The following is a 112,435-nucleotide window of genomic DNA, read 5'->3' on the forward strand; positions in this document are numbered from 1 at the left end:
ACAGCGGTTATGCTCACAGCTCATTTAAGCGACGGGATGCCGCGTGACTGAACTCAATACCCTCTGGCTGACAGAAACCATCCGCCTGCGCGAAGAACACGCAGGCCCCCTGGAAGACCTGGAAGCCAACCGACTGGCCCGCAGCGCCGGCGGCGATTTGCCGGCGCGCATTCAACGCCGCGCCCTGTGGCTGGCTGAACGCGATGGCCTGACTACAGCCCTCAAACACTGGCTGCAAGGCTCGCGGCTGGCGCTGCTGGTATTGGCGGTACTGGCCGTGATCAGCGGCGCCGGCCTGGCCTTCGCGGCTATGGGCGACGGCCTGCACCCGGTAAATGTGTTCTGGGCCTTGGGCAGCCTGCTCGGGCTCAATCTGGTCCTGCTGCTGAGTTGGGCGCTGGGGCTGGTGTTTGCCGGCGAACACGGCGCCAGCCTCGGACGCCTGTGGCTATGGCTCAGTGAAAAGCTCGCTCGTGACGCCAAAGCCGCGCAGTTGGCCCCCGCCCTACTCCTGTTACTGCAACGGCAGAAACTCAATCGCTGGGCCATCGGCGTGCTGGTCAACAGCCTGTGGTTGTTGGCGATGCTCAGCGCGCTGGTGATCCTGCTGATGTTGATGGCGACCCGGCGCTACGGCTTCGTCTGGGAAACCACGATCCTCGGTGCCGACACCTTTATCGCCGTCACTCAAGCGCTGGGTGCGTTGCCGGCCCTGCTTGGCTTCAGTGTGCCGACCGTGGAGATGATCCGCGCCAGTGGCGATGCCGCACTGAACATCGAAAGCGCTCGCCAGGCCTGGGCCGCCTGGCTGGTGGGCGTACTGCTGGTCTACGGCGTTTTGCCGCGCCTGCTGCTCGCGCTGCTTTGCCTGTGGCGCTGGAAGACAGGGCAAACAGCGCTGCGCCTGGATTTGAACCTGCCCGGTTACGCGCAGTTGCGCGAACGCTTGATGCCCACCAGCGAGCGCCTCGGTGTCAGCGATGCGGCACCGGCGCAACTGCACCGCGTGGAAAACGGTGTCACCGAGCAGCAAAGCGACGGTGCGCTGTTGGTCGCCATCGAACTGGACGACCAACGCCCGTGGCCACCGCAGTTGCCGAAAAACGTGAATAACGCCGGGATCCTCGACAGTCGCGAATCGCGGCACAAACTCCTCGAACAACTGAGCCGCTTTCCCCCGGCACGCCTGGCCATCGCCTGCGATCCACGGCGCTCGCCGGATCGCGGCAGCCTGGCCTTGATTGCCGAACTGGCCCGCAGCGCCAGCGCCACCCGCGTGTGGTTGTTGCAGGCGCCGCCCGGTGAAGCGCTGGACGCCGAACGCCTGGGCGATTGGCACGTGGCACTGCAACAGCTTGAGTTGCCGTTTGCCGATTGTGCACCGATGAACTGGCTGGAGACGGGTCATGACTGACACCAGGAAGCAGCCTCTGAAACTCGCCGTGGTCGGTCACACCAACGTCGGTAAAACCTCGTTGCTGCGCACCCTGACCCGCGACGTCGGCTTCGGTGAGGTGTCCCATCGCCCCAGTACCACGCGGCATGTCGAGGGCGCACGGTTGTCGGTGGACGGCGAGCCGCTGCTCGATCTCTACGACACCCCTGGCCTGGAAGACGCCATCGCCCTGCTCGACTACCTTGAACGCCTGGAACGCCCGGGTGAACGCCTCGACGGTCCGGCACGCCTGGCGCGTTTCCTGGAGGGCAGCGAAGCCCGGCAACGCTTCGAACAGGAAGCCAAAGTGCTGCGCCAGTTGCTGGCGTCGGATGCCGGTCTTTATGTGATCGACGCCCGTGAGCCGGTGCTGGCCAAGTATCGCGACGAGCTGGAAGTGTTAGCCAGTTGCGGAAAACCCTTGCTGCCGGTGCTGAATTTCGTCAGCAGCGCCAACCACCGCGAACCGGCCTGGCGTGAAGCGCTGGCGCGGCTGGGCTTGCATGCCCTGGTGCGTTTCGACAGTGTCGCGCCGCCGGAAGATGGCGAGCGTCGACTCTATGAAAGTCTCGCCCTGCTGCTGGAAACGGCCCGGCCGCAACTCGAGCGCCTGATCGCCGATCAGCAGGCCCAGCGTCTGGCTCGCCAGCAAAGCGCGGAGCGACTGATTGCCGAATTGCTGATCGATTGCGCGGCTTGCCGGCGCAGCGTTGTCAGTGAAGCCGAGCAGGAACAACAGGCGATCAGCGAATTGCGCAAAGCCGTACGCCAGCGTGAGCAGCGTTGCGTCGAGGCCCTGCTCAAGCTCTACGCCTTCCGCCCACAGGATGCCGCGGCCAGTGATTTGCCGCTGCTCGATGGCCGTTGGGGCGATGACCTGTTCAACCCGGAAACCCTCAAGCAACTGGGTGTGCGCGTCGGCGGTGGAATTGCCGCAGGCGCCGCTGCCGGGGCCGGGGTCGATTTGCTGGTGGGCGGGATTACACTCGGCGCCGCTGCACTGGCCGGCGCCATCGCCGGTGGCGCCCTGCAAACCGCACGCAGTTATGGCAGCCGCTTGCTGGGCAAGATCAAGGGCCAGCGAGAACTGACGGTGGATGACAACGTGCTGCGCCTGCTGGCGCTGCGCCAGCGGCAATTGCTGCAGGCGCTGAACACCCGTGGGCACGCAGCGATGGACAGCATCCAGGTGGCCACGCCTCAGGAAAAGAGTTGGCGCGAAGGCAAACTGCCCGAGGCTTTGAACAAGGCTCGGGCGCATCCGCAGTGGTCGTCGTTGAATCCGCATCCAAAGTTGAATCAGGCGGAGCGGCAGGAGCAGGTTGAGGTGTTGGCGCAGCAGTTGTGAACTTGCTGATCGTCAGCTCCAGTTGAACAGCAGATACGCAGTGCTGAGCTGTGAGACGCGCTGCTGATCCACCGCATCCTGGTCACCGTCGTTATCCATATCGAAGTGGATCAGCCAATCCATCTTCCCGTCGTTGTTGGTGTCATAGGCGGACGCGGTGTAAACGATAGTTTGATCCGACGGTTTGCCGACGCCTTCATGAAAGTGCAGGCGCACGGTGTCTGGCGAACCGTCGTTGGCGAAATCTTCGGTGAATATCTTCAAATAGCGATCCCAGGTATCGCCGCGGTTGAACCATTTGAGCTGCAAGTAGGCGTTGGCAAACGACCTGAGCAACCGCTCGTCCTTGATGTTTTCCTTACCATCGTTGTTCACATCACCGACCTGGAAATCAACCTTGCCATCAGCCGTGATATCCAGCGCATAGGCCTTATGGATGAGCCTGTCCTCTGCCCCGCTACTCTCCTCGAAAAAATGCAGGAGGACGGTGTCGGCCTTGCCGTTCGCGCTGCGGTCCTGGGCAGTCACTTTCAAATAACGCATGGTGGAGTTTCTCATTGAATAAGGGCCGATCAAGCTAGCCCGTCTCGCCGGAACTCTCTGCGCGAACAGTTTCATTTACTTGTAGGGCGTTTCAGCAGGCTTCGAGAGACAAGACTCTGATGGCTTTGCGCTTCAACACCCCTAGATCAATCACCGGCACATGCATCTCCTTGGCCTGTTCATCCCACTGGCGCATGCGCAAACTGACTTTGCACAACGGGTCCTGCTCGAAGGCATCGGCTTCAGCTTCGGTCATCACCCCCCCCTGATATTCCAGGGTCCGGCGACTGGCTTCGCTCAGGCGTTCGTAGTACCCAGGTTCCCTGAGTGTCAGATAACGCTTGGCCTGGACGTGGTACTCCACCAACCGGGCCATGCGTTCGCTGAAGCCGGCATTGCGCAAATAATCGGCGCCCAGCCGTTCGTGGCTGACCACGCCGTAGCCGCCCATGTTCTCGGCACCCTCGGCGCAGATGTGCCCGATATCGTGGAAGAACGCCGCCAGCACGACTTCGTCGTCGAAGCCTTCGGCCATCGCGCATTGGGCGGTCTGGGACATGTGCTCGATCTGCGACACCGGCTCGCCGATGTAGTCGCTGTCGCCAAAGCGTTCATAGAGGGCGAAGACCTTGGCGACGGTTTGTTCATGGCTGTGCATCAGAAGTCTCCCGATCAGTGAGATTTGTGGTGAATGGTAGACCGCTTTCGCGAGCAGGCTCGCTCCCACATTGGAATGCATTTCCCTGTGGGAGCGGGCTTGCTCGCGAAGAGGCCCTTTCAGCCGATAAAGATCTTACTTGGCCGCCACTTTCTCGGACTTGCCATCATAACGCTTGCGCCATTCGGTCAGGATCTCGTCGCGGTTCTTCGAGGCCCAGGCGAAGTCGTTCTTGATCAGGCGCTGTTCGTAGTCGGCTGGCAGTTCGGTCTGCGGCTTGGCGATGCCAGGCTGGGCGAGCACTGCGAAGTTTTCTTTGTAGAGTTCCATCGCCTCAGGGCTGGCAGAGAAGTCAGCCAGTTTCTTCGCGGCTTCTTCGTGGGCAGTGCCCTTGATCACGGCGGTCGCTTCGATTTCCCAGCCCAGGCCTTCCTTCGGCAGGATGATGTCCAGCGGTGCGCCCTGGCGTTTCAGTTGAACCGCCGGGTACTCGAAGGAAATACCGATCGGGAACTCACCCGCGGCCGCCAGTTTGCAAGGCTTGGAACCGGAGTGAACGTACTGGCCGATGTTCTGGTGCAGGCCGTCCATGTAGGCCCAGCCCTGCTTCTCGCCGAAGGTTTGCAGCCAGGCGCTGACGTCGAGGAAGCCGGTGCCGGACGACGCCGGGTTCGGCATGACGATCTTGCCTTTGTACTCAGGCTTGGTCAGGTCTTGCCAGCTCACGGGTTTGGTCAGGCCCTGCTTTTCGGCTTCGACGGTGTTGAAACAAATGGTCGCGGCCCAGACATCCATGCCGACCCAGGCTGGCGGGTTGGCGGCGTCACGGTAGTTGGCGCCGATCTTGCCCAGGTCCTTCGGTGCATAGCTTTGCAGCATGCCTTGCTGGTCGAGGATCGCCAGGCTGGAAGCCGCCAGGCCCCACACGGCGTCAGCCTGCGGGCGGGCTTTTTCGGCGAGCAACTTAGCCGTGATGATGCCGGTGGAATCGCGCACCCATTTGATTTCGACGTCCGGGTTGGCCTTTTCGAAGGCTTCTTTATAGGTTTTCAGCTGCTCAGCTTCGAGGGCGGTGTACACCGTCAACTCGGTTTTCGCCGCAAAGGCGTTCAGGCTGAAAGCGGTGAGGACAGCGGCGGCCAGGGCCATAGGCTTGAACATGATCTTTTCCTGTATTTGAGTTGAGGGTGTGAATCAGTGACCGGGCGCGGTCTGCCGCCAGGCCTGAGAGCGGCGCAGCAAACCGCGCGAAGCCCCGGCCAGCAGCAGCGACACGCCCGCCGAGGTGAACAGAATCAGGGTCGACATCGCCGCCGCGCCGCCGACGTTGCCGGCGTCGTCCATGTTCAGTACCGCCACCGCCGCGAGGATGGTGTCGGGGCTGTAGAGGAAGATCGCCGCCGAGACGGTGGTCATGGCCGAGACGAACAGGTAGCGCACGATGTCCAGCAAAGCCGGCAGGCAAATCGGCACGGTGACGCGCAGGTAATGGCGGTACAGCGGCGCCTTGAGCGACAGCGCGGCGGCTTCGAACTCGGCATCGAGTTGACGCAATGCGGTGGTGGCGGTCATTTGCGCGGTGGTCAAATAGTGCGCAATGGTGCAGACGATCAGCAGGGTCATGGTCCCGTACAGCCCGTGCAGCGGGTTGCCAGTGAGGTTGAAGAAGAAGACGTAACCCAACCCCAACACCAGGCCCGGCACCGCCATCGGTACGAAGCTGAGCATGCGCAAGGTCAGGTTCAGGCCGCGCTGGCCCCTGGTTTTTTCCATCAGGTAGGCGCCGGTGAAAATCAGCAGGCTGCCGATCAACGCCGTGCCCAAGGCCATCTTCAAGCTGTTGCCGTAGGCCAGCCAGCCACCGCCGGCGGTTTCATTGAACTGATAGTGGTTGAGCGACAGCGACAGGTTGTACGGCCAGAATTTCACCAGGGACGAGAACACCGCCATGCCGAACACCAGCAGCAACGCAGCACTGATCAACAGGACGATGGCCAGGTAGCAAGTGTCGCGCAGCTTCGATGGCGCAGGCTTGAACACCTGGGCACGACCGCTCATGGAGTCGCCGTGACGGCGACGCAACCAGGCATCGACACCAAAGCTGAACAGCGCCGGCAGCAACAACACCATGCCGATCAAGGCACCGCGGCCGAATTGCTGTTGGCCGACCACGGCTTTATAGGCTTCCAGCGCCAGCACTTGATAGTCGCCGCCGACCACCACCGGAACACCGAAATCGGTGATGGTCAGGGTGAACACCAGGCAGAACGCAGCGAAAACCGCCTGACGGGTCGCCGGCCAGGTGATGCTGCGGAACGCTTTCGCCGGACTGGCGCCCATGCTTGAAGCCGCATCGAACAGTCGCGCATCCGCCAGTGACAAGGCCGACAGAAGAATCATCAAGGCGTGCGGGAAGGTGTAGATCACCTCACCCAGAACAATGCCCCAGAAGCCGTAGATATTGTCCGAGAGCAGGCCACGCAGCATGCCCTGGTTGCCAAACAGGTAGACCAGCGCAATCCCGGGCAGCATCGACGGCGCCATCAATGGCAGCAGGGAAATGCCACGCCAGATACCTTTACCTGCAATCAGGGTGCGTTGCAGCGCGTAGGCAAACAGATAAGCCAGGGGTACGACAATCGTCGCGACGCTGAGGGAAACCTTCAGACTGTTGCCGAGCAACCAGTGGAAGTTCTCGCTGGTCACCAGTTCTTTCGCTGCAACCCAACCACCACCCTGCCCGGCTTCAGCGCTGAAACCACGCCAAAAGATCGCCAGCAACGGCATCAATACGGCAACGCCCAACAGCACCAGCAGAAGCACTTTGCCGCCGACCACGAACAGCCGGTCACCGATCTCGGCACGGGAAGTCTGCCGAACCTGCTGTTGTGGCAGCGGCAGCGCAATGTTCGCGCTCATCAGGCAAACACCTGCAGGCTGCGCGGCGGCAAGGCGACCATGATCTGCCGGGCGCCAAGGCGCGGCATGGCTTCCGGTGCCAGTTCCGCCAATAGCGCATGGCCCGGCAAATGATCGAGCTCGAAGCTCATGCGGCAGCGGTTGCCGAGGAAGGTGATCTCGCGAACCTTGGCCGGGAACAGGTTTTCCTCGTGCACCAGCGGATTGACGTTGATCGCTTCGGGGCGGCAGAACAAACGGCCCGAGGCGGTCTTGGCGCTGCCTTCGGCCAGGCGCATGTTCATCCCGCCGACCTGGGCGTGGCTGTCGCTGCTGCGCTGGAACGGCAACCAGTTGCCCTGGCCGACGAACTCCGCCACGAACGGCGTGGCCGGGCGGTTGTAGATTTCCTGCGGCGTGGCGTACTGCTCGACCTTGCCGTTGTTCATCACGGCGATACGGTCGGCCATCAACATGGCCTCGTCCTGATTGTGGGTCACCATCAGGGTGGTGATGCCGAGGTTGCGTTGCAGCTGGCGCAGTTCGGTGCACAGATGCTCGCGCACCCGGGCATCGAGGGCCGACATCGGCTCGTCGAGCAGCAACAGCGATGGTGCCGGGGCCAGAGCGCGAGCCAGTGCAACCCGCTGCTGCTGGCCACCGGACAACTGACCGGGATATTTTTTCTCGCTGCCGCTCAGGCCGACCAGTTCCAGCATCTGACCGACACGCTGGCGAATCTGGTCGCGACCATTGCCGGCGAGGCCATAGGCAATGTTCGCTTCGACAGTGAGATTGGGGAACAACGCGTAGGACTGGAACAGAATGCCGTAGTCCCGCGCCTGGGGAGCCAGGTGGGAAACGTCGCGATCCCCCAGGTACAACTCGCCGCTGTCCTGCTTTTCCAGGCCGGCGATACAGCGCAGCAAGGTGGTCTTGCCACAGCCCGACGGACCCAGCAGACACACCAGCTCACCGGCTGCCACGTCGAGTGAAACGTTATCCAGCGCGGTGAAAGCGCCGAAACGTTTCTGTACGCCGCGCACCTTCATCGGGGCGCCGGGATTGGTCAGGGCAGTTGCGATCGAGTTGTTCATGGACGGACCTCATCTGGCAGATGCAGGCCATCCTAGGGTTGTAATGAGTCCGTCATGTGGCAGTAAGGCAAAAACTGCCGATAGTGGTATTCGAGGATTTTGGTTCAATTCCTGTGTTGCCTGAACTGACGCCATCGCGGGCAAGCTCGCTCCCACAGGGATTTTGGGTGTTCACACAATTTGTGTTTCACCTCAAACCCACTGTGGGAGCGAGCTTGCTCGCGATGAGGCCGGTACAGGCACCCCAGAATTCAGGCCGGGGCCATTTCCTGCGCCAACCCGAGGAACGCCGCCGGCAACCGCGCGCCCTTGCGTTCCTTGAGGCAATACAGGTATTCGGGAATCTGCGGTGCATTCTCGATGGTCAGCACCCGCAGTTGCGGATCATGGGGGACTTCCTGGCGGGCGATGATGCTGATGCCGATGTTGCGCAGCACCGCTTCGCGGATCGATTCGCGGCTGCCGATCTCCAGCAGTGGCCCGAAACTCACTCCGGCGCTGGCCAGCAACTCTTCGGTCAGGCGGCGGGTGGTCGAGCCCGGCTCGCGCATCAGCAGGGTATGCCCGGCCAGAGCGCCGAGTGGTACGTGATCATGAACCGCCAGTGGATGATTGCGATGCACCGCCAGCACCAGCGGATCGCTGCCGAGCACCCGGCGAATCAGGCGCGCGTCATCGAGCAGCTGCGACGATGCCGCAACATCGACCCGGTAATCTTCCAGCGCTTCGAGCACTTGCTGGGAATTGCCGATTTCCACCGACACCTCCACCTGCGGCAAACGCTCGCGAAAGGTTTTCACCAGGTCGAGGATGTAATACGGCGCCGTGGCGGCAATGCGCAAAGTGCCCTGGACCTGGCCGCAGTTACGCAGGAAAAACTCGATGTCGGCTTCCTGCTGCATCAGCACCTTGACCATCGGCAACAGCCGCGCGCCCTCCTCGCTGACGCTGAGACGCCGACCGCCACGGTAGAACAGCTCGACCGCATACTGACTCTCGAGGTTGCGGATCTGCGTCGTCACCGTCGGCTGGCTCAGGCCAAGCTTTTTGGCAGCCTGGGTAATGCTGCCCAGGCGGGCCACCATGTAAAACGCCTTCAGCTCGGCACTCAGCACAACCGCCCCTCATTCTTTACTTGCGCAGCAGGCGCAAACCGTTGAACACCACCAGCAAACTCACGCCCATGTCGGCGAACACTGCCATCCACATGGTAGCGACCCCGGCGAAGGTTACCCCAAGAAAGATCGCCTTGATGACCAACGCCAGGGCGATGTTCTGCTTGAGGATGCTCGACGTCTGCCGCGACAGGCGAATGAATGCCGGGATCTTGCGCAAATCGTCGTCCATCAGGGCGACATCGGCGGTTTCTATCGCAGTATCGGTGCCCGCAGCGGCCATGGCGAAACCGATCTCGGAACGCGCCAGTGCAGGCGCGTCGTTGATGCCGTCGCCGACCATGCCGACCCGGTGCCCCTGAGCATATAGGGCCTCGATAGACTGCAATTTGTCCCCCGGCAACAGGTCGCCCCTGGCTTCGTCTATGCCGACCTGCGCGGCAATGGCCTGCGCGGTGTGGACGTTGTCGCCGGTGAGCATCAGGGTTTTGATACCCAGGTCATGCAGTTGCTCGATGGCTTCGCGACTGGAGGCTTTTACCGTATCGGCGACAGCGAACAGTGCCAAAGGACCGGACGCATCAAGCAGCAGCACCACCGACTTGCCCTGCTTTTCCAGGGCAAACAGTTTTTCTTCCAGCGCCAGCGAGCACAGGCCCAGATCCTCCACCAGACGATGGTTGCCCAAATGGTAGAGCTGGCCGTTGATCTCGCCGCGCACACCGCGCCCGCCCAAGGCTTCGAAGTTATCCACAATCAGCGTCGTGCTTTGGTTATCCACAGCCGCTTTGGCGATGGCCAGGGAAACCGGGTGATCCGAGCGCCCGGCGAGCGCGGCGGCAATGGCTGGCGCCGATGCATCGGCGGTCGGGTCCAGCGACAGGTAATCGGTCTGCACCGGCTTGCCGTGGGTGATGGTGCCGGTCTTGTCCAGGGCCAGGTAGTCGAGCTTGTAACCGCCCTCCAGATAGACGCCGCCCTTGACCAGGATCCCTTTGCGCGCCGCCGCCGCGAGGCCGCTGACGATGGTCACCGGCGTGGAAATCACCAGCGCACACGGGCACGCCACCACCAGCAGCACCAGCGCCCGATAGATCCAGTCGAACCACAACTCGCCCATGAACAGCGGTGGGATGACCGCCACGGCCAGCGCAAGAACAAACACTGCCGGGGTGTAGATTTTCGAAAACTGATCGACGAATCGCTGGGTCGGCGCCCGCGCGCCCTGCGCCTGTTCAACGGCGTGGATGATGCGTGCCAGGGTCGAATTGCCCGCGGCGGCAGTGACCGCATACTCAAGGGAACCGGCCTGATTGATGGTGCCGGCGAACACTTTGTCGCCGATGGTTTTCTCTACCGGCAGGCTTTCCCCGGTAATGGGCGCCTGATCGATGGTCGAGCGCCCGGACAGGACCTCACCGTCCAGACCAATGCGCTCGCCGGGACGCACACGCACCCGCGCGCCGATTTCGATGATTTTGACATCCTGCTCGACCCAACTGCCGTCGGCCTGCAACACCGTCGCCTGCTCCGGCGCCATCTGCATCAGCCCGCCGATGGCATTGCGCGCACGATCCAGGGAGCGAGCCTCGATCAGCTCGGCCACGGTGAACAGGAACATCACCATCGCCGCTTCCGGCCATTGACCGATCAGGATGGCGCCGGTGACGGCAATGCTCATCAGTGCGTTGATGTTCAGATTGAGGTTCTTGAGCGCGATCCAGCCCTTTTTATAGGTGCCAAGACCGCCGCTGAGGATGGACACCAGCGCAATGACCGCGACTACCCAATCAGGCGCGGTCGCGGTGAAGTGGATGACTTCCGCCAGCAATGCACCCACACCGGACAACGCCAATGGCCACCAGTGTTTCCTGTCGGGTTTCGCTGCCGGTGTTTCAGCCCCCTGCTCCAGTGGTTCGGCGTGCATGCCCAGGGCCTTGATCGCCTCGATGATTGGCTCGGTGCCAGGCAAATCGTGGGTCACGCCGAGCACCCGGTTGATCAGATTGAACTCCAGCTGCTGTACGCCTGTCAGCTTGCTTAGCTTGTTCTGGATCAGCGTCTGCTCGGTCGGGCAGTCCATCGCCTCGATGCGAAAGCTGCTCAGACGGGCACCCGCCGTCGGCGATTCGCTCAGCGTGACCCGCGCAGGCGCTGCCGTTCTTGATGAACAGCAAGCGTCACCGTGACCGCCATGGTCATGCTTGGGCAAGGGTCGAAGCTTAACGCCGATTTCATGTTCGGCCACAGGTTTGTGGGTATGCTGAGAATCGCTCATTGGTTGCGTCCATAAGAGTGCCTGTTGCCCAGTAAAGACCCTGTAGCCACTATAGGGTCAAGCACCCATTTTGGAGTTTTGGAGATTGTCGTCATGAAGATTGGAGAATTGGCGAAACTCACGGACTGCGCCGTAGAGACGATCCGTTACTACGAGCGCGAGAACCTTCTGCCGGAACCGGCCCGCAGTGACGGCAACTATCGCGTCTACACCCAGGCCCACGCCGAGCGCCTGACCTTCATCCGCAACTGTCGCACCCTCGACATGACCCTCGAGGAAATCCGCAGCCTGCTGGCATTTCGCGACAGTCCGCAGGACCAGTGCGAAAGCGTCAACGCACTGATCGACGAGCACATCCACCACGTCAAGGCGCGGATCGACGGCCTGCTGGCCTTGCAGGCACAACTGCTCGACCTGCGCCAACGCTGCGGCGAGAGGCCGGGTATCGATCAATGCGGGATTTTGCAGCGGCTGGAAGTGAGCGGCGGGGTTGTGGCGACGGAGGCTGAGCACTCCCATGTCGGCCGTAGTCACGGCCACTGAGAACACCACAAATCCCTGTGGGAGCGGGCTTGCCCGCGATAGCGGTATGTCAGTCACATCAATGTTGGATGTGCCGCCGCCATCGCGGGCAAGCCCGCTCCCACAGGTTCAGGCGTTGTACTTCAGACCGCCATTGGTGCGGTCATTGGCGCGTGGTGCTCGTAGCCTTCCAGCGAGAAGTCGCCCGGCTCCACCAGCTCCAGCCATTCCGGCTGATACACACCTGTCTTGGCAAACTCCGGCACACGGTCGGAAATCACCAGTTTCGGCATCGGGAACGGTTCACGCTTGAGCTGTTCGTTGAGCATGTCCAGGTGATTTTCGTAGACGTGCGCATCACCGATGAAATAGGTGAACCAGCGCGGCGTGTAGCCGGTCAAGCGACCGATCAGGCTCAGCAACGCGGCACCTTCGGTGAGATTGAACGGCGTGCCCAGGCCCAGGTCGTTGGAGCGAATGTAGAGGGTCAAGGAGATCTCTTTGGTCTCGACATTCGGGTGGAACTGGTACAGCAGGTGGCACGGCGGCAAGGCCATTTCATCAAGCTGGGCGCAGTTCCAGCCGTGGAACAGGATGCGACGGCTGCCCGGGTCCTTGATGATGGTGTCGACGCACTGGCGAACCTGGTCGATGGCCTTGTACAGCACCACATAGGCCTGGCCGTTTTCTTCGCCTTCGGCAATCTGGCGATAACCTTGCTTGAGGGTCTGCTCGATGGCGGCCGGGTTGCTGAGCGGAATCTGCTTGTACGCCGGCCATTTGCGCCATTGCACACCATAGATTTCGCCAAGGTCGTCTTCGCCCTGGCGGAACGGGTTGGCCAGCCACTGGGCGTTTTCGTTGGCATTCTGGTCCCAGACCTTGCAGCCCAAGGCACGGAATTCGGCAGCGTTGTTCACGCCACGCAGGAATCCGCACATTTCGCCGATGGCCGATTTGAAGGCCATCTTGCGCGTGGTGATCGCCGGGAAACCTTCCTGCAGGTCGTAACGCAGCATCGCGCCGGGAAAACTGATGGTGTTCACGCCGGTACGGTTGGCCTGCTTGGTGCCGTTCTTGATGACGTGGGCGACCAGTTCGAGATATTGCTTCATGAATTACCTGTGTCCTTGAACCCGCAGCCATCGCTGCGGGGTTCGAATTTTATACGGCTGCCGCTGGCGTTGCCGGGGCGCGGTGATACGCCAGCCAGATCAGGACCAGGCCGCCGACGATCATTGGCAGGCACAGCACCTGGCCCATGGTCAGCCAGTTCCAGGCCAGATAGCCCAGTTGCGCGTCCGGTACGCGGACGAACTCGACGATGAAACGGAAGATGCCATAGAACAGCGCGAACATGCCCGATACCGCCATGGTCGGCCGCGGCTTGCGCGAGAACAACCAGAGGATCAGGAACAGCGCCACACCTTCGAGGGCGAACTGGTACAGCTGCGACGGATGACGCGCCAGTTGCGCCGGATCGGTCGGAAAGACCATCGCCCAGGGCACATCGGTTGCCTTGCCCCACAACTCGGCGTTGATGAAGTTGCCGATACGCCCGGCCCCCAGGCCAATCGGCACCATCGGAGCAACGAAATCCATCAGCTGGAAGAACGACTTGTTGTTCTTCTTGCCGAACCACAGCGCCGCCAGCATCACGCCGATGAAACCGCCGTGGAACGACATGCCGCCCTTCCACACTTCGAAAATCAGCGTCGGGTTGGCCAGATAGGCGCTCAGATCGTAGAACAGCACATAACCCAGGCGTCCGCCGACGATCACCCCCATCGACATCCAGAACACCATGTCGGAGAGCTTCTCCTTGGTCCAGGTCGGGTCGAAGCGGTTCAACCGGCGGGAGGCCAGCAGCCAGGCGCCGCCGATGCCGATCAGGTACATCAGGCCGTACCAGTGGATTTTCAGCGGACCGATGGCCAAAGCCACCGGGTCGATCTGCGGGTAAGGCAGCATTGCGACTCCTCGTTAGAGTTCAAATCTTAAAAATTCCCGGGCGACGCTGCCACCTCAGGATTAAGCCAGGATTGCGCTGTGCGTCAGAGCAGATGCTTCAGACTAGAAAATTCAGACCGACGCAGAACAGCAAAGCGGCAAACAGCCTTTTCAGCAACCTCGGCGACAACCTGTGGGCCAGGCGCGCGCCCAAACGGGCGAACACCATGCTGGTCAGGGCAATGCCCAGCAGCGCCGGCAAATAAACAAAACCGAGACTATGGGCCGGAAGCAACGGATCGTGCCAGCCCAGAATCATGAAACTTAATGCACTGGCCAGGGCAATCGGCAGCCCGCAGGCCGATGAAGTGGCCACAGCTTGCTGCATCGGTACGCTGCGCCAGGTCAGGAATGGCACGGTCAACGAACCGCCGCCAATGCCGAAAATCGCCGAGGCCCAGCCAATCACGCTGCCGGCCACGGTCAGACCGAGTTTGCCCGGCACGGTTCGGCTGGCCTTGGGTTTGACGTCCAGTGCCAGTTGAGCGGCGATCACCAAGGCAAATACACCAATGAGTTTCTGCAGGTTGGGGCCGGAAATCGCTTCCGCCGTCAAGGCGCCGAACCCGGCACCGATCAGTATGCCGACGGTCATCCACATGAAGATCGGCCAAAGCACGGCGCCACGGCGGTGATGCTCGCGCACCGCGTTGACCGAGGTAAAGATGATCGTCGCCAGGGACGTCCCCACCGCCAGGTGCGTGAGGATCGATGGATCGAAGCCTTGGGCCTTGAAGCTGAACACCAGCACCGGGACGATGATGATCCCGCCACCCACGCCAAACAGCCCGGCGAGCACACCTGCACAGGCGCCGAGCGCCAGATAGAGCAGAAATTCCATGGTTGTCCCGCCCGCATCCCCAAAACCGGAGCGGCATGGTAACGGATGCATAGCCTCAAGCTCCACTGTGCAAGGCGATGGATCGATGAGCGATGTCTGCGTAGAGTGGGCAAAAAACACACAAGGACGCCCTTATGTGCCTGATTGTTTTTGCCTGGCGCCCGGGCCATGCCCAGCCGCTGGTCGTGGCGGCCAATCGCGATGAGTTTTACGCCCGCCCCAGCCTCCCACTGGCGCCATGGCCCGAAGCACCCCAGGTGTACGCCGGACGCGACCTGGAGGCCGGTGGTACCTGGCTCGGTGTCGGTGCCAACGGACGCTTTGCCGCGCTGACCAACATTCGCGACCCCCATCGACCGCCAGGGCGCAAGTCTCGTGGGGAGCTGGTCGCGCGATTTCTCACCGGGGAAATGCCAATTGACGACTATTTAGCCGATGTTGTCGACCGTTCGCTGGAATATGGTGGCTTTAACCTGCTGGTCGGCAATCCCCATGAGCTCTGGCACTTCAATCAACGGGAATCGGAAGCCGTCATGCTGGCCTCGGGGGTCTACGGGTTATCCAATGCCGGGCTGGATACACCCTGGCCGAAACTGCTCAAGGCCAAAGCGGCGTTGAGCGAGGTGCTGGATGATCCGCAGCCTCAGGCACTGCTGGCGCTATTGAGCGATGCGCAGACCGCGCCATTTGCCGAGTTGCCGGACACGGGAGTGGGGTTGGCGACCGAGACGCTGCTGTCGAGTGTGTTCATTGCCAGCCAGAGTTATGGGACGCGGGCGAGTACGGCGTTGATTGTGCAGGCGGATGGCACGCGGCATATCGTCGAACGCAGTTTCGGGCCGTATGGCGGGCATCTTGGGGAAGTGGAGATTCTGGTTTAGCGGCGCCTGGACGGACGCTATCGCTGGCAAGCCAGCTCCCACAGGGCTCTTCGGCGAACACAAATTTTGTGAACACCTGAAAAACCTGTGGGAGCTGGCTTGCCAGCGATAAGGCCAGCAGGGTTTAGAGGGGCTTGATCGCCGCCGGATTGATCATCCGCGCCAACCCGAGGTTCTTCAGCGCCAGTTGCAGCGAGCTGTGGATAACCTGCGGGTTGTCGATGGTCATCAGCTCAGCCAGTAACTCCTTGGCCTTGCTCAGGTTGATCTGGCGCAGCATCCACTTCACCTTCGGCAAGTTGGTGGCGTTCATCGACAGGCTGTCGAAACCCATCGCCATCAACAGCACGGCTGCCGCCGGGTCACCGGCCATTTCACCGCAGATGCTCACCGGTTTGCCTTCGGCATGGGCGTCACGCACTACGTTCTGCAATGCCTGAAGCACCGCCGGGTGCAGGTAGTCGTAAAGATCGGCAACCCGCGGGTTGTTGCGGTCCACGGCCAACAGGTATTGGGTCAGGTCGTTGGAACCGACCGACAGGAAGTCCACCTGCCGCGCCAGTTCCTTGGTCTGGTACACCGCCGCGGGGATCTCGATCATCACGCCAATCGGCGGCATCGGCACGTCGCAGCCTTCGTCGCGCACTTCGCCCCAGGCGCGGTGGATCAGGTGCAGCGCTTCTTCCAATTCATGAATGCCGGAGATCATCGGCAGCAGAATACGCAGGTTGTTCAAGCCTTCGCTGGCCTTGAGCATGGCACGGGTCTGCACCAGGAAGATTTCCGGGTGGTCGAGGGTAACGCGAATGCCGCGCCAGCCGAGGAACGGGTTGTCTTCCTTGATCGGGAAGTACGACAGCGACTTGTCGCCACCGATGTCCAGGGTACGCATGGTCACCGGTTGCGGGTGGAACGCGGCCAGCTGTTCGCGGTAGATCGCCAGTTGTTCCTTTTCGCTCGGGAAACGCTGGTTGATCATGAACGGCACTTCGGTGCGGTACAGGCCCACGCCTTCGGCACCGCGCTTCTGCGCCCGCGCAACGTCCGCCAGCAGGCCGGTGTTGACCCACAGCGGCATGCGGTGGCCATCGACCGTGATACACGGCAGATCACGCAGCGCATCCAGCCCGAGGGCCAGTTGCTTCTCTTCCTCGACCACTTCGGCGAACTGCTTGCGCAGCACGTCACTCGGGTTGGTGTAGACCTCGCCGTGGTAGCCGTCGACGATCATCTGGATGCCGTCGACCTTGGAGTACGGCAGGTCGACCAGGCCCATCACGGTCGGGATGCCCATGGCGCGGGCGAGGATGGCGACGTGGGAGTTACCGGAACCGAGCACCGACACCAGGCCTGCCAACTTGCCTTCCGGCACCTCGCCGAGCATTGCCGGCGTCAGTTCTTCGCTGACCAGGATGGTGTTGTCGGGGTAGACCAGGGTTTGCTGGCGCTCTTCCTGCAAATAGGCCAGCAAGCGCCGGCCGAGGTCCTTGACGTCCGAGGCGCGCTCACGCAGGTAGGCGTCGTCCATCAACTCGAAACGGTTGACGTGATCGGTGACCACCTGGCGCAACGCGCCCTGGGCCCACTGACCGGTCTTGATCACGGTGGTGACTTCGCTGCCCAGCGCGGCATCGTCGAGCATCATCAGGTAGACGTCGAACAGGGCCCGCTCTTCCGGGCGCAACTGCGTGGCAAGCTTGGCCGACAACGCGCGCATGTCGGCGCGCACACCTTCGATGGCGGTTTTGAACAGCCCGAGTTCGGCGTCGATGTCGGTAATGGTCTTGTCCGGCACCACGTCCAGGTCGGCCGGTGGCAGCATGACCACCGCCGTACCCACAGCCGCACCCGGCGAACCCGGTACGCCGACAAACTTGGCCTCCTGGATGCCTTTACCCTGACGACCGAGGCCACGGATCGAGCCGGTGGCTTCGGCGTGGGCGATAACGCCGGCGAGCTGCGCGCTCATGGTCACAAGGAAGGCTTCCTCACCTTCATCGAACTGGCGACGTTCTTTTTGCTGAATGACCAACACGCCGACGACGCGGCGGTGGTGAATGATCGGCGCCCCGAGGAATGAGGCGAAGCGCTCTTCACCAGTCTCGGCGAAGTAGCGGTAGCGCGGGTGGTCCGCAGCGTTTTCGAGGTTCAGGGGTTCTTCGCGCGTACCGACCAGGCCAACCAGACCTTCGTTGGGTGCCATGCTGACTTTGCCGATCGAGCGCTTGTTCAAGCCCTCGGTGGCCATCAGCACGAAGCGGTTGGTCTCGGGGTCAAGCAGGTAGACCGAGCAGACCTGGCTGCCCATGGCCTCTTTGACGCGCAACACAATAATCCCCAACGCCGCCTTGAGATCCTTGGCGGAGTTAACTTCCTGGACGATCTTGCGCAGCGTATTGAGCATGGCTCGGGGTCGAACTCCGTCGTCAGTCGCGCGCTAAAAGGCGCGGGGCAAGCTCTTTGAGAGCGCGTCGATACACCTCGCGCTTGAATGTCACCACCTGGCCCAACGGATACCAATAGCTGACCCAGCGCCAGCCATCGAATTCCGGTTTACCGGTCAAATCCATCCGCACCCGCTGCTCGTTTGAGATCAGGCGCAGGAGAAACCATTTCTGTTTCTGGCCGATGCACAGCGGTTGGCTGTGGGTACGTACCAGACGTTGCGGCAAACGATAGCGCAACCAGCCCCGGGTGCAGGCGAGAATTTCAACATCTTCGCGCTCCAGGCCTACTTCTTCGTTCAGCTCGCGGTACAAGGCGTCTTCCGGCGTCTCTTCGGGGTTGATTCCACCCTGCGGAAACTGCCAGGCATCTTGATTGATTCGGCGAGCCCATAGCACCTGGCCGGCGTCATTCGTCAGAATGATCCCGACATTGGGGCGAAAACCATCGGGGTCGATCACGGCAACAACCTCGCAAACGCATGTCGCCGCATTGTTCCACAAAGGTTGTTAAGGCGGCAACGAAGGTTCCTACCTTATGTGCACTCTTGTGAAAAGACCGTATTCTTGTCGCCTTTTTACTGACTTTTCAGCGGGTAACTGCAATGCGCCTGGCTTTATTCGATTTGGACAACACCCTCCTGGGCGGTGACAGCGATCACGCCTGGGGCGATTACCTGTGCGAGCGCGGCTTTCTCGACGCCGTCGCCTACAAGGCACGCAACGATGCGTTCTACCAGGATTACCTGGCCGGCAAACTGGATAACGCTGCTTACCTGAACTTCTGCCTGGAAGTCCTCGGGCGTACCGAAATGGCCACGCTGGATCAGTGGCACAGCGACTACATGCGCGACTGCATCGAACCGATCGTGCTGCCCAAGGCTATCGAGTTGCTGGCCAAGCACCGCGACGCCGGCGACAAACTGGTGATCATCACCGCCACCAACCGCTTCGTCACCGGGCCGATCGCCGAGCGCCTGGGGGTCGAAACCCTGATCGCCACCGAATGCGAAATGCTCGACGGCCGCTACACCGGACGCAGCACCGATGTTCCGTGCTTCCGCGAAGGCAAGGTAACGCGGCTGAATCGCTGGCTGGAAGAAACCGGGTTTACGCTGCAAGACAGCTACTTCTATAGCGACTCGATGAATGATTTGCCGCTGCTGGAGCAGGTGACGAATCCTGTCGCTGTCGATCCTGATTCGAACCTGCGGGCCGAGGCCGAGAAGCGTGGCTGGCCGGTGATTTCGTTGCGCGACTGATAGCGCTTTACTGTAGGAGCGAGCTTGCTCGCGAAAAACTCAAGATCGTTGCGGGGCTTCAGGCGCCCCGCGTTTTCGTTAACGCCCGTCGCGAGCAGGCTCGCTCCTATACGGGCTTGGCGCCCATCAACCCGGCAATAGCGACAAAACAGACAAAACTGAACAACGCCAGGGCAAAGGTGAACTTACCCGCGCCACCCGGCGCTTTGCGCAGCTTGTTCAGCCGCACCAGCAGCCAGAACCACGCCAGTGCCGCCACGGTGTACAGCACACTGGAGACTAGCAACCAGGTATGTCCCAACGGCCAGCCCACCAGGTGCACCATCCACCAGCCGGTAAACGGCATGCTCAGCAGCGCCAGCCCCATCAACAGCCAGACAAATACACGTGGCCGTTGCAGGGTGCGGCTTCCCGCCGTTGCATCACCCTTGCGCCGCGCAAGCAAAACCCAGACGCCCAGACCCAGCGCACAGGCCAGCAGTACAACCGTTGCCACCATGTGCGCCGCTTTCAGGGCAGTTAACGTTTCCATTGTTCGATTTCCTTATGACCTGCCCATCAGCGTAGCCCCTCAGCCAAGAAACAGCTGGTAGGCCGGGTTGTCGCTTTCATCCCAGTACGGGTAACCGATTTCTTCCAGCGCCGCCGGCACCAGGTGACGCTCGTCGTGCGGCACTTGCAGGCCCGCGACGACCCGGCCATCCGCCGCGCCATGGTTGCGGTAATGGAACATCGAGATGTTCCAGCGCCCGCCGAGCTTGTTGAGGAAGTTGAACAACGCCCCCGGACGCTCCGGGAATTCGAAACGCAGGATCACTTCGTCAACCACATGCGCCGCACGCCCGCCGACCATGTGGCGGATGTGCAACTTGGCCAGTTCATTGTCGGTCAGGTCCAGCACCGGAAAACCTTGTTCGCTCAGGCTGGCGATCAGGGCGCTGCGCGGGTCGTTTTCCGGGTGGGTCTGCACGCCGACAAAGATGTGCGCTTCGCTGCCGGTGTTGTAGCGGTAGTTGAACTCGGTGATCTGGCGCTTGCCGATGGCTTCGCAGAACGCCTTGAAGCTGCCCGGCTTCTCGGGAATGGTCACGGCGATGATGGCTTCGCGGCCCTCGCCCAGTTCCGCGCGCTCGGCAACGTGGCGCAGGCGGTCGAAGTTGACGTTGGCTCCAGAGTCGATGGCGACGAAAGTCTGGCCGCTGACACCGCGCTGCTCGACATACTTCTTGATCCCGGCCACGCCCAAAGCGCCGGCAGGTTCGGTGATCGAGCGGGTATCGTCGTAGATATCCTTGATGGCGGCACAGATTTCGTCGGTGCTGACGGTGATCACTTCATCGACATGGTCCTTGCAGATGTCAAAGGTGTGCTGACCGATCTGAGCCACTGCAACACCGTCGGCGAAGATGCCCACGGTCGGCAACACTACACGCTCGCCCGCCGCCATGGCGGCTTGCAGGCAATTGGAGTCATCCGGCTCGACGCCGATGATCTTGATGTCCGGGCGCAGGTACTTCACGTACGCCGCAATGCCGGCGATCAGGCCACCACCGCCGACCGGGACGAAAATCGCATCCAGTGGCTGCGGGTGCTGGCGCAGAATCTCCATCGCCACGGTGCCCTGCCCGGCGATGGTGTGGGGATCGTCGTACGGGTGAATGTAGACGTAGCCTTTTTCATCGACCAGTTTCAGCGAATAAGCCAGGGCTTCCGGGAACGAATCGCCGTGCAGCACCACTTTACCGCCGCGCGAGCGCACGCCTTCGACCTTGATCTCCGGGGTGGTCTTTGGCATGACGATGGTCGCTTTCACACCCAGCACCTTCGCCGCCAGGGCCAGGCCTTGCGCATGGTTGCCCGCCGAAGCCGTCACTACGCCGCGGGCGCGCTCCTCGTCGCTCAACTGGGTCAACTTGTTGTAGGCGCCGCGAATCTTGAAGGAGAACACCGGCTGCAAGTCTTCGCGCTTGAGCCAAATGCTGTTGCCCAGCCGCTCGGAAAGCTGGCGGGCAGACTGCAGCGGGGTTTCTACGGCAACGTCATAAACGCGCGAGGTGAGGATCTTTTTGACGTACTGTTCAAGCATCGGAAAGCATCACTGAGCGGGTTGGGCGGGACCAAGGAGTCTAACCCGGCTTTCGGCCGCACGACCACACTAAACCGGTGGTTTTAGGCCAGACGTTATACCTGTGGCGAGGGGGCTTGCCCCCGTTCGGCTGCGAAGCAGTCGTAAACCTGTTGATTCGGAGTGCCTGAAAGTATGCAGGGGGAGCGCTTCGCACTCCAACGGGGGCAAGCCCCCTCGCCACAGGCAAGCCCCCTCGCCACAAAAGCAATCCGGCACCCATGCACCTACTCTCCGCCAATCGGGCAATGACCTTCCCCGCCCCGAAGCCTATAATGCCGGCCTTTCGTTCCCTCCTCGGCACTCCGGAGCCCGCATGAACCAGGATCAACTCAAACAGGCAGTGGCCCAGGCCGCCGTCGACTTCATCCTTCCGAAACTCGACGACAAGAGCATCGTCGGGGTCGGCACCGGCTCCACCGCCAACTGCTTCATCGATGCCCTGGCCCAGCACAAGGGCGCATTCGATGGCGCCGTCGCCAGTTCCGAAGCCACCGCCGCGCGCCTCAAGGGCCACGGGATTCCGGTGTATGAACTGAACACCGTCAGCGACCTGGAGTTCTATGTCGACGGTGCCGATGAAAGCGACGAGCACCTGAACCTGATCAAGGGCGGCGGCGCCGCCCTGACCCGCGAGAAGATCGTCGCGGCCGTGGCCAAGACATTCATCTGCATCGCCGATGCCAGCAAACTGGTGCCGGTCCTCGGTACTTTCCCGCTGCCGGTGGAAGTCATCCCGATGGCCCGCAGCCATGTGGCCCGCGAACTGGTGAAGCTCGGTGGCGACCCGGTCTACCGCGAAGGCGTGCTGACCGACAACGGCAACATCATCCTCGACGTATTCAACATGCAGATCACCAACCCGGTGGAGCTGGAGACACAGATCAACGCGATCGTCGGCGTGGTCACCAATGGTTTGTTCGCGGCGCGTCCGGCGGATCTGTTGTTGTTGGGTACCAGCGAAGGTGTGAAGACCCTGCGCGCCGAGTAAGCCTGACTGCCCACCTGTTTTTGGGCAGATGAAATACCTGTGGGAGCGAGCTTGCTCGCGATGAGGCCGTGTCAGTCGACTGAAATGTTGAATGACAGACCGCAATCGCGAGCAAGCTCGCCCCCACAGTATTTTGTGGTGTTGGTTAGAGTTGTGCGGGTTTCTTGAACACGTAGAACAGGTTCGGCTCGCTGACGAGGTACAGCGTACCGTCGTCGTCCACGGCGATCCCCTCCGCTTGCGGCACGGTGTTTTGCAGGCCCTGGCGCCCCTTGCCCAATGACATTGTGCTCAGCGGACGCCCGCTCACATCCAGCTCCAGAATCAACCGCGATTCATCCGACAGCGCCAGCAAATGCCCGCTGCGCTCGTCGTATTGCAGGCTCGACAGATCCCGCACGAACATCCCGGCATCACGCTTGGGGTCGTTGATCACGTGTATCGAGTAGGATTCTTCAGGATTGAAACGCGGGAAACCGTGCACCTCGTAGATCAACATCGGGTTGCGCTCCTTGGCGACAAACAGGCGCTTGCCCACAGAATCGTAAGCCAGGCCCTCGAAACCCTTGTTGCCGCCCATGTGGACGCCAATGGTCATCTGCTCGGCGTCTGCCGCATCGACGAAAGTGGTGTCCTGCTCCAGACGAATCTTGATCAGCCGCTGCTGGCTTTCATCAGTGACCACATAGATGTCCTCACTGATGAACTCCACCGCCTCCGGATCGCCGAAGCCGACCAGCGCCACACGGCGCAAAATCCTGCCATCGAGGGACAACTCGATCAGCTCGCTGTGTTTGTTGGTGACGGTGAACAGGCTTTTGCGCACCGGGTCGTAGGTCAACGCTGAAACGTTGTCCGCCAGGCCATCGATCACCTGCGCTTCGGTCACGACCCGGTATTGATCAAGACCCATGGTCTGGGAACTCACCGGCTGCCACAGCGTATGCAGATTGAACCAGGCACGCTCGAACAGACGCAGGTATTGGCCGAGCGCAACCACGGCGATCAGCAAGATCACCGACAGGATCAGAATCAGGGATTTGGGGCGGGCAAATCGACGCATTCGGGCGAGCTCTGGGTCAAAACAGGCGGATGAAATATCACGCCCGTCTGAACTGAAGCTTAATGGTCGCGGGCCCTTTTCGCTTACGCAATCTGCATAGGTGCTGCCGCAGGCTGCGGCGGCTCCTACGCAGAGGCATTACCTCTGTTTTTCGAAGCGATAAAACAGGTTCGGCTCACTCACCATGTACAGCGTGCCCGCTTCATCCATGGTTACGCCTTCGGCACGCGGGATGGTGTTCTTCAGGCCGTTGAAGCCACGCAACAGGGTGATGAAACTGACCTGCTCGCCCTTCTTGTCCAGCTCCAGCAACAGGTGCGAGTCGGCGGACAGCGCCAGCATGTGGCCGGTCCGCGAGTCGATGGCCAGCGCCGACAGGTTGCGCATGCCCAGCGCATGACTGGCCAGCTTCAGCTTGTCGCCGGTCAGGACCTTGCCGTCACCCTTCCAGGCAAACAATGCCGGCGGGCGCTCTTCACCCAGCACCAGTTGCTGATTGCGCGGATCCCAGGTAACAGCCTCAAAGGCTTTGTTCTGGTCTTTGGAGGGGCCGAGGTCGTATTTCGGGAAGTCGGCGATGTTCAGTTCGCGGGTGTCGGCATCGACCTTGACGATAGCGATCAGATGCTCGCGCTCATCGACAATGGCCAGTCGGCCGTCGCCCAGCACGGTGACGCCCTCAGGGTTGCTCCAGCCAACCAATGGCATTTTGCGCAGCACATCACCCTGCAGGCTCAACTCGACCAGGAAGGGGTTCTTGCCCATGACCGAAAACAGGGTCTTGGTCTGAGGGTCATAGGCCACGTCCGATGCTTCGTCCTTCTCCATGCCCGGCAACGGCTTGGCATCGATCACCGCGCGATAGTCCGGCAGCCAGATACTGGCCTGACGCTCGGCCGGGCTTTTGAATTGCTCTTTCACCCAGAGCACGCCCCGCGAATCCCAGTGCATGGCAAATGCAACGCCGTAGGCGACAACGGCCACCAGCAGCAGCCAGGTGTGCCAACGCAGGCTGAAGCGAGAGTGACGTGCAGGTTTAAGCGCGGATAGCGGAGGAGTGGCCATTGGGGAATGCGTTCCAGAAATTCAGGCTAGGGGTAATAGCACAGTTTGGGGCCGGTTCAGAGGCCGAAAGCCCTGAAATTATCCAGACAGGATGTGAAAAAAACGGGAAATGACAGGGTGAGTCATCTACAGACCACAACAAAACCAATGTGGGAGCGGGCTTGCTCGCGATGGGGGCGTGTCATCCAACACAGATATTGAATGACACACCGCTTTCGCGAGCAGGTTCGCTCCCACAGGGTTTGGCGGTGTCTGGACTAGCGAACGCTGCTGCTGAAGCGACTGGCGCCCGGCAGTTCCAGGACGATCTCGTCACCGACATTCAGCGGACCGACGCCCACTGGCGTGCCGGTGAGGATCACATCCCCGGCCTGCAACGAGAAGCAGCCGGCCATGTGCTGGATCATCGGCACGATCGGGTTGAGCATTGCGCTGCTGTTGCCGTCCTGGCGTACTTCGCCGTTGATGGTCAGGCGGATGCCAATGTCGGTCAGGTCGGCAAAGGTGCTGCCGGACACGAACGGAGCAATCACCGCCGCACCATCGAAGGACTTGGCGATTTCCCACGGCAGGCCCTTGGATTTCAGCTCGGCCTGCTTGTCGCGCAGGGTCAGGTCCAGGGCCGGGGCGAAACCGGAGATGGCGTCGAGCACTTCTTCACGACTCGGTCTGGTCGACAAGGGCTTGCCGATCAACACCGCGATTTCCGCCTCGTAATGTACCGAACCGCGCTCGACCGGAATGCTGAAACCACCTTCCAGCGGCACCACGCAACTGCCCGGCTTGATGAACAGCAGTGGCTCGGTCGGCACCGGGTTATCCAGTTCCTTGGCGTGTTCGGCATAGTTGCGGCCGATGCACACGACTTTCCCCAACGGGAAATGAATGCGCGTACCGTCGACATACTGGTGCTGATAGCTCATTTACCGTCTCCTGCCTTCAAGGGTGCTTAAGGTTTGCAGTTCAAACCGCGAAGATTTTGCCCGGGTTCATGATGCCGTTCGGGTCAAACACTGCCTTGACCGCTTTCATGTACTCGATCTCGACCGGCGAACGGCTGTAGGTCAGGTAATCCCGCTTGGTCATGCCCACGCCGTGCTCGGCGGAGATCGAACCGTTGTACTTCTCGACGGTTTCGAACACCCACTTGTTCACGGTTGCGCACTTGGCGAAAAACTCGTCCTTGCTCAGGTTATCCGGCTTGAGGATGTTCAAGTGCAGGTTGCCGTCGCCGATGTGGCCGAACCAGACGATTTCGAAATCCGGGTAGTGTTCGCCGACGATCGCGTCGATTTCCTTCAGGAACGCCGGGACTTTCGATACAGTGACCGAGATGTCGTTCTTGTACGGCGTCCAGTGGGAGATAGTCTCGGAAATGTATTCGCGCAGCTTCCACAGATTCTGCAGCTGGGTTTCGCTCTGGCTCATCACGCCGTCCAGCACCCAGCCCTGCTCGACGCAGTGCTCGAAGGTTTCCAGGGCGTGGTTGGCCACTTCTTCGGTGGTCGCTTCGAATTCCAGCAGCGCGTAGAACGGGCAGTCGGACTCGAACGGCGCCGGCACGTCGCCACGGGCCATGACTTTGGCCAGGGCCTTGTCGGAGAAGAATTCGAAGGCGGTCAGGTCGAGCTTGCTCTGGAACGCGTGCAGCACTGGCATGATCGAGTCGAAATCGGCGGTGCCGAGGACCATCGCGGTCAGGTTTTTCGGCGCGCGATCGAGGCGCATGGTCGCTTCGACCACGAACCCGAGTGTGCCTTCAGCCCCGATGAACAGCTGGCGCATGTCGTAGCCGGTGGCGTTCTTGATCAGGTCGCGGTTCAGCTCCAGCACGTCGCCCTTGCCGGTCACGACTTTCATGCCAGCGACCCAGTTACGGGTCATGCCGTAGCGAATCACCTTGATCCCGCCGGCATTGGTGCCGATATTGCCGCCAATCTGGCTCGATCCTGCCGAAGCGAAGTCCACCGGGTAGTACAGACCGTTTTCTTCGGCCACGTTCTGCAGGTGCTCGGTGACCACGCCCGGCTGACACACGGCAGTGCGGTCAGTGAGGTTCACGTCGAGGATCTGGTTCATGTAGTCGAACGACACGACCACTTCGCCATTGGCCGCTACCGCAGCGGCGGAAAGGCCGGTGCGACCGCCGGAAGGCACCAGCGCGACCTTGTGTTTATTGGCCCACAGGACAATGGCCTGGACCTGCTCGGTGGTCTTGGGGAACACGATGGCGGTCGGAGCGGGGGCGAAATGCTTGGTCCAATCCTTACCGTAAGCATTCAGGGAGTCGGCATCGGTCAGCACCTTGCCAGGCTCAACCAGGGTCTTCAGCTCTTCAATCAGGGCAGGATTGGTCATCGACAGAACTCTCGAACAATTCATGGTCATCCTGAGAACGCTTCACGTCGCAGGAATGAGTGTTTAGCGGGGTGCATATGCTAGCATACCGACCCCGCAGGGTAGTGCCCAAAGGCTGTTCTGCGGTGACGGCATTCCTGCCGTTCGGGTCAGCTCCGGGCTGCTCCCTTCCCTGCCATTTTTCTCCGGGATACAGGTTTACGCAGATGAGCAAGACTTCTCTCGATAAGAGCAAGATCAAGTTCCTTCTTCTCGAAGGCGTCCACCAATCGGCTGTCGACGTCCTCAAGGCGGCGGGCTACACCAGCATCGAGTACCTCACAGGTTCTCTGCCGGAAGCCCAGCTCAAGGAAAAGATCGCTGACGCTCACTTCATCGGCATTCGCTCGCGCACTCAACTGACCGAAGAGATCTTCGATCACGCGAAAAAGCTGGTTGCGGTCGGCTGTTTCTGCATCGGCACCAACCAGGTCGACCTGGACGCTGCCCGCGAACGCGGTATCGCGGTGTTCAACGCGCCCTACTCCAACACCCGTTCCGTAGCGGAGCTGGTGCTGGCCGAAGCGATCCTGCTGCTGCGCGGTATCCCTGAGAAGAACGCTTCCTGCCACCGTGGCGGCTGGATCAAGAGCGCGGCCAACTCCTTCGAGATCCGTGGCAAGAAACTGGGCATCGTCGGTTACGGCTCGATCGGTACTCAACTGTCGGTCCTGGCGGAAGGCCTGGGCATGCAGGTGTACTTCTACGACACCATCACCAAGCTGCCATTGGGTAACGCCACTCAGGTAGGCAACCTGCACGAGCTGCTGGCGATGTCCGACATCGTTTCGCTGCACGTACCGGAAACCGCCGCCACCCAGTGGATGATGGGCGAGAAAGAAATCCGCGCCATCAAGAAAGGCGGCATCCTGATCAACGCCGCCCGCGGCACCGTGGTCGAACTGGACCACCTGGCGGCTGCCATCAAGGACAAGCACCTGATCGGCGCGGCCATCGACGTATTCCCGGTGGAGCCACGCTCCAACGACGAAGAGTTCGAAAGCCCGCTGCGTGGCCTGGACAACGTGATCCTGACCCCGCACATTGGCGGCTCCACCGCTGAAGCCCAGGCCAACATCGGTCTGGAAGTCGCGGAAAAACTGGTCAAGTACAGCGACAACGGTACTTCGGTATCGTCCGTGAACTTCCCGGAAGTGGCCCTGCCGGCTCACCCTGGCAAGCACCGCCTGCTGCACATCCACGAAAACATTCCGGGCGTACTCAGCGAGATCAACAAGGTCTTCGCCGAAAACGGCATCAACATCTCCGGTCAGTTCCTGCAGACCAACGAGAAGGTCGGCTACGTAGTGATCGACGTCGACGCCGAGTACTCGGATCTGGCGCAAGAGAAGTTGCAACACGTCAAAGGCACCATCCGTAGTCGGGTGTTGTTCTAAAAGCAGCTACAAGCGGCAAGCTTCAAGCGGCAAGTTGAGTTCGTTTTCGCTTTGACTTGAAGCTTATAGCTTGCAGCTTGCAACTATAAAAAAGGGAGCCCCAGCGAAGCGGGCTCCCTTTTTTATTTCACATTGACGGTGATCTTCTCGGAAACGATCGGCGGATCGAACGGCATGTGGTTGCTATCGCCCAGTTCAAGCTGCAGGGTGTGTTTGCCCGGCGTAAGCGTGACTTCAGCCTGGGTCTGCGCGGCGCCGAAATGCTGGTGATTGGCGTCTTTGGGGATCGGCACTCCGGCGGCTGGCAACTCATCGACATCGATCAGCAAATGGTGATGTCCGGTGTTCTTGGTGAGATCGCCCGCCGGTGCCAAGGCAATATTCTCGACAGCGAACTTGACGACGACAGTCTGTGGAATATTCGCGCCGTCCTTGGGAGACACGATCGACACTTTAGCGCCTTCCGGAGCCGGCGTTGCAGCACTGGCCAGCACCGAAACACCCATCAACAGGCCAGCCAAAGCAGCACGTGACATAAAGGTTTTCATTCTCTTCTCCAGTTTTTTCGTAAAATCCGCGTGGCCATGACAACTTCATGGCCATTTGTTGTCGAAGGCACTCGACAACCATAGCAAAGCGAGCCTGAATCAGAGGGTCGCGATAAAAAATTCAAAGGAGTGACCATGCGCTTTCTGCCTGGCCTGATCTGCCTGCTACCCCTTCTGAGCCCTTTGGCTCATGCCGAACTGATTGATGACGTCAACGACCGGGGCGAGTTGCGCATAGCCGTTGAAGCCAACACTCCCCCATTCAACTTCAAGGATGGCGACAAGCTCGCCGGATTCGAAGTCGAACTGGGCCAACTGCTGGCAAGTGAACTCGATGTCCGGGCCGACTTTGTCGTCACCGACGGCAGCGATCTGCTGACCGGCGTCGAAAGCGGCAAATACGACATCGCTATCAACCACATAGCAGTGACCCCGGATCTCAGGGATCGTTTCGATTTCAGCGAACCTTACGTTCAAGCCCAGGCTCAATTGATCGCGCAGAAAGAAGAGCCGCGCTCCATTCTGCTGGTGCAGTCGTTGACAGAAAAGAAGCCTGAAACCGACCCGGTCGTGAGCCTGGCGATTCCTTTTCAGAAGGGAAATCCGGCGTTCCATGCCAGCCTGGAAAGCGCCTTGCAGCGAATCAAGGATGATGGGCGACTGCGAGCGCTGGAGCAGAAGTGGTTGGGGGTGGATGTGGTGCCGAAGCTGCAGAACTGAAGTGAATGCAGAACCTGTGGGAGCGAGCTTGCTCGCGATGAGGCCAGTCCAGTCAACATTGATGTTGAATGTCAGGCCGCCATCGCGAGCAAGCTCGCTCCCACAGTGTCTTTTGTCGCTCGTTAATCGAGTGCTGCCAACGCCTGAGCCGCCTGCGGCAACTCCACCTCACTGAACACCTGCACCCCGTGGCGCTTGAGCAGCGCCGCCGTCACGCCCTCGCCATCGACCTTCACCCCGCTGAACGTCCCGTCATAGGTCAGCAGATTGCCGCAGGACGGGCTGTTGGCCTTGAGGACGGCAATGCGGATGCCGTGATTTTTCACCAATTCCAGTGCCTGATACGCCCCCGACAAAAACTGCGCACTGACATCCTCGCCCTCGGTGGTGATCACCGCGGCTTGGCGATCGAGGACTTGCGCGCCCTGCCCGCCTGGAATTTCCGCTGCCGCCCGAGGCGTTGGCAAGCCACCGGCGACCTCCGGGCACAACGCCACGACCCGACCTTCGTCGAGCCATTGCTGAAGCTGATCGAACGGCCCGCTGCCCCCCCCGTCGTAACGAACGCGGTGGCCCAACAGGCAGCGGCTGACGAGAACTTTCTGCATGATCAGAACGGCTCGTTGCCGCGCCGCCGGAACCAGCCCGTCAGCGACAGGCGATCGCGGGTCGCGGGCAGGACTTCGTGGGGAACCTCTCCGGAAAGAAACACCACCAGGCAGCCGCCGGTAGGCTGCACGTCGTGGACGCGATCGTTGTCGAGGTACATGCGCAACGAGCCGCCGTGCTCGGGAAGCCAGCCATCATTGAGGTAAACCACCGCTGAAACCATGCGCCGGTCGTCATCGCGAAAGCGATCGACATGCTTGAGGTAGAACGCCCCGGGCGGGTACATCGCAAAATGGCTTTCGAAATCCTCCAGGCCGAGAAACAGACCACGATTGATCGCCTCGCGCAGGCTGTCCATCAAACTCAGATAGCTATCGCATGCCTCGGCCTGGCCGGGGTCGATCCACTGAATATGGTCGCCACGAATCCCTTCGCGGATTTCCGAAAACGGTCCACGGCCCACGGCGGCCGGAGCCAGTTCACCCTCGGCAGCACGTTTGCGACACTCGGCCGCCAGCGCTCGGGTCAGGTCCTGAGGCAGGAAAATATTCTGCTGCGACCAGCCGTGCTCGGCCAGGTCGTCGACGATTCGTAACAGCAGCGGGTGATCAGAGGATATTTGCATGCCGCGCATAGTATTCCTGTGCCCGAAAATCCGACAGAGCCGCGCAGCGGGTTGATACGAATTCTCGACAAGTACGGATGCCACACGGAGAATAGTCGCCTGCTGACTGGAGTCCCTATGCGCCGTTTGCTTTTATCACTGCTGATGTTCTGCGTTTTGCCCGCCTGGGCAGACGGCCACGACCAGTTGTACAAGGTCGCCGGCTGGCCGGAACAACGCGCGCATTTCAACGACGCCCTCTCGGCTGCCCAGCAACGCTACCAGGGCAGCCTGCCTCCGGCGGTGTATCAGGCTCTGGTCAATAACAGCAATCAGCGATTTTCCGCCCAGGCCGTGGACCAGCGCGCCGAAGCGCAATTGCGCAAGAACCTCGCCGATCCAAAACCTGCACTGACGTTTTTCCAGTCGCCTCTGGGCAAGAAGATCGTCGCTGCCGAGTTGCTGGCGACCCGTCGCGACCAACTGGCAAAAAATGCCAAGGGCTTGCCAAAGATGCAGGCCAGCGACAGCCGCCTGCTGATCATCGGCCATCTCGCACAAGCGCTGCCTGCTCGCGAGGCCGGCGCGGAAGTCAGCCTGGCGATTGCCGGTGTGGCCGCCGACAGCCTGAGTTCGATGATCCCGGGATTGCTCGGTGCCGGTCAGGCCCAGGGCATGCTCAACGGCCAGCGCCAGCGCCTGATGGACCAGATTGGCAGCGACCTGAACAACACGCTGCTGTATGTCTATCGCGACCTGTCGGACGACGAGCTGGAAGAGTTCGCGACCTTTGCCGAATCGACGCAAGGCCAGGCTTACTATCGGGCGGCACTGGCGGCGATTCGCGCGGGGTTGGCGGTGGGGCAGAGCAATTCGAACCTGGGTCAGTGATTTTCGGCGCCTGACAGATCGCTTTCGCGGGCAAGCCCGCTCCCACAGTGTTTTGAGTCAATCCACTATTTTGTGATCACCGCGAAACCTGTGGGAGCGGGCTTGCCCGCGATGGGGCCATCACTGTCGCTAAGGATTCCGACCCTTGATCCGCTTGGTCAAAAACCCTAAATACTCCTGCCGCATCACCAACGTCTCATTCGCCAGATGATGCCGCGCCTCAGGCAACATCAGCACCTGCGGCCGATCAAACTTGCCCCGCAACACTTCAAGGTTATGTTCCCAATCCACGGTCATGTCCGCCTGCCCCTGCACGATCAGCGGCCGCCTGGTGCTGACCGGCGCCGCTTCAACGCGTTTGATCCAGCGTGCCAGCGCGCCAACCCAGGCTGTCGGCAGACGCAGCGGCTGCAATGGATCGGCTTGCAGGAACGGCAGAAAGGCCGGGTCGTTGGAGTTCTCGCTGAAGCGCCGGGCGATGGCTTTGACGAACGGCCTGAGCAAGTAATAGCTCAGATGCGACCAACCCCACGCCCGCGGCCGCACCAACGGTGCCAACAGGATCACCTGCCCCTGGGCCGGGCTGCTCGCCCCCGCATTCAACACATGATCGATCACGATCGCCCCACCGGTACTTTGCCCGCACAGGTGCCACGGTTGCGGCAAATCGAGGGATTGAGCCTCGCTGAACAACCCTTGCAACGTGTCCTGGTACTCGGCGAAATCCTTGATGCTCGCCCGTTCGCCACTGGACAAGCCATGCCCCGGCAGGTCGCAGGCAATCACCACAAAGCCCTGGTCCAGCGCCCATTCGATCACATGCCGGTAGAGCCCGGTGTGGTCGTAGAAGCCGTGGATGACAAACAGCGTCGCCTTCGCCCGCTCGGGCCACCAGAACTGGCTGACCAGCTCGTATCCATCGACCTCGAAGCGCCCAAGACCGCTGCGCAACTGACGCGGCGCAAAATCCAGCCCGTAGAACTGCTGGTAGGCCTTCGCCTGCGCCGACAACGGCTGTCCGGCCGCCAGTGGCAGCAAGCTTGCACGTAGAAGATCGGGGTCGAAAGTGGCCGGCATGGACGATTCCAGAGCGTGAAACGGACTTTATAGGCCTGCGATATTCATCTGTCGCGGCAAGCATGGCAAGCTAGCCGACCTTCGAGGACTGAACCGATGCACCCGCCCCTTCGCGCCACCCTGTTTGCCAGCCTGCTCGCCGTGGTGTGTGCCGGCGTATTGTGGGCGGCCTACGACTGGTTCCAGGGGCGTTACCTGCGGGCGTTCAGCGAGCACACGGCGATGTTCTCAGGGGATCCGCTGCGCCTTCCCGATGACCTCGCAGGCCCTGGCGCCATCCGCCTGGTGCATTTCTGGGACCCGGCCTGCCCATGCAACGTCGGCAATCAGCAACACCTGACCGAACTGGTCGAGCGCTATGTACCCCATGGCGTGGAATTCTACGCCGTGCAAAAACCCGGTAGCCATGGCCAGTTACCGGGCACCTTGAACCGCCTGAAAACCATCGACGTCCTGCACGGTTCCGAACAGATCCCCGCCAGCCCGGCCGTGGCGATCTGGGACCGCAGCGGCAAACTGGCCTACTTCGGCCCCTACAGCGAAGGCCTGACCTGCAATTCGAGCAACAGTTTTATCGAACCGATCCTGCAGGCGCTGGATGAAGGCCGTGCGGTGAGTGCCACGCACACACTGGCCGTGGGGTGTTACTGCCCGTGGCCTGCCGATCCGGCGAAGTAAGCAAAGACACGCCAATACGAATCCCTCCTACGGGCGATGCGCCAAACCGGCGCGTCGTGTTAAACAGTGCCACCTGGAATCACAATAACAACAAGGAGTCCCCATGAAACGCAGCTTGACCGCTCTCGCGCTGTTGATCGTCGTGCTGGCCGCCGGTGCCGGCTGGTACCTCTACAGTAAGCAGCCGTCACGCCAGGGCATGGTGGAACTGCAACACCTGCAAGGCTCAGTCACCGTGCGCTACGACGAGCGCGGCGTTCCGCATATCCGCGCCGACAACGAAACCGACCTGTATCGCGCACTCGGCTACGTACATGCCCAGGACCGCTTGTTCCAGATGGAAGTCCTGCGTCGTCTGGCCCGTGGCGAACTGGCCGAGGTGCTCGGACCGAAGCTGCTCGACACCGACAAACTGATGCGCAGCCTGCGCATTCGCGAACGCGCCGAAACCTACTTCGCCAATCTCGACAAACAGTCACCCTCTTTCATCGCCATGCAGGCCTATCTGGACGGCATCAACCAGTATCAGGACAGCCACGCCAAACCCGTGGAGTTCGATGTGCTGGGCATTCCAAAACGCCCGTTCACCGCCCAGGACACCATCAGCATCGCCGGTTACATGGCCTACAGTTTTGCGGCAGCATTTCGTACCGAACCCTTGCTGACATTCGTGCGCGATCAACTGGGCCCTGACTACCTGAGCGTTTTCGATCTCGACTGGCAGTCCAAAGGCGTGCTCGACGGGACCGCACCTTCCCTGGCCAGCGCCGACTGGAAAGACCTCAACGCCCTCGCCCGCCTGAGCGAACAGGCCTTGGCTGACAACGGCCTACCCCAGTTCGAGGGCAGTAACGCCTGGGTCGTCGCGGGCAGCCGGACCCAAAGCGGCAAGCCTCTGCTGGCGGGCGATCCGCATATCCGTTTCTCCGCGCCGTCGGTGTGGTACGAAGCCCAACTCTCCGCGCCGGGCTTTGAACTCTACGGGCATTACCAGGCTTTGATGCCGTTCGCCTCCCTGGGCATGAACAACGACTTCGGCTGGAGCATCACCATGTTCCAGAACGACGACCTCGACCTGATCGCCGAGAAGGTCAACCCGGACAATCCCAATCAGGTCTGGTATCGCGGCAAGTGGGTGGACATGGTCACCAGCGAACAGAAGATTGCGGTCAAGGGCCAGGAACCGGTGACGCTGCTACTGCGTCAATCGCCCCACGGTCCAATCGTCAACGATGCCTTGGGCAGCGGCGTCGGCAAGACACCGATTGCGATGTGGTGGGCATTTCTCGAAAGTCAGAACCCGATCCTGGACGGTTTCTACCAGCTCAACCGCGCCGACACCCTGGCCAAGGCCCGCAGTGCCGCAGCAAAAATCCAGGCACCGGGCCTGAACGTCGTATGGGCCAATGCCAAGGGTGACATCGGCTGGTGGGCGGCGGCGCAACTGCCGAAACGTCCGGCGGGTGTACGCCCATGGTTCATCCTCGACGGCAGCACCGCCGAGGCCGACAAGGATGGCTTCTACCCGTTCAGCGCCAACCCTCAGGAAGAAAACCCGGCGCGGGGCTACATCGTCTCGGCCAACTTCCAGCCAGTGTCACCGACCGGCATGGAGATTCCCGGCTATTACAACCTTGCCGATCGCGGCCAGCAGCTCAATCGCCAGCTCAGCGACAAAGCCATGAAATGGGACCTGGAAAACAGCCAGAAACTGCAGTTGGGCACTACCACCGCCTACGGCCCGCGCTTGTTGGCGCCGCTGCTGCCGGTGTTGCGCGAAGTGCTGAGCGACCCCGCCGAACTCAAACTGGTGGAGCAACTGGCCCAGTGGAAAGGCGACTACCCGCTCGATTCCACCAGCGCCACGCTGTTCAACCAGTTGCTGTTCAACCTGGCTGACGCGACGATGCATGACGAACTGGGTAACGACTTTTTCGAAACACTGCTCTCGACCCGGGTGATCGACGCCGCGCTCCCCCGCCTGGCTGCCAGCGCCGATTCACCGTGGTGGGACAACCGCAGCACCCTCGGCAAGGATACCCGTGCCGACACGGTGAAGGCCGCCTGGCAAGCCAGCCTCGCACACCTCAAGAGCACCCTCGGCGCAGAAGCCTCGCAATGGCAGTGGGGTCGCGCGCACACCTTGACCCATGGTCATCCGCTGGGGCAACAAAAGCCGCTGGACCTGGTCTTCAACGTCGGCCCCTTCGCCGCACCCGGCAGTCATGAAGTGCCGAACAATCTATCGGCGAAAATCGGCCCGGCACCCTGGCCCGTCACCTACGGCCCTTCGACCCGGCGCCTGATCGACTTCGCCGACCCGGCCCACAGCCTGACCGTCAACCCGGTTGGCCAGAGCGGTGTAGTGTTCGACAATCACTATGATGATCAAGCCGAGGCCTACATCGAAGGGATGTATTTCCAGGCGCATCTCAATGATGAAGAAGTCACGGCCAATACGCGCAGTACGTTGAAGCTGTTGCCGGCGCGGGCGGCTCAGTAATTTTGCATTGGCTGGACCGGCCCCTTCGCGGGCAAGCCCGCTCCCACAGGGATCTGTGTCGAACACAAATTTTGTGAACACCAGAGAAACCTGTGGGAGCGGCGGTGCGGCGATCCGACTTGCCCGCGAAGGGGCCCGCAAGAGCAATGCAAATTCATGGTTCAAACCATCACCGCAAAATTCAACCTGAACTGCTGCGGCGTCACCCCCAATCTGCGATTGAACACACTGCGCATGTGCTGGGCATCGCGAAATCCACATTGATAGGCCACGGTCTTGAGCGGCGCACGCGTGCTTTCGAGCATCACCCGCGCCGCATCGACCCGCGCGCGTTCGACGAACTCGGCCGGGGTGATTTTCGCCTCCCTGGCAAACACCCGGGAAAAATTACGCGCACTCATATTGGCGGCATTGGCCAGGTCGGCGATGGCTAAATCGCCCGTCAGGTTGGCCAGCACGTAATGCTGGACCATCGCCACCGCCGAAGTCGGTTCGGCGTGGGGCGTGAGGAACGGGCTGAACTGCGACTGTCCGCCTGAACGCTGGGTGAACACCACCAGCCGCTTGGCGACATTCAGTGCCACTTCCGGCCCGTGATCCCGGCCCAATAGATACAACGACAGATCGATCCCCGCTGTGACCCCGGCCGAGGTGAACAGGTCGCCGTCCTCAACGTACAGTCGATCCGCTTCCACCCGGGACGAGGGACACAGCGCCGCCAGATCCGATGCGTCCTGCCAATGCGTGGTGACCGTGCGCCCCTCCAGCAACCCCGCCCGTGCGAGCATGAAGGCGCCGTTGCAGATCGAGCCAAACCGTTGCGCCCGCCCGCAGGCCTCGCGTAGCCAAGTGTCGAACGCCACGCCGAAACTCATGAACGGTAATTGCGGCCCGCCAGCCACCAACAACAAGTCGTACGCCTCGAGCGCTTCGCTGAAATGCCGATGGGCATTGAGTGCCAAACCGTTGGAGCACGCCATCATCCCGTGCTCGACGCCGATCACCTCCAGCCGATAGTGATCCTGCGGGGCAAGGAATCGATTGGCCTCGGAAAACACATCCATGGGCCCGGTGACATCCAGCGACTGAACGCCGGCGAAGACCACGATGGCGATGGTTTTACTCATGACGTGAATCGCCTCCTTTGGATCTGATTGCACCGTCCCTTTGTAGGAGCGAGCTTGCATCGCGATGCACGTGAGGACACCGCGTCCATCCAGGCAGCCAGCGTCATCGTTGACCTCCATCGCGAGCAAGCTCGCTCCTACAGGGTTTGCATGCACCCTAGCCAAACCAGGCGTAACAAGCGAGGTTGGCGCGATATGCATGCTCATTGGCCGGGATCGCAGCCATGGCGCGATTGTCCGGTTTCGGGGGGCGGAACAGACTGAGACCCTCAGCGCCACCCAGGCGTTCACGACGAGGAAAACTCCATGAGCACCACCATCGCCGGCATCAGGATCCCCGACAGCGCGCTGGCCAAGGCCACCACCGAATACATCCGTGACATCGAATCGGACCTGCTCTACCACCACTCGCGTCGGGTATTCCTGTTCGGCGCCCTGAGCGGTGAGCGCAAGCAATTGGCCTACAACCCGGAGTTACTGTACGTCGGCGCGATGTTCCATGACCTGGGCCTGGTGGAGGGGTACCGCAGCGACAACGAGCGCTTCGAAGTCGATGGCGCCAATGCGGCAGCCGCATTTCTCAAGCCTTACGGGCTGAGCGACGACGATATCGAACAGGTCTGGCTATCGATTGCCCTGCACACCACACCGGGCGTTCCTCAGCACTTGCGGCCCACCGTGGCACTGGTAACGGCTGGAGTCGAGATGGACGTGCTGGGCATGGACTACGCGGCGTTCTCCAGCGTGCAGCGCGAAGCGGTGGTTCATGCGCATCCACGGGGCGAGGGGTTCAAGGAATGCATCATCTGCGCGTTTGCCGATGGCTTGCGTCATCGTCCGCAGACTACGTTCGGGAATGTGAAGACGGATGTGCTGGTGGATCAGGAGCCGGGATTCAAGCCGATGAATTTCGTCGAGGTCATTCGCCAATCTCCTTGGATTGCCTGACCGCCAAAGAACCTGTGGGAGCGAGCTTGCTCGCGATGGCGGCATCACAGTCAACATCGATGTTGAATGTCAGTCCGCTATCGCGAGCAAGCTCGCTCCCACAGGATTACCGGGTTGGCCACAAAGTTGTGGTCAACCCGGCATCAGGCTCAGGCCGCTTCCGGTGCCTGCGCGCGACGCACGTCCGGTTGCTTCCACGAATCGGCGGCCGCTTCTTCGATCGCTTGCTGGATCGCACGCTTGCGGCTTTCTTCGGCGCGACGGCTGAAGAACCAGACCAGGAAGGTCACGATGGACACCGCCAACAGGATCAGGCTGGCCACGGCGTTGATCTCGGGCTTCACGCCCAGACGTACCGCCGAGAACACTTCCATCGGCAGGGTCGTGGACCCCGGGCCCGACACGAAGCTCGCCAGCACCAGGTCATCCAGCGACAGGGCGAACGACATCATGCCGCCGGCCGCCAATGACGGCGCGATCATCGGGATGGTGATCAGGAAGAACACCTTCCACGGCTTCGCGCCCAGGTCCATGGCCGCTTCTTCGATGGACAGGTCCAGCTCGCGCAAGCGTGCCGAGACCACCACCGCCACATAGGCCGCACAGAAGGTGGTGTGGGCGATCCAGATGGTGACGATGCCGCGCTCCTGCGGCCAGCCGATCATCTGCGCCATGGCCACGAACAGCAGCAACAGCGACAGACCGGTGATCACCTCAGGCATCACCAGCGGCGCGGTCACCAGGCCACCGAACAGGGTACGGCCCTTGAAGCGGGTAATACGCGTCAGCACGAACGCCGCCAGGGTACCCAGCGCCACCGCCGCCACCGCCGTGTAGCAGGCGATTTCCAGCGAGCGCACCACCGACCCCATCAGTTGCGAGTTGTCGAGCAGGCCGACGTACCACTTGATCGACCAGCCGCCCCACACCGTCACCAGTTTCGAGGCGTTGAACGAGTAGATCACCAGGATCAGCATCGGCAGGTAGATGAACAACAGACCCACTACCAGCATCAGGCTGGAGAAACGGAAGCGCTTCATTCTTTACCCTCCATTTCCTTGGCCTGACTGCGGTTGAACAGGATGATCGGCACAATCAGGATCGCCAGCATCACCACCGCCAGGGCAGACGCCACCGGCCAGTCACGGTTGTTGAAGAACTCTTGCCAGAGCACTTTACCGATCATCAGGGTTTCCGGGCCGCCAAGCAGTTCCGGAATCACGAACTCACCCACCACCGGGATGAACACCAGCATGCAGCCGGCGATGATGCCGTTTTTCGACAGCGGCACGGTGATTTTCCAGAAGCTGTTGAAGGTGCTCGAACCCAGGTCGGACGCAGCTTCCAGCAGGCTCTGGTCGTGCTTCACCAGGTTGGCGTACAGCGGCAGGATCATGAACGGCAGGTAGGAATAAACCACACCGATGTAGACCGCCAGGTTGGTGTTGAGGATCTGCAGTGGCTCGCTGATCCAGCCCATGCTCATCAGGAAACCGTTGAGCAGGCCGTTGTTGCTGAGGATGCCCATCCACGCATACACACGGATCAGGATCGCGGTCCAGGTCGGCATCATGATCAGCAGCACCAGCACCGTCTGCACTTCCTTGCGGGCAATGGAGATGCCGTAGGCCATCGGGTAGCCGATCAGCAGGCAGAGGATGGTGCTGAACAGCGCCATCTTCAACGAGCCGAGATAAGCGGCGATGTACAGCTCGTCACCGGCCAGCATCGCGTAGTTGCCCAGGTTAAGCAGCAACTGCAGCTTCTGCTCGGCGTAGCTGTAGATTTCGGTGTAGGGCGGAATGGCCACGTCCGCTTCGGCGAAACTGATCTTCAAAACGATGAAGAACGGCAGCATGAAAAACAGGAACAGCCAGATGAAGGGAACCCCGATGACCATCTGACGGCCACCGGGAATTATTCGATTGAGTCGACGCTTGAATTTGCGCATGTTCATGAGCGGAGCACCACGCCGCTGTCGTCTTCCCAGTACACGTAGACCTGATCACCCCAGGTCGGACGCTGCCCGCGACGTTCGGCGTTGGCCACGAACGACTGCACCAGCTTGCCGCTTGGCAGTTCGACGTAGAACACCGAGTGCCCGCCCAGGTAGGCGATGTCGTGCACTTTGCCGCTGGACCAGTTGTACTGGCAGGTCGGCATGTCAGCGGTGACCAGCAGTTTTTCCGGACGGATCGCGTAGGTGACCGACTTGTCCTGCACCGAAGTGCTGATGCCGTGGCCGACGTAGATCTGACGATCCAGGTCTTTGCAGGTAATGATCGCGTGGCCTTCGGCATCGTCGATCACTTCGCCTTCGAAGATGTTCACGTTACCGATGAATTCACAGACCAGGCGGCTGGTCGGGGTTTCGTAGATGTCGATCGGGCTGCCGATCTGGGCGATCCAGCCCAGGTGCATGATCGCGATACGCTCGGCCATCGTCATGGCCTCTTCCTGGTCGTGGGTCACCATGACGCAGGTTACGCCGACACGCTCGATGATCTCCACCAGCTCCAGCTGCATTTGCGAGCGCAGTTTCTTGTCCAGTGCGCCCATCGGTTCGTCGAGCAGCAGCAGCTTCGGTCGCTTGGCCAGGGAACGGGCCAGGGCCACACGCTGACGCTGGCCGCCGGACAACTGATGCGGCTTGCGCTTGGCGTACTGGCTCATCTGTACCAGCTTGAGCATTTCGGCGACGCGGGCGTCGACTTCAGCCGCCGGGATCTTGTCCTGCTTGAGGCCGAAGGCGATGTTCTGCGCCACGGTCATGTGCGGGAACAGGGCATAGGACTGGAACATCATGTTGATCGGCCGCTCGTAGGGCGGCATGTCAGTGATGTCTACGCCATCGAGGAAAATGCGCCCCTCCGTGGGCCGTTCGAAACCTGCGAGCATGCGCAGCAATGTGGACTTGCCCGATCCCGAGCCGCCGAGCAGGGCGAAGATCTCACCCTTCTTGATTTCCAGGGACACGTCGTCCACGGCAATCGTCTCGTCGAACTTCTTCGTGACCCGGTCGATTTTGACCAGCACCTGTTTAGGTTGCTGGTCGCCCTCGAGGGCTTTCTTATAGGCGCCGGAGGCAACTGCCATTTACGAAACTCCCAAAAAAAAAGAGTGCAGTTCGCTCAAGGTGAGCCAACCTTGGATAGTTTGAGCCTTGAAGCTATTTACCCGACTTGACCTTGGTCCAGCTGCGGGTCATCAAACGTTGAATGTTCGGCGGTAACTCGACCGACACATAGGTCTTGTCGAGCACCGCTTGCGGTGGATAAACCGCTTCATCGGTGCGAATGGACTGTTCCATCAGTTTGTCCGACCCGGGGTTCGGGTTGGCGTAGCCGACGTAATCACTGACCTGAGCGATAACCTCAGGCTTGAGCAAATAGTTGATGAAGGCGTGAGCCTGCTTGACGTTGGCCGAGTCCTTCGGAATCGCCAGCATGTCGAACCAGAGCGCGCCGCCTTCTTTCGGGATCGAGTAGGCGATGTTCACGCCTTTCTTGGCTTCTTCGGCGCGGTTCTTGGCCTGGAAGATGTCGCCGGAGAAACCGATCGCCACGCAGATATCGCCGTTGGCCAGGTCCGCGATGTACTTGGAGGAATGGAAGTAGGTCACATAAGGGCGCACGGCAAGCAACTTGGCGGTGGCCTTTTCGTAATCCTTGGGATCAGTGCTGTTAGCGTTCAGGCCCATGTAGTTGAGCACTGTCGGCATCATTTCATCGGCGGAATCGAGGAACGCGACGCCACAGCTTTGCAGCTTCTTGATGTTCTCCGGTTCGAACAGCACGCCCCACGAATCAATCGTATCGACGCCCAGCACAGCCTTGACCTTGTCGACGTTGTAACCGATGCCGTTGGTGCCCCACAGGTACGGCACGGCGTACAGGTTGCCCGGATCGTTCTGCTCCAGGCGCTTGAGCAGCACCGGGTCGAGGTTCGAATAATTCGGCAGCTGCGACTTGTCGAGCTTCTGGAATGCCCCGGCCTTGATCTGTTTGCCGAGGAAGTGGTTCGACGGCACGACCACGTCGTAGCCGGTACGCCCGGCCAGCAACTTGCCTTCCAGGGTTTCGTTGGAATCGAAAACATCATAAACCGGCTTGATCCCGGTCTCTTTCTGGAAGTCGGCCAGGGTGGTCTCGCCGATGTAGTCCGACCAGTTATAAATATGCACGGTACCGGCGGCCTGGACACTGACGGCCATCGTCAGCCCGGCGCCCACCAGCATGGCATTGCGCAACAAAGAAAAAATAGGCACGTGGAGGTCCTCTGAAATTAGTTGGGCCCAAGTTGCCCCGCGTTACATGACAACCGTGGTTGCCCGGCAACAAAACCGGCGCGCAACTTACCCTCGAAAAACCGTTCCAGCAAAACTTTTATGCAGATACCTGTAGGAGCGAGCTTGCTCGCGATGAACCTGTGAGCACCGCGGGGTGTCAGGCACCCAGTGTCATCGTTGACGACCATCGCGAGCGGGCTCGCTCCTACAGGGGTTTTACTTATTTGCCGGATTTGATCTTGGTCCAGCTGCGGGTCATGATCCGCTGGGTCGCGGCCGGCAAGTCGGCAATCGCGTACAGCTTGGCCAGCACGTCCGCTGGCGGGTAGATGCCTGGGTCGGCAGTGATTTCTTTATCAACCAACGGCGTGGCGGCCGCGTTACCGTTCGGGAAGCGTACGGCGTTGGTGATTTCAGCCATGATTTCCGGCTTCTGCAGGAAGGTCATGAACTTGTAGGCGCCTTCGACGTTTTCGGCATCTTTAGGGATGGCGACCATGTCGTAGAAGCTGCCGGCACCTTCTTTCGGAATGTTGTAGCTGACTTTCACCTTGTCACCGGCTTCTTCCGCGCGGGACTTGGCCTGGTAAATGTCACCCGAGTAACCCACGGCCACACAGATGTTGCCGTTGGCCAGGTCCGAGATGTACTTGGAGGAGTGGAAGTAACCTACCGAAGGACGGATTTTCAGGAACAGCGCTTCGGCTTCGGCCAGTTGTTTCTTGTCCTGGCTGTCGGTTGGATAGCCCAGATAGTGCAACGCCACCGGGATCATCTCGGTTGGCGAATCGAGGAAACTGATACCGCAGGATTTCAACTTCGCGGCGTTTTCAGGTTTGAACAGCAGGTCCCAGGAGTTGGTCGGTGCGTCGGCACCCAGTGCAGCCTTGACCTTCTCGGCGTTGAAGCCGATACCGATCGAACCCCACATGTACGGGAAGGCGTGCTCGTTGCCCGGGTCGCTCACGGAAACGGCCTTGAGCAGGTCGGTGTTCAGGTTCTTCCAGTTAGGCAGCTTGGACTTGTCCAGCTTCTGGTAGACGCCAGCCTTGATCTGCTTGGCCAGGAAGTTGTTCGACGGTACAACGATGTCGTAACCGGACTTGCCTGCCAGCAACTTGGCTTCCAGGGTTTCGTTGCTGTCAAAGACGTCATAGACAACCTTGATGCCCGACTCGTCTTCAAACTTCTTGACGGTATCCGGTGCGATGTAGTCGGACCAGTTGTACACGTGCAGTACTTTGTCATCGGCCTGAACCGCGCCGGCCATCAAACCCATCACGGACATGGCAAGCAGAGTCTTGCCAGCGAGCTTTTTACCTAGTGCCTTCATGCGTAATGCTCCAAATTTTTCTTTTTTGAACCACTTGTTCAGCGACCGAACCCGGGCAACTGGAACCGCGGCTAGTCTGGCAAGATCCACATCGGTCTTTCAAGGAAACGGCCACGCTTTCTGACAGTTCTGAGCGAAAGTTCCTACTTCATATGCAGAACTTCGGACTTCCGCTCAGAGCCTAGCACTTAGCCCTGCAATGCACTCAGGGTCAGGTCAAGACACTTGCGAGCCTTGGTCACCAGTTCATCGATTTCCGCCGGTGTAATCACCAGTGGCGGAGCGATGATCATGGTGTCGCCGACGGCGCGCATGATCAGGCCGTTGTCGAAGCAGAACTGACGGCAGATCATGCCGACGCCCTTGCCCTCGTAACGCTTGCGCGTGGCCTTGTCCTGGACCAGTTCGATAGCCCCCAACAAACCCACTCCGCGAACTTCACCCACCAGCGGGTGATCGTTCAGTTCCCGCAGACGCTTTTGCAAATACGGTGCCGTTTCTGCATGGACGCGCTCGATAATTTTCTCGTCGCGCATGATGCGGATGTTTTCCAGCGCCACCGCAGCCGCCACCGGGTGACCGGAGTAAGTGAAGCCGTGGTTGAAATCACCGCCTTCGTTCAGGACTTCCACCACTTCGTCACGTACGATCAGGCCGCCCATCGGGATGTAACCCGAGGTCAGGCCCTTGGCGATGGTCATCATGTCTGGCTTGAGGCCGTAGAAATCGCTGCCGAACCACTCGCCGGTACGACCGAAACCGCAAATCACTTCGTCAGCCACGAACAGGATGTCGTACTTGGCGAGGATTTCCTTGATGCGCGGCCAGTAGGTGTCTGGCGGAATGATCACGCCACCGGCGCCCTGGATCGGCTCGGCAATAAAGGCACCGACGTTGTCGACACCGACTTCCAGAATCTTCTCTTCCAGCTGGTTGGCCGCCCACACACCGAATTCTTCCGGGGTCATGTCGCCGCCTTCGGCGAACCAGTACGGCTGGGCAATGTGGACGATGCCCGGGATCGGCAAGTCGCCCTGTTCATGCATGTACGTCATGCCACCCAGGCTCGCGCCGGCCACAGTGGAACCGTGATAGCCGTTCTTGCGGCTGATGATGACTTTCTTGTTCGGCTGGCCCTTGATCGCCCAGTAGTGACGAACCATGCGCAGCATGGTGTCGTTGCCTTCAGAGCCGGAACCGGTGAAGAACACATGGTTCATGCCTTGCGGCGCAATGTCGGCGATGGCCTTGGCCAGTTCCAGTACCGGCGGGTGCGCCGTCTGGAAGAACAGGTTGTAGTAAGGCAGCTCGCGCATCTGTTTGCTGGCGGCATCGGCCAGTTCATCGCGACCATAACCAATCGCGACACACCACAGGCCGGCCATGCCGTCGAGGATCTTGTTGCCTTCGCTGTCCCAGAGGTAAACGCCCTTGGCGTTGGTGATGATCCGCGGGCCTTTCTCTTTCAGCTGCTTGAAGTCGCTGAACGGAGCCAGGTGGTGATCGTTGCTCAGGGTTTGCCATTCACGGGTTTGCGGGTTGTTGCTGGTCATGTGAATCTCCTAAAAAAAATCAGGTGAAGGCGCCGCTCGACTGCGGCGGCGCCCGGCGCATCAGACGGCAAAGAGCAGGAATTCCCTTTCCCACGAACTGATCACGCGCTTGAAGTTTTCATGCTCGGCCCGCTTGACCGCGACGTAGCCAGTGATGAAATTTTTGCCAAGGTAACGCTCGATGGTCGCGCTGTTTTCCATGCGTTCCAGCGCGTCTTCGATGGTCAGGGGCAGGCGCAGGTTGCGGCGTTCATAGCCACGCCCTACCACCGGCGCACTTGGATTCAGGCCTTCGACCATGCCGATGTACCCGCAGAGCAGGCTCGCGGCAATCGCCAGGTACGGGTTGGCATCGGCGCCTGGCAGGCGGTTTTCCACCCGACGGTTCTGCGGCCCCGCATCCGGAACCCGCAGGCCCACGGTGCGGTTCTCTTCGCCCCACTCCACGTTCACCGGCGCCGAGGTATCGGGCAGGAAGCGGCGGAACGAGTTGACGTTCGGAGCGAACAGCGGCAACAGTTCGGGAATGAGTTTCTGCAAGCCACCGATGTGGTGCAGGAACAACTGGCTCATGGTCCCGTCTTCATTGGAGAAGATGTTCTTGCCGGTCTCGATGTCGATGATGCTCTGGTGCAAGTGCATGGCACTGCCCGGCTCGCCGGTCATCGGCTTGGCCATGAAGGTCGCGGCCACGTCGTGCTTGAGCGCGGCTTCGCGCATGGTGCGCTTGAACACCAGGATCTGGTCGGCCAGGGACAGGGCATCGCCGTGACGGAAGTTGATTTCCATCTGCGCCGTGCCGTCCTCGTGGATCAGCGTGTCAAGGTCCAGGTCCTGCAGTTCGCACCAGTCGTAGACGTCTTCGAACAGCGGATCGAATTCGTTCGCAGCTTCAATCGAGAACGACTGGCGACCGGTTTCCGGGCGACCGGAGCGGCCGATCGGCGGCTGCAGCGGGTAATCCGGGTCGTCACTGCGCTTGGTCAGGTAAAACTCCATTTCCGGCGCCACGATGGGCTGCCAGCCTTTGTCGGAATAGAGCTTCAGGACTTTCTTGAGTACGTTGCGCGGCGACAGCTCGATCGGGTTGCCTTGCTTGTCGTAGGTATCGTGGATAACGATGGCGGTCGGCTCGATGGCCCACGGCACCACGTAGACGGCGTCGGCGTCCGGCTTGCAGACCATGTCGATGTCAGCCGGATCGAGCAGTTCGTAATAGATGTCGTCTTCGACGTAATCGCCGGTCACGGTCTGCAGAAGAACGCTTTCTGGCAGGCGCATGCCTTTTTCGGCGATGAATTTGTTGGTCGGCGAAATCTTGCCCCGGGTAATCCCGGTCAAGTCGGCGATCATGCATTCGACTTCTGTGATCTTGTGGTTTTTCAACCAATCGGTGAGCTGGTCGAGGTTGTTACTCATAAATGCCTCTAGGCTTGAGTTGTCTGACCCTTTCAAGGTCAGGCGTTGTTTGACGCATCGGCGTCGCGTTGTAGAGCGTTTCTGCGGCAGATTATGGTGTTTGCCAACACTGCCGCAGAGGCCGGGCGTGCAGAATCACGAGCGATGCCCCGAACGATGGTCAGGCCGCTATTGTGAATCGGTTCTATATTGAATGGAGTAACCGTAATGGGGGTGCCATCGCGACCGTCCAGAATATCGGACGGGGACGGTTGAACCGTCGCGGATGGGAGGATCACCGCAAGCGCCGAGACCACGGAACAGACGGTCGTGTCATCACTGATGTGATAAACATGCCGACCGAGCTGTCTTGAGCAGTCGGTGACGCCGATTATCGGCAGGCGAGACATGAAGCACCCCGGTATTATTGCTGTTATGGGTTTGATTCGAGCTTAGCCTTGTTCATTTTTTTACACAACACCCCCGTAAAAAATACAACACGGCCCGCTCAAGCTCGCGGCCGCCGCTACGTCCTGCGGAGTAAAATCGCCCCAAAGTGCCTCAAAAAAGCCACACGAGCGCTTTTTTAGGGCAAAAAAGGCCTCGCTTGACTTCGGCATGCCGTTCGGGTTGACTGAAACCAGAAAAGATCAATGATTGATATTTTTAACAACAAAGGTGTTGCATCATGTCGGTACCCCCGCGTGCCGTTCAGCTTAACGAAGCGAACGCGTTCCTTAAGGAACATCCTGAGGTTCTGTACGTTGACCTTCTGATTGCGGATATGAATGGTGTGGTGCGCGGCAAGCGCATCGAACGCACCAGCCTCCACAAGGTTTACGAGAAAGGCATCAACCTGCCGGCCTCTCTATTTGCTCTGGATATCAACGGCTCGACGGTGGAAAGCACCGGCCTGGGCCTGGACATCGGTGATGCTGACCGAATCTGCTATCCAATCCCCGATACCCTGTGCAACGAGCCATGGCAGAAGCGCCCGACCGCGCAACTGTTGATGACCATGCACGAACTCGAAGGCGAGCCATTCTTCGCCGACCCGCGTGAAGTGCTGGCCAATGTGGTGCGCAAGTTCGACGAAATGGGCCTGACCATCTGCGCCGCGTTCGAACTGGAGTTCTACCTGATCGACCAGGAGAACGTGAACGGTCGTCCGCAACCACCTCGCTCGCCGGTTTCCGGCAAACGTCCGCACTCGACCCAGGTCTACCTGATCGACGACCTCGACGAATACGTCGACTGCCTCCAGGACATTCTGGAAGGTGCCAAAGAGCAAGGCATTCCGGCCGACGCCATCGTCAAGGAAAGTGCCCCGGCGCAGTTCGAAGTGAACCTGCACCACGTGGCCGACCCGATCAAGGCCTGCGACTACGCGGTCCTGCTCAAGCGCCTGATCAAGAACATCGCCTACGACCATGAAATGGACACCACCTTCATGGCCAAGCCTTACCCAGGCCAGGCGGGTAATGGTCTGCACGTCCACATCTCGATTCTCGACAAAGACGGCAAGAACATTTTTGCCAGCGAGGATCCCGAGCAGAACGCCGCACTGCGTCACGCGATCGGCGGTGTGCTCGAGACCCTACCGGCGCAGATGGCTTTCCTCTGCCCGAACGTCAACTCCTACCGTCGTTTCGGCGCACAGTTCTACGTGCCGAACTCGCCGTGCTGGGGCCTGGACAACCGTACCGTAGCGATTCGCGTGCCTACCGGTTCTGCCGATGCCGTGCGCATCGAACACCGTGTGGCCGGCGCCGATGCCAACCCGTACCTGCTGATGGCTTCGGTCCTGGCAGGCGTGCACCACGGTCTGGTCAACAAGATCGAGCCTGGCGCTCCGGTCGAAGGCAACAGCTACGAGCAGAACGAGCAAAGCCTGCCGAACAACCTGCGCGATGCCCTGCGCGAACTGGACGACAGCGAAGTCATGGCCAAGTACATCGATCCGAAATACATCGATATCTTCGTGGCCTGTAAAGAGAGCGAGCTGGAGGAGTTCGAACACTCCATCTCCGACCTCGAGTACAACTGGTACCTGCATACCGTGTAAGCAATTGCAGTAAACACAACGCCGCCGGCCCCACAGCCTGCGGCGTTTTTTTTTACTCGCGATTTGTTGTGGAACACTTACTGTCGGAACCAATGAAAATTCCTACGCACCAACCAGATACTGACTACAGCTACATCCTCACCACAACCTCACACTCCGGCCGCCGGGATTCTTCCCGTTTTCCTACCTAAGTGTGAGAACGACCATGAAAAAACAGCTATTGGGCGCAACCATCACTCTGATCGTCGCCGGTTTGTGCACAACCGCCTGGGCGGGTGCCGACGATACGGCCGCATGGAGCTATTCGGCCCCCAACGGTCCGCAAAACTGGGGTGAACTGAAAAGCGAGTACAGCCTCTGCTCATCTGGCAAAACACAATCGCCTATCGATATACGTGACGCGATCAAGACTGACATTGAACCTCTGAACGTTGCTTATCAGCCTAGCAAAGCCACGGTGTCGAATAACGGTCATACGATTCAGGTAACGCCGGTTGACGCTGGAGGGATCACCCTGGACTCCGGCCGCTACTCGTTCGTACAAATGCACTTCCATACGCCAAGCGAAGAAATGATCCAGGGCCGTACCTTTCCACTGGACGCACATCTGGTTCACCGCAACGCCGCAGGCGAACTGGCCGTGGTGGCCCTGCTGTTTGAAGAAGGCGCACACAACCCGGTCCTGGAACCCATCCTGGCAGCCATGCCAAAGCACACGGGCGGTATTGCGCATCTGGACAGGGTAAACGTTGCACAGCTACTACCTGCGAGCCTCAATACCTATTTCTACATGGGGTCTCTGACAACACCTCCTTGTACCGAAGGCGTGCGCTGGAATGTACTGACCACGCCAGTGCAATTATCCCGAGCGCAACTGGAGGCGTTCCAGGCGCTGTATCCAATGAATGCACGCCCGGTTCAACCCTTGAACGGCCGGAGTGTGCACGTCGGTGGTTAAGCGATCCTGATCGCCGGATTTGGGCAGCGGTGCCCATACAGACAAGGTGCCACCCGCCTCGTACAATGCCCGCTGCCCCGCAGGAGACTTCGATGACACGCGTAGCCACCCCCCGCAAACCCCGTGCCCGCAGCCAGGCGCGGATCGATTCGATACTCGATGCGGCCCGCACATTGCTGGCGGCCGAGGGCGTGGCCAGTCTGTCGATCTACAGCGTCGCCGAGCGTGCGGAGATCCCGCCCTCCTCGGTCTACCACTTTTTCGCCAGCGTCCCGGCGTTGCTCGAAGCCTTGACCGCCGACGTCCATGCGGCCTTCCGCGCGTGCCTGCAAGCACCCATCAATCATCACACCCTCGGCAGCTGGCGCGATCTGTCACGCCTGGTGGAACAACGCATGCTGGACATCTATGCAGAGGACGCCGCCGCGCGCCAACTGATCCTCGCCCAGCACGGCCTGACCGAAGTCACTCAAGCTGACCGCCAGCACGACCTCGAACTGGGCGAGCTGATGCACAAGCTGTTCGATCACCACTTCGTGCTGCCGACGCTGCCAGATGATGTCGATGTGTTCGCCCTGGCCATGGAGCTTGGCGACCGGGTGTATGCGCGCTCGGTGCAGCAGCACGGGCAGATTACGCCGCGCATGGCCGAGGAAGGGATACGGGTGTTTGATGCTTATGTGGGGTTGTATTTGCCACCGTATCTGCCCAAGCGCAGCGTTCCAGCCTGAGATATTTCTTGGTCATGCCGGCCTCTTCGCGAGCAAGCCCGCTCCCACAGGGGAATGCATTCCAGATGTGGGAGCGGGCTTGCTCGCGAAGGCCGCGCCGCGAATCCCGCTGATACACATGCACAAAAACCCCGAAGGGCTCAATCCCTTCGGGGTTGTTGTTTACGCATGTGACTTACAACTTGGCGATCGACACCTCGGTGGATTTCACAAACGCGATCACTTCACTGCCCACCGCCAGTTCCAGCTCTTTCACCGAGCGCGTGGTGATCACCGAAGTGACGATGCCTGAGGCGGTCTGCACGTCGATTTCCGACAGCACGTCGCCGAGGACGATTTCCTTGATGGAGCCTTTGAACTGGTTGCGAACGTTGATGGCCTTGATAGTCATGATGTTGATTCCTGTCGTTGGGTAAGACTTGAGTTATTGAGCCCAGCGCAATTGCGTAGGCAAGGGTGAAACAGGTTCCGGCTCCGGTGGTTGGCCGGGCAGCGCCAGCACGCGATTGAGGACTTCGGTTTCCAGCGCCGCCAGCCGGTGGGAGCCGCGCACGCGAGGGCGCGGCAGTTCCACGTGCAGGTCGAGGCCGACTTCACCGTCTTCGATCAGGATCACCCGATCGGCAATCGCCACCGCTTCACTGACGTCATGGGTCACCAGCAACACCGTGAAGCCGTGCTGCTGCCAGAGCCGCTCGATCAGTTGCTGCATTTCAATTCGGGTCAGGGCATCCAGAGCGCCCAAGGGTTCGTCGAGCAACAGCAGGCGCGGCTGATGAATCAACGCACGGGCCAAAGCCACGCGTTGCTTCTGTCCACCGGACAACGCTGCCGGCCATTCGTTGGCGCGGTCGGCCAGGCCCACTGCGTCCAGTGCTTCCAGCGCTTTCGGCCGCCAGTTGCCCTTGAGGCCCAGACCGACGTTCTCGATGATCTTTTTCCAGGGCAGCAAACGCGCCTCCTGGAACATCAGCCGTGTGTCCTCCCGAGCGTCGCTCAAGGCCGCGGCACCGGCGAGTAACTCGCCGCCGGTTGGTTGATCGAGGCCGGCGAGCAAACGCAGCAAGGTACTTTTGCCGCAGCCACTACGACCGACCACGGCGACAAACTGGCCCGCCGGAATGTGCAGATCGATTTCGCGCAGCACCTGCCGCGAGCCAAAGGTTTTTTGCAGCTTGCGCACCGCCAGCGGAATGCCGCGCAGCAGGCGTGGAGGTCGTTCCGCGATCATGCCGCACCTCCCTTGGCAACCTGATACGCCGGATGCCAGCGCAGCCACACACGCTCAAGTCCACGGGCCGCGAGGTCGGCCAGTTTGCCGAGCACCGCGTACAGCAGAATCGCCAGCACCACCACGTCGGTCTGCAAGAACTCCCGGGCATTCATCGCCAGATAACCGATACCGGAACTGGCGGAGATGGTTTCCGCGACGATCAACGTCAACCACATGAAGCCCAGGGCGAAGCGCACGCCAACCAGAATCGAAGGCAGCGCCCCCGGCAGGATCACCTGCCAGAACAGGCTGAAGCCGGTCAGGCCATAGCTGCGCGCCATCTCCACCAGCGCCGGGTCGACGTTGCGGATGCCGTGATAGGTGTTGAGGTAAATCGGGAACAACGTGCCCAGCGCCACCAGAAAAATCTTCGCCGACTCGTCGATGCCGAACCACAGGATCACCAGCGGAATCAGCGCCAGGTGCGGCACGTTGCGGATCATCTGCACCGAACTGTCGAGCAGGCGTTCGCCCCACTTCGACAGGCCGGTGATGAAGCCGAGCGTCAGGCCGATGCCGCCGCCGATAGTGAAGCCCAGCGCGGCACGCCAACCACTGATCGCCAGGTGCGTCCAGATTTCGCCGCTGCGCACCAGGCTCACGCCAGCTTCGATCACGGCAACCGGCGCCGGCAGAATCCGTGTCGACAACCAGCCCGCCGACACACTCAACTGCCACACCGCCAGCAGCAACACCGGCAACGCCCAGGGCGCGAGACTGTGGATGATTTTCTTCATGACTGCGCCTCAGCTCTGGGACGCGGCTTTGGGCAGAATGTCGTTGGCGACCATCTCGCCGAACGGACTCACGTAGCCCGCACTTTTCGGCAGTTCAGGACGCTCGACATCGAGGTGCGGGAACAGCAGTTCGGCGACTCGGTACGACTCTTCCAGGTGTGGATAACCGGAAAAAATAAAGGTGTCGATGCCGAGGTCCGCGTACTCCTTCACGCGGGCGGCCACGGTCGGGCCATCGCCCACCAGCGCCGTACCGGCACCGCCACGCACCAGGCCGACACCGGCCCACAGGTTCGGGCTGACTTCCAGGTTGTCGCGGCTGCCGCCATGCAATGCGGCCATGCGCTGCTGACCGACCGAATCGAAGCGCGCCAGCGACGCCTGGGCACGAGCGATGGTGTCGTCGTCGAGATGGGAGATCAGTCGATCCGCGGCTTTCCAGGCTTCATCGTTGGTTTCGCGCACAATCACGTGCAGGCGAATGCCAAAGCGCACGGTGCGTCCGAGCTTCGCGGCCTTGGCGCGGACCTGTTCGATTTTTTCCGCCACGGCGGCCGGCGGCTCGCCCCAGGTCAGGACCATTTCCACCTGTTCGGCAGCCAGGTCTTGCGCGGCATCCGAAGAGCCGCCGAAGTACAGCGGCGGGCGCGGCTGCTGGATGGGTGGATAGAGCAGTTTCGCGCCCTTCACGCTGATGTGCTGGCCGTCGTAATCAACGGTTTCACCTTCCAGCACGCGGCGCCAGATACGGGTGAACTCCACGGACGCCTGGTAGCGTTCTTCGTGGCTAAGGAACAGACCATCGCCCGCCAACTCTTCCGGATCACCGCCCGTCACCAGGTTGAACAGCGCACGACCGCCGGACAGCCGATCCAGGGTCGCGGCCTGACGCGCCGCCACCGTCGGGGAAATGATCCCGGGGCGCAGGGCAACCAGAAACTTCAAGCGCTGGGTCACCGGAATCAGCGACGCTGCCACCAACCAGGAGTCTTCGCAGGAGCGGCCGGTGGGAATCAGCACGCCGCCGAAACCCAGTCGGTCCGCCGCTTGCGCGACTTGTTGCAGGTAACCGTGGTCAACGGCGCGTGCGCCTTCGGCGGTGCCAAGGTAATGGCCGTCGCCGTGGGTAGGCAGGAACCAGAAGATATTGAGGCTCATGGAGTGGTCTCCTTGGGGGATCGAATTATTGGGCTTTCGCAACGGCGGCCGGTGGCGTCCAGATCACGTCTTTGATGCTCAGTTGCTTTGGAATCAGCTTGAGCTGGTAGAAGGTGTCGGCGATTTTCTGCTGCGCCGCGACCACTTCCGGAGTCAGGAACAACGCGCCGTAGCCCTGGCGTTTCACCGAAGTGCGGGTGATGTCTGCCGACAGGCCGAGCAGTGGCGAGACTTGCTGGGTCACGTCTTCAGGATTGGCCCGGGACCAGTCGCCCACTGCGCGCACTTCTTCGACCAGGGTCTTGATCACCTCGGGATTTTTTTGCGCGTAGGGTTTGGTCGCCAGGTAGAACTGATGGTTGTCGACGATGCCCTGGCCATCGCGCAGGGTGCGCGCTTGCAACTGTTGTTCGGCGGCGGCCTGGTACGGGTCCCAGATGACCCAGGCGTCGACACTGCCACGCTCGAACGCAGCACGGGCATCGGCCGGCGGCAGGAATACGGTCTGGATATCGGTGTATTTGAGGCCGGCGTCTTCCAGCGCACGCACCAGCAGGTAGTGCACGTTGGAGCCCTTGTTGAGCACGACCTTCTTGCCCTTGAGCTCTGCCACCGACTTGATTGGCGAGTCCTTCGGCACCAGGATCGCTTCACTGTGCGGCGCTGGCGGTTCAAAGGCGACGTAAAGCAGATCAGCGCCGGCCGCTTGGGCGAACACGGGAGGGGTTTCGCCGGTAACGCCGAAGTCGATGGAGCCGACGTTCAAGCCTTCAAGCAGTTGCGGGCCACCGGGGAATTCAGTCCATTGCACGTCCACGCCTCGGGCGGCGAGGCGTTTTTCCAGGGTGCCCTTGGCTTTGAGCAGCACCAGGGTCCCGTATTTCTGATAGCCGATTCGTAACGTCTCGGCCTGGGCTTGAGTAATGGCGCCGAAGGTGACAGCCGCAGCAAACAGAGCGACCAGACCACGACGCAAAATGACAGGGCGCATGGCGCTCTCCTTTTTGCAGTTGGGTTTTGGCTGCACCTGCTTGCCCGTTGGCGGGCGAGTAAGGCCAGTACTTCAATTTTCGGGTGGGGCTAATGTTCGGTGGAGCTCATATGCTCCAGCGAGCACTCAACAAACGTTCATTCAACAGGTTCGGATCGAGCGGCTTGGGCCGTCGTGCCATGGCACTGAGAAACAGCTCCAGCGACTCGTCCAGGCGCTGTTCCAGCTCGGGCGCCAACTGCGCCAGGGCGCTGCCTTCGCCGTAAGCGATCTGGCTGTCGACAGCGAAAATCCCGTGGAGCATTTCCTGGGCTTTCAACGCCGACAGCACCGGCTTGAGCGCGTAGTCCACCGCCAGCATGTGGGCGATGCTGCCGCCGGTTGCCATCGGCAACACCACCTTGTGGCTCAGGGCGCGTTCGGGCAGCAGATCCAGCACGGTTTTCAATGCGCCGGAGAACGAAGCCTTGTACACCGGCGTTGCGATCAGCAGGCCATCGGCGTTTTCAATCTGTTGCAGCAGGTCAATGACCTTCGGGCTGTCGAAGCGTGCATGCAGCAAGTCTTCGGCCGGGAAGTCCCGTACCTGATAACTCACCACCTCCACGCCCTGTTCTTGCAACCAACGCTTGGAGCGGTCCAGCAGCACCCCGGAACGGGAGCGCTGACTGGGACTGCCTCCGAGTGAGACGACCAACATTCAGACGATTCCTTGAGCGGTGTTGGCGATTCGCGGTTTGCGATCTCGCTTCGATGGAGTGACCTTAACAGCTGATTTATATATCCATAAATCATATTTATTCATTTGGTTATTCGTTTAAGAGATATGCAAGCTCACTTCTTCCAGGCAAAAAAACAGGCCGTCGAAACAGCCTGAAATCCCCTGCTTTGTGGATGCAAACTTTGAATTCTGCTGCGTCTGATCGGCCGCTATCGCGAGCAAGCTCGCTCCCACAGGGGGTACGCGGTCAACTGTGGGAGCGAGCTTGCTCGCGATGGCGGTATCAGCCACACCGCGAATGCCAAAGACTTACCTGTTCGGCTGCGGCGTCAGGCGCAAGTAAGGCTTGACCGCCCGATAGCCCTTGGGAAAGCGCTGTTTGATTTCCTCTTCATCCTTGAGCGACGGCACGATCACCACTTCATCACCGTCCTGCCAGTTGGCCGGCGTGGCCACCTTGTAGTTGTCGGTGAGTTGCAGCGAGTCGATCACCCGCAGGATTTCGTTGAAATTGCGCCCGGTGCTCGCCGGGTAGGTAATCGTCAACCGAACCTTTTTGTTCGGATCGATCACGAACAGCGAACGCACGGTCAGGGTGTCGTTGGCGTTGGGATGGATCAGGTCGTAGAGGTCCGAGACCTTGCGGTCGGCGTCGTCCAGGATCGGAAAGTTGACCACGGTACTCTGCGTCTCGTTGATGTCTTCGATCCATCTGTGATGCGACTCCACAGGGTCCACGGACAGTGCGATTGCCTTGACACCGCGTGCCGCGAACTCATCCTTGAGCCTGGCGGTGAAACCCAGTTCGGTGGTGCATACCGGCGTGAAATCCGCCGGATGGGAAAACAGCACGCCCCAGCTATCGCCCAGCCACTGGTGGAAACGGATGATGCCGGCGCTGGAGTTCTGTTCGAAATCGGGGGCGATATCGCCAAGTCTGAGACCCATGGTGCTGCTCCTTGTGAGTGCTTGATGGGTTCAACTGTGCCTGTGTTTTTTATCTATTAAAAAGAATAAATATCGATTTATTTAGATCATTAAGAAATATTAAAGATCTGTTCACTGGACGAGCACGCACAACCCGTCGAAGATCGGCCACGAGGTTCGAGAAGGCCTTGAGTTGCTGCAAAGAGGGAACTTCAGGGCGGGATTACGGGGGTGAACCCGTCCTGAACATGTAAAAGCCCCGCCCGGTGCAATACCGGGCGGGGCTTTTTTGCATCGGTTACGCGAGCGCTATTACAACAGCGGGATCGAGTAGCTGACGATCAGGCGATTTTCGTCCTGCGAACGGGTGTTCGGCAGGTCGGTGCGCCAGGTAGCGTTTTTCCACGCCAGGCCCAGGTTCTTCAACGGACCCTCCTGCACCACGTAGGCAACACTCAGGTCACGTTCCCACTCGGAAGCACCGTTGACCGCCTGGCCACCCTTGGCGTTGACGGTATCAATGTTGTCGCCGTGCAGGTACACCAGACCCGCGGTCAGGCCAGGCACGCCGACCTTGGCGAAGTCGAACGAGTAACGTGCTTGCCAGGTTTTCTCGCCGGCACGGCCGAACTTCTGGATTTGCGAATCGGTGATGGTGTAGTTCGACGAACCGTCACCCTGGTTCAGCCAAGGGAAGTCACTGCTGCCGTTGCTGACCTGGTAACCGCCACCGAAGGTATGACCGGCAACCGAATACAGGAACAGGCCGCTGTACAGGTTGTTGTCGACCTTGCCTTTACCGTTTGGCGCGTTGTAATTGCCAGTGGTGTAGTACAGCGGGTCGTGACCGTTGGCACCATCATCAGAGCTGTTGAAATAACGGAAATCCGACTTCAACACGCCCGGGCCGATTGCCCAGTTGTGAACCAGACCCAGGAAGTGCTGCTTGTAGAACTCTTCCAGCTTGCCGTAGTAGTACTGGGCCGTCAGGTCCTTGGTGATCTTGTAGTCGCCACCGGCATAGATGAACTTGTTGCTGTCGCGGAACTTGGTACCGCGAGTGTTCGCACCGGAAATCGACATTTGATCGTTGTTGCTGGAGTTACGGCCTTTAACGGCTTCGATCTGACCACCGACCAGCGACAGGTCCTTGATCTCGGCGGAAGTGATCTGGCCACCCTGCCAGGTTTGCGGCAGCAGACGACCATCGTTGGTCACGATCACCGGGTTTTTCGGCTGCAGGGTGCCCAGCTTCAGTTCAGTCTGGGAAACCTTGGCTTTGGCGGTGAGGCCCAGGCTGGAGAAATCATCTACCGCCTCGCCATTGGATTTGCTCGGGAAAACCGTGCCGCCGTAAGAGGTCGCCGTGGCGCCGTTGGTACCGCCGCCCGAATCCAGCTTGACGCCCAACAGGCCGATCGCATCGATACCGAAACCGACGGTGCCCTGGGTATAACCGGAGATGAAACGCAGATCGAAGCCTTGGCCCCACTCTTCGTTTTTGTTGGGACCGGTACCGTCGCGGTAGTCAGTGTTGATATAGAAGTTACGCAGCCCCAGTGTTGCCTTGCTGTCTTCGATGAAACCCGCGGCGTTTGCCTGCTGGGCCAATACCCCGACGGCCACAGCCATGGCCAAGGTGGACTTGTTCATGTTTCGCTCCTCTCGTTTCTAGTTCTGATGTTCCTGGTCCCGAATCGATTGCCCGGGATCCTGAATGCATAAATTCGCGGCAAACCGTCTAGGCCGGTCGTTTGGCGGGCCGCAGGATACATGGCCTTAAAGCCAAAAAGTATTTCTTTGGATTTTTTAATATCACTGTGGAATATGACTTCCCACGGCAGAATCGAGGTATCGGCGGCAAGGCCGATTCCTGAGCCTGATCAATTGTCGAGGGACGAAATTTGCCAAATCCGAGCTCAGGGATGAGTGTCGGACAGACGCACTTTAAGCGGGATGAATAAAAACCAAAAAGAATAATAAATAATCAATAAAGATCATTATGGAATATAAAAATCAGCTCAAAAAAAACCCCGTCAACAGACGAGGCTTTTTCACAAGGCTTGTTACAGGAAGCTGTAGGTGTAGTTGAAGATCACACGAGTCTGGTCAACGTCAGGGTTGTTGGAGACTTCACTGCCACGGTAGACGCCATTACGCAGCGTTACGCCGAAACCTTTGAGAGCACCCTGCTGGATGGTGTAGTCGATCCGCATGTCGCGCTCCCACTCGGAGCTGTCAGGACCACTGCCGTTGGTCGCCTTGATGTCATCGCCGTGCAGGTAGGCGATCGACGTTTTCAGGCCCGGCACACCCAGTGCTGCGAAGTCATAGGAGTACTGGCCGAAAGTGGTGTTTTCACCGGCACGAACAAATCCGTTGATCATGGAGTCGGTGAACAGGTAGAAGCTGGCGCCGCCATTCCCTTCCGGACGGCCATTGCCATCGACCACGTTGCCCTGGTTCAGGTAGACAAAACCACCGTCATCGCTGACGCGCTGATGACCGAGCAGGAAAGCGTTGCCACCCAGGGTGTAGGTGAACATGGCGCTCCAGGTCTTGTTATCGACCTCGCCCGGATTCTTGGCGAAACCGTTGTTGTTGTTGAAACGGAAACCCGGATCACCGTTCCTGCCGTCGGAGCTGCTGTCGAAGTAACGAATATCCGTCTTGAAGGACTGGTTGGCGCTGATCGGTAGCACGTGGATCAAGCCCAGGAAATCCTGCTTGTAGTAGTCCTTCAGATTCGAGTGGTAGTACTGCAGGGTCAGGTCCTTGGTGACCTTCCAGTCAGCACCACCGTAGTAGAACTTGTTACTGCCCTCTGTACCGCCAGCCACGGCCAGGCCGGTGGAGTTCGAAGAGGCGCGACCTGCCGAATGCTCCAACTGGCCTGCGTTGAAGGTCACGTTGTCGATTTCTTTCGAAGTGATGGTGCCACCGTCAAAGGTCTGTGGCAGCAGACGGCTGTCGTTCGCGACCAGGATCGGCAAGTTGGGTGCCAGAGCGCCACCGAGGTGGGCTTCGGTCTTCGAGAAGCGCGCCTTGACGTTAGCGGCTGCACGGCTCCATTCGGACACGGCCGAACCATCGCTGTCGCTTGGGAAGAAGGTGTTGTTGTCTGGGTGGTGACCCTTGCCGCCGTCCAGGTGGATACCCAGCAGTGCCTGGGCGTCGATACCGAAACCGACTGTGCCTTGGGTGAAGCCGGACAGATAATCGAATTTCAGGCCTTCTGCGGACTCTCTCTGATCCGCACCGCCTTCACGGTTATCGTTGTTGTAATACATGGTCCGGGAACTGATGGACGCCTTGCTGTCTTCCAGGAAACCTGCTGCGCCTGCCTGCTGCGCCACTACCCCTACGGCCACGGCCAAAGCCAAGGTGGACTTGTTCATTGTGAAGCTCCTCTCGATTCTAATTCTTGTATTCCTGGTCTCGAGTCGTCGCCCGAAATCCTAAGATGCGCGATTAGCGCCAGACCGTGACCCACAAGTCAATCGTAACCATGTGTGTCTACGACCATAGTCTAACCCCCGGTTTTTTGGTCCCTGCAGGGTCATGAACTCGTCATGAACCTGAAAAGAATTACTCGATTCTTTTCTAATACCGTTTAGGAATTTAGCTCCAAATTTCGAGAACCCCATGAATAGAGGGTTTGGCTCATAAGCTAATTCCTAATCGGTATTTATTTTTACTTTTTTATATCGTTTAGTTTTTGACGAAATTCGGAAACAAATCCTTTACCGAAAGGCGGCCCCATGACGACCAAACGCGCACTATCCGGATCAATTGTTACAGTTTGTGTATCTCTCGCACTTTCTTTCACCGCTCAGGCGGCGAACCTCACCGTCGGTTATCAAACCGGAATCGACCCCAGCAAAGTCCCCCAGGCCGATGGCCTTTATGAAAAAACCATCGGCCAGCCCATCGACTGGCGGCGCTTCAACAGCGGCCCGGAAGTGGTCACGGCGATTGCCTCGGGCGATGTGCAAATCGGCAATCTCGGCTCCAGTCCGCTGGCCGCTGCCGCCTCGCGCAACCTGCCGATTGTCGCGTTCATCGTCTCGGCCCAGATCAATGCCGCCGAAGCGCTGGTGGTACGTAACGGCAGCGGCATCGAAAAACCGCAAGATCTGATCGGAAAGACCATCGCCACGCCTTTCGTTTCAACCTCCCACTACAGCCTGCTCGGTGCGCTGAAGCACTGGGGCCTGGACAGTTCGAAAGTCAAAGTGGTGAACCTGCAGCCGGCGGAAATCGCGGCAGCCTGGAAGCGTGGTGATATTGACGGCGCGTTTGTCTGGTCGCCCGCCCTGGGGGAAATCCGCAAGACTGGCAAGACCCTGACCGACGCTGCGCAGGTCGGCCAATGGGGCGCGCCAACCTTTGAGGTCTGGGTGGCGCGCAAGGATTACGCAGAGAAGCACCCAGAGGTGGTAGCCAAATTCGCCAAGGTCACCCTGGATTCGTTCGCCGACTACGCCGCCCATAAGGACCAATGGACCGTTGATTCGGTGCCCGTCCAGAAAATCGCCAAACTGACCGGTGCTAACGCCGCCGATGTGCCGGAGTTACTGGCCGGTTCCGCATTCCCCGATGCCAAGGCGCAACAGAGCACCGCGCTGCTGGACGGCGGCACGGCCAAGGCCATTGGCGAGACGGCGAAATTCTTGAAGGAGCAAGGGAAAGTGGAGACGGTGCTGCCGGATTATTCGCCGTATGTCAGCGCGAAGTTTGTCACTGAGTAACACCACCGACCTCTGTAGGAGCGAGCTTGCTCGCGAAAAACCCAAGGACGCCACGGGACATCTGGTTTTACGCGTTATCGTTCACGATTTTCGCGAGCGAGCTCGCTCCTACAGGGACCGCATCCTGATCAAAGGGCTTTTTCGAAGATCTTGGAATTACGCTGATAGTTGTACAGCGACGCCCGCGCCGACGGCAGCCGGTCGACGCTGCTGGGTTCAAAGCCACGCTCGCGGAACCAGTGCGCGGTGCGGGTGGTGAGGACGAACAAGGTTTTCAATCCCTGCGCCCGCGCGCGGGTTTCAATACGCTCCAGCAGCTCATCACCGCGACCGCCATGACGGTACTCTGGATTCACCGCCAGACACGCGAGTTCACCCGCGTCCGAATCGGCAATCTGATACAGCGCCGCACAGGCGATGATCATGCCTTCGCGTTCAACCACACTGAACTGCTCGATTTCGCGCTCCAGCACCTCGCGGGAACGGCGCACCAGGATGCCCTGCTCTTCCAGCGGACTGATCAAATCCAGCAAACCACCGACGTCTTCAATGGCCGCTTCGCGTACCACTTCGAACTGTTCCTGGGCCACAAGGGTGCCGCCGCCGTCGCGAGTGAACAGCTCAGTCAACAACGCACCGTCTTCGGCGTAACTGACGATATGGCTGCGGGCCACGCCGCCACGGCAAGCCTCGGCAGCGGCATCGAGCAACTCTGCCTGATAGTTACTGCCCAGGCGTTGCAGATGCGCCGGCACTTGCTGCGGACGCAGTTCGCGCACCAGGCGCCCGTGTTCGTCGATCAGGCCCAGGTCGGCACCGAACAGCAGCAGCTTGTCCGCACCCAGGTCGATGGCCGCGCGGGTGGCGACGTCTTCGCAGGCCAGGTTGAAAATCTCACCGGTCGGCGAATAGCCCAGCGGCGACAGCAGCACGATCGAGCGCTCGTCCAGCAGACGGTTGATGCCCTTGCGGTCGACCCGGCGCACTTCGCCGGTGTGGTGATAGTCGACGCCCTCAAGCACGCCGATCGGCCGTGCCGTCACCAGGTTGCCGCTGGCCACCCGCAGGCGCGAGCCCTGCATGGGCGACGAAGCCATGTCCATCGACAGGCGAGCCTCGATGGCGATGCGCAACTGGCCGACTGCGTCGATCACGCACTCCAGGGTCGCGGCATCGGTGATACGCATGCCGTGATGGTAATGCGGGGTCAGGCCACGGGCCGCGAGGCGCGCTTCGATCTGCGGCCGGGAGCCGTGAACCAGCACCAGGCGCACGCCCAGGCTGTGCAACAGCACCAGGTCGTGGACGATATTGCCGAAGTTCGGGTGTTCAACGCCGTCGCCGGGCAGCATGACGACAAAGGTGCAATCGCGGTGGGCGTTGATGTAAGGCGAAGCGTGACGAAGCCAATTGACGTATTCGGGCATGAACCTGGGCCTGTAATAAATAGCAGCCGAAAAAAGGGCGAAACTGAAAACGCACAGCGGGCTGATGGTTATCGTCGGAACAGGCTTGGCGACACGCGCGCTCTCCTCATGAATACGGGTTGGGACATCGGCAATTTATACGGCTTGTCAGGCAAATCACAGCCCCTGTAGGAGCGAGCTTGCTCGCGATGGACTTCAACGATTACGCGACCTGTCTGAATGGACGCGTGGCCCTTGCGTTCATCGCGAGCAAGCTCGCTCCTACAGGGCCTCAGTTTGGGCCGGTGTCAGGCAATAGTGTTCGATCAGTTGCCTTAATAGATGCACCGTAGGCTGCAAACGTGACATTTCGAGGTATTCCCCCGGCTGATGGGCGCAAGCGATATCACCCGGGCCAAGCACCAGCGTTTCACAGCCAAGGCGCTGAAGATAAGGTGCTTCGGTGCCGAACGCCACTGCTTCGGCGCTGTGACCGGTGAGCTTTTCGGCAATACGCACCAGCTCTGCGTCCTCGGCCTGTTCAAACGACGGCACGTCGGGGAACAACGGCGCGTAATCGATCTTGACCTGATGCCGCTCGGCAACCGGCTTGAGCTTCTGCAGGATCTCGGCACGCAGGACCTTGGGGTCCATGCCGGGCAGCGGTCGCAAATCGAATTCCAGCGAACACTGGCCGCAGATGCGGTTGGGATTGTCGCCGCCATGGATGCAGCCGAAGTTCATCGTCGGCGTCGGCACGCCAAACTGTGGATTGCGGAATTCGCGCTGCCATAACAAGCGCAGACCACGCAGTTCGCCGATGGCATCGTGCATCGCTTCCAGAGCGCTGTGGCCCAGGCGCGGGTCGGAAGAGTGACCGCTCTGCCCGAGGATGTCGATGCGTTCCATCATGATGCCTTTGTGCATGCGGATCGGCTTGAGCCCGGTCGGCTCGCCGATCACCGCCGCCCGCCCCAGCGGCCGCCCCGCTTCGGCCAGCGCGCGGGCACCGGACATCGAGCTTTCTTCATCGCAGGTGGCGAGAATCAGCAGTGGCTGTTTGAACGGCTGATCGAGCAGCGGGATGACCGCCTCGATCGCCAGGGCGAAAAAGCCCTTCATGTCGCAACTGCCCAGACCGACCCAACGACCGTCGACTTCCGTCAGCTTCAGCGGGTCGGTTTGCCACAGCGCACCGTCGAACGGCACGGTGTCGCTGTGCCCGGCCAGCACCAGGCCGCCGGGGCCGGAGCCGAAACTGGCCAGCAGGTTGAACTTGCCGGGGTTGACCTGCTGGATCTCGCAGGTAAAACCCAGCTCACCGAGCCACGTCGCCAGCAGATCAATGACCGGGCGGTTGCTTTGATCGAGTCTGGGCTGGGTACAACTGACGGACGGCGCGGCGATCAGCGCAGCGAACTGTTCTTTCATCGACGGCAATGGCATCGCTGACTCCCGGCACCCGAATTGAGGTTCATCATAGAACCAACCGATGACAGGAATAAACCGTCTCGGCGCGTACTAACCTTGAGTCCTGTACACTGCACGACCTTGGCAGCCACACATTCCCCCGGCTGCGCTCCCGATCCTGGATTTTCCGGCCATGCAGAAAGAAACCGAAATCAAACTCCGCGTCAGCCGCGAAACCCTCGCCGCCCTGCGCGAGCACCCTTTACTGAAAAAACGCAACAAAAGTGGCTGGGAACGCCGTGAGTTGATGAATCAGTACTTCGACACGCCCGAGCGCGACCTGGCCCAGGCCAAAGTCGCCCTGCGCCTGCGCAAGGATGGCGAAGAAGTGATCCAGACCCTCAAGACCCGCGGCCAGAGCGTCGCCGGCCTGTCGGTGCGTAACGAGTACGACTGGAACCTGCCCAAAGCCAAGCTCGACCTGAAGAAACTCGACGGCGAATGCTGGCCCGAGGAGCTGGCCGATCTGGACAAGAAAACCCTGAAGCCGATCTTCACCACCGACTTCGTCCGCGAACGCGCGGAAATCGCTTGGGGCCGTGGCAAGACCAAAGTGGTCATCGAAGCCGCCCTGGACCTTGGCCACGTAGTGGTCGGCAAGCAGAAAGAAGAAATCTGCGAGCTGGAGCTGGAGCTGCGTGAAGGCGAGCCGGCCGCATTGCTGGAGCTGGCTGCCGAGCTGGCCGAGAAACTGGCGCTGATGCCATGCGATATCAGCAAGGCCGAGCGCGGTTATCGCCTGTACGACGCCCACAGCTATTCATTGAGCCTGCCGGCGCCGCAGATCACGGCCGAAACACCGCTGGACGACGCGTTCGCCGCACTGAGCTGGCACTTGCTCGGCAGTAGCCAGCGCCTGGCCGAGCAGTATCGCTTCAACGGTCACTGGCGCCTGCTGCAGGACTGGGTCGAGTGCCTGGCCGAAATGCGCGCGCTGATCAGCAGCCTTGGTCAAGCCGCACCACGTCAGTCCACTCACGATCTGCGCATCGCCCTTGATGCCTTGCTGGAAGACTGGCGTCCGCTGGTCCAGGCCGGCCTGGACGATGAAGACGTGCGCAAAGCCGCGCCCGAGCAGTTCCTTGAAGAGCTCGAAGACCCGCGCTGGGGCCTGTTCTCACTGACGACCTCACGCTGGCTGCTGGCCCGCACCTGGGCTGCCGACCGCAACACCCGTGGCAATCGCCAGGGCGCTGCGCAACTGGGCAGCTGGTTGCCGCGCCTGCTGGGCGAAGAAGCCACTTCGTTGCAACTGCAGCGTTACCAGCAACAGCCGGAAGACCTGGCCGAGCAACTGCCGCGCATCGAACGCATCCAGGTCTGGCTGCACCATGCGCGTAACGTGCTGGAGATCCCGGAAATGGATCGCCTGTACGGCGAGCTGAACAAACTGGCGCAACTGGCCAACGAATCGATCACCGACGAAGTCCTGGATGCGCGCAAGCAGCAGGCGATTGCGGTGTATCAGAACCGTGCCTGGAAAATGCTGCTGCGTCTGTAACACCGTCATCGCGAGCAAGCTCGCTCCCACAAGGGTTGTGGTGTATGCATTTCCCCTGTGGGAGCGAGCTTGCTCGCGATGAGGCCAGCAGACTCACCACAAAATTCAGACCGGCAAACTGGTAGTCGACTTGATCTCCGACAGCGCCACGATCGAGTTGACCTCCTGAATCCCCGGCACCATCGACAGCTTCTCGAAGAAAAAGCGCTCGTACGCCTCGATGTCCGCCGTGACAATCCGCAGCAGAAAATCCACCGCCCCCATCAGCACATAACACTCCAGCACCTCCGGAAAGCCGCGAATCGCCTCGGTGAATTCGGTGAAGTTCGAGCGGCCGTGGGCATTGAGTTTCACCTCCGCGAAGATCTGCGTGTTCAGGCCGATTTTCTTGCGGTCGAGCAAGGTCACCTGGCCGCGAATGATGCCCTCCTCCTTCATCCGCTGAATACGTCGCCAGCAAGGCGATTGCGAGAGCCCCACCTGCTCGGCGATCTGCGCGCTGGAGAGCGAAGCGTCCTCTTGCAGCAAGGCGAGGATCTTGCGGTCGTAGCTGTCCAGTTCGCTTTGCATAAAAAAACCTTCAATCTCTTGATATGTGAATTGATTAAGTCTGTGTTCCTACCATCTGGCCAATCATAGAGAAGAAATACCCGGCACAGGATGTAAATATTTCTCCAGTAATTCTGGAGCCTGACCATGCCGTATCTCGAAGCCGTGAACACCCCACCTGCCCGCGCCGATGTCTGGAACGTCAGCAATGCCCATTGCCGTGTTCACTATCAAATACTGGCCGAGGCCGAACCGGACCTGCTGTGTCGCGCCCTCAATCTGTTCGCCTTGCAATTGCTCACGCCGGAACAGGTCAACGTGCAGCGCCAGGACGACTGGCTGACTATCGATATCGTCATCGACGGTTTGAGCTGGCACCGCGCGCAAGTGATAGCGGAAAAACTTCGTAACCTGATCTGCGTCTGCTCGGTTGAGCTGCAGGAAGCTGACTCTGCCTGGGCCGAAACGCTAAAGGCCGCGGGCTGAAAAACGCCGAAACGGCTTCGTCGGGTAGTGGCCCAGCGGTCAGCCGGGCCACGGCTATCCTTTGCGCACTGTCGTTCAAAAGGAGCCCGCATGTCCGTACAACTCGCCTTTCAGGACCGCTGGCTGGATCTCAATGATGTGCTGCGCGAACTGGTCGCGCAGGGCTTTATCAGCCAGGATTCGGCCGAACACGCGCTCAATGCCCGCCGCCGCAACGCCACCCATGGCCAAATGCATCCGCTGGAGTTCATTGCCAGCCAACAGTTGGGCGACCTCAGCCGCCCCGGCAAACTGCTGGACCTGGAAAGCCTGACCCTGTGGCTGTCCCGGCAGGCCGGACAGCCTTATCTGCGCATCGATCCGTTGAAAATCAACGTCGCGGCCGTGACCCCGCTGATGTCCTATGCCTTCGCCCAGCGCCACAAGATCCTCGCGGTAGCGATCGACCGTGATGCGGTGACCGTGGCTAGCGCCCAGCCTTATGTCAGCGGCTGGGAGGCTGACCTGACCCACGTGCTCAAATTGCCGATCAAGCGCGTGGTGGCCAACCCGGTGGACATCCAGCGCTTGAGCGTCGAATTTTTCCGTCTGGCCAAATCGGTCACCGGGGCCAACAGCGCCGACCCGCACGTCAGCACCCTCGGCAATTTCGAACAGTTGCTCAACCTAGGCGCCAGCGACCAGGAGCCGGACGCCAACGATGCCCACATCGTCAACATCGTCGACTGGCTGTTCCAGTACGCGTTCCAGCAACGCGCCAGTGACATCCACATCGAGCCCCGTCGCGAGCAAGGCACGGTGCGCTTTCGCATCGACGGCGTGCTGCACAACGTCTACCAATTCCCGCCCCAGGTCACCATGGCCATCGTCAGTCGCCTGAAAACCCTGGGGCGCATGAACGTCGCGGAGAAACGCAAACCCCAGGACGGCCGGGTGAAAACCAAGACTCCGGACGGCGGCGAAGTTGAACTGCGTTTGTCGACACTGCCCACCGCCTTCGGCGAAAAAATGGTCATGCGGATCTTCGACCCGGACGTCCTGCTCAAGGACTTCGACCAGCTCGGTTTCTCCACCGACGACCTGCGCCGCTGGCAGGACATGACCCGCCAGCCCCACGGCATCATCCTCGTCACCGGGCCGACGGGGTCGGGCAAGACCACCACCCTCTACACCACCCTGAAAAAACTGGCGACGCCGGAAGTCAACCTCTGCACCATCGAAGATCCGATTGAAATGGTCGAGCCGGCCTTCAACCAGATGCAGGTCCAGCACAACATCGACCTGACCTTCGCCGCCGGCGTGCGTGCGCTGATGCGACAAGACCCGGACATCATCATGATCGGCGAAATCCGCGACCTCGAAACCGCGGAGATGGCGATCCAGGCGGCGCTCACCGGGCACCTGGTGCTGTCGACCCTGCACACCAACGATGCGCCCGGCGCCATCAGCCGCCTGCTGGAACTCGGCGTGCCGCATTACCTGATCAAGGCCACGGTGCTTGGCGTCATGGCCCAGCGACTGGTGCGAACCCTGTGCCCGCACTGCAAGGCGCCACTGGCGCTGGGCGAAGACGATTGGCAAACCCTGACCCGCCCCTGGCAGGCACCGCTGCCAGGCAATGCCCAGCGCGCCGTCGGTTGCGTGGAATGCCGCGATACCGGTTATCGCGGCCGTGCCGGAGTCTACGAAATCATGCAACTCAGCGATGGCATCAAGGCGTTGATCAGTCCTGATACCGATCTGCTGGCCGTGCGGCGCCAGGCATTCAAGGAAGGCATGCGCAGCCTGCGTCTGTCAGGGGCGCAAAAGGTCGCCGCCGGGATGACGACCATCGAGGAGGTTCTGCGCGTGACGCCCCAGAGCGAGCAGAACTGAACCCGGCTGTTCTTATCCGCCATCGGCACCGCTACACTCCAACGATTGCTACTCCACAGATCCACACATCAACAAGGAATCGTTATGCAGATCGGTAGTGTGCTTTTGCTTTTTGTCGGCCTGGTGGTCGCCATTCTGTTCATGGGCTTCAAGGTCGTGCCCCAGGGTTTTGAATGGACCGTCGAGCGTTTCGGGCGCTACACCAACACGCTCAAGCCGGGACTGAACGTCATCGTTCCGGTCATGGACCGCATCGGACGCAAGATGAATGTGATGGAAAGCGTGCTGGATATTCCACCACAGGAAGTCATCACCGCCGACAACGCCACGGTGCAAATCGACGCTGTGTGCTTCTTCCAGGTGGTCAACACGGCCCAGGCTGCCTACGAGGTCAACAACCTCGAGCACGCCATTCGTAACCTGTTACAAACCAACATCCGCACGGTGCTCGGCTCGATGGAACTCGACGCCATGCTCAGCCAGCGGGACGGCATCAACGAAAAACTGCTGCGCACCGTCGATGAAGCGACCGCGCCGTGGGGCATCAAGATCACCCGGATCGAGATCAAGGACATCAGCCCACCCGCCGACCTGATGGCGGCGATGAGTGGGCAGATGAAAGCCGAACGGATCAAGCGTGCACAGATCCTCGAAGCCGAAGGCCTGCGTGCCGCAGCGATCCTGACCGCCGAAGGCAAGAAGCAGGCGCAGATCCTCGAAGCCGAAGGCAGTCGGCAGGCGGCCTTCCTGGAGGCCGAAGCCCGGGAGCGGCAAGCCCAGGCAGAAGCCCAGGCCACCAAGGTGGTATCCGAAGCGATTGCCAGCGGTAACGTGCAAGCGGTCAACTACTTCGTGGCGCAGAAGTACATCGACGCGCTGGGCAACCTGGCTTCGGCCAACAACAGCAAAGTGATCCTGATGCCGCTGGAGGCCAGTTCGATGATCGGCGCGGTGGGCGGCATTGGCGAAATCGTCAGAGCCACTTTCGATAACAAGAAAGCCTGAGGCGCGCCATGTGGGCATTTTTTCAGCATCTTTCGTTCTGGGACTGGCTGGCGCTGGGCACCGTGCTGTTGATTCTTGAAGTGTTCGGCGCCGGCGGCTACCTGCTGTGGATCGGTATGGCAGCGGCTGCCGTGGGTGTCCTGACCTTCTTCCTGCCAGGCCTGTCGTGGGAATGGCAATTTCTGTTGTTCGGCCTGCTGTCGATCGCCACCGCCTTGTACTGGTGGCGGCGTCAGCGCACAGCGACTCGCCTGAGCGATCAGCCGCACCTGAACCTGCGTGGCCAGGAACTGATCGGCAAGACCTTCGTGGTGCATGAAGCAATTGTCGACGGTCGCGGCAAAATCAAGGTGGCCGACGGCGTGTGGATGGCCCGCGGGCCGGACGCTGCCATTGGCAGCCGCGTGCGAGTGGTCGGCCAGCAAGGCGCGATCCTGCTGGTCGAAACGACGGAATAGGCAGTCACGGAACTCGATTGGGGGTTGGCAATCCAACCGCGTAGTCAACCCAGTGGAGTCACCCTGTCATGCGTTTCAAACTTGCTGTCGCTACCGTCGCGCTGTTGTCCCTGCCTGTCGGTTCGGCGATGGCCGATACTTTTTGGCGTAACGTTCTTACGTCCGGTGCAACCACCGGTTCGAGCTATCTGACATCCAGGGATCACAAGCTGGTGGTCGCCGCCCAGGACGATGCCAGCAGCTTCGTCGCCAGCGATGGCGGTATCCGCGGCCCGTACCTGGAAGCGGCCATGCAGAAAGTCCGCGCCGACAACCCGGGCCTGCAAGCCACGGACATGGAGTTGGCGAACGCGATCCTGGCGAAGAATGCCGTGGCGTCTGAATAAGCGTTGCGAATGAAAAATGCCGCTCACATGAGCGGCATTTTTTTGCCCCACACAAAACCCTGTGGGAGCGGCGGTGCGGCGATCCGACTTGCTCGCGAAAGCGGTGTGTCATTGAGCATAAATCTGGCTGACACGACGCCTTCGCGAGCAAGCCCGCTCCCACAGGGGTTATGTATTGCCTGGGAGGTCAGCGGTAGTCATCCACCGGCACACACGCACAAAACAGGTTCCGATCCCCATACACATTGTCCACCCGGTTCACCACCGGCCAGTATTTGTGAGCCTTGGTATGCGCGTCCGGCGTGACGGCTTGCTCGATGCTGTACGGCCGCTCCCACACGCCGGTGATATCGGCCAGCGTATGGGGCGCACCTTTCAACGGGTTTTCTTCTGCCGGCCAGTTACCGTTCTGCACCTCGTTGATTTCCGCGCGGATGCTCAGCATCGCCCCGATAAACCTGTCCAGCTCCGCCTTCGATTCACTTTCGGTCGGTTCGACCATCAGCGTCCCCGGCACCGGGAACGACATGGTCGGTGCATGGAAGCCGTAGTCCATCAGGCGCTTGGCGACGTCCTCTTCGGTGATGCCGGTCAACGCCTTGAGCGGCCGCAGGTCGAGGATGCATTCGTGGGCCACCCGTTCGTTGCGCCCGGTGTACAGCACCGCAAAGGCACCGGACAAATGCCGCGCCAGGTAATTCGCAGCAAGGATCGCCACTTCGCTGGCGTCCGCCAGTTGCGGCCCCATCATGGCGATGTACATCCAGCTGATCGGCAGAATGCTTGCACTGCCCCAGGGCGCCGCGCTGACGGCGCCATTCTGCGGCTGCGGCCCGTCGATCGGCACCACCGGATGGTTGGCCACGAACGGCGCCAGATGTGCCCTAACACCAATCGGCCCCATGCCCGGACCGCCGCCACCATGGGGAATGCAGAAGGTCTTGTGCAGGTTCATGTGCGAGACATCGGCGCCAATATCCGCCGGCCGCGCCAGCCCGACCTGGGCGTTGAGGTTGGCGCCATCCATGTACACCTGGCCGCCGTGATGGTGGATCACTTCGCAAATTTCGCTGATGCCTTCCTCATACACGCCATGGGTCGAAGGATAGGTCGCCATCAGGCAGGCGAGTTTGTCGGCGGCCTGCGCGGCTTTTTCCTTGAGGTCGTCCAGGTCGACGTTGCCCGCCTCGTCACACTCGACGATCACCACGCGCATCCCGGCCATTTGCGCCGACGCGGGATTGGTGCCGTGAGCCGACGAAGGAATCAGGCAGATATCGCGGCCGCCCTGTTGCCGGCTCTCATGGTATTTGCGGATCGCCAGCAGCCCGGCGTATTCGCCTTGGGCACCGGAGTTGGGCTGCATGCAGATGGCATCGAAACCGGTGATCGCGCACAACCAGCGCTCCAGTTCCTCGATCATCAGCCCGTACCCGACGGCCTGCTCTTTCGGCACGAACGGGTGCAGGTTGGCGAACTGCGGCCAGGTGATCGGGATCATCTCGCTGGTGGCGTTGAGCTTCATGGTGCAAGAGCCCAGCGGGATCATCGATTGATTGAGTGCCAGGTCCTTGTTTTCCAGTTGCTTGAGGTAGCGCAGCATTTCGGTTTCGCTGTGATGGGCGCTGAACACCGGATGGCGTAGATAAGGCGAAGTTCGCACCAACCCTTCAGGAATTCCGCCAGGCAGGACTTCGGCATCCAGGTCCTCAATGCTGAGCCCGTGATCGGCCCCTAGAAACACATCGAACAGCTTCGCCACGGTGGATTCGTCGCAGGTCTCGTCGAGGCTCAAGCCCAGTTGGCCGCGCCCGAGAATGCGCAGGTTGATCTGCGCGGCCCGGACACTTTCGATGATCGCAGTCTGGGTTCCGCCGACTTCCAGCGTCAGGGTGTCGAAGAAGTGCCGGTTGACCCGGGTGATACCCTTGCGCTCAAGCCCGGCGGCCAGGATGCAGGTCAGCCGGTGAACCCGCTGGGCGATCCGCTTGAGCCCTTCCGGGCCGTGGTAGACCGCATAGAAACTGGCGATATTGGCCAGCAGCACCTGGGCCGTGCAGATGTTGGAGTTGGCCTTCTCCCGGCGAATGTGTTGCTCGCGGGTTTGCAGGGCCATGCGCAGGGCGGTGTTGCCTCGCGCATCTTTCGAAACACCGATGATCCGCCCGGGAATCGCCCGTTTGTACTCATCGCGACTGGCAAAAAATGCCGCATGCGGCCCGCCGTAGCCCATGGGTACGCCAAATCGCTGGGACGAGCCGAACACCACATCGGCGCCCAGTTCACCCGGCGGGGTCAACAACAACAGGCTCAGCAAATCCGTGGCGACACAGGCCAGGGCCTGCTGCGCGTGCAGATGATCGATCAGCGGCCGCAGGTCGTGGATCTCGCCGTGGGTGTCAGGGTATTGCAGCAACGCGCCGAACACCTGGTGCTGCTTCAAGTTATCCACAGCGTCGACAATCAACTCGAAGCCGAAACCTTCGGCGCGGGTCTGCACCACGGAAATGGTTTGCGGGTGACAGTTTTCGTCGACAAAGAACAGATTGCTTTTGGACTTGGCGACCCGCTTGGCCAGGGCCATGGCTTCCGCCGCGGCGGTGGCCTCATCGAGCAGCGAGGCGTTGGCCAGCTCCAGACCGGTCAGATCGATGGTCATTTGCTGGAAGTTCAGCAGCGCTTCGAGTCGCCCTTGGGCGATCTCCGGTTGATAGGGTGTGTACGCGGTGTACCAACCGGGATTTTCCAGCACGTTACGCAGAATGACCGCCGGTGTGAGGGTACCGTGGTAGCCCATGCCGATCAGGCTGGTCCAGACCTGGTTCTGCTCGGCATAACCACGCAGCCTGGCCAGGGCGGCCTCTTCATCGAGGGCCGGGGGCAGGTCCAGCGCCCGGTTGAGGCGGATGCCCGGCGGCACGGTTTGCTCGATCAATTCGACCCGGCTGCCCAGGCCAAGGCTGTCGAGCATCGCCTGTTGCTCGGCGGCATCGGGTCCTAGGTGGCGGCGCAGAAAGGCATTGGGGTCGTGTAACTGGCTCAGGGACGGCAACTGGGACATGACGGGCTCTCTCTTGACTGGCGCTCAGCGTCGATGCAACACGGTCAAACCAGCATAGCAGTCGATCTTCGCGTGGATGGCGTGGCGTCGTCAGCCAATCCGGCTCCGCCACCCCGGTGTTTGCCGACATAGACCCGGTGACGCGCAAAGGATGCGGCCCAGGCACGGGCGACTTTCATGGCGCAGATGCAGGTATTGGGGGTCTGGATCGGGATCGGCTATCACTACCCACCGATTCACCTGTTGAGCCTTTACCGCGAGCGCGGTTTTAAGGAGGGCATGTTCACGGCGATGAGCAAAGCCGTCTTGCGGTCTTGACTCAGCCTTTGCAGGCGCTGCCGCAGGTTGCGATCTTTTGATTTTAAAAACAAAGGCAAAAGATCGCAGCCTGCGGCAGCTCCTACGGGGGGCGAGTGTTACTCGCCGATGGCGGCCTTGTAGCCGGCGGCATCCAGCAGTTTTTCCAGATCGGCGGTGTTGCTTGGCTTGAGCTTGAAGATCCACGCGCCGTACGGATCGGAGTTGAGCAGCTCAGGCTCAGCACTCAGCGCTTCGTTGACCGCGATCACCTCACCGGCAATCGGGGAGTAGATATCGGAAGCGGCTTTAACCGATTCAACGACACCCGACTGATCACCGGCAGCAAACACGTTGCCGACTTCGGTCAACTCGACGAACACCACATCACCCAGCGCTTCCTGCGCGTGATCGCTGATGCCCACGGTGACGCTGCCATCGGCTTCCAGACGTGCCCATTCGTGACTTTCGGCAAAACGCAGGTCGGCAGGGATATCGCTCATGTTCTGTGTCCTCAGGAAAATAGTCGGCGGGCATGCCCGCCAGAAAAGATTAGATCAAGGTTTTGCCGTGGCGTACGAAGGTCGGTTTGACCACCCGGACCGGGTACCACTTGCCACGAATTTCCACTTCAGCGCGGTCTGCAGTTGCCATAGGCACGCGCGCCAGTGCTATCGACTTGCTAAGCGTAGGAGAGAAACTACCACTGGTGATCTCCCCTTCGCCAACATCGGCGATGCGCACGACCTGATGAGCGCGTAAAACACCGCGTTCCTCAAGGACCAGACCGACCAGTTTGTGCTGTACACCAGCGGCTTGCTCGGTTTCCAGGGCCTTGCGCCCGATGAACTGCCGGGTGGCAGGTTCCCAGGCGATGGTCCAGGCCATATTGGAGGCCAGGGGTGAAACATCCTGCTGGATATCCTGACCGTAAAGGTTCATGCCGGCTTCGACCCGCAAGGTATCCCGCGCGCCAAGACCGATGGGAGAAATCCCGGCACCGACCAGATCGTTGAAGAACGCGGGTGCCTGATCCGCCGGCAGAATGATTTCCAGGCCGTCTTCGCCGGTATAACCGGTGCGCGCGATGAACCAGTCACCATCGGGCAGGCCTTCGAAGGGCTTGAGGAGCTGGATCAGGTTGCCGCGGGACTGGTTGACCAGCTCGGCAATTTTTTGCCGGGCGTGAGGCCCCTGGATGGCCAGCATCGCCAACTCGGAACGCTCGCGAAGCTGCACGTCGAAACCGTCGAGATGCGCTTGCATCCAGGCCATGTCCTGATCGCGGGTGGAGGCATTGACCACCAGGCGATAGCCCTCGTCGAGACAGTAGACGATCATGTCGTCGACGATGCCGCCCTGCTCGTTGAGCATGGTGCTGTATAACGCACGGCCGGAGCTGTGCAGGCGTTCGACATCATTGGCCAGCAAATGCTGAAGCCAGGCTTTGGCCTGGGGGCCGCCGACGTCGATAACGGTCATGTGGGATACATCGAAGACACCGCAATCGCGGCGCACCTGATGGTGTTCCTCGACCTGCGATCCATAATGCAGAGGCATGTCCCAACCGCCAAAATCGACCATCTTTGCGCCGAGCGCGAGATGAAGGTCATACAGAGGCGTACGCTGTCCCATGGGTTTCTCCTTCCGGGCGTGGCGAAGGTGCGGGCAAGTGCTGCACGGACTGAATGCCTTGAAACAAAAGGCCTTTAGCCGATTTCAGCTACCTGGTCTGTCAGACGGACCGCACCGAATGCCGCGCATTGTAGCCGCAAGGTGTAGGACTGACACCTAGCTGTTTCGATGCGCTGAGCGCCGGATCAATCCGATGACCGGCAGCAGCCCGACCAGCACCAGGGTCAACGCTGGCAAAGATGCCCTCGCCCATTCTCCTTCGCTGGTCATTTCAAAGATCCGCACCGCCAGCGTGTCCCAGCCAAACGGGCGCATCAGCAGGGTCGCGGGCATTTCCTTGAGCACGTCGACGAACACCAGCAGCGCCGCGCTCAAGGTGCCGGGCAACAACAATGGTAGATACACTTTGAAAAACAGTCGCGGCCCACTAACGCCAAGGCTACGTGCCGCTTCGGGCAAAGATGGCCGTATACGCGCCAGGCTGCTTTCCAGTGGCCCATAGGCCACCGCAATGAAGCGCACCAGATAGGCCAGCAACAACGCTGACAGACTGCCCAGCAGCAGCGGCTTGCCCGCACCACCGAGCCAGCTCGAGAGCGGGATCACCAGCTCGCGATCCAGGTAACTGAACGCCAGCATGATCGACACCGCCAGCACCGAACCCGGCAAGGCGTAACCCAGGTTGGCCAGACTGACCCCGGAACGAATGACCCGGGTGGGCGCCAGGCGTCGGGCAAACGCCAGCAACAAGGCGACGCTGACGGTGATCAACGCCGCCATCGCCCCCAGGTACAAGGTATGGACGATCAACCCGGTGTAGCGCTCGTCGAGATCGAAGCGCCCGCGCTGCCAGAACCACACCGCCAATTGCAGCATCGGGATAACAAAAGCGCAGGCAAACACCAGACCGCACCAGATCGAGGCCGCCAGTGCCTTCAAACCCCGCAGGTGATACAGCGCCTTGACCCGTGGCCGCTCGTTGCCCGCCCGGTTGGCCCCGCGAGCACGCCGTTCGCCATAGAGCACGAGCATCACCACCAGCAGCAACAAGCTGGCCAGTTGCGCGGCGGAAGACAGACTGAAAAAACCGTACCAGGTCTTGTAGATGGCCGTGGTGAAGGTATCGAAGTTAAACACCGACACTGCGCCGAAATCCGCCAGGGTTTCCATCAGCGCCAATGCCACGCCCGCACCGATGGCCGGCCGCGCCATGGGCAATGCCACACGCCAGAACGCTTGCCAGGGCGATTGACCAAGGACCCGCGCCGCTTCCATCAGGCCTTTGCCCTGGGCGAGGAAGGCCGTGCGGGCCAGCAGATAGACATAGGGATAGAAAACCAGCACCAGCACCACAATCACCCCGCCCGTGGAGCGCACGCGCGGCAGCCGCAGACCGCTGCCGAACCATTCGCGCAGCAGGGTTTGCACGGGCCCGGCAAAATCCAGCAGGCCGACGAAGACGAAGGCCAGCACATAGGCCGGAATCGCGAAAGGCAACATCAGCGCCCAGTCCAGCCAGCGCCGGCCGGGGAATTCGCAAAGGCTGGTAAGCCAGGCCAGGCTGACACCCAGGACTGTCACGCCGACACCGACGCCTAGCACCAGGGTCAGGGTATTGCCCAGCAAGCGCGGCATCTGTGTGTCCCATAAATGGGACCAGATCTGTTGATCGATGGTTTGCCAGGAAAGCAGCAGGACACTCAGGGGCAACAGGACCAGCGCAGCAAAGGCGAAGACGACGGGATACCAGCGGCGTTGGGCAGGGTGGGCCACAGGCTTGGTTCTCTACTATTAATGGGTGAAATCGACACTGTAGGAGCGAGCTTGCTCGCGAAAAACGTCAACGATAACGCAGGGAGCCTGACGGTCCGCAGTGCCCTGACGTTCATCGCGAGCAAGCTCGCTCCTACAAAGTCAAAAGCACGGGGCACTCAAACAAAACGCCCCGCATGGGCGGGGCGCAGTATAACGGTCGATTTAGTTCCAGCCAGCCTTGTCCATCAAGCGAATCGCCTCAGCCTGGCGCTTGCCGGCGATTTCCACAGGCAAGGTATCAGCGATGAACTTGCCCCATGCGGCGACTTCAGCCGATGGCTGTACGGCCGGGTTGGCCGGGAACTCCTGGTTCACGTCGGCAAAGATCTTCTGCGCTTCAGGCGTGGTCATCCACTCCACCAGGGCCTTGGCCGCTTCCGGGTGTGGCGCGTGTTGGGTCAGGCCGATACCCGACAGGTTGATGTGTACGCCACGGTCGGCCTGGTTCGGCCAGAACAGTTTCACCGGCAGATCCGGCTTCTGCTTGTGCAGGCGGCCGTAATAGTAGGTGTTGACGATGCCGACATCGCACTGGCCGGCATTGATCGCTTCAAGCACCGCAGTGTCGTCGGAGAATACGTCAGTAGACAGGTTCTTGACCCAGCCCTTGAGGATTTCCTCGGTCTTGCCGGCGCCGTGCACTTCGATCATGGTCGCGGTCAGGGACTGGTTGTAGACCTTCTTCGCCGAACGCAGGCACAGGCGGCCTTCCCATTGCTTGTCGGCCAGTGCTTCGTAGGTGGTCAGTTCGCCCGGCTTCACACGGTCAGTGGAGTAGGCAATGGTCCGCGCCCGCAGGCTCAAGCCGGTCCAGGCGTGGGAGGCTGCCCGGTACTGCAGCGGAATGTTGGCGTCGATGGTTTTCGAGGTGAACGGCTGGAGGATGCCCATCTGCTCGGCTTGCCAGAGGTTGCCGGCATCGACGGTCAGCAGCAGGTCGGCCGGCGTATTCGCGCCCTCGGCCTTGAGCCGCTGCATCAGCGGCGCTTCCTTGTCGGTGATGAACTTCACCTTCACGCCAGTCTTGGCGGTGTAGGCATCGAATACTGGCTTGATCAGCTCGTCGATACGCGAGGAGTAGACCACCACCTCGTCAGCAGCCTGGGCGGCGGTGCTGCCAATCAGGGTCAGGGCCAGTGCAGTCAGTAGACGCTTCGGTGCCAACATGGGAGCGATCTCTCGATTGGAAAATGAGGGCAAATGATAAGGACTCACATTTAGCTTCTCAATCGAAGCTGATCGCGGAGGCGTTACTGGATGTTGCGACGCCTGGAATTTTTGGTGCTTGTGCTGACGCCTTCGCGGGCAAGCCCGCTCCCACAGTGGCCGGTGTCGTTCACAAATCCCGTGCCCAAAGCGATACCTGTGGGAGCGGGCTTGCCCGCGAAGAGGCCAGTAGCCTCTATGCAGAACTCAGGGCTTGGCCAGCGCCGGCAGATCCCCGGTCAACCCCAGAGCTTCACGCACGAACAAGGCCTTGGCTTCCGGCATCTTCTCAACCATTTTCAACCCGGTATTACGCAACCAGCGCACCGGCAACGGATCCGCCTGGAACAAGCGCTCGAAGCCTTCCATCGCCGCCATCAGTGCCAGGTTGTGGGGCATGCGACGACGCTCGTAACGGCTGAGGACTTTCACATCCGCCAGGCGTTCGCCACGGGTTGCCGCTTGCAGCAACACTTCGGCCAGCACGGCGGCATCGAGGAATCCGAGGTTCACACCCTGCCCGGCCAACGGGTGAATGGTGTGGGCCGCGTCGCCGATCAACGCCAGGCCTTCAGCCACATAACGCTTGGCATGCCGCTGGCGCAGGGGCACACACAGCCGCGGGTCGGCGCTGAGCACTTCACCGAGTTGCCCCTCAAAGGCTCGCTCCAGTGCCTTGCAGAAACCCTGGTCATCCATCGCCATCAAGCGTTCGGCTTCGCCGGGTGTGGTCGACCAGACGATCGAGCACCAGTCCTGTTCGCCGTCGCGCTCCAGCGGCAAAAACGCCAACGGACCGTTGTCGGTGAAGCGCTGCCAGGCCGTCATCTGATGCGGCTTGGCGCAACGCACGCTGGTGACGATGGCATGGTGCAGATAATCCCATTCGCGGGTCGCGACCCCGGCCAGGCGCCGCACGGCCGAATTGGCGCCATCCGCTGCGATCACCAGCGGTGCACGCAGGGTGCGGCCATCGGCCAGGGTCAGCAGCCAGTCATCGCCGGAGCGGCGCATCTGTTCCAGCCGTGCATTGGCCAGCAACCCCAGGTCACAGTCGTGCAGGCGCTCGAGCAAGGCATCCTGGACCACTCGGTTTTCGACGATATGCCCCAGAACCTCGGCATGCACGCTGGCCGCCGAGAAGTGAATCTGCCCGGTGCCGCTGCCATCCCAGACCTGCATGTCGGTGTAGGGGCTGCTACGCCGCTCGGCGATGCCGTCCCAGACGCCAAGGCGTTCGAGAATCCGTTGGCTCGCAGCCGACAAGGCGCTCACCCGCGGCTCAAAAGTGGCCTGAGCGTTGAAGGGTTTGACGCTCATGGGGCTGCCGTCCAGCAGCAGGACTTCCAGCCCGCTGTTCTGCAACGCCAGCGCCAGGGCGCTGCCGACCATTCCGGCCCCGACAATCAGCAGATCTGCGCGCATTTCCATGCTTTAAGCCTGTCTCTCTTGCGGCTTGAGCCGCACGTAAAGGGTTTTCCCGACCCGCGCCACCAGGTGACCGGCGCCGTCATGAATGTCGACCTGCAAGTGCGGCAGGTTTTTTATCAATCGTGCCTTGCCAAATCGGCGGATCAACCAGCTACGCATCCGGTCGCGTCCCCAGCCCCATCGCCTGTCGGGCAAACCAGCGTTTGGCCGGCGGCAGCAGGTCGAGGCCGAGCAAGCCAATGTTGCGACCCAGGGACACCAGCGGCTGGGTACTGCCGAACAGGCGCGTGACCTGATCGGAGAAGCCCACGGTGAGGTTCTGGTCCAAACGCTGACATTCGCGATAGGCCTGCAAGGTGGCGAAGTCGCCCAAGGGTTTATCGCTGGCGAGCAAGGCATCGGCCAGGGCCTGTGCATCGCGCAGGGACAGGTTGAACCCCTGACCGGCAATCGGATGCAGGCTGTGCGCCGCGTTGCCGAGGACCGCCAGATGCGGACGTACCTGTTCTTCGGCCTCGACCAGTGTCAGCGGATACAGATGTCGTGCACCGACCTGCTTCAACGTACCAAGGCGATAACCGAAGACGCCCTGCAATTCACTGAGGAAACTGCGCTCATCGAGGGCCGCCAGGCGTTGCGCGTCCATGCCCAGGCGAGTCCAGACCAGAGCACAGCGGTTTTCCGGCAGTGGCAGCAACGCCATCGGGCCTTCGTCGGTGAAACGCTCGAAGGCCATGCCGTTGTGAGCCTCGCTCGGGGTGATGTTGGCGATCAGTGCGCTCTGGTTGTATGGACGCTTGCGGATGCCGATCCCCAGTTGCTCGCGCAGGCCGGAGCGGCCGCCGTCAGCGAGCACCGCGAGGTCGCACTCAAGGGTGGTTTCATCATTGAGGGTCAGGCGATAGCCATCGGTCAGCGGCTCCATGCGGGTGACTTCCGCCGGGCAACGCCAGCTGATCACGTCCTTGTCCAGGCCTTGCCACAGACATTGGCCGAGCCAGGCGTTTTCAACGACATAACCCAGCGCTGGAACACCCTCTTCCATCGCCGACAACCGCGCCGTCGAGAATCGACCACGGTCGGAAACATGAATCTGCTTGATCGGCTCGGCGCGGCGGGAAACTTCCTGCCAGACGCCCAGGCGTTGGTAAATCTGCCGCGAGCCAAAGGACAGCGCCGAAGAACGAGCGTCGTAACTCGGTTGATACGTATCCCCCGGGGCGAACGGCTCGATCAGCACGATCTTCCAGCCTCGGGCCTTGGCGCCAGCCTGCAAGGCCAGCGCCAGACTCGCACCGACCAGCCCGCCACCGATGATTGCCAGGTTGACTCGACTCATGCCGCTTGTGTCCGTGCTTGCGCCATCAGGGCCTCGATTTCGCTGACGGTTTTCGGCACGCCGCCCGTCAATATTTCACAGCCGGTTCTGGTGACCACTACGTCGTCCTCGATGCGCACGCCAATGCCACGCCATTTCTTTGCCACGCTCTGGTTGTCCGGAGCAATGTAGATCCCCGGCTCCACGGTCAACGCCATGCCGACCTCCAGTACGCGCCACTCGCCGCCGACCTTGTATTCGCCGACATCGTGTACATCCATGCCCAGCCAATGGCCGGCGCGGTGCATGTAAAACGCCTTGTAGGCTTCGCTGGCGATCAGTTCGTCAACGTCACCCTGGAGCAAACCCAGCTTGACCAGCCCGGCCGTGATGACCCGGACCGTGGCCTCGTGCGCCTGGTTCCAGTGTTTGTTCGGCGCGATCTCGGCGAACGCCGCTTCCTGAGAAGCCAGCACCAATTCGTAAATCGCTTTCTGTTCCGCTGAATACTTGCCGCTGACCGGAAAGGTCCGGGTGATGTCGCTGGCGTAACAGTCGATCTCGCACCCGGCGTCGATCAGCACCAGGTCACCGTCCTTGAGCAGCGCGTCATTCTGCTGGTAATGCAGGATGCAACTGTTGCGCCCAGCCGCGACGATCGACCCGTAGGCCGGCATCTTCGCCCCGCCCTTGCGGAATTCGTAATCGAGCTCGGCTTCCAGGCTGAATTCGTGCAACCCGGCGCGACAGGCCTGCATTGCCCGTACGTGCGCCTGGGCGGAAATCCGCGCCGCCTCGCGCATCACTTTCACTTCTGCCGCCGATTTATACAGGCGCATGTCGTGCAGCAGATGATCCAGGGCAACGAATTCGTTCGGCGGCTGGGCACCGAGGTTGGCCTTGGAGCGGATCACGTTGATCCATTCCATCAGGTGGCGGTCGAATTCGGGGTTGCTGCCCATGGCCGAGTACACCCGGTCACGGCCTTCGATCAGGCCCGGCAGGATGTCGTCGATATCGGTGATGGGAAAGGCGTCGTCGGCGCCGAAGTCGCGAATCGCGCCTTCCTGCCCGGCGCGCAGGCCATCCCACAATTCGCGCTCGGCGTTGCGTTCGCGGCAGAACAGGATGTATTCGCCATGCACTCGCCCCGGCATCAGCACCAATACCGCCTGAGGTTCAGGGAAGCCGCTGAGGTACTGGAAGTCGCTGTCCTGGCGGTAGACGTGCTCGACGTCGCGGTTACGAATGGCCACCGCGGCGGCGGGCAGGATGGCGATGCTGTTGGGTTCCATCTGCGCCATCAGGGCCTTGCGGCGACGGCTGTATTCCGATTTCGGGATGTGGATCATGGGCAGATGGCGTTCCCTGGCAAACGATTAGTGCAGCGACGGTTTGGCGGCGGCCGGCACGTCTTTCTTGGTCTCGGAGAACAGCAGCAGCGGCGCGACGCGCAGGTACTCCATGACTTCCATATAGTCGTTTTCGCCGTCGTCGGACTCTTCCAGCGCATCTTGCACCTGGGAGATGGCCGCCAGATCCTGAAGCACTTCGGTGGCCTCGGTGCTCAGGGCGCTGCTGTCACGGCAGTTCAAGCCGAAACCGCTGAGGAAACCCTGGCACCATTGGCCCAGTGCGGCGGCACGTTCGGTGAGCGGGGCGTCGTCGGTCGGCAACAGCAGAACGACGGTCACGTCATCGCCGGTGAGCTCGCCTTTTACCATCTCTTGCAAGCCGATCAGGGCGTTGCGAACGTTGTCCTGCGGCTCGCTTTCGAGCAATTCGGCGGCATCGATCAGCCAGCCTTCGGCATCGAAACCGGCGCCGGCACAACTGCGGCCGAGCAGCAGGCCGTGCAGTTCAGCAGGCGAGACGTTGTGGCCGCTGGAAGTCAGCAGGGTGGCGAAGCCTTGGTACGGGGAATTCTGAATGGTCATGGGCAGCTAGGCGCCAGACGGCGCTATGTCTAGAATGAAGGCCTTGTATCCTACATCGACTAACCCTGTAGGAGCGAGCTTGCTCGCGATGAACCCGAGAACGCCGCGGGTTGTCAGGGACCCGGCGTTATCGTTGGCGCCCATCGCGAGCAAGCTCGCTCCTACAGTCCAACACCCATCAGACAGTGAAGACAATGGAAGACACCGACCTGCAAGCGCTGATGGCCAGACTCGAATTGCTGATTACCCGAGTCGAGCAACTTAAGAGTCAAAATGGACTCTTACTAGCTCAGGAAAAGACCTGGCGCGAGGAACGCGCGCATCTCATTGAAAAAAACGAAATCGCCCGGCGTAAGGTCGAGTCGATGATTTCGCGCCTCAAGGCCCTGGAGCAAGACTCATGAGTTCAAGCAATAGCGTCACCGTGCAGATTCTCGACAAAGAGTATTCGATCATCTGCCCTCAGGAAGAGCGCAGCAACCTGGTCAGCGCCGCCCGTTATCTGGACGGCAAGATGCGCGAGATCCGCAGCAGCGGCAAAGTCATCGGCGCCGACCGTATCGCCGTGATGGCTGCGCTGAACATCACCCACGACCTGCTGCACAAGGAAGATCGCCCGGACGTTCAAGTCAGCGGCTCGACCCGTGAGCAAGTTCGCGACCTGCTCGATCGCGTCGATCTGGTCCTCGCGACCGATCCGGACGTCACCAAAGGCTGATTCGCGTCGCCGCTTGCGGTATACTGCCCTCACTCCCTGGGGTGTTTGCCAGTTGGCGATGTCCCTGAGCCGATTTGCTATACCCTGGAGGTTGCACGTTGGGCTGGTGTGCATGTCCGCTAGACGGAAAGCCTTAAAGCCTACTGCATCTTCCACCTTGAACTTTCGGGTTCAAGGGCTAAGTCGACAGCGACACATTCGGGGAGCCTGATTCCAGTCCAATGCCGGTTTAAATACCGGCATTGGCGTTTTTGCGGGTACGCTTTACGTATCCGTCTTGCCGAAGTCCGAATCCATGACCGAACCTGCGCTGCTTCCCCGCCCGCAACTTCGACGCATGCTGCGCAAGGCCCGTCGCGCACTGACACCCAGTCAGCAGCGCCAGGCCGCTCGCGGGCTGTACAAGCAATTGGCCCAGCAACCGCTGTTCCGCCGCGCCAGACACATCTCGCTTTATCTGCCGACCGACGGTGAAATCGATCCGCGCCTGTTGCTGCGTGCCGCACAGCGCCGGGGCAAGGCCACGTATCTGCCGGTGCTGAGTGCCTGGCCACGCACCAAAATGGTGTTCCAGCGCATCCGGCCAGGGGAAAAACTCAAACCCAACCGCTTCCGCATTCTCGAACCTCGGGCCAACCTCGCCCGGCAACGCAGAATCTGGGCGCTGGACCTGGTGTTGTTGCCATTGGTGGGGTTTGACGATGTTGGCGGACGCCTGGGGATGGGCGGCGGCTTCTACGATCGGAGCCTGGCCTATCTGGCGCGTCGCAATGACTGGCGCAAGCCGACGCTGTTGGGGCTGGCCCATGAGTGTCAGAAGGTGGAGCGATTGGCTCAGGCGAGCTGGGATGTGCCGCTTCAGGGAACGGTGACAGACAAGGCCTGGTATTACGCAGGCTAGGCGCCACTTCGATCAGCGACGCCGGGACAACAGGATCAGCGCTTGAAGGCGGTCGACTGTTGCTGCAATTGGGCGAGCCCGACCGGTGCATCGGTCTTGCTGGCCCACAGGCTTTGGGCATAGCCGGTGGTCACGACGCCAAGGCCAAATAAAATGACCAAAATCCATAGTAAATCCGGTTTGCGTTTCATCGATTGCCCCCCAAAGGCAGATCTACACGATGACAGCAGCGGTTTCCGTTTGTAGGCCGTGCAGCAGCGTCAAGCTTTAAAGGCCGGCATTTTGCGACAACGTGAACCGCTGCGCAAATGCTGACGTCAACCGACTGTCGGTTTGTCATAAAATTGCCGAAAAGCTGCTCAATCACCACGCAAGGAGCAAAAGACATGGCCTATTGGCTGATGAAATCCGAGCCCGACGAACTCTCGATCAAAGGGCTGGAAAAGCTCGGCAAAGCGCGCTGGGACGGGGTTCGCAACTATCAGGCACGCAACTTCCTGCGGGCCATGGCGGTGGGGGATGAGTTCTTTTTCTATCATTCCAGCTGCCCGGAGCCGGGCATCGCCGGTATCGGCAAGATTGTCGAAGCCGCGTATCCGGACCCGACGGCGTTGGAGCCAGAGAGCCATTATTTCGACCCGAAGGCCACCCCGGACAAAAACGCCTGGAGCGCGATCGATGTCGCCCATATCGAGACGTTTGCCCGGGTGCTGAAGCTTGATTACCTGAAGCAGCAGACGGCGCTGGCTGAATTGCCGCTGGTGCAGAAAGGTTCGCGGCTGTCGGTGATGCCAGTGACGCCGGAGCAGTGGGCGGCGGTGATGTCGCTCAAGCCGTAAGGTTCTCGGTGCCCATCCAAATGCCATCGCGGGCAAGCCCGCTCCCACAAGGATTAGCGGTGAACACAAATTTTGTGAGCACCAGAAACCACTGTGGGAGCGGGCTTGCCCGCGATAGGGCCGGCCCAGGCAACAGAGTTTTTATTGGATTATGAGGTTGTTGAACAAAAGATCCTCAACCACCGGCTTGCCGGTCTCGTCGCTCATCACCTGCTGGGTCTGTTTCAGGGCTTCCTGACGCAGCTTTTCCTTGGCTTCGACATTGTTCATGGTCTCGGTGGTCTGCTGGGCGAACAGCGCGACCAATTGGTTGCGGATCAAGGGTTCATTGGCCTTCACCGCCTTGGCAGCCTCGTCACCGGTCACCCGCAATGCCACATCGGCCTTGTAGACTTTCAGTTTCGGCGTGCCGTCCAGGCCGTAGTTGCCCACGAACGGCGGGCTCAGGGTGATGTAGCTGACCTTCGGAGCGGTATCTTCTTTGGCTTCTTCGGCCACCGCTGCCACAGGCAGGGACAGGGCCAGCAACAACATGATCCACGCTTTCACAATTCACTCCTTATCCGGTTTGCGGCCTAGCATAACGACCCGCCATGCAAGCACAAGCTTATGGCTGACTATCAGGGCCGGGCATGCTCGTTGACCCTTCGACCCACACACCTACACTTATCGGCCATCACTCCCAAAGGAATAGCCCTGATGAAAGCCGTGCTGTGCAAAGCCTTCGGCCCTGCCGAATCGCTGGTGCTGGAAGACGTCGCCAGTCCTGTCGCGAAGAAGAATGAAATCCTGCTGGACGTGCACGCCGCCGGGGTCAATTTCCCCGACACGCTGATCATCGAGGGCAAGTACCAGTTCAAGCCGCCCTTCCCGTTTTCTCCGGGTGGCGAAGCGGCCGGCGTGGTCCGCGAAGTCGGCGAGAAGGTCAGCCACCTGAAAGTCGGTGACCGGGTCATGGCCCTGACCGGCTGGGGCAGCTTTGCCGAACAGGTCGCCGTGCCGGGCTACAACGTGTTGCCCATTCCGCCATCCATGGATTTCAACACCGCCGCCGCCTTCAGCATGACCTACGGTACCTCGATGCACGCCCTCAAGCAGCGCGGCAACCTGCAACCGGGCGAAACCCTGCTGGTGCTGGGTGCCTCCGGCGGTGTCGGACTGGCGGCGGTGGAAATCGGCAAAGCCATGGGCGCCCGGGTGATTGCCGCGGCCAGCAGCGCGGAAAAACTCGCCGTGGCCAAGGCCGCCGGCGCCGATGAACTGATCAACTACAGCGAAACCAGCCTCAAGGACGAAATCAAGCGCCTGACCGATGGCCAGGGCGCCGACGTGATCTACGACCCGGTGGGCGGCGACCTGTTCGACCAGGCCATCCGCGCCATCGCCTGGAACGGTCGCCTTTTGGTGGTCGGCTTCGCCAGCGGGCGAATCCCCGAATTGCCGGTCAACCTGGCGCTGCTCAAAGGCGCAGCAGTGCTCGGTGTGTTCTGGGGCTCATTCGCCCAACGCCAGCCGCAGGACAACGCGGCGAACTTCCAGCAGCTGTTTGGCTGGTTTGCCGAAGGCAAGCTGAAGCCGCTGGTGTCGCAGGTGTATCCACTGGGCAATGCGGCGCAGGCGATCAACGATCTTGGCCAGCGTAAAGCAGTCGGGAAAGTGGTGGTGCAGGTTCGCTGAATCCGGCAAAGGGCCCGGACCTCTGAGTCCAGGCTCTTTCCCTACAGTAACTGGCGGATGTCTTCCGGCAAAAACCTTACATACCTGGATCCCGGGCTGTTCGAGCATTGCCTGATAATGATCGGCACCTTCCTGTTCATATCGGCGATCAATGACAGACGCCGTTCGGTCGGCAGTGTTGCCGTGGAAAACGCGTTCGACAGATAAGCCCGGACGTAATGGAACGCGGCGGAATCGATCCACTCGTACTCCGGGGCACGCGCCAGCGCCGCATTGAGTTCGCGACATCTCAATGCCTTGAGCCGCTGGTTGAGATGCAACGGTAGATACACATCGAACCCGAATATCATCGGCGCAATGACTTCCTGCTCCTCAGGCTTGTCACCCTCAACGGTCCATGGCTTGAACCGCCACTGCGCTATGGCGACCCGGGCCGCCTCGGCGAAATCAGGGTGATCGCTTTGCAAAATGCTCACCTTGCTGACCGAGCCGTTGGCATGTGCCATGAACCTGACCCGGACATTACCGGTGACTCCGGCCCGGTGCAGCGCCGGTGGGTAAATCGGCTTGGGGTTGTTTTCCGGTATCAGGAACACCTCCCCTGCGCTGCTTTCAACAGACACAACAAACAACAGCACCACAAACAAAAACCACCGCATCCTCTTCTCTCTCGCACCTGAAACGCCACAACTGGCTGTACGGCCAAGGTTAGAGCTCAAGGGTGCTGCACTGAAGGTCACGGCTTCCGGTAACAGAGCAGGACATTTCCCAAAGAATTGCCCTACCCGGGACGGATCAGTCGCGTAAAGCATGGGTGGGTAACGCTTCCTACAACGCCCTTCACTTTCACCTGAGCGACATGTTCATAAAGGAATGCGCGATATCCAACATTTCCGCTGTTTTGCCGATGAGAACCGGTGCTATTTTCGGTAACGAAACTGTAACATTCGCAACCGCAGTCAAAACAAGAAATCTGGAGCTCTTGAATGTTTGCTTTCTTTCGTCCTGCCGCACATCAGGCTCCATTGCCTGAAGAAAAAATAGACAGCACCTACCGACGCCTGCGCTGGCAGATCTTCGCCGGCATCTTCATTGGCTATGCCGGTTACTACCTGCTGCGCAAGAACTTCTCCCTGGCGATGCCGTACCTGATCGACGAGGGTTACTCCCGCGGTCAGCTGGGGCTGGCGATGTCCGCCATCGCCATTGCCTACGGCCTGTCGAAGTTTCTCATGGGCCTGGTGTCCGACCGTTCCAACCCGCGTTTCTTCCTGCCATTCGGTCTGTTGGTGTCGGCTGGCGTGATGTTCATTTTCGGTTTCGCGCCCTGGGCGACTTCCAGCGTGACCATGATGTTCATTCTGCTGTTCATTAACGGCTGGGCGCAGGGCATGGGTTGGCCGCCGAGCGGCCGGACCATGGTGCACTGGTGGTCACAGAAGGAGCGTGGCGGCGTGGTGTCCGTGTGGAACGTGGCGCACAACGTCGGCGGCGGCCTGATCGGCCCGCTGTTCCTGATCGGCATGGGCCTGTTCAATGACTGGCATGCGGCGTTCTACGTGCCGGCAGCGGTGGCACTGGCGGTAGCGGTGTTTGCCTTTGTGACCATGCGCGACACCCCGCAATCGGTTGGCCTGCCGCCGATCGAGCGGTACAAGAACGACTACCCGGAAGGCTACGATGCCAGCCACGAAGAGGAATTCAGCGCCAAGGAAATCTTCGTCAAATACGTGCTGCGCAACAAAATGCTCTGGTACATCGCCCTGGCCAACGTCTTTGTCTATCTGCTGCGCTACGGCGTACTGGACTGGGCACCGACCTACCTCAAGGAAGCCAAGGGCTTCACCGTGGATAAAACCTCGTGGGCGTATTTCTTCTACGAGTGGGCAGGTATCCCGGGCACCCTGCTGTGCGGCTGGATGTCGGACAAGATCTTCCGTGGCAACCGCGGCCTGACCGGCATGGTGTTCATGGCGCTGGTGACGGTCGCGACGCTGGTTTACTGGCTCAACCCGGCCGGCAACCCGATGATCGACATGATTGCGCTGCTTTCCATCGGCTTCCTGATCTACGGCCCGGTCATGCTGATCGGCCTGCAGGCGCTGGAGCTGGCACCGAAGAAAGCGGCCGGTACGGCGGCGGGCTTCACCGGCCTGTTCGGTTACCTGGGCGGTTCGGTCGCGGCCAGTGCAGCGATGGGCTACACCGTGGACCATTTCGGTTGGGACGGCGGTTTCGTGCTACTGGTGGGCGCCTGCCTGCTGGCGATGGCCTTCCTGGCCCCGACGCTGCGTCACAAACAAGTCGCCAGTCAGGGCCGCGAAGCACTCGCTTGATCGGCCTTTGATTTACAGCGCTTGAGCCGCGCCTCCAGATTCCGGTCTGGCATGGCGTGGCTACGCAGGGCGTGCGCGGTCTGCTCGACATAATCGCGAGTGGTGCCGTAACGCCCGCAAGCGTTTTCGAACACATGGCTCAACACATGGTCCGGCAGGTTGCCGGCATAGCTGGGCAGATGTCGCTCCAGCACAAACCCCAAGGCCTGAACCTGGCTGCCATCTTCGAGTCGGCAATTAAGCCAGTGCGGGCGGTAGGAAGGAAATGGCATCTCGCGCTGCCAAAGTGCGTACAGCGACGCTTCGAGTTGCTCTTCGGGCAAGCGATAGGCGAAACCGCTGCAAGAGCCACCGCGATCCAGTCCGAACACCAGGCCGGGCATTTCCGGGGTGCCGCGATGTTCGTGGGACCACAGGTACAACCCGCGATGGTAGCCATGCACCCGGCCGCGAACCCGTTCAACCGCCGTGCATTCAGGCCGCCAGATCAGCGAGCCGTAGGCAAACAGCCACACCGGCCCACCCTTGTGACGGGCCATGGTCGACTGCATCGAGCTGAGCAATTGTTCGTGAGTGAGCTGCGGCCCCAGATCGAGCCGCGGAGGGTAAGCCAGATTCAAAAAAGCAGATTCGATGGCGCTCATGGCGAATAGCGTTCAGCTCCCCGCGGGTGAAGAATTACTTAATAGAACGCACGGCTGTAACAATAAGGCACATATGTTTTAAGGCAATTTGAATGCCATGGCACAGTTCTTAATTAATTGCCTGAATGAAATATAACCTACCGGAATTTATATAAGTTTATAAATACCGATAGGCTATATAGAGAGTTATAAACCTGTAGGAGCGAGCTTGCTCGCGATGGTCGTTAACGATTACGCGGGAGGTCAGGCTACTCGCGGTGTTCTTGAGTCCATCGCGAGCAAGCTCGCTCCTACAGGTGGGCAGGATCAGGAGCGCGGTGCGTAGGCAAACACATCGGCGCGCATCTGGTGCGCGTCCATCCCCGCTTCCACCAGCGCATCCAGGGTGCCGTAGACCATGGCCGGAGAGCCACTGGCGTACACGTGCAGCGGCTTGAGATCGGGAAAGTCTTCACAGACCGCTTCATGCAACATGCCGCAGCGCCCTTCCCAACCGCATTGATCGCTGACGACCTTGTGCAGGAACAGGTTGGGTAGTTTCAGCCATTCGTTCCAGTGCTCGACTTGATAAAAGTCTTCTGGACGACGCACGCCCCAATACAAATGCACCGGATGCTTGAAACCCGTGGCCCGGCAATGTTCGATCAGGCCGTGAACCTGGCCCATGCCGGTACCGGCGGCAATCAGCACGAGAGGACCGTCCGGCAACTCTTCCAGGTGGGTATCGCCAAACGGCAACTCGACCCGCACCATGCTGTTGCGCTGGAGTTGCTCGATCAGGCTCAGCGCACTGGATTCGCGCGCCAGTACGTGGATTTCCAGGTCGCGCCCCGCATGCGGTGCAGAGGCGAGGGAGAAGGCGGACTTTTCGCCGTTCTCGCGCTCGATCATCAGGTACTGCCCGGCGTGGTAGCGCGGCGGTTTGCCGGCCGGAGCCCGCAGACGCACGCGCCAGGTATCGCCGCCCACGTCCTTGCACTCAATGACCTGACACGACACGCTGCGCACCGGCAGTTCTCCCAAGGCGAGCACGCCATCCCACAGCACGATGCAGTCTTCCAGCGGCTCCGCTATGCAAGTGTAGAACTCGCCATGATCACGCACATTGCCGGCCTGCTCGACCCGACCTTCCACCAGCAGCGCCGCGCACACGTGGCAATTGCCGTTGCGGCAACTTTGCGGGCATTCGTAGCCCAGTCGTCGCGCGCCATCGAGAATCCGCTCGCCGGGCAATATCTCAAGCACTGCTCCGGAGGGCTGCAAGGTTACACGCATCAATCTATTCCTAACTGATTCCAGATGGCATCGATCCGCTGGGTCACCGCATCGTCCTTGACGATGACACGGCCCCACTCGCGGGTGGTTTCGCCCGGCCATTTATGCGTGGCATCAAGGCCCATTTTCGACCCCAGGCCGGACACCGGCGAGGCGAAGTCCAGGTAGTCGATCGGCGTGTTGTCGATCATCACCGTGTCGCGCTTGGGGTCCATGCGCGTGGTGATGGCCCAGATCACGTCGTTCCAGTCCCGGGCGTTGATATCGTCGTCGGTGACGATAACGAACTTGGTGTACATGAACTGTCGCAAAAACGACCAGACACCCAGCATTACCCGCTTGGCATGGCCCGGGTACGACTTTTTCATGGTCACGATGGCCATGCGGTACGAGCAACCTTCGGGTGGCAGGTAGAAATCGGTGATCTCCGGGAACTGCTTCTGCAGGATCGGCACGAACACTTCGTTCAGCGCGACGCCGAGGATCGCCGGCTCATCCGGCGGACGACCGGTGTAGGTGCTGTGGTAGATCGGCTTGATCCGGTGGGTGATGCGCTCGACGGTGAACACCGGGAAGCTGTCGACTTCGTTGTAGTAACCGGTGTGGTCGCCGTACGGGCCTTCATCGGCCATCTCGCCCGGATGGATCACGCCTTCAAGGATGATTTCGGCGGTGGCCGGCACTTGCAGGTCGTTGCCGCGGCATTTCACCAGCTCAGTGCGGTTACCGCGCAACAGGCCGGCGAAGGCGTATTCGGAAAGGCTGTCGGGCACCGGGGTCACGGCGCCGAGGATGGTCGCCGGGTCTGCGCCCAATGCAACGGCAACAGGAAAGGGTTGGCCCGGATGCTTTTCGCACCACTCGCGATAATCCAGCGCACCGCCACGGTGGCTCAGCCAGCGCATGATGACTTTATTGCGGCCAATCACCTGCTGACGGTAGATACCGAGGTTCTGTCGGTCCTTGTTCGGCCCCTTGGTGACGGTCAGGCCCCAGGTGATCAGCGGCGCGACGTCGCCTGGCCAGCAGTTCTGTACCGGCAACTTCGAGAGGTCAACATCGTCGCCTTCGATGACCACTTCCTGGCAGATCGCGTCTTTGACCACCTTGGGCGCCATCGAGATGATCTTGCGGAAGATCGGCAGCTTGGACCAGGCATCCTTCAGGCCTTTCGGCGGCTCGGGCTCCTTGAGGAACGCCAGCAGCTTGCCGATCTCGCGCAATTCGCTGACCGCTTCGGCGCCCATGCCCAGTGCTACGCGCTCAGGCGTACCGAACAGGTTGCCGAGCACCGGAATGTCAAAACCCGTGGGCTTTTCGAAAAGCAGGGCCGGGCCTTTAGCGCGCAAGGTGCGGTCGCAGACCTCGGTCATTTCCAGTACTGGGGACACCGGAACCTGAATGCGCTTGAGTTCGCCGCGCTGTTCCAGCCCGCTGATAAAGTCGCGCAAGTCGCGATACTGCATGCGTAAGCCTCGTGTTGGCCGTGGCGTTCGGGGCAGGCAGTTTAGCGCCGAACCCTTCGGTTCAGAACCACGAACTGCCACCTGATCAAAAATCGGATAGCAAAAAGCCGGGTTTCCCCGGCTTTTTGTGCCTGCTCGACTTACTTGCGTTTCATCGACAGGAAGAACTCATCGTTGGTCTTGGTCGTTTTCAGCTTGTCGACCAGGAACTCGATGGCAGCGACTTCATCCATCGGATGCAGCAGCTTGCGCAGGATCCACATGCGCTGCAGCTCGTCGTCGGCGGTCAGCAACTCTTCGCGGCGGGTGCCGGAACGGTTGATGTTGATGGCCGGGAATACGCGCTTTTCAGCGATGCGGCGATCCAGCGGCAGTTCCATGTTGCCGGTGCCTTTGAATTCCTCGTAGATCACTTCGTCCATCTTCGAGCCGGTTTCAACCAGCGCGGTGGCGATGATGGTCAGCGAGCCGCCTTCTTCGATGTTCCGCGCGGCGCCGAAGAAACGCTTCGGTTTCTCCAGGGCGTGGGCATCGACACCACCGGTCAGTACCTTGCCAGAGCTCGGGATCACGGTGTTGTAGGCACGGGCCAGACGGGTGATGGAGTCGAGCAGGATCACCACGTCCTTCTTGTGTTCGACCAGGCGCTTGGCCTTCTCGATCACCATTTCGGCAACCTGCACGTGGCGGGTTGGCGGCTCGTCGAACGTCGAGGCAACCACTTCGCCGCGCACGGTGCGCTGCATTTCGGTTACTTCTTCCGGACGCTCGTCGATCAGCAGCACGATCAGGTGAACTTCAGGGTTGTTACGCGCGATGTTCGCGGCAATGTTCTGCAGCATGATCGTCTTGCCCGCTTTCGGCGGAGCAACGATCAGACCGCGCTGGCCTTTACCGATCGGGGCGCACAGGTCGATGACACGACCGGTCAAATCTTCGGTGGAACCGTTACCGGCTTCCATCTTCATGCGTACGGTCGGGAACAGCGGGGTCAGGTTCTCGAAGAGAATCTTGTTCTTCGCGTTTTCCGGACGGTCGAAGTTGATCGTGTCGACCTTGAGCAGCGCGAAATAACGCTCGCCTTCCTTTGGAGGGCGGATCTTGCCAACGATGGTGTCACCGGTGCGCAAGTTGAAACGACGGATCTGGCTCGGCGAGACGTAGATATCGTCTGGACCGGCGAGATAGGAAGCGTCAGCGGAGCGCAGGAAGCCGAAGCCGTCCTGGAGAATCTCCAGCACGCCATCACCGGAGATTTCCTCACCGCTTTTCGCGTGCTTCTTGAGCAGGGAGAAAATCACGTCCTGCTTGCGCGAACGGGCCATATTTTCTATGCCCATCTGTTCGGCCAATTCGAGCAGTTCGGTAATCGGCTTTTGCTTGAGTTCAGTCAGATTCATATAGGAATGACGTAATCATTTATGGAGGGGGGAAATTAAGCTTTTGGCTTAATGAGGCCGCGCCGCAGAGAAGGCGACAGGATCGCGTACTTATTCGAAAAGGAGTGCGTCGGCGACGGCTAGCAGGGGGCAATGGAGAAACCAGTGCGGGGCCGAATGTACCACCTGAGTTTGGGAGCGTCTAGCCCTGAATACGCAAAAAGCCCCGCTATTTGCGAGGCTTTTTCAGGACACTTTGCAGCGACGCTTAGATGTTGGCGTCGAGGAAAGCAGCCAGTTGCGACTTCGACAGCGCGCCGACCTTGGTCGCTTCAACGTTGCCGTTCTTGAACAGCATCAGGGTCGGGATACCACGCACGCCATGCTTGGCCGGGGTTTCCTGGTTTTCGTCGATGTTCAGTTTGGCGACGGTCAGCTTGCCTTTGTAGGTCTCGGCAATTTCGTCCAGAACAGGAGCGATCATTTTGCAAGGGCCGCACCACTCAGCCCAGTAATCGACCAGTACAGCGCCTTCAGCCTTGAGTACGTCGGCCTCGAAGCTAGCGTCGCTAACGTGTTTGATAAGATCGCTGCTCATGGAATTCTCCAGGGTTGTAAGCAAAAAAACGTGGCCCATCATAGCTGCCCTTCCCTCGTTCAGGAAGCTGCAGATGATTGAGTCTCGCTATGGTGTTCCATGAGTTTGGGTATAGCCCGGGTCACACCGTAGCGGGAGCGATGAAGGCGATTCCGGTGCGCAACGCCGCGTTGCGCACATGTTCGTGCATGGCTTTTTGCGCGGCGCCAGAGGCACGGCGGGCCAGCGCGCGCAGGATCTTGCGATGCTCCTGCCAGGTTTCCATGGCCCGCTCGGCCCGGATGAACGGTAGTTTCTGGCTTTCCAGGAAGATATCGGCGCTGGCGGTGAGGATACTCAACATTGCCTGATTGCCGCTGGCCAGCAGGATGCGCCGGTGGAATTCGAAGTCCAGGCGCGCCGCCGCTTCGAAATCAGCGGCTTTGAGTTCATTGCGCATGGCGGCGACATTGTCTTCCAGTGCATCGAGTTCCTCGGTGCTCAAGGTCACGGCCGCCAGCCCCGCGGCAAACCCCTCCAGCGCGTAGCGCAACTGGAAGATATCCAGCGGCGAAGCCTGCGCCGCAAACGGCCAGCCCGGTGCGGCCTCGCCTCGCGGCAACTCCACCGGCGCCTGTACGAACACGCCTTTGCCCGGCTGGATGCTGATGACACCCAGCGCACTCAGGGACGACAACGCCTCGCGCAAAGAAGCCCGGCTTACGCCCAGCTGTACCGCCAGGTCCCGTTGCGAGGGCAAGGCATCCCCCGGCCCGAAGCCCTGTTCGGTAATCAGTTTACGGATGGCTTGCAGCGCCACTTCGGGTACGGCGCGGGAGATCGAGTTCATGGTTTTCCAGACGAACCAGGCCAATGTGCGCTCAGTTGTAAAGCTATTCGCGACGCCCGGCAAGTCGTGCCCCATGGGGGTTCGGCGATTTCCCCGGCTGCGCCATCGGGGTGCGAAACACAACCTGACTGTTCAGACCAGTAAGACCGTTCGGCACCAGCAAAACCGCGCTCTGGCGCCCCCATAACCCCATGTTGGCATGGCCCATGCTCTATCGATCGGCAGAAATCACTTCTTGTCGATTTGGAGATTTGCCATGACCCAGCGTTTCAGCGCCCTCCTCGCAGCCCTGTTTGCCAGCCTGATGATGACCCAGGCACCCGCCCACGCCGACGGTCTGGAGGATGTGGTCAAGCGCGGCGTCCTCAAGGTCGCCGTGCCCCAAGACTTCCCGCCCTTCGGCTCGGTCGGCCCGGACATGAAGCCCCGAGGCCTCGACATCGACACCGCGAAACTGCTGGCCGACCAGCTCAAGGTCAAACTCGAACTGACTCCGGTCAACAGCACCAACCGCATCCCGTTCCTCACCACCGGCAAGGTCGACCTGGTGATTTCCAGCCTCGGCAAGAACCCGGAACGCGAGAAGGTCATCGACTTCTCCCGCGCCTACGCTCCGTTCTACCTCGCCGTGTTCGGTCCGCCAGACGCCGACATCAAGACCCTGGACGATCTCAAGGGCAAGACCATCAGCGTCACCCGCGGCGCCATCGAAGACATCGAGCTGACCAAGGTCGCCCCCGAAGGCGTGACCATCAAGCGCTTCGAAGACAACAACTCGACCATCGCCGCGTACCTGGCGGGCCAGGTCGACCTGATCGCCAGCGGCAACGTGGTGATGGTCGCGATCAGCGAGAAGAGTCCGAAACGCGTACCGGCGCTGAAAGTGAAGCTCAAGGATTCGCCTGTCTATGTGGGCGTGAACAAGAACGAGCCGGCGCTACTGGACAAGGTCAACCAGATCCTCGTGACCGCCAAGAGCGACGGAGCACTGGAGAAAAATGCCCTGACCTGGCTGAAAGAACCACTGCCGGCCGACCTCTGATCTCGCACGCAGGAGAGACGTTATGGCTTATCAGTTCGACTTCTTGCCGGTGGTGAACAACACCGATCTGTTGCTGCGCGGTGCGTTGTTCACCCTTGAGCTGACCGCCATTGGCGCTGTGCTCGGCGTGGGGCTGGGCATCGTCGGGGCGCTGGTGCGGGCGTGGAACATCCGGCCTTTCGCGGGGATTTTCGCGGTCTACGTCGAGTTGATCCGCAACACGCCCTTCCTGGTGCAACTGTTTTTCATCTTCTTCGGCTTGCCGTCCCTGGGCGTGCAGATTTCCGAATGGCAGGCGGCGGTGCTGGCGATGGTGATCAACCTCGGCGCCTATTCGACCGAGATCATCCGCGCCGGCATCCAGGCGATCCCCCGGGGTCAGCTGGAAGCTGCGGCGGCACTGGCGATGACGCGCTTCGAAGCGTTCCGCCATGTGGTGCTGTTGCCGGCACTGGGCAAAGTCTGGCCGGCCCTGAGCAGCCAGATCATCATCGTCATGCTCGGCTCGGCGGTGTGCTCGCAGATCGCCACTGAAGAACTGAGCTTCGCCGCCAACTTCATTCAGTCGCGCAACTTCCGCGCCTTTGAAACCTACGCCCTGACGACCTTGCTCTATCTATGCATGGCACTGCTGATCCGCCAGTTGCTGAACTGGATCGGCCAACGGTTCATCGCAAGGAGCAGCCGATGAGTGATTTCACCTTCTGGGACATCGTGCGCAACCTGCTCACCGGCCTGCAATGGACGCTGGCGCTGTCGCTGGTGGCGTTCGTTGGCGGCGGGCTGATCGGCCTGCTGATCATGGTCATGCGCATCTCGGGTAAATCCCTGCCGCGCAGCTTTGCCCGCACCTACATCGAACTGTTCCAAGGCACGCCGCTGCTGATGCAGCTGTTCCTGGTGTTTTTCGGCGTGGCCCTGGCCGGGGTGGAAATCTCGCCGTGGATGGCAGCGGCGATTGCCCTGACGCTGTTCACCAGCGCTTACCTGGCGGAGATCTGGCGCGGTTGCGTCGAATCGATCCCCAACGGCCAATGGGAAGCCTCGGCGAGCCTGGCGCTGAACCCGCTGGAACAATTGCGCCATGTGATCCTGCCCCAGGCGCTGCGCATCGCCGTGGCGCCGACCGTGGGCTTCTCGGTCCAAGTGGTCAAAGGCACCGCCGTCACCTCGATCATCGGCTTCACCGAACTGACCAAGACCGGCGGCATGCTCGCCAACGCGACCTTCGAACCCTTCATGGTCTATGGCCTCGTCGCCCTTGGCTATTTCCTGCTCTGCTACCCCCTGTCGCTCAGTGCGCGCTACCTGGAAAGGAGACTGCATGCCTCTGCTTAGAATTTCCGCCCTGCATAAATACTATGGCGACCATCATGTGCTCAAAGGCATCGACCTGAGCATTGAGGAAGGCCAGGTGGTGGCGATCATCGGCCGCAGTGGCTCGGGCAAATCCACCTTGCTGCGCACCCTCAACGGCCTGGAGTCGATCAATGACGGTGTGATCGAAGTCGACGGCGAATACCTTGACGCCGCCCGCGCCGACCTGCGCAGCCTGCGACAGAAAGTCGGCATGGTGTTCCAGCAGTTCAACCTGTTCCCGCACCTGACCGTGGGTGAGAACGTCATGCTGGCGCCGCAAGTGGTGCAGAAGGTGCCAAAGGCCAAGGCTGCCGAATTGGCGCGACAGATGCTGGAGCGGGTCGGCCTGGGGGAAAAGTTCGATGCTTTTCCGGATCGGCTGTCCGGCGGCCAGCAACAGCGGGTGGCGATTGCCCGCGCCCTGGCGATGTCGCCGAAAGTGTTGCTGTGCGATGAAATCACCTCGGCCCTGGACCCGGAGCTGGTCAATGAAGTGCTGAGCGTGGTCCGGCAACTGGCCAGGGAAGGCATGACACTGATCATGGTCACTCACGAAATGCGCTTCGCCCGGGAGGTTGGGGACAAGCTGGTGTTCATGCACCAGGGCAAGGTGCATGAGGTGGGGGATCCGAAAGTTTTGTTCGCCAATCCGCAGACGGCGGAGCTGGCGAACTTCATTGGGATGGTCGAAGCGGCGGTCTGACAAACCTTCAGCGCCAGCGATACCGTCATCGCGAGCAAGCTCGCTCCCACATGGGGCCTGCGCCGGTCGCGGGATTAGAGGCAACCTGGAACCCTGTGGGAGCGAGCTTGCTCGCGATTGACCGCAAAGCGGTCACCTACGCGTTGGCGGCAGCCTTTGATCGTGGCACGATGTCGAGGTTATCGACCGAGACCCCCGACCATGCCGCAATCCCAAGCCAAGAATCTGTCCCTGATCGCCGCAATCGACCTGGGCTCCAACAGCTTTCACATGGTCGTGGCCAAGGCCCAAAACGGCGAAATCCGTATTCTCGAGCGTCTCGGGGAGAAGGTTCAGCTGGCCGCCGGCATCGACGAAGAGCGCCATCTCAACGAAGAATCGATGCAACGCGGGCTCGACTGCCTCAAGCGCTTCGCCCAACTGATCAGCGGTATGCCCACGGGTGCCGTGCGCATCGTCGGCACCAACGCCCTGCGTGAAGCCCGCAACCGCGCCGAATTCATCCATCGCGCCGAAGAAATTCTCGGCCACCCGGTGGAAGTCATTTCCGGCCGTGAAGAAGCGCGCCTGATCTACCTCGGCGTGTCCCATACCCTCGCCGACACCCCGGGCAAGCGCCTGGTGGCCGACATCGGCGGCGGCAGTACCGAATTCATCATTGGCCAGCGCTTCGAACCACTGCTGCGCGAAAGCCTGCAGATGGGTTGCGTCAGCTACACCCAGCGCTATTTCAAGGACGGCAAGATCACCCCGGCCCGTTACGCCCAGGCGTACACGGCGGCGCGGCTGGAGATCATGAGCATCGAACACGCCCTGCACCGCCTGACCTGGGATGAAGCCATCGGCTCCTCGGGCACCATCCGCGCCATCGGTCTGGCGCTGAAGGCTGGCGGCCACGGCACCGGCGAGGTCAACGCCGAAGGCCTGGCCTGGCTCAAGCGCAAACTGATGAAGCTGGGCGACGTCGAGAAAATCGATTTCGAAGGTATCAAGCCGGATCGCCGGGCGATCTTCCCGGCGGGCCTGGCGATCCTCGAAGCGATCTTCGACTCCCTCGAACTGCAACGCATGGATCACTGCGAAGGCGCCCTGCGCGAAGGCGTGCTCTATGACCTGTTGGGCCGCCATCATCACGAGGACGTGCGCGAACGTACCCTCACTTCGTTGATGGAGCGCTACCACGTCGATCAGGATCAGGCGGCACGGGTCGAGCGCAAGGCGCTACATGCGTTTGACCAGGTGGCCGAAGACTGGGACCTGGAAGACGGCGTCTGGCGCGAACTGCTGGGCTGGGCGGCCAAGGTCCATGAAGTGGGCCTGGACATCGCTCACTACCAGTACCACAAGCACGGCGCCTACCTGATCGAGCACTCGGACCTCGCCGGATTCTCCCGCGAAGACCAGTTGATGCTCGCGCTGCTGGTACGCGGCCACCGGCGCAACATTCCCAAGGACAAGTTCGCCGATTTCGGCGACGACGGCGTCAAATTGATTCGCCTGTGCGTGCTGCTGCGCTTTGCGATCCTGTTCCACCACATCCGCGGCACCCAGCAAATGCCCCAGGTGGAACTGAACGCCTATGGCAACAGCCTGGAAGTGGTGTTCCCGGAGAACTGGCTGGACGAAAACCAGCTGACCCAGGCCGACTTTGAAATTGAAGCGCAATGGCTGACCCGGGTCGACATCGTGTTGACCGCCCGCTAAGCCACCGCCCCCCTGTAGGAGCGAGCTTGCTCGCGAAAAACCTGAGGGCAACGCGTTTATCCAGGCAGTACGCATAATCGTTCACGTCCATCGCGAGCAAGCTCGCTCCTACAGGGAACGGCGCCGATACAAAAAAGGGCGATCCACATGGATCGCCCTTTTTTCACCCGCTAGTCCCGTTACCGCACGGCCAGGATCGGACTGCCCAAACGCTCCAGCAATGTCGCCTGGGCGCTGCGCGGGTTCTGGTTGCCAGTCGGTGTATTACGGACGTAACGACCGTCTGGCTGCAGGCTCCAGCTGTGGGTGTTATCGGTCAGATACAGCTCCAGCTCTTTCTTGACCCGCATGATCAGCTTCTTGCCTTCCACCGGGAAGCAAGTCTCGACGCGCTTGTCGAGGTTGCGTTCCATCCAGTCGGCACTGGAGAGGAACATCTGCTCATCGCCGCCGTTGAGGAAGTAGAAGACCCGGGTGTGCTCCAGGAAACGGCCGATGATCGAACGCACATGGATGTTGTGGGAAACCCCGGCGATGCCCGGCCGCAGGCAGCACATGCCACGCACCACCAGATCGATGCGCACGCCTGACTGGCTGGCCTTGTACAGCGCGCGGATGATCTTCGGATCGGTCAGCGAGTTGAACTTGGCGATGATGTGCGCCGGTTTGCCGTCGAGGGCGAACTGGGTTTCCCGGGCAATCATGTCCAGCATGCCCTTTTTCAGGGTGAACGGCGCGTGCAGCAGCTTCTTCATGCGCAGCGTCTTACCCATGCCGATCAACTGGCTGAACAGTTTGCCGACGTCTTCGCACAAGGCGTCGTCGGAGGTCAGCAGGCTGTAGTCGGTGTACAGGCGGGCGTTGCCGGCGTGGTAGTTGCCCGTGCCGAGGTGCGCATAACGCACGATCTCGCCCGCTTCGCGACGCAAGATCAGCATCATCTTGGCGTGGGTCTTGAAGCCGACCACGCCGTAGATCACTACCGCACCGGCTGCCTGCAGGCGGCTGGCCAGTTGCAGGTTGGATTCTTCGTCGAACCGCGCACGCAATTCGATGACCGCCGTGACCTCTTTGCCGTTACGCGCCGCATCCACCAGCGCATCGACGATTTCCGAGTTGGCGCCGGAGCGGTACAGGGTCTGGCGCACCGCCAGCACGTGTGGGTCCTTGGCCGCCTGGCGCAGCAGGTCGACCACCGGGGTGAACGACTCGAACGGGTGCAGCAGCAGGATGTCCTGCTTGCTGATCACACTGAAAATGTTCTCGCTGTTCTGCAGCAGTTTCGGGATCTGCGGGGTGAACGGCAGGTATTGCAGCTCGCGCTGGCTGTCCAGGCCGGTGATGCTGAACAGCCGCGTCAGGTTCACCGGACCGTTGACCTGGTACAACTCTGTCTCGCTCAGGTTGAACTGCTTGAGCAGGTAGTCGGACAGGTGTTTCGGACACGTGTCGGCCACTTCCAGGCGTACTGCGTCACCGTAGCGACGGGAGAACAGCTCGCCGCGCAAGGCGCGGGCGAGGTCTTCGACGTCTTCTGAGTCCAGCGCGAGGTCGGCGTTGCGGGTCAGGCGGAACTGGTAGCAACCCTTGACCTTCATGCCCTGGAACAGGTCATCGGCGTGAGCGTGGATCATCGACGACAGGAATACATAGTTGTCGCCGGCGCCGCCGACCTCTTCCGGCACCTTGATGATGCGCGGCAGCAGACGTGGCGCCGGGATGATCGCCAAACCGGAGTCGCGACCGAAGGCGTCGATACCTTCGAGTTCGACGATGAAGTTCAGGCTCTTGTTCACCAGCAAGGGGAACGGGTGCGTAGGGTCGAGACCGATGGGGGTGATGATCGGTGCGATCTCGTCGCGGAAATAGCGGCGTACCCAGGTCTTGAGCTTGGTCGTCCAATTGCGGCGACGGATGAAGCGGACCTGGTGTTTCTCCAGCTCCGGCAACAGAATGTCGTTGAGGATCGCGTACTGACGATCGACGTGACCGTGTACCAGTTCGCTGATGCGCGCCAGTGCCTGATGCGGTTGCAGACCATCGGCGCCTGCCTGTTCACGGGCGAAGGTGATCTGCTTCTTCAGGCCGGCGACGCGAATCTCGAAGAACTCGTCCAGGTTGCTGGAGAAGATCAGCAGAAACTTCAGCCGCTCCAGCAACGGGTAGGACTCGTCCAGCGCCTGCTCCAGCACGCGGATGTTGAACTGCAGTTGCGACAGTTCGCGGTGAATGTACAGGCTGCTGTCATCCAGACCGGGAATGGCCACCGCCGGCGCTGTCGCAGCGGGTTCGACGACCGCCGCGGGCGGAGCTGGCTCCAGCTCCGGCGGGGTCTCGTCGACTTGCTCCACCACCGGTTGAGCGTCTTTTACGGCAACTTCAGTGAGTACTTCGGTATTCATCGAATGTTCCTGGGAGGGCTATTTTTGCTCTCGTAACAATTGAGCGGCACGAACGGCAAAGTACGTCAGGATGCCATCGGCGCCTGCACGTTTGAAAGCGGTCAGCGACTCGAGGATAACCCCTTCGCTCAACCAGCCATTCTGGATCGCCGCCATGTGCATGGCGTATTCGCCGCTGACTTGATAGACAAACGTCGGCACTTTAAATTCTTCTTTGACCCGGCACAGGATGTCGAGGTACGGCATGCCTGGCTTGACCATGACCATGTCCGCGCCTTCTGACAAGTCCGCCGCGACTTCGTGCAGGGCTTCGTTGCTGTTGGCCGGGTCCATCTGATAGGAGGCCTTGTTGGCCTTGCCCAGGTTCAGCGCCGAACCGACCGCATCGCGGAACGGGCCGTAGTAGGCGCTGGCGTACTTGGCCGAGTAGGCCATGATCCGTACATTGACGTGACCGGCCACTTCAAGGGCTTCGCGAATCGCCTGGATGCGACCGTCCATCATGTCCGATGGGGCCACGACCTGAGCGCCGGCTTCGGCGTGGGACAGGGCTTGCCTGACCAGTGCGTCGACGGTGATGTCGTTCTGCACGTAGCCTTCTTCATCAAGAATGCCGTCCTGGCCGTGGGTGGTGAACGGATCCAGGGCGACGTCGGTGATCACGCCCAGCTCCGGGAATTGCGCACGCAGCGCACGGGTGGCGCGCTGGGCGATGCCCTCCGGGTTCCAGGCCTCCTCAGCATCCAGAGACTTGAGTTCCGAAGGCGTCACCGGGAACAGCGCCAGCGCCGGAATCCCCAGTTCGACCCACTTGGCCGCCTCTTCCAGCAACAGGTCGATGGTCAGGCGTTCGACGCCTGGCATCGAAGCCACCGCTTCGCGACGGTTTTCACCGTCCAGAACGAACACCGGCAGGATCAGGTCATCGACGGTCAGGACGTTTTCACGGACCAGTCGACGCGAGAAGTCGTCACGACGGTTGCGGCGCAGGCGGGTTGCAGGGAACAGACGGTTGGCGGGGGTAAAGCTCACGGCAGACTCCTGAGCCCGCGCAGACGGGCGAGCGTGACAGTTATAAGTGCCCATTATGACGAACGTATGACAGTTATGTGCACCCTGCGACGTGTAGCCGCATTCCATTGTCGTTGTAGGAAATGTTCACGTCGAGACACATTTGGACACTTTCCTGAATGTGTCCGAAGGGTTAGGCTGCGCGTTCATTTCGCCAGCACCCAGACAATGCTCCAACAATTTCTGCATGACTTCGGCTACTTTGCCCTTTTTCTAGGCACGTTCTTCGAAGGCGAAACCATCCTGGTACTCGCGGGCTTCCTCGCGTTCCGTGGATACATGGACATCAACCTGGTGGTGGTCGTGGCCTTCTTCGGCAGCTATGCCGGCGACCAACTATGGTATTTCCTGGGACGCAAGCACGGTCGAAAACTGCTGGCGCGCAAGCCGCGCTGGCAGATGATGGGTGACCGGGCGCTGGAGCACATTCGCAAGCATCCGGACATCTGGGTACTGAGCTTCCGCTTCGTCTACGGTTTGCGTACGGTCATGCCGGTGGCCATCGGGCTGTCGGGCTATCCGCCGGGGCGTTACCTGCTGCTCAACGGCATTGGCGCGGCGATCTGGGCCGCAGCCCTGGCGGCGGCCGCTTACCATTTCGGCGCAGTGCTCGAAGGCATGCTCGGCAGTGTGAAGAAGTACGAACTTTGGGTGCTCGGCGCCCTGCTGGTCCTGGGCCTCGTGCTGTGGCTGCGCCGGCGCTTCAAGAATGCCCGCCTGGCCAAGCAGGTCTATGCCGACGAGCAGGCCCTGAAAGCTGCGCGGACCAATACCGAAGGCCCTACGACGCCAACCGAGTGATGCGGTTTCTGCAACAGTAGAGACCGATGCCGCTCAACAGGCTGTAACTGAGCAGGCCGACCCAGCCCACCGCGCTGGCCGGCCACAGCCCCACCATCGGGGCCAGCCATGCCAATGGCAGATTCGACGCCAGCCGCACCAGCTCCAGCTTCAACGCCCACGGGCGATTCTCCAGGGCCACGCCCAGCACAAACAGACCGAATACCACCGCTCCCCAACCCAGCACCAGGGCGGTGACTGACAGCTTCGGCTCGAGATTCATCAAGTAGCTGCCCAGTGCGATATAGACGCAGAACTGCAACAAGACGTAGAGCTGCTGACGCCCTTCCAGCGGCACCTCGAATTTGCGGAACTGGTTCAGGTCCGGCTTGTTCATCGGGTATCTGGCCGCCACGTCCGCCGGGCGCCAACCCGTGCGCATGAACCAGATCCGCAGCTTGTCCCAGGTGCTTTCGGCCCGCCGCGCGTCGGCCCACAACTGCGCGTAGAACTGCACGTTCGCCCACAGGGGATTCCAGCTCGCCAGCGGCGTGGTCACGCCGAAGATCACCGGCTCGTTGTCGTCTTCTTCCTGGAACGAGCCGAACAGACGGTCCCAAATAATGAACACGCCGCCGTAGTTGCGATCCATGTAGAGAGCGTTCTGTGCATGGTGAGCCCGATGATTGGATGGCGTGACAAAAAACCATTCGAACCAGCCAAGCTTGGGAATGTGCCGCGTATGCACCCAGAACTGATACAGCAGGTTCAGCGCCGCGACACTGACGAACACCAGCAGCGGCACACCAAACACCGCCATTGGCAGATAGAAGATCCAGCCCAGGAGGAATCCGGTACTGGTCTGGCGCAACGCCGTGGACAGGTTGTAGTCCTCGCTCTGGTGATGCACCGAATGCGCGGCCCAGAGAATGTTGCGCTCGTGGCCCAGGCGATGCAGCCAGTAGTAGCAGAAATCGTAGAAGACGAAGGCAAACACCCAGGTCCAGACGCTGTCGGCCGACAACTCGAACAGCGCCAGATGCTTGAAGGCGAACGCGTAGGTCACCAGTCCAATGCCTTTGGTCAGCAGTCCCGTGGTGGTCGACAGCACGCCGGTGCTGATGCTGTTGATCGCGTCAGCCACCCGATAGTTGCTCACCCCGCGCCGACGGTCGGCCAGCAGTTCGAGGGCGATCAGTGCAAAGAAGAACGGCACCGCGTACAGAATGAAGTCCATGACGCGCCCTGATCGGAATCCTGAAGACAAATGCTATGTGTAACTGCGAATTAACCCTATGGCAACGAGTGACAAATTAGTGGACATTTAACGCCATGAATCTGGAGAAAAGCCCATGAGCAAAAAAGTTGCAGTGATCCTTTCCGGTTGTGGCGTGTACGACGGCGCCGAGCTCCACGAGAGCGTCATCACCCTGCTGCGCCTGGATCAACGCGGGGCGCAGGTGCAGTGCTTCGCACCGAACATCGCGCAGTTGCATGTAATCAATCACCTGACCGGCGAAGAAATGCCCGAATCGCGCAACGTGCTGGTCGAATCGGCGCGAATTGCCCGGGGCAACATCCAGGACATTCGTGACGCGAACGTCGATGACTTCGACGCGTTGATCGTGCCCGGCGGCTTCGGCTCAGCCAAGAACCTGTCCAACTTCGCCATTGAAGGTGCCGGCTGCACCGTTCAACCGGATGTCCTGGCACTGACCGAAGCCTTTGCCGAAGCCGGCAAGCCGGTGGGGTTGATGTGCATTTCCCCTGCCCTGGCGGCCAAGATCTACGGTCCCGGCGTCACCTGCACCATTGGCAATGACACCGACACCGCTGCCGCGATGAACAAGATGGGCGCGACCCATACCGACTGCGCGGTCAGTGACATCGTCGAAGACAAGGCACGCAAACTGGTGAGCACCCCGGCCTATATGCTGGCGCAATCGATCAGTGAAGTGGCGTCGGGGATCAACAAGCTGGTAGACCGGGTGCTGGAACTGACCCACGAAAACGACGCCTGACACCCTTCAAAAATGTGGGAGCGAGCTTGCTCGCGATGGGGCCAACACATTCAACTTTGATGTTGTCTGTAAGTCCGCTATCGCGAGCAAGCTCGCTCCCACAGGGTTCGCCGCAGGTCTTAAGAATTGCGGGCCAGCCGGGTGAGGATCCGGTCCAGCGCGTTGGCAAACGCCTGTTTCTCACGCTCGCCAAACGGCGCTGGCCCACCCCCCATCTGCCCCTGTTCGCGCAAATCGGTGAACAGGTTGCGCACCGCCAGCCGCTCCCCCATGTTCTGCGCGTCAAATTCCTTGCCCCGTGGGTCGAGCGCTGCCACGCCCTTCTTCACCAGACGATCGGCCAGCGGCACATCGCTACAGATCACCAGTTCACCAGGCACCGCGTGCTCCACCAGGTAATCGTCCGCCGCATCCGGGCCGCTCGGCACCACGATCAGCTTGACCAGCGCCAGCCCCGGCTTGGTCTGCGGCTGCCCGGCCACCAGCACCACTTCGAACTGGCGCTTGAGGGCGAACTTCACCACCAGATCCTTGGCCGCCCGTGGGCAGGCATCGGCGTCGATCCATACACGCATTGGTTTTTCCTCTGTTGAAAAGCATCGCGGGCAAGCCACGCGCCGCTAAACCTGTGGGAGCGTGGCTTGCCCGCGAAAATGAGCGCAGCGAATGCTTTTCAGGAAACCTGCACCCGCTGCTTCTCAACCACCCGACTACGACCATACAACACGACAATCGCAATGATCGCCACGGCCTGGGCGCTCAACGAATACGCATCGGCATGGATACCCAGCCAGTCAAAGTCAAAGAACGGCACCGGCCGCGTGCCGAAAATCCCGGCTTCCTGCAGCGCTTTCACGCCATGCCCGGCAAACACCACCGACAAGGCGCACAGCAGACCCGCGTTGATGCTGAAGAACAGCGCCAGCGGCAACTTCGCCGAACCGCGCAAAATCACCCAGGCCAGACCGACCAGCAGCACCACCGCCGTGGCCCCACCGGCCAACACGGCGTTGTGCCCTGCGGGACCTGCCTGCAGCCACAGGGTTTCGTAGAACAGAATCACTTCGAACAGTTCGCGATACACCGAGAAAAACGCCAGTGTCGCAAAGCCGAAACGCCCACCGCCACCCACCAGGCTGGTCTTGATGTAATCCTGCCAGGCCGCCGCGTGACGACGGTCATGCATCCACACGCCCAGCCACAGCACCATGACACTGGCAAACAACGCCGTCGCGCCTTCCAGCAACTCGCGCTGCGAACCGCTGACATCAATCACATAGGCTGCCAGCGCCCAGGTGCCTAACCCGGCCAGAAATGCCAGGCCCCAACCGACGTTGACGCTGCGCACCGCCGCCTGTTGGCCCGTGTTACGCAAGAAGGCCAGGATCGCCGCCAGCACCAGGATCGCTTCCAGACCTTCGCGCAGCAGAATCAGCAAGCCGGAAATGTAACTCAGCGACCAGCTCAAACCGTCGCTACCCAGCAAGTCGGCCGAGGCCTTCAACTTGTCCTTGGCCACGTCCAGGCGCTGCTCGACCTCGCTCACCGACAAGCCGTCCTGCAACGACTGACGGTAGGCCATCAGGGATTTTTCCGTGTCTTTACGCACGTTGGCGTCAATGTTATCCAGCGAGCTCTCGACCAGCTCGAAGCCTTCCAGATACGCTGCTACCGATAAGTCATAAGCCTGATCATGCTCGCCGGCACGATACGCCGCGATGCTCTTGTCCAGGGTGGCCGCCGTGTAGTCAAGCAGTTGTGCCGGGCCACGCTTGACCTGGGGCGGTTGCGCCCGCTGGGCACGGAACGTCGCGGCGGCTTGCGGGCCTTCGACGGCCTGCACTTCGGCCGGAGTCTGACGGGCCAGGTCGGCAATGTTGTAGGATTTGTCAGCACTGGCCGTCGCCGGGGTGCTGCTGAAGCTGGCGATATAGGTGGCAAGGTCCCAACGCTGACGATCATCCAGCTGGTCGGCGAAGGCCGGCATATCAGTGCCTTCAATGCCTTGACCGAGGGTGCTGTAGATCGCGTAGAGACTCAGGCGGTCCAGCCGTGAAGCATCACGCAGATCGGTCGGCGCTGGCGTCATGCCGACACCCGCCGGGCCGTCGCCGGCCCCTGTATCGCCATGGCAGACCGAACAATGCTGAGCGTACAGCGGTGCGCCACGCACCGGGTCCGGCGTAATGACCGGGGCCTGGCTGACTTCATAGGCCACGGCCAGCTTCGCACCCAGTTGCCGGGCCTGGCGTGCAACTTCGGCACCGTCCTGATGGGCATCAATGGAATTTCCCAGCGCGGCCAGGCTTTGCTCCAGCGCGGCTTTTTCCGGCTTGGCCGGCATGGCTGCAATCAGACTTCCCAGCGTCCTGACCGACTCTTGCTGCGCGCGAAATCCGGACGGGTCCGTGATGCTGCCCGCCTGCACCGTGCCCGGGTAATCCGCGCCGATGTAGTCGAGCAAGTGCAGCGCCTGCGGCGTACCTTCGGCGGAGGCGGCCAGCAGTTGAAAGCTGCACGCAGCCAACAGCGGCAGCAACAGCCAGGCCAGGAAACGGGAGGGGGAAATCATGAATGAATCTCAATTTGAAAAACGAAGTTACATATTGTTATCGCCCAACGGCTTTCGCTCAAGCTTTGTTGATACTTCTTCGTAATTGCATCGGTTTCGGGAACGGCTCCCCAAACGAAAAAGGCGACCATCAGGGTCGCCTTTTTTGTCAGTCGCCGTTCTACACGGCGGCTCTGCGCAACGTCGCCATAAACGCCGCCGCCCCGATGAACAGCCCGGCAAAGGTGCGGTTCATGCGCTTTTGCTGTTTCGGTGTGCGCAACAGACGCAGCACCTTGGACGCCAGACCGGTGTAGCCGGCCATGACGATCAGGTCGACGCAGACCATGGTCACGCCGATCACCAAGTACTGGATCAGGAGCGGAGCATGGGGGTCGATGAACTGCGGCAGCACCGCCAGCATGAACACCAGCGCCTTGGGGTTGCTGATGTTCACCAGAAAACCACGGAACACCAGGGCCATCGGCTTGCCGATCTGGCGCATTGAGGCGTCATCGCTCATATCGCTGGGCAGCGCGCGCCATTGCTTGATCGCGAGGTAAACCAGATACGCCACGCCAAACCATTTGATAGCGTAGAAGGCCGTGGCCGAAGCCGTGAGAATGGCGCCGACACCGGCACCGACGATCGCGATCTGCAAAGCCAGGCCCAGTTGCAGGCCCAGGGCGTTCCAGTAGCCGCGCCAGAAGCCGTATTGCAGGCCGCTGGACATCGACGCAATGGCGCCGGCACCGGGAGACAGGCTGATCACCCAGCAGGCGGCAAAAAACGCCAGCCATGTTTGAAGCTCCATTGCACACCTCGACTCGGACTCGTGACAGACGTCTAAGCTAATGCGGCTTTGATTGGATGACTACCGATTTTTTGCAGGACATGGCGACGGCCGACCAGCGTTTACAGAGGCAGGCCCCTTCGCGAGCAGGCTCGCTCCCACATTGGCTCTCAGGCGCCCACAAGATTTGTGTTCGCTGAAGATCGACTGTGGGAGCGAGCCTGCTCGCGAAAGCAATCTGTCAGGCAACAGAAGGACTACTTTTCAAACCCGCTGGAAGGAAACACATCCGTCCCGCGCCAGCGCCGCACCGAACGCTGGAAGAACAAACTGTTGGGCACCTGCACCATGGCGCTGCCAGTGCCAAGTTCTTCGGCCTCGAGCAACGTGGTGTAAAGAAGATTGATCGCCACCACCCGACCTTTGACGCCGGGCTTGTCGGTGGTGTCCACCAACTCGACCACGTCACCTATGCGGAACGGGCCGACGGTAAAGATCAGGATCGCGCACAGCAGGTTCGAGAGCACGCTCCACATGGCAAAAAACGCCACCGCCGCGACTGCGACGAAACCGGACAACGCGGTCCAGAGCACCGTGGCCGATACACCGAGTCGCTCCAGCACGAAAATCAGCGCGCTGCCCATGATCAGCCAGCGCAAGCCACCCCGCAGCGGCATCATCAATTGCGGCGGAAACGGGTAACGCTCACCAAGACGGGTCAGGCCTTTGGCGACGAAGCGCTGGGTGAAGTAGCCGGCGAGCAGGATCAGCAGGATTTGCACGCCAAGCCAGATCGGCTCGACCCACACCGCCGGCAACGGCAGCTTGAAGGCGTCCATCAGGACAGCGCCTCCAGCTCCGCCTGCATGCTTTCCAGCAATTCCAGGGCCTCCATCCACGCCTCTTCCAGCTCCGCTTCACGCACTTTCAGCCTGGCCTGCTCGGCCAGCAGATCACGCAATTCGTTCTTGCGTGCGGGCTCGTAGATGTCGCTGTCGCCGAGGCTGGTATCGACCTTCGCCAGTTTTTCGTGGAGCTTGCCCAGTTCGGCTTCGAGCTTGTCAGCCTCACGCTTGTGTGGGGCCAGTTGCTGACGCAACGCCGCTGCGGCCTGACGCTGGGCTTTCTTGTCGGTCTTGTCCGGATTGACCGGGGTGCTGCTGACCGGGGCATTGCGCTGGCGATACTCCACCAACCAGCGGGTGTAGTCCTCCAGGTCGCCGTCGAACTCTTCGACCTTGCCATCCGCCACCAGATAGAAATTGTCGGTGGTGCTTTTGAGCAAATGACGATCGTGAGAGACCACCAGTACCGCACCACTGAACTCCTGCAGGGCCATAGTCAGCGCGAGGCGCATTTCCAGGTCCAGGTGGTTGGTCGGTTCGTCGAGCAGCAACAGGTTCGGCCGGTCCCAGGCAATCAATGCCAGGGCCAGGCGCGCCTTTTCACCACCGGAAAAATTCAGCACCGGCTCGTCGATCCGCGCGCCACGGAAGTCGAAACCGCCGAGGAAGTCGCGCAGAGTCTGTTCGCGCTCGGTCGGTGCCAGGCGCTGCAAGTGCAACAACGGGCTGGCTTTGGAATCCAGAGAGTCGAGCTGATGCTGGGCGAAGTAACCGACCACGGTGTTCTCGCCACGGGTCAAGCGACCGGCCAATGGCGAGAGCTCACCGGCAAGGTTCTTGATCAGGGTCGATTTACCGGCACCGTTAGGGCCGAGCAGACCGATTCGCGCTCCCGGGGTCAGTTGCAGCTTGACCTTCTCCAGCACGGCTTTGTCGCCGTAACCCAGGCGGGCGTCGGACAGGTCGATCAGCGGGCTGGAAATTTTCTGCGATTCGCGGAAGACGAAGTCGAACGGCGAATCGACGTGGGCAGCAGTCAGCTCTTCCATCCGCTCCAGGGCCTTGATCCGGCTCTGAGCCTGACGGGCCTTGGTGGCCTGGGCCTTGAAGCGGGCGATGTAGCTTTCCATGTGCGCACGTTGCGCCTGCTGCTTCTCGTAGGCTTGCTGTTGCTGGGCCAGACGTTCGGCACGGGCGCGCTCGAAGGCGCTGTAGCCACCGCGGTACAGGGTGATCTTGCGCTGATCGACGTGGGCCACGTGGTCGACCACGGCATCGAGGAAGTCCCGGTCGTGGGAGATCAGCATCAGGGTGCCCGGATAGCTCTTGAGCCATTCCTCAAGCCAGATGATGGCGTCGAGGTCCAGGTGGTTGGTCGGTTCGTCGAGCAGCAGCAGGTCCGACGGGCACATCAAGGCCTGTGCCAGGTTCAGACGCATTCGCCAGCCACCGGAGAAGTCCCCGACCTGACGATCCATCTGCTCGTTGGTGAACCCAAGACCGGCCAGCAGCTTGCGCGCCCGGGCGTCGGCGGTGTAACCGTCGGCGCTGTCGAGTTCCGAATGCAGGCGGGCCTGTGCGGCACCGTCATGGGCCGCTTCGGCTGCCGCCAGGTCGTGTTGCACCTGGCGCAGGCGCAGGTCGCCATCGAGCACGTAGTCAACCGCCAGGCGTTCGAGGGTGTCGACCTCCTGGCGCATGTGGGCG

General features: G+C 60.6%; 104 protein-coding genes, 1 other RNA gene and 2 pseudogenes (1 of these 107 running past the window's edge). 37 read left to right on the forward strand and 70 right to left on the reverse strand.

The features are described from left to right. Window positions 1–43: 43 nt before the first annotated feature. A complete protein-coding gene (locus tag Q8X48_RS19900) occupies window positions 44–1,414 on the forward strand; it encodes a DUF2868 domain-containing protein (RefSeq protein WP_407800032.1) in 1,371 nt (456 codons plus the stop codon). Then, on the forward strand, window positions 1,407–2,783 hold the full coding sequence (locus Q8X48_RS19905) for a GTPase/DUF3482 domain-containing protein (RefSeq protein ID WP_102673482.1): 1,377 nt from the start codon (window positions 1,407–1,409) through the stop codon (window positions 2,781–2,783). Before Q8X48_RS19900 ends, Q8X48_RS19905 begins: the two co-directional genes overlap by 8 nt. A gap of 12 nt (window positions 2,784–2,795) precedes the next feature. Here the strand turns inward: Q8X48_RS19905 and Q8X48_RS19910 are convergent, their stop codons facing one another. The 7 genes from Q8X48_RS19910 to Q8X48_RS19940 all read right to left on the reverse strand — a co-directional run bounded on the left by Q8X48_RS19910 (window position 2,796) and on the right by Q8X48_RS19940 (window position 11,372). After that, window positions 2,796–3,401 carry a hypothetical protein gene (locus Q8X48_RS19910; RefSeq protein WP_407800033.1) on the reverse strand — a complete coding sequence of 202 codons (606 nt, stop codon included), beginning with the start codon at window positions 3,399–3,401 and terminating at the stop codon, window positions 2,796–2,798. Between the two features lie 16 nt (window positions 3,402–3,417). Next, the gene (locus tag Q8X48_RS19915) at window positions 3,418–3,984 is read right to left on the reverse strand and encodes a phosphonate degradation HD-domain oxygenase (protein ID WP_407800034.1); all 567 of its coding nucleotides are present in this window, start codon (window positions 3,982–3,984) and stop codon (window positions 3,418–3,420) included. Between the two features lie 135 nt (window positions 3,985–4,119). Next, window positions 4,120–5,145 carry a putative 2-aminoethylphosphonate ABC transporter substrate-binding protein gene (locus Q8X48_RS19920; RefSeq protein WP_015097240.1) on the reverse strand — a complete coding sequence of 342 codons (1,026 nt, stop codon included), beginning with the start codon at window positions 5,143–5,145 and terminating at the stop codon, window positions 4,120–4,122. Between the two features lie 33 nt (window positions 5,146–5,178). Further along, window positions 5,179–6,903 carry a putative 2-aminoethylphosphonate ABC transporter permease subunit gene (locus tag Q8X48_RS19925; protein ID WP_407800035.1) on the reverse strand — a complete coding sequence of 575 codons (1,725 nt, stop codon included), beginning with the start codon at window positions 6,901–6,903 and terminating at the stop codon, window positions 5,179–5,181. Next, on the reverse strand, window positions 6,903–7,979 hold the full coding sequence (locus tag Q8X48_RS19930) for a putative 2-aminoethylphosphonate ABC transporter ATP-binding protein (protein WP_126048129.1): 1,077 nt from the start codon (window positions 7,977–7,979) through the stop codon (window positions 6,903–6,905). Before Q8X48_RS19930 ends, Q8X48_RS19925 begins: the two co-directional genes overlap by 1 nt. Before the next feature lie 251 nt (window positions 7,980–8,230). Further along, window positions 8,231–9,094 carry a LysR family transcriptional regulator gene (locus Q8X48_RS19935; protein WP_407800036.1) on the reverse strand — a complete coding sequence of 288 codons (864 nt, stop codon included), beginning with the start codon at window positions 9,092–9,094 and terminating at the stop codon, window positions 8,231–8,233. 16 nt (window positions 9,095–9,110) lie between these two features. Next, complete coding sequence (locus Q8X48_RS19940) at window positions 9,111–11,372, reverse strand: heavy metal translocating P-type ATPase (protein WP_407800037.1); 2,262 nt, start codon at window positions 11,370–11,372, stop codon at window positions 9,111–9,113. 93 nt (window positions 11,373–11,465) lie between these two features. Here Q8X48_RS19940 and cadR point away from each other — a divergent pair, with 93 nt between their 5' ends. Then, entirely contained in the window at window positions 11,466–11,915 is a 450-nt protein-coding gene (gene cadR / locus Q8X48_RS19945; protein WP_217836640.1) for a Cd(II)/Pb(II)-responsive transcriptional regulator, read from the forward strand. A gap of 122 nt (window positions 11,916–12,037) precedes the next feature. Here cadR and Q8X48_RS19950 read toward each other — a convergent pair whose 3' ends face one another. From Q8X48_RS19950 to Q8X48_RS19960, 3 genes are all read right to left on the reverse strand, one after another. Further along, window positions 12,038–13,009, reverse strand: coding sequence for a thymidylate synthase (locus Q8X48_RS19950; protein WP_007976417.1), 972 nt, complete (start codon window positions 13,007–13,009; stop codon window positions 12,038–12,040). A gap of 49 nt (window positions 13,010–13,058) precedes the next feature. Continuing rightward, the gene (gene lgt, locus Q8X48_RS19955; protein ID WP_015097247.1) at window positions 13,059–13,865 is read right to left on the reverse strand and encodes a prolipoprotein diacylglyceryl transferase; all 807 of its coding nucleotides are present in this window, start codon (window positions 13,863–13,865) and stop codon (window positions 13,059–13,061) included. 97 nt (window positions 13,866–13,962) lie between these two features. Further along, a complete protein-coding gene (locus Q8X48_RS19960; protein WP_407800038.1) occupies window positions 13,963–14,745 on the reverse strand; it encodes a sulfite exporter TauE/SafE family protein in 783 nt (260 codons plus the stop codon). 134 nt (window positions 14,746–14,879) lie between these two features. On the opposite strand from Q8X48_RS19960, the gene Q8X48_RS19965 reads away from it, so the two are divergent. Continuing rightward, complete coding sequence (locus Q8X48_RS19965) at window positions 14,880–15,626, forward strand: NRDE family protein (RefSeq protein ID WP_407800039.1); 747 nt, start codon at window positions 14,880–14,882, stop codon at window positions 15,624–15,626. Between the two features lie 124 nt (window positions 15,627–15,750). Here the strand turns inward: Q8X48_RS19965 and ptsP are convergent, their stop codons facing one another. Both ptsP and Q8X48_RS19975 read right to left on the reverse strand, forming a co-directional pair. Further along, window positions 15,751–18,030, reverse strand: coding sequence for a phosphoenolpyruvate--protein phosphotransferase (gene ptsP / locus Q8X48_RS19970; RefSeq protein WP_102673489.1), 2,280 nt, complete (start codon window positions 18,028–18,030; stop codon window positions 15,751–15,753). A 22-nt stretch (window positions 18,031–18,052) separates the two neighbouring features. Further along, the gene (locus tag Q8X48_RS19975) at window positions 18,053–18,532 is read right to left on the reverse strand and encodes an RNA pyrophosphohydrolase (protein WP_003229203.1); all 480 of its coding nucleotides are present in this window, start codon (window positions 18,530–18,532) and stop codon (window positions 18,053–18,055) included. Window positions 18,533–18,675: 143 nt separating this feature from the next. Between Q8X48_RS19975 and Q8X48_RS19980 the strand changes: the two genes are divergently transcribed. Further along, window positions 18,676–19,332, forward strand: a complete 657-nt coding sequence (locus Q8X48_RS19980; RefSeq protein ID WP_126048140.1) for an HAD family hydrolase — start codon at window positions 18,676–18,678, stop codon at window positions 19,330–19,332. 106 nt (window positions 19,333–19,438) lie between these two features. Here the strand turns inward: Q8X48_RS19980 and Q8X48_RS19985 are convergent, their stop codons facing one another. After that, entirely contained in the window at window positions 19,439–19,864 is a 426-nt protein-coding gene (locus Q8X48_RS19985) for a DUF2269 domain-containing protein (protein ID WP_407800040.1), read from the reverse strand. A gap of 39 nt (window positions 19,865–19,903) precedes the next feature. Beyond that, on the reverse strand, window positions 19,904–21,418 hold the full coding sequence (gene ilvA, locus Q8X48_RS19990) for a threonine ammonia-lyase, biosynthetic (RefSeq protein ID WP_007976404.1): 1,515 nt from the start codon (window positions 21,416–21,418) through the stop codon (window positions 19,904–19,906). A 355-nt stretch (window positions 21,419–21,773) separates the two neighbouring features. Between ilvA and rpiA the strand changes: the two genes are divergently transcribed. Further along, window positions 21,774–22,448 (forward strand): ribose-5-phosphate isomerase RpiA, encoded by a 675-nt coding sequence (rpiA, locus tag Q8X48_RS19995; RefSeq protein ID WP_015097253.1) that lies wholly within the window; start codon window positions 21,774–21,776, stop codon window positions 22,446–22,448. A gap of 145 nt (window positions 22,449–22,593) precedes the next feature. On the opposite strand, the gene Q8X48_RS20000 is transcribed toward rpiA, so the two are convergent. From Q8X48_RS20000 to Q8X48_RS20015, 4 genes are all read right to left on the reverse strand, one after another. Beyond that, window positions 22,594–23,511 carry an SdiA-regulated domain-containing protein gene (locus tag Q8X48_RS20000; RefSeq protein ID WP_126048144.1) on the reverse strand — a complete coding sequence of 306 codons (918 nt, stop codon included), beginning with the start codon at window positions 23,509–23,511 and terminating at the stop codon, window positions 22,594–22,596. 138 nt (window positions 23,512–23,649) lie between these two features. Then, a complete protein-coding gene (locus tag Q8X48_RS20005) occupies window positions 23,650–24,576 on the reverse strand; it encodes an SdiA-regulated domain-containing protein (protein ID WP_407800041.1) in 927 nt (308 codons plus the stop codon). A 257-nt stretch (window positions 24,577–24,833) separates the two neighbouring features. Continuing rightward, entirely contained in the window at window positions 24,834–25,499 is a 666-nt protein-coding gene (locus Q8X48_RS20010) for a fumarylacetoacetate hydrolase family protein (RefSeq protein WP_407800042.1), read from the reverse strand. 40 nt (window positions 25,500–25,539) lie between these two features. After that, window positions 25,540–26,934 (reverse strand): FAD-binding oxidoreductase, encoded by a 1,395-nt coding sequence (locus Q8X48_RS20015; RefSeq protein WP_032829505.1) that lies wholly within the window; start codon window positions 26,932–26,934, stop codon window positions 25,540–25,542. A gap of 206 nt (window positions 26,935–27,140) precedes the next feature. Between Q8X48_RS20015 and serA the strand changes: the two genes are divergently transcribed. Beyond that, window positions 27,141–28,370 carry a phosphoglycerate dehydrogenase gene (serA, locus tag Q8X48_RS20020; protein ID WP_007976393.1) on the forward strand — a complete coding sequence of 410 codons (1,230 nt, stop codon included), beginning with the start codon at window positions 27,141–27,143 and terminating at the stop codon, window positions 28,368–28,370. 122 nt (window positions 28,371–28,492) lie between these two features. Here the strand turns inward: serA and Q8X48_RS20025 are convergent, their stop codons facing one another. Next, window positions 28,493–28,918, reverse strand: coding sequence for a DUF4399 domain-containing protein (locus Q8X48_RS20025; RefSeq protein ID WP_126048150.1), 426 nt, complete (start codon window positions 28,916–28,918; stop codon window positions 28,493–28,495). Between the two features lie 135 nt (window positions 28,919–29,053). Between Q8X48_RS20025 and Q8X48_RS20030 the strand changes: the two genes are divergently transcribed. Further along, on the forward strand, window positions 29,054–29,638 hold the full coding sequence (locus Q8X48_RS20030) for a transporter substrate-binding domain-containing protein (RefSeq protein WP_407800043.1): 585 nt from the start codon (window positions 29,054–29,056) through the stop codon (window positions 29,636–29,638). A 122-nt stretch (window positions 29,639–29,760) separates the two neighbouring features. Here Q8X48_RS20030 and Q8X48_RS20035 read toward each other — a convergent pair whose 3' ends face one another. Then, on the reverse strand, window positions 29,761–30,246 hold the full coding sequence (locus Q8X48_RS20035) for a DUF523 domain-containing protein (RefSeq protein WP_407800044.1): 486 nt from the start codon (window positions 30,244–30,246) through the stop codon (window positions 29,761–29,763). Window positions 30,247–30,248: 2 nt separating this feature from the next. Then, the gene (locus tag Q8X48_RS20040) at window positions 30,249–30,881 is read right to left on the reverse strand and encodes a 2OG-Fe(II) oxygenase (RefSeq protein WP_126048156.1); all 633 of its coding nucleotides are present in this window, start codon (window positions 30,879–30,881) and stop codon (window positions 30,249–30,251) included. 108 nt (window positions 30,882–30,989) lie between these two features. On the opposite strand from Q8X48_RS20040, the gene Q8X48_RS20045 reads away from it, so the two are divergent. Beyond that, complete coding sequence (locus tag Q8X48_RS20045; protein WP_407800045.1) at window positions 30,990–31,742, forward strand: DUF2059 domain-containing protein; 753 nt, start codon at window positions 30,990–30,992, stop codon at window positions 31,740–31,742. A 129-nt stretch (window positions 31,743–31,871) separates the two neighbouring features. On the opposite strand, the gene Q8X48_RS20050 is transcribed toward Q8X48_RS20045, so the two are convergent. Then, window positions 31,872–32,819: an alpha/beta hydrolase gene (locus tag Q8X48_RS20050; RefSeq protein WP_407800046.1), complete on the reverse strand. Its 948-nt coding sequence runs from the start codon at window positions 32,817–32,819 to the stop codon at window positions 31,872–31,874. Window positions 32,820–32,915: 96 nt separating this feature from the next. On the opposite strand from Q8X48_RS20050, the gene Q8X48_RS20055 reads away from it, so the two are divergent. Both Q8X48_RS20055 and Q8X48_RS20060 read left to right on the forward strand, forming a co-directional pair. Next, on the forward strand, window positions 32,916–33,497 hold the full coding sequence (locus Q8X48_RS20055) for a DUF6436 domain-containing protein (protein ID WP_126048160.1): 582 nt from the start codon (window positions 32,916–32,918) through the stop codon (window positions 33,495–33,497). A 103-nt stretch (window positions 33,498–33,600) separates the two neighbouring features. Further along, window positions 33,601–36,000, forward strand: a complete 2,400-nt coding sequence (locus tag Q8X48_RS20060) for a penicillin acylase family protein (RefSeq protein WP_407800047.1) — start codon at window positions 33,601–33,603, stop codon at window positions 35,998–36,000. A gap of 161 nt (window positions 36,001–36,161) precedes the next feature. On the opposite strand, the gene Q8X48_RS20065 is transcribed toward Q8X48_RS20060, so the two are convergent. Then, window positions 36,162–37,127: a GlxA family transcriptional regulator gene (locus Q8X48_RS20065; protein ID WP_407800048.1), complete on the reverse strand. Its 966-nt coding sequence runs from the start codon at window positions 37,125–37,127 to the stop codon at window positions 36,162–36,164. A gap of 306 nt (window positions 37,128–37,433) precedes the next feature. Here Q8X48_RS20065 and Q8X48_RS20070 point away from each other — a divergent pair, with 306 nt between their 5' ends. Further along, a complete protein-coding gene (locus Q8X48_RS20070) occupies window positions 37,434–38,075 on the forward strand; it encodes an HD domain-containing protein (RefSeq protein WP_407800049.1) in 642 nt (213 codons plus the stop codon). Between the two features lie 149 nt (window positions 38,076–38,224). Here Q8X48_RS20070 and Q8X48_RS20075 read toward each other — a convergent pair whose 3' ends face one another. The 8 genes from Q8X48_RS20075 to Q8X48_RS20110 form a co-directional block, all read right to left on the reverse strand. Continuing rightward, entirely contained in the window at window positions 38,225–39,115 is an 891-nt protein-coding gene (locus Q8X48_RS20075) for an ABC transporter permease subunit (protein WP_015097268.1), read from the reverse strand. After that, window positions 39,112–39,993 (reverse strand): ABC transporter permease subunit, encoded by an 882-nt coding sequence (locus Q8X48_RS20080; RefSeq protein ID WP_172435671.1) that lies wholly within the window; start codon window positions 39,991–39,993, stop codon window positions 39,112–39,114. The genes Q8X48_RS20075 and Q8X48_RS20080 overlap by 4 nt, the downstream gene beginning before the upstream one ends. A gap of 35 nt (window positions 39,994–40,028) precedes the next feature. Further along, a complete protein-coding gene (locus Q8X48_RS20085; protein ID WP_008048747.1) occupies window positions 40,029–41,171 on the reverse strand; it encodes an ABC transporter ATP-binding protein in 1,143 nt (380 codons plus the stop codon). Window positions 41,172–41,244: 73 nt separating this feature from the next. Then, window positions 41,245–42,342, reverse strand: a complete 1,098-nt coding sequence (locus Q8X48_RS20090) for a polyamine ABC transporter substrate-binding protein (protein ID WP_015097271.1) — start codon at window positions 42,340–42,342, stop codon at window positions 41,245–41,247. Between the two features lie 241 nt (window positions 42,343–42,583). Next, the gene (locus Q8X48_RS20095; protein WP_015097272.1) at window positions 42,584–43,696 is read right to left on the reverse strand and encodes a polyamine ABC transporter substrate-binding protein; all 1,113 of its coding nucleotides are present in this window, start codon (window positions 43,694–43,696) and stop codon (window positions 42,584–42,586) included. A gap of 188 nt (window positions 43,697–43,884) precedes the next feature. Continuing rightward, on the reverse strand, window positions 43,885–45,249 hold the full coding sequence (locus Q8X48_RS20100; RefSeq protein WP_015097273.1) for an aspartate aminotransferase family protein: 1,365 nt from the start codon (window positions 45,247–45,249) through the stop codon (window positions 43,885–43,887). 60 nt (window positions 45,250–45,309) lie between these two features. After that, window positions 45,310–46,668 carry a glutamine synthetase family protein gene (locus Q8X48_RS20105; protein WP_015097274.1) on the reverse strand — a complete coding sequence of 453 codons (1,359 nt, stop codon included), beginning with the start codon at window positions 46,666–46,668 and terminating at the stop codon, window positions 45,310–45,312. A 38-nt stretch (window positions 46,669–46,706) separates the two neighbouring features. Beyond that, window positions 46,707–47,057, reverse strand: coding sequence for a glutamine amidotransferase (locus Q8X48_RS20110; RefSeq protein WP_407800050.1), 351 nt, complete (start codon window positions 47,055–47,057; stop codon window positions 46,707–46,709). A 278-nt stretch (window positions 47,058–47,335) separates the two neighbouring features. On the opposite strand from Q8X48_RS20110, the gene Q8X48_RS20115 reads away from it, so the two are divergent. From Q8X48_RS20115 to Q8X48_RS20125, 3 genes are all read left to right on the forward strand, one after another. Next, the gene (locus Q8X48_RS20115; protein ID WP_015097275.1) at window positions 47,336–48,712 is read left to right on the forward strand and encodes a glutamine synthetase family protein; all 1,377 of its coding nucleotides are present in this window, start codon (window positions 47,336–47,338) and stop codon (window positions 48,710–48,712) included. A 205-nt stretch (window positions 48,713–48,917) separates the two neighbouring features. Further along, entirely contained in the window at window positions 48,918–49,670 is a 753-nt protein-coding gene (locus tag Q8X48_RS20120) for a carbonic anhydrase (protein ID WP_407800051.1), read from the forward strand. Window positions 49,671–49,762: 92 nt separating this feature from the next. Further along, complete coding sequence (locus tag Q8X48_RS20125) at window positions 49,763–50,401, forward strand: TetR/AcrR family transcriptional regulator (protein WP_407800052.1); 639 nt, start codon at window positions 49,763–49,765, stop codon at window positions 50,399–50,401. A gap of 175 nt (window positions 50,402–50,576) precedes the next feature. On the opposite strand, the gene Q8X48_RS20130 is transcribed toward Q8X48_RS20125, so the two are convergent. The 9 genes from Q8X48_RS20130 to Q8X48_RS20170 all read right to left on the reverse strand — a co-directional run bounded on the left by Q8X48_RS20130 (window position 50,577) and on the right by Q8X48_RS20170 (window position 59,606). Next, complete coding sequence (locus Q8X48_RS20130; RefSeq protein ID WP_007967989.1) at window positions 50,577–50,792, reverse strand: TOBE domain-containing protein; 216 nt, start codon at window positions 50,790–50,792, stop codon at window positions 50,577–50,579. Window positions 50,793–50,825: 33 nt separating this feature from the next. Continuing rightward, entirely contained in the window at window positions 50,826–51,632 is an 807-nt protein-coding gene (gene ssuB, locus Q8X48_RS20135) for an aliphatic sulfonates ABC transporter ATP-binding protein (RefSeq protein ID WP_407800053.1), read from the reverse strand. Further along, a complete protein-coding gene (gene ssuC / locus Q8X48_RS20140) occupies window positions 51,629–52,411 on the reverse strand; it encodes an aliphatic sulfonate ABC transporter permease SsuC (RefSeq protein WP_007976348.1) in 783 nt (260 codons plus the stop codon). The genes ssuB and ssuC overlap by 4 nt, the downstream gene beginning before the upstream one ends. A 9-nt stretch (window positions 52,412–52,420) precedes the next feature. Continuing rightward, on the reverse strand, window positions 52,421–53,569 hold the full coding sequence (gene ssuD, locus Q8X48_RS20145) for an FMNH2-dependent alkanesulfonate monooxygenase (RefSeq protein ID WP_015097281.1): 1,149 nt from the start codon (window positions 53,567–53,569) through the stop codon (window positions 52,421–52,423). Window positions 53,570–53,594: 25 nt separating this feature from the next. Continuing rightward, the gene (locus Q8X48_RS20150; RefSeq protein ID WP_407800054.1) at window positions 53,595–54,560 is read right to left on the reverse strand and encodes a sulfonate ABC transporter substrate-binding protein; all 966 of its coding nucleotides are present in this window, start codon (window positions 54,558–54,560) and stop codon (window positions 53,595–53,597) included. 106 nt (window positions 54,561–54,666) lie between these two features. Continuing rightward, on the reverse strand, window positions 54,667–55,260 hold the full coding sequence (gene ssuE / locus Q8X48_RS20155) for an NADPH-dependent FMN reductase (RefSeq protein ID WP_015097283.1): 594 nt from the start codon (window positions 55,258–55,260) through the stop codon (window positions 54,667–54,669). A 330-nt stretch (window positions 55,261–55,590) separates the two neighbouring features. Next, window positions 55,591–56,229: a peroxiredoxin gene (locus tag Q8X48_RS20160; RefSeq protein ID WP_015097285.1), complete on the reverse strand. Its 639-nt coding sequence runs from the start codon at window positions 56,227–56,229 to the stop codon at window positions 55,591–55,593. 291 nt (window positions 56,230–56,520) lie between these two features. Continuing rightward, window positions 56,521–57,861: an OprD family porin gene (locus tag Q8X48_RS20165; RefSeq protein ID WP_407800055.1), complete on the reverse strand. Its 1,341-nt coding sequence runs from the start codon at window positions 57,859–57,861 to the stop codon at window positions 56,521–56,523. A gap of 413 nt (window positions 57,862–58,274) precedes the next feature. Then, window positions 58,275–59,606: an OprD family porin gene (locus tag Q8X48_RS20170; protein ID WP_015097287.1), complete on the reverse strand. Its 1,332-nt coding sequence runs from the start codon at window positions 59,604–59,606 to the stop codon at window positions 58,275–58,277. Between the two features lie 363 nt (window positions 59,607–59,969). Between Q8X48_RS20170 and tauA the strand changes: the two genes are divergently transcribed. Next, window positions 59,970–60,959: a taurine ABC transporter substrate-binding protein gene (gene tauA, locus Q8X48_RS20175; RefSeq protein ID WP_095964272.1), complete on the forward strand. Its 990-nt coding sequence runs from the start codon at window positions 59,970–59,972 to the stop codon at window positions 60,957–60,959. 128 nt (window positions 60,960–61,087) lie between these two features. Here tauA and argA read toward each other — a convergent pair whose 3' ends face one another. Both argA and argE read right to left on the reverse strand, forming a co-directional pair. Then, window positions 61,088–62,386, reverse strand: a complete 1,299-nt coding sequence (gene argA / locus Q8X48_RS20180) for an amino-acid N-acetyltransferase (RefSeq protein WP_007978929.1) — start codon at window positions 62,384–62,386, stop codon at window positions 61,088–61,090. Between the two features lie 261 nt (window positions 62,387–62,647). Next, window positions 62,648–63,811, reverse strand: a complete 1,164-nt coding sequence (argE, locus tag Q8X48_RS20185; protein WP_126048194.1) for an acetylornithine deacetylase — start codon at window positions 63,809–63,811, stop codon at window positions 62,648–62,650. Window positions 63,812–63,968: 157 nt separating this feature from the next. On the opposite strand from argE, the gene Q8X48_RS20190 reads away from it, so the two are divergent. Further along, on the forward strand, window positions 63,969–65,336 hold the full coding sequence (locus Q8X48_RS20190) for a CYTH domain-containing protein (protein ID WP_126048196.1): 1,368 nt from the start codon (window positions 63,969–63,971) through the stop codon (window positions 65,334–65,336). A 105-nt stretch (window positions 65,337–65,441) separates the two neighbouring features. On the opposite strand, the gene Q8X48_RS20195 is transcribed toward Q8X48_RS20190, so the two are convergent. Then, window positions 65,442–65,906, reverse strand: coding sequence for an Lrp/AsnC family transcriptional regulator (locus Q8X48_RS20195; RefSeq protein ID WP_008015415.1), 465 nt, complete (start codon window positions 65,904–65,906; stop codon window positions 65,442–65,444). A gap of 126 nt (window positions 65,907–66,032) precedes the next feature. On the opposite strand from Q8X48_RS20195, the gene Q8X48_RS20200 reads away from it, so the two are divergent. From Q8X48_RS20200 to Q8X48_RS20220, 5 genes are all read left to right on the forward strand, one after another. Beyond that, window positions 66,033–66,371 (forward strand): hypothetical protein, encoded by a 339-nt coding sequence (locus tag Q8X48_RS20200; RefSeq protein WP_407800056.1) that lies wholly within the window; start codon window positions 66,033–66,035, stop codon window positions 66,369–66,371. A 90-nt stretch (window positions 66,372–66,461) separates the two neighbouring features. Further along, window positions 66,462–68,246, forward strand: coding sequence for a GspE/PulE family protein (locus tag Q8X48_RS20205; RefSeq protein WP_126048201.1), 1,785 nt, complete (start codon window positions 66,462–66,464; stop codon window positions 68,244–68,246). Window positions 68,247–68,330: 84 nt separating this feature from the next. After that, window positions 68,331–69,251 (forward strand): SPFH domain-containing protein, encoded by a 921-nt coding sequence (locus tag Q8X48_RS20210; RefSeq protein WP_407800057.1) that lies wholly within the window; start codon window positions 68,331–68,333, stop codon window positions 69,249–69,251. A gap of 8 nt (window positions 69,252–69,259) precedes the next feature. Then, window positions 69,260–69,709, forward strand: coding sequence for an NfeD family protein (locus Q8X48_RS20215; RefSeq protein WP_407800058.1), 450 nt, complete (start codon window positions 69,260–69,262; stop codon window positions 69,707–69,709). A gap of 68 nt (window positions 69,710–69,777) precedes the next feature. Then, entirely contained in the window at window positions 69,778–70,095 is a 318-nt protein-coding gene (locus Q8X48_RS20220) for a DUF2388 domain-containing protein (protein WP_015097295.1), read from the forward strand. Window positions 70,096–70,282: 187 nt separating this feature from the next. Here Q8X48_RS20220 and gcvP read toward each other — a convergent pair whose 3' ends face one another. Then, a complete protein-coding gene (gcvP, locus tag Q8X48_RS20225) occupies window positions 70,283–73,156 on the reverse strand; it encodes an aminomethyl-transferring glycine dehydrogenase (RefSeq protein WP_407800059.1) in 2,874 nt (957 codons plus the stop codon). Window positions 73,157–73,303: 147 nt separating this feature from the next. Between gcvP and Q8X48_RS20230 the strand changes: the two are divergent. Further along, a pseudogene (locus Q8X48_RS20230) lies at window positions 73,304–73,441 on the forward strand (DegT/DnrJ/EryC1/StrS aminotransferase family protein); the annotation flags it as partial. 131 nt (window positions 73,442–73,572) lie between these two features. Here the strand turns inward: Q8X48_RS20230 and gcvH are convergent. The 9 genes and pseudogenes from gcvH to Q8X48_RS20275 form a co-directional block, all read right to left on the reverse strand. Continuing rightward, window positions 73,573–73,956 (reverse strand): glycine cleavage system protein GcvH, encoded by a 384-nt coding sequence (gcvH, locus tag Q8X48_RS20235; RefSeq protein ID WP_407800060.1) that lies wholly within the window; start codon window positions 73,954–73,956, stop codon window positions 73,573–73,575. 49 nt (window positions 73,957–74,005) lie between these two features. Further along, complete coding sequence (gene gcvT / locus Q8X48_RS20240; protein ID WP_407800061.1) at window positions 74,006–75,088, reverse strand: glycine cleavage system aminomethyltransferase GcvT; 1,083 nt, start codon at window positions 75,086–75,088, stop codon at window positions 74,006–74,008. A 156-nt stretch (window positions 75,089–75,244) separates the two neighbouring features. Then, complete coding sequence (locus Q8X48_RS20245) at window positions 75,245–76,861, reverse strand: ABC transporter permease (protein ID WP_407800062.1); 1,617 nt, start codon at window positions 76,859–76,861, stop codon at window positions 75,245–75,247. A gap of 204 nt (window positions 76,862–77,065) precedes the next feature. After that, window positions 77,066–78,070 (reverse strand): extracellular solute-binding protein, encoded by a 1,005-nt coding sequence (locus Q8X48_RS20250; RefSeq protein ID WP_015097299.1) that lies wholly within the window; start codon window positions 78,068–78,070, stop codon window positions 77,066–77,068. 246 nt (window positions 78,071–78,316) lie between these two features. Further along, window positions 78,317–79,534: a 2-octaprenyl-3-methyl-6-methoxy-1,4-benzoquinol hydroxylase gene (locus Q8X48_RS20255; RefSeq protein ID WP_407800092.1), complete on the reverse strand. Its 1,218-nt coding sequence runs from the start codon at window positions 79,532–79,534 to the stop codon at window positions 78,317–78,319. A gap of 9 nt (window positions 79,535–79,543) precedes the next feature. Next, window positions 79,544–79,654, reverse strand: a pseudogene (locus Q8X48_RS20260) (tetrameric acyl-CoA thioesterase); the annotation flags it as partial. Window positions 79,655–79,691: 37 nt separating this feature from the next. Next, window positions 79,692–80,879 carry a 2-octaprenyl-6-methoxyphenyl hydroxylase gene (gene ubiH / locus Q8X48_RS20265; RefSeq protein ID WP_407800063.1) on the reverse strand — a complete coding sequence of 396 codons (1,188 nt, stop codon included), beginning with the start codon at window positions 80,877–80,879 and terminating at the stop codon, window positions 79,692–79,694. Next, entirely contained in the window at window positions 80,876–82,210 is a 1,335-nt protein-coding gene (gene pepP, locus Q8X48_RS20270) for a Xaa-Pro aminopeptidase (RefSeq protein ID WP_015097302.1), read from the reverse strand. The genes ubiH and pepP overlap by 4 nt, the downstream gene beginning before the upstream one ends. Before the next feature lie 27 nt (window positions 82,211–82,237). Then, window positions 82,238–82,795: a YecA/YgfB family protein gene (locus Q8X48_RS20275; RefSeq protein WP_095964285.1), complete on the reverse strand. Its 558-nt coding sequence runs from the start codon at window positions 82,793–82,795 to the stop codon at window positions 82,238–82,240. A gap of 194 nt (window positions 82,796–82,989) precedes the next feature. Here Q8X48_RS20275 and Q8X48_RS20280 point away from each other — a divergent pair, with 194 nt between their 5' ends. The 4 genes from Q8X48_RS20280 (at window position 82,990) to Q8X48_RS20295 (ending at window position 84,414) form a co-directional block, all read left to right on the forward strand. Further along, on the forward strand, window positions 82,990–83,199 hold the full coding sequence (locus tag Q8X48_RS20280) for a TIGR02449 family protein (protein ID WP_007982902.1): 210 nt from the start codon (window positions 82,990–82,992) through the stop codon (window positions 83,197–83,199). Continuing rightward, complete coding sequence (locus Q8X48_RS20285; RefSeq protein ID WP_007978902.1) at window positions 83,196–83,513, forward strand: cell division protein ZapA; 318 nt, start codon at window positions 83,196–83,198, stop codon at window positions 83,511–83,513. Before Q8X48_RS20280 ends, Q8X48_RS20285 begins: the two co-directional genes overlap by 4 nt. 30 nt (window positions 83,514–83,543) lie before the next feature. Beyond that, window positions 83,544–83,722: non-coding RNA, 6S RNA (ssrS, locus tag Q8X48_RS20290), on the forward strand. An 86-nt stretch (window positions 83,723–83,808) separates the two neighbouring features. Then, the gene (locus Q8X48_RS20295) at window positions 83,809–84,414 is read left to right on the forward strand and encodes a 5-formyltetrahydrofolate cyclo-ligase (RefSeq protein WP_007978899.1); all 606 of its coding nucleotides are present in this window, start codon (window positions 83,809–83,811) and stop codon (window positions 84,412–84,414) included. Window positions 84,415–84,449: 35 nt separating this feature from the next. On the opposite strand, the gene Q8X48_RS20300 is transcribed toward Q8X48_RS20295, so the two are convergent. Next, window positions 84,450–84,605, reverse strand: a complete 156-nt coding sequence (locus tag Q8X48_RS20300) for a hypothetical protein (RefSeq protein ID WP_015097305.1) — start codon at window positions 84,603–84,605, stop codon at window positions 84,450–84,452. A gap of 195 nt (window positions 84,606–84,800) precedes the next feature. Between Q8X48_RS20300 and Q8X48_RS20305 the strand changes: the two genes are divergently transcribed. Next, window positions 84,801–85,253 carry an EVE domain-containing protein gene (locus Q8X48_RS20305; RefSeq protein ID WP_126048219.1) on the forward strand — a complete coding sequence of 151 codons (453 nt, stop codon included), beginning with the start codon at window positions 84,801–84,803 and terminating at the stop codon, window positions 85,251–85,253. A gap of 141 nt (window positions 85,254–85,394) precedes the next feature. On the opposite strand, the gene Q8X48_RS20310 is transcribed toward Q8X48_RS20305, so the two are convergent. Then, window positions 85,395–85,802 (reverse strand): flagellar basal body-associated protein FliL, encoded by a 408-nt coding sequence (locus Q8X48_RS20310; RefSeq protein WP_095964287.1) that lies wholly within the window; start codon window positions 85,800–85,802, stop codon window positions 85,395–85,397. A 150-nt stretch (window positions 85,803–85,952) separates the two neighbouring features. On the opposite strand from Q8X48_RS20310, the gene Q8X48_RS20315 reads away from it, so the two are divergent. Next, on the forward strand, window positions 85,953–86,930 hold the full coding sequence (locus Q8X48_RS20315; protein WP_007978892.1) for an NADPH:quinone oxidoreductase family protein: 978 nt from the start codon (window positions 85,953–85,955) through the stop codon (window positions 86,928–86,930). 41 nt (window positions 86,931–86,971) lie between these two features. Here Q8X48_RS20315 and Q8X48_RS20320 read toward each other — a convergent pair whose 3' ends face one another. Further along, window positions 86,972–87,589, reverse strand: coding sequence for an energy transducer TonB (locus Q8X48_RS20320; protein WP_407800064.1), 618 nt, complete (start codon window positions 87,587–87,589; stop codon window positions 86,972–86,974). Between the two features lie 327 nt (window positions 87,590–87,916). On the opposite strand from Q8X48_RS20320, the gene glpT reads away from it, so the two are divergent. Next, on the forward strand, window positions 87,917–89,266 hold the full coding sequence (gene glpT / locus Q8X48_RS20325; RefSeq protein ID WP_407800065.1) for a glycerol-3-phosphate transporter: 1,350 nt from the start codon (window positions 87,917–87,919) through the stop codon (window positions 89,264–89,266). Here the strand turns inward: glpT and Q8X48_RS20330 are convergent. From Q8X48_RS20330 to Q8X48_RS20355, 6 genes are all read right to left on the reverse strand, one after another. Next, window positions 89,242–89,910: a gamma-glutamylcyclotransferase gene (locus tag Q8X48_RS20330; RefSeq protein WP_007978886.1), complete on the reverse strand. Its 669-nt coding sequence runs from the start codon at window positions 89,908–89,910 to the stop codon at window positions 89,242–89,244. The genes glpT and Q8X48_RS20330 overlap by 25 nt on opposite strands. Before the next feature lie 306 nt (window positions 89,911–90,216). Then, on the reverse strand, window positions 90,217–91,185 hold the full coding sequence (locus Q8X48_RS20335) for a CDP-6-deoxy-delta-3,4-glucoseen reductase (RefSeq protein ID WP_218473179.1): 969 nt from the start codon (window positions 91,183–91,185) through the stop codon (window positions 90,217–90,219). Then, window positions 91,185–92,651, reverse strand: a complete 1,467-nt coding sequence (gene ubiD / locus Q8X48_RS20340; protein ID WP_407800066.1) for a 4-hydroxy-3-polyprenylbenzoate decarboxylase — start codon at window positions 92,649–92,651, stop codon at window positions 91,185–91,187. The genes Q8X48_RS20335 and ubiD overlap by 1 nt, the downstream gene beginning before the upstream one ends. A gap of 140 nt (window positions 92,652–92,791) precedes the next feature. Continuing rightward, the gene (gene rho / locus Q8X48_RS20345; protein ID WP_003206716.1) at window positions 92,792–94,051 is read right to left on the reverse strand and encodes a transcription termination factor Rho; all 1,260 of its coding nucleotides are present in this window, start codon (window positions 94,049–94,051) and stop codon (window positions 92,792–92,794) included. A gap of 247 nt (window positions 94,052–94,298) precedes the next feature. After that, the gene (gene trxA, locus Q8X48_RS20350) at window positions 94,299–94,628 is read right to left on the reverse strand and encodes a thioredoxin TrxA (RefSeq protein ID WP_003206727.1); all 330 of its coding nucleotides are present in this window, start codon (window positions 94,626–94,628) and stop codon (window positions 94,299–94,301) included. A 121-nt stretch (window positions 94,629–94,749) separates the two neighbouring features. Then, window positions 94,750–95,457 carry a FadR/GntR family transcriptional regulator gene (locus Q8X48_RS20355; protein WP_102673512.1) on the reverse strand — a complete coding sequence of 236 codons (708 nt, stop codon included), beginning with the start codon at window positions 95,455–95,457 and terminating at the stop codon, window positions 94,750–94,752. A 256-nt stretch (window positions 95,458–95,713) separates the two neighbouring features. Between Q8X48_RS20355 and Q8X48_RS20360 the strand changes: the two genes are divergently transcribed. The 5 genes from Q8X48_RS20360 to ppx all read left to right on the forward strand — a co-directional run bounded on the left by Q8X48_RS20360 (window position 95,714) and on the right by ppx (window position 100,265). Continuing rightward, window positions 95,714–96,499 (forward strand): transporter substrate-binding domain-containing protein, encoded by a 786-nt coding sequence (locus Q8X48_RS20360; protein WP_407800067.1) that lies wholly within the window; start codon window positions 95,714–95,716, stop codon window positions 96,497–96,499. Between the two features lie 22 nt (window positions 96,500–96,521). Then, window positions 96,522–97,190, forward strand: a complete 669-nt coding sequence (locus Q8X48_RS20365) for an amino acid ABC transporter permease (protein WP_007978873.1) — start codon at window positions 96,522–96,524, stop codon at window positions 97,188–97,190. Continuing rightward, window positions 97,187–97,837, forward strand: a complete 651-nt coding sequence (locus tag Q8X48_RS20370; RefSeq protein ID WP_095964293.1) for an amino acid ABC transporter permease — start codon at window positions 97,187–97,189, stop codon at window positions 97,835–97,837. The genes Q8X48_RS20365 and Q8X48_RS20370 overlap by 4 nt, the downstream gene beginning before the upstream one ends. Then, window positions 97,824–98,561, forward strand: coding sequence for an amino acid ABC transporter ATP-binding protein (locus Q8X48_RS20375; RefSeq protein WP_007978870.1), 738 nt, complete (start codon window positions 97,824–97,826; stop codon window positions 98,559–98,561). The genes Q8X48_RS20370 and Q8X48_RS20375 overlap by 14 nt, the downstream gene beginning before the upstream one ends. Window positions 98,562–98,762: 201 nt before the next feature. After that, window positions 98,763–100,265, forward strand: coding sequence for an exopolyphosphatase (ppx, locus tag Q8X48_RS20380; RefSeq protein ID WP_407800069.1), 1,503 nt, complete (start codon window positions 98,763–98,765; stop codon window positions 100,263–100,265). A 179-nt stretch (window positions 100,266–100,444) separates the two neighbouring features. Here the strand turns inward: ppx and ppk1 are convergent, their stop codons facing one another. Together ppk1 and hemB are read right to left on the reverse strand one after the other, a co-directional pair. After that, window positions 100,445–102,667, reverse strand: a complete 2,223-nt coding sequence (gene ppk1 / locus Q8X48_RS20385; protein ID WP_015097316.1) for a polyphosphate kinase 1 — start codon at window positions 102,665–102,667, stop codon at window positions 100,445–100,447. 18 nt (window positions 102,668–102,685) lie between these two features. Next, a complete protein-coding gene (hemB, locus tag Q8X48_RS20390; protein WP_007978864.1) occupies window positions 102,686–103,699 on the reverse strand; it encodes a porphobilinogen synthase in 1,014 nt (337 codons plus the stop codon). A gap of 207 nt (window positions 103,700–103,906) precedes the next feature. Between hemB and Q8X48_RS20395 the strand changes: the two genes are divergently transcribed. Then, complete coding sequence (locus tag Q8X48_RS20395) at window positions 103,907–104,539, forward strand: DedA family protein (protein WP_007978862.1); 633 nt, start codon at window positions 103,907–103,909, stop codon at window positions 104,537–104,539. Here the strand turns inward: Q8X48_RS20395 and Q8X48_RS20400 are convergent. Further along, complete coding sequence (locus tag Q8X48_RS20400) at window positions 104,520–105,755, reverse strand: sterol desaturase family protein (RefSeq protein ID WP_407800070.1); 1,236 nt, start codon at window positions 105,753–105,755, stop codon at window positions 104,520–104,522. The two genes, Q8X48_RS20395 and Q8X48_RS20400, sit on opposite strands and share 20 nt — an antisense overlap. Window positions 105,756–105,870: 115 nt before the next feature. Here Q8X48_RS20400 and elbB point away from each other — a divergent pair, with 115 nt between their 5' ends. Next, window positions 105,871–106,539, forward strand: a complete 669-nt coding sequence (elbB, locus tag Q8X48_RS20405; protein ID WP_007978857.1) for an isoprenoid biosynthesis glyoxalase ElbB — start codon at window positions 105,871–105,873, stop codon at window positions 106,537–106,539. 119 nt (window positions 106,540–106,658) lie between these two features. Here the strand turns inward: elbB and Q8X48_RS20410 are convergent, their stop codons facing one another. From Q8X48_RS20410 to Q8X48_RS20430, 5 genes are all read right to left on the reverse strand, one after another. Continuing rightward, window positions 106,659–107,114 (reverse strand): YaiI/YqxD family protein, encoded by a 456-nt coding sequence (locus Q8X48_RS20410; RefSeq protein ID WP_007978855.1) that lies wholly within the window; start codon window positions 107,112–107,114, stop codon window positions 106,659–106,661. Between the two features lie 98 nt (window positions 107,115–107,212). Continuing rightward, window positions 107,213–109,111: an FTR1 family protein gene (locus tag Q8X48_RS20415; protein WP_407800071.1), complete on the reverse strand. Its 1,899-nt coding sequence runs from the start codon at window positions 109,109–109,111 to the stop codon at window positions 107,213–107,215. Between the two features lie 160 nt (window positions 109,112–109,271). Next, window positions 109,272–109,904: a homoserine/homoserine lactone efflux protein gene (gene rhtB / locus Q8X48_RS20420; protein ID WP_015097322.1), complete on the reverse strand. Its 633-nt coding sequence runs from the start codon at window positions 109,902–109,904 to the stop codon at window positions 109,272–109,274. 236 nt (window positions 109,905–110,140) lie between these two features. Continuing rightward, entirely contained in the window at window positions 110,141–110,722 is a 582-nt protein-coding gene (locus tag Q8X48_RS20425; protein ID WP_095964299.1) for a mechanosensitive ion channel family protein, read from the reverse strand. Beyond that, window positions 110,722–112,435, reverse strand: the 3' portion of a protein-coding gene (locus tag Q8X48_RS20430; protein WP_015097324.1) for an ATP-binding cassette domain-containing protein. 197 nt of this gene lie beyond the right edge of the window; 1,714 of the gene's 1,911 nt are visible here — the last part of the coding sequence; its start codon lies beyond the right edge, outside the window — the gene reads right to left on this strand; it ends in the stop codon at window positions 110,722–110,724. The genes Q8X48_RS20425 and Q8X48_RS20430 overlap by 1 nt, the downstream gene beginning before the upstream one ends.

Origin of the sequence: Pseudomonas sp. QLc11A, assembly GCF_052112305.1 — a bacterium.
Taxonomy (GTDB): domain Bacteria; phylum Pseudomonadota; class Gammaproteobacteria; order Pseudomonadales; family Pseudomonadaceae; genus Aquipseudomonas; species Aquipseudomonas laurylsulfatiphila.

What these genes read in the sequence shown, in the direction of transcription:
- Q8X48_RS19905 (WP_102673482.1), top strand. Translation starts at nt 1,407, where the DNA reads ATGACTGACACCAGGAAGCAGCCTCTGAAACTCGCCGTGGTCGGTCAC.
- Q8X48_RS19910 (WP_407800033.1), bottom strand. Translation starts at nt 3,401, where the DNA reads ATGAAACTGTTCGCGCAGAGAGTTCCGGCGAGACGGGCTAGCTTGATC.
- Q8X48_RS19915 (WP_407800034.1), bottom strand. Translation starts at nt 3,984, where the DNA reads ATGCACAGCCATGAACAAACCGTCGCCAAGGTCTTCGCCCTCTATGAA.
- Q8X48_RS19920 (WP_015097240.1), bottom strand. Translation starts at nt 5,145, where the DNA reads ATGTTCAAGCCTATGGCCCTGGCCGCCGCTGTCCTCACCGCTTTCAGC.
- Q8X48_RS19925 (WP_407800035.1), bottom strand. Translation starts at nt 6,903, where the DNA reads ATGAGCGCGAACATTGCGCTGCCGCTGCCACAACAGCAGGTTCGGCAG.
- Q8X48_RS19930 (WP_126048129.1), bottom strand. Translation starts at nt 7,979, where the DNA reads ATGAACAACTCGATCGCAACTGCCCTGACCAATCCCGGCGCCCCGATG.
- Q8X48_RS19940 (WP_407800037.1), bottom strand. Translation starts at nt 11,372, where the DNA reads ATGAGCGATTCTCAGCATACCCACAAACCTGTGGCCGAACATGAAATC.
- cadR (WP_217836640.1), top strand. Translation starts at nt 11,466, where the DNA reads ATGAAGATTGGAGAATTGGCGAAACTCACGGACTGCGCCGTAGAGACG.
- Q8X48_RS19950 (WP_007976417.1), bottom strand. Translation starts at nt 13,009, where the DNA reads ATGAAGCAATATCTCGAACTGGTCGCCCACGTCATCAAGAACGGCACC.
- lgt (WP_015097247.1), bottom strand. Translation starts at nt 13,865, where the DNA reads ATGCTGCCTTACCCGCAGATCGACCCGGTGGCTTTGGCCATCGGTCCG.
- Q8X48_RS19960 (WP_407800038.1), bottom strand. Translation starts at nt 14,745, where the DNA reads ATGGAATTTCTGCTCTATCTGGCGCTCGGCGCCTGTGCAGGTGTGCTC.
- Q8X48_RS19965 (WP_407800039.1), top strand. Translation starts at nt 14,880, where the DNA reads ATGTGCCTGATTGTTTTTGCCTGGCGCCCGGGCCATGCCCAGCCGCTG.
- ptsP (WP_102673489.1), bottom strand. Translation starts at nt 18,030, where the DNA reads ATGCTCAATACGCTGCGCAAGATCGTCCAGGAAGTTAACTCCGCCAAG.
- Q8X48_RS19980 (WP_126048140.1), top strand. Translation starts at nt 18,676, where the DNA reads ATGCGCCTGGCTTTATTCGATTTGGACAACACCCTCCTGGGCGGTGAC.
- Q8X48_RS19985 (WP_407800040.1), bottom strand. Translation starts at nt 19,864, where the DNA reads ATGGAAACGTTAACTGCCCTGAAAGCGGCGCACATGGTGGCAACGGTT.
- ilvA (WP_007976404.1), bottom strand. Translation starts at nt 21,418, where the DNA reads ATGCTTGAACAGTACGTCAAAAAGATCCTCACCTCGCGCGTTTATGAC.
- rpiA (WP_015097253.1), top strand. Translation starts at nt 21,774, where the DNA reads ATGAACCAGGATCAACTCAAACAGGCAGTGGCCCAGGCCGCCGTCGAC.
- Q8X48_RS20000 (WP_126048144.1), bottom strand. Translation starts at nt 23,511, where the DNA reads ATGCGTCGATTTGCCCGCCCCAAATCCCTGATTCTGATCCTGTCGGTG.
- Q8X48_RS20005 (WP_407800041.1), bottom strand. Translation starts at nt 24,576, where the DNA reads ATGGCCACTCCTCCGCTATCCGCGCTTAAACCTGCACGTCACTCTCGC.
- Q8X48_RS20010 (WP_407800042.1), bottom strand. Translation starts at nt 25,499, where the DNA reads ATGAGCTATCAGCACCAGTATGTCGACGGTACGCGCATTCATTTCCCG.
- Q8X48_RS20015 (WP_032829505.1), bottom strand. Translation starts at nt 26,934, where the DNA reads ATGACCAATCCTGCCCTGATTGAAGAGCTGAAGACCCTGGTTGAGCCT.
- serA (WP_007976393.1), top strand. Translation starts at nt 27,141, where the DNA reads ATGAGCAAGACTTCTCTCGATAAGAGCAAGATCAAGTTCCTTCTTCTC.
- Q8X48_RS20025 (WP_126048150.1), bottom strand. Translation starts at nt 28,918, where the DNA reads ATGAAAACCTTTATGTCACGTGCTGCTTTGGCTGGCCTGTTGATGGGT.
- Q8X48_RS20030 (WP_407800043.1), top strand. Translation starts at nt 29,054, where the DNA reads ATGCGCTTTCTGCCTGGCCTGATCTGCCTGCTACCCCTTCTGAGCCCT.
- Q8X48_RS20035 (WP_407800044.1), bottom strand. Translation starts at nt 30,246, where the DNA reads ATGCAGAAAGTTCTCGTCAGCCGCTGCCTGTTGGGCCACCGCGTTCGT.
- Q8X48_RS20040 (WP_126048156.1), bottom strand. Translation starts at nt 30,881, where the DNA reads ATGCGCGGCATGCAAATATCCTCTGATCACCCGCTGCTGTTACGAATC.
- Q8X48_RS20045 (WP_407800045.1), top strand. Translation starts at nt 30,990, where the DNA reads ATGCGCCGTTTGCTTTTATCACTGCTGATGTTCTGCGTTTTGCCCGCC.
- Q8X48_RS20050 (WP_407800046.1), bottom strand. Translation starts at nt 32,819, where the DNA reads ATGCCGGCCACTTTCGACCCCGATCTTCTACGTGCAAGCTTGCTGCCA.
- Q8X48_RS20055 (WP_126048160.1), top strand. Translation starts at nt 32,916, where the DNA reads ATGCACCCGCCCCTTCGCGCCACCCTGTTTGCCAGCCTGCTCGCCGTG.
- Q8X48_RS20060 (WP_407800047.1), top strand. Translation starts at nt 33,601, where the DNA reads ATGAAACGCAGCTTGACCGCTCTCGCGCTGTTGATCGTCGTGCTGGCC.
- Q8X48_RS20065 (WP_407800048.1), bottom strand. Translation starts at nt 37,127, where the DNA reads ATGAGTAAAACCATCGCCATCGTGGTCTTCGCCGGCGTTCAGTCGCTG.
- Q8X48_RS20070 (WP_407800049.1), top strand. Translation starts at nt 37,434, where the DNA reads ATGAGCACCACCATCGCCGGCATCAGGATCCCCGACAGCGCGCTGGCC.
- Q8X48_RS20075 (WP_015097268.1), bottom strand. Translation starts at nt 39,115, where the DNA reads ATGAAGCGCTTCCGTTTCTCCAGCCTGATGCTGGTAGTGGGTCTGTTG.
- Q8X48_RS20085 (WP_008048747.1), bottom strand. Translation starts at nt 41,171, where the DNA reads ATGGCAGTTGCCTCCGGCGCCTATAAGAAAGCCCTCGAGGGCGACCAG.
- Q8X48_RS20095 (WP_015097272.1), bottom strand. Translation starts at nt 43,696, where the DNA reads ATGAAGGCACTAGGTAAAAAGCTCGCTGGCAAGACTCTGCTTGCCATG.
- Q8X48_RS20100 (WP_015097273.1), bottom strand. Translation starts at nt 45,249, where the DNA reads ATGACCAGCAACAACCCGCAAACCCGTGAATGGCAAACCCTGAGCAAC.
- Q8X48_RS20105 (WP_015097274.1), bottom strand. Translation starts at nt 46,668, where the DNA reads ATGAGTAACAACCTCGACCAGCTCACCGATTGGTTGAAAAACCACAAG.
- Q8X48_RS20110 (WP_407800050.1), bottom strand. Translation starts at nt 47,057, where the DNA reads ATGTCTCGCCTGCCGATAATCGGCGTCACCGACTGCTCAAGACAGCTC.
- Q8X48_RS20115 (WP_015097275.1), top strand. Translation starts at nt 47,336, where the DNA reads ATGTCGGTACCCCCGCGTGCCGTTCAGCTTAACGAAGCGAACGCGTTC.
- Q8X48_RS20120 (WP_407800051.1), top strand. Translation starts at nt 48,918, where the DNA reads ATGAAAAAACAGCTATTGGGCGCAACCATCACTCTGATCGTCGCCGGT.
- Q8X48_RS20125 (WP_407800052.1), top strand. Translation starts at nt 49,763, where the DNA reads ATGACACGCGTAGCCACCCCCCGCAAACCCCGTGCCCGCAGCCAGGCG.
- Q8X48_RS20130 (WP_007967989.1), bottom strand. Translation starts at nt 50,792, where the DNA reads ATGACTATCAAGGCCATCAACGTTCGCAACCAGTTCAAAGGCTCCATC.
- ssuB (WP_407800053.1), bottom strand. Translation starts at nt 51,632, where the DNA reads ATGATCGCGGAACGACCTCCACGCCTGCTGCGCGGCATTCCGCTGGCG.
- ssuC (WP_007976348.1), bottom strand. Translation starts at nt 52,411, where the DNA reads ATGAAGAAAATCATCCACAGTCTCGCGCCCTGGGCGTTGCCGGTGTTG.
- ssuD (WP_015097281.1), bottom strand. Translation starts at nt 53,569, where the DNA reads ATGAGCCTCAATATCTTCTGGTTCCTGCCTACCCACGGCGACGGCCAT.
- Q8X48_RS20150 (WP_407800054.1), bottom strand. Translation starts at nt 54,560, where the DNA reads ATGCGCCCTGTCATTTTGCGTCGTGGTCTGGTCGCTCTGTTTGCTGCG.
- ssuE (WP_015097283.1), bottom strand. Translation starts at nt 55,260, where the DNA reads ATGTTGGTCGTCTCACTCGGAGGCAGTCCCAGTCAGCGCTCCCGTTCC.
- Q8X48_RS20160 (WP_015097285.1), bottom strand. Translation starts at nt 56,229, where the DNA reads ATGGGTCTCAGACTTGGCGATATCGCCCCCGATTTCGAACAGAACTCC.
- Q8X48_RS20165 (WP_407800055.1), bottom strand. Translation starts at nt 57,861, where the DNA reads ATGAACAAGTCCACCTTGGCCATGGCTGTGGCCGTCGGGGTATTGGCC.
- Q8X48_RS20170 (WP_015097287.1), bottom strand. Translation starts at nt 59,606, where the DNA reads ATGAACAAGTCCACCTTGGCTTTGGCCGTGGCCGTAGGGGTAGTGGCG.
- tauA (WP_095964272.1), top strand. Translation starts at nt 59,970, where the DNA reads ATGACGACCAAACGCGCACTATCCGGATCAATTGTTACAGTTTGTGTA.
- argA (WP_007978929.1), bottom strand. Translation starts at nt 62,386, where the DNA reads ATGCCCGAATACGTCAATTGGCTTCGTCACGCTTCGCCTTACATCAAC.
- argE (WP_126048194.1), bottom strand. Translation starts at nt 63,811, where the DNA reads ATGCCATTGCCGTCGATGAAAGAACAGTTCGCTGCGCTGATCGCCGCG.
- Q8X48_RS20190 (WP_126048196.1), top strand. Translation starts at nt 63,969, where the DNA reads ATGCAGAAAGAAACCGAAATCAAACTCCGCGTCAGCCGCGAAACCCTC.
- Q8X48_RS20195 (WP_008015415.1), bottom strand. Translation starts at nt 65,906, where the DNA reads ATGCAAAGCGAACTGGACAGCTACGACCGCAAGATCCTCGCCTTGCTG.
- Q8X48_RS20200 (WP_407800056.1), top strand. Translation starts at nt 66,033, where the DNA reads ATGCCGTATCTCGAAGCCGTGAACACCCCACCTGCCCGCGCCGATGTC.
- Q8X48_RS20205 (WP_126048201.1), top strand. Translation starts at nt 66,462, where the DNA reads ATGTCCGTACAACTCGCCTTTCAGGACCGCTGGCTGGATCTCAATGAT.
- Q8X48_RS20210 (WP_407800057.1), top strand. Translation starts at nt 68,331, where the DNA reads ATGCAGATCGGTAGTGTGCTTTTGCTTTTTGTCGGCCTGGTGGTCGCC.
- Q8X48_RS20215 (WP_407800058.1), top strand. Translation starts at nt 69,260, where the DNA reads ATGTGGGCATTTTTTCAGCATCTTTCGTTCTGGGACTGGCTGGCGCTG.
- Q8X48_RS20220 (WP_015097295.1), top strand. Translation starts at nt 69,778, where the DNA reads ATGCGTTTCAAACTTGCTGTCGCTACCGTCGCGCTGTTGTCCCTGCCT.
- gcvP (WP_407800059.1), bottom strand. Translation starts at nt 73,156, where the DNA reads ATGTCCCAGTTGCCGTCCCTGAGCCAGTTACACGACCCCAATGCCTTT.
- gcvH (WP_407800060.1), bottom strand. Translation starts at nt 73,956, where the DNA reads ATGAGCGATATCCCTGCCGACCTGCGTTTTGCCGAAAGTCACGAATGG.
- gcvT (WP_407800061.1), bottom strand. Translation starts at nt 75,088, where the DNA reads ATGGGACAGCGTACGCCTCTGTATGACCTTCATCTCGCGCTCGGCGCA.
- Q8X48_RS20250 (WP_015097299.1), bottom strand. Translation starts at nt 78,070, where the DNA reads ATGTTGGCACCGAAGCGTCTACTGACTGCACTGGCCCTGACCCTGATT.
- Q8X48_RS20255 (WP_407800092.1), bottom strand. Translation starts at nt 79,534, where the DNA reads ATGCGCGCAGATCTGCTGATTGTCGGGGCCGGAATGGTCGGCAGCGCC.
- ubiH (WP_407800063.1), bottom strand. Translation starts at nt 80,879, where the DNA reads ATGAGTCGAGTCAACCTGGCAATCATCGGTGGCGGGCTGGTCGGTGCG.
- pepP (WP_015097302.1), bottom strand. Translation starts at nt 82,210, where the DNA reads ATGATCCACATCCCGAAATCGGAATACAGCCGTCGCCGCAAGGCCCTG.
- Q8X48_RS20275 (WP_095964285.1), bottom strand. Translation starts at nt 82,795, where the DNA reads ATGACCATTCAGAATTCCCCGTACCAAGGCTTCGCCACCCTGCTGACT.
- Q8X48_RS20280 (WP_007982902.1), top strand. Translation starts at nt 82,990, where the DNA reads ATGGAAGACACCGACCTGCAAGCGCTGATGGCCAGACTCGAATTGCTG.
- Q8X48_RS20285 (WP_007978902.1), top strand. Translation starts at nt 83,196, where the DNA reads ATGAGTTCAAGCAATAGCGTCACCGTGCAGATTCTCGACAAAGAGTAT.
- Q8X48_RS20295 (WP_007978899.1), top strand. Translation starts at nt 83,809, where the DNA reads ATGACCGAACCTGCGCTGCTTCCCCGCCCGCAACTTCGACGCATGCTG.
- Q8X48_RS20300 (WP_015097305.1), bottom strand. Translation starts at nt 84,605, where the DNA reads ATGAAACGCAAACCGGATTTACTATGGATTTTGGTCATTTTATTTGGC.
- Q8X48_RS20305 (WP_126048219.1), top strand. Translation starts at nt 84,801, where the DNA reads ATGGCCTATTGGCTGATGAAATCCGAGCCCGACGAACTCTCGATCAAA.
- Q8X48_RS20315 (WP_007978892.1), top strand. Translation starts at nt 85,953, where the DNA reads ATGAAAGCCGTGCTGTGCAAAGCCTTCGGCCCTGCCGAATCGCTGGTG.
- Q8X48_RS20320 (WP_407800064.1), bottom strand. Translation starts at nt 87,589, where the DNA reads ATGCGGTGGTTTTTGTTTGTGGTGCTGTTGTTTGTTGTGTCTGTTGAA.
- glpT (WP_407800065.1), top strand. Translation starts at nt 87,917, where the DNA reads ATGTTTGCTTTCTTTCGTCCTGCCGCACATCAGGCTCCATTGCCTGAA.
- Q8X48_RS20330 (WP_007978886.1), bottom strand. Translation starts at nt 89,910, where the DNA reads ATGAGCGCCATCGAATCTGCTTTTTTGAATCTGGCTTACCCTCCGCGG.
- Q8X48_RS20335 (WP_218473179.1), bottom strand. Translation starts at nt 91,185, where the DNA reads ATGCGTGTAACCTTGCAGCCCTCCGGAGCAGTGCTTGAGATATTGCCC.
- ubiD (WP_407800066.1), bottom strand. Translation starts at nt 92,651, where the DNA reads ATGCAGTATCGCGACTTGCGCGACTTTATCAGCGGGCTGGAACAGCGC.
- rho (WP_003206716.1), bottom strand. Translation starts at nt 94,051, where the DNA reads ATGAATCTGACTGAACTCAAGCAAAAGCCGATTACCGAACTGCTCGAA.
- trxA (WP_003206727.1), bottom strand. Translation starts at nt 94,628, where the DNA reads ATGAGCAGCGATCTTATCAAACACGTTAGCGACGCTAGCTTCGAGGCC.
- Q8X48_RS20355 (WP_102673512.1), bottom strand. Translation starts at nt 95,457, where the DNA reads ATGAACTCGATCTCCCGCGCCGTACCCGAAGTGGCGCTGCAAGCCATC.
- Q8X48_RS20360 (WP_407800067.1), top strand. Translation starts at nt 95,714, where the DNA reads ATGACCCAGCGTTTCAGCGCCCTCCTCGCAGCCCTGTTTGCCAGCCTG.
- Q8X48_RS20365 (WP_007978873.1), top strand. Translation starts at nt 96,522, where the DNA reads ATGGCTTATCAGTTCGACTTCTTGCCGGTGGTGAACAACACCGATCTG.
- Q8X48_RS20370 (WP_095964293.1), top strand. Translation starts at nt 97,187, where the DNA reads ATGAGTGATTTCACCTTCTGGGACATCGTGCGCAACCTGCTCACCGGC.
- Q8X48_RS20375 (WP_007978870.1), top strand. Translation starts at nt 97,824, where the DNA reads ATGCCTCTGCTTAGAATTTCCGCCCTGCATAAATACTATGGCGACCAT.
- ppx (WP_407800069.1), top strand. Translation starts at nt 98,763, where the DNA reads ATGCCGCAATCCCAAGCCAAGAATCTGTCCCTGATCGCCGCAATCGAC.
- ppk1 (WP_015097316.1), bottom strand. Translation starts at nt 102,667, where the DNA reads ATGAATACCGAAGTACTCACTGAAGTTGCCGTAAAAGACGCTCAACCG.
- Q8X48_RS20395 (WP_007978862.1), top strand. Translation starts at nt 103,907, where the DNA reads ATGCTCCAACAATTTCTGCATGACTTCGGCTACTTTGCCCTTTTTCTA.
- Q8X48_RS20400 (WP_407800070.1), bottom strand. Translation starts at nt 105,755, where the DNA reads ATGGACTTCATTCTGTACGCGGTGCCGTTCTTCTTTGCACTGATCGCC.
- elbB (WP_007978857.1), top strand. Translation starts at nt 105,871, where the DNA reads ATGAGCAAAAAAGTTGCAGTGATCCTTTCCGGTTGTGGCGTGTACGAC.
- Q8X48_RS20410 (WP_007978855.1), bottom strand. Translation starts at nt 107,114, where the DNA reads ATGCGTGTATGGATCGACGCCGATGCCTGCCCACGGGCGGCCAAGGAT.
- Q8X48_RS20415 (WP_407800071.1), bottom strand. Translation starts at nt 109,111, where the DNA reads ATGATTTCCCCCTCCCGTTTCCTGGCCTGGCTGTTGCTGCCGCTGTTG.
- rhtB (WP_015097322.1), bottom strand. Translation starts at nt 109,904, where the DNA reads ATGGAGCTTCAAACATGGCTGGCGTTTTTTGCCGCCTGCTGGGTGATC.
- Q8X48_RS20425 (WP_095964299.1), bottom strand. Translation starts at nt 110,722, where the DNA reads ATGGACGCCTTCAAGCTGCCGTTGCCGGCGGTGTGGGTCGAGCCGATC.